123 protein-coding genes and 7 tRNA genes (2 of these 130 cut by a window edge) are annotated in these 115,343 nt (G+C 33.2%); 79 read left to right on the top strand and 51 right to left on the bottom strand.

Annotation, left to right across the window (positions count from 1 at the left end; all coding sequences use genetic code 11):
* From dnaJ to grpE, 3 genes are all read right to left on the bottom strand, one after another.
* Window positions 1–818: the 5' portion of a molecular chaperone DnaJ gene (gene dnaJ, locus Q7I96_10525; protein MDO9628039.1), read on the bottom strand. It extends 325 nt beyond the left edge of the window; 818 of the gene's 1,143 nt are visible here — the first part of the coding sequence; it begins with the start codon at window positions 816–818; the stop codon falls past the left edge of the window.
* A 405-nt stretch (window positions 819–1,223) separates the two neighbouring features.
* On the bottom strand, window positions 1,224–3,098 hold the full coding sequence (dnaK, locus tag Q7I96_10520; GenBank protein MDO9628038.1) for a molecular chaperone DnaK: 1,875 nt from the start codon (window positions 3,096–3,098) through the stop codon (window positions 1,224–1,226).
* A gap of 141 nt (window positions 3,099–3,239) precedes the next feature.
* Complete coding sequence (gene grpE / locus Q7I96_10515) at window positions 3,240–3,818, bottom strand: nucleotide exchange factor GrpE (protein MDO9628037.1); 579 nt, start codon at window positions 3,816–3,818, stop codon at window positions 3,240–3,242.
* A gap of 281 nt (window positions 3,819–4,099) precedes the next feature.
* On the opposite strand from grpE, the gene Q7I96_10510 reads away from it, so the two are divergent.
* Window positions 4,100–4,597 carry an ArsR family transcriptional regulator gene (locus tag Q7I96_10510; GenBank protein ID MDO9628036.1) on the top strand — a complete coding sequence of 166 codons (498 nt, stop codon included), beginning with the start codon at window positions 4,100–4,102 and terminating at the stop codon, window positions 4,595–4,597.
* Window positions 4,598–4,790: 193 nt separating this feature from the next.
* Here Q7I96_10510 and hypF read toward each other — a convergent pair whose 3' ends face one another.
* Entirely contained in the window at window positions 4,791–7,088 is a 2,298-nt protein-coding gene (hypF, locus tag Q7I96_10505) for a carbamoyltransferase HypF (GenBank protein ID MDO9628035.1), read from the bottom strand.
* A gap of 438 nt (window positions 7,089–7,526) precedes the next feature.
* Here hypF and larB point away from each other — a divergent pair, with 438 nt between their 5' ends.
* The gene (gene larB, locus Q7I96_10500) at window positions 7,527–8,315 is read left to right on the top strand and encodes a nickel pincer cofactor biosynthesis protein LarB (protein ID MDO9628034.1); all 789 of its coding nucleotides are present in this window, start codon (window positions 7,527–7,529) and stop codon (window positions 8,313–8,315) included.
* 55 nt (window positions 8,316–8,370) lie between these two features.
* Here larB and Q7I96_10495 read toward each other — a convergent pair whose 3' ends face one another.
* The gene (locus Q7I96_10495) at window positions 8,371–8,742 is read right to left on the bottom strand and encodes a winged helix-turn-helix transcriptional regulator (GenBank protein MDO9628033.1); all 372 of its coding nucleotides are present in this window, start codon (window positions 8,740–8,742) and stop codon (window positions 8,371–8,373) included.
* A gap of 500 nt (window positions 8,743–9,242) precedes the next feature.
* On the opposite strand from Q7I96_10495, the gene Q7I96_10490 reads away from it, so the two are divergent.
* Window positions 9,243–9,755, top strand: coding sequence for a nitroreductase family protein (locus tag Q7I96_10490; GenBank protein MDO9628032.1), 513 nt, complete (start codon window positions 9,243–9,245; stop codon window positions 9,753–9,755).
* Between the two features lie 124 nt (window positions 9,756–9,879).
* Here Q7I96_10490 and Q7I96_10485 read toward each other — a convergent pair whose 3' ends face one another.
* The 5 genes from Q7I96_10485 to Q7I96_10465 all read right to left on the bottom strand — a co-directional run bounded on the left by Q7I96_10485 (window position 9,880) and on the right by Q7I96_10465 (window position 12,918).
* Window positions 9,880–10,581, bottom strand: coding sequence for a 4Fe-4S double cluster binding domain-containing protein (locus tag Q7I96_10485; protein MDO9628031.1), 702 nt, complete (start codon window positions 10,579–10,581; stop codon window positions 9,880–9,882).
* Between the two features lie 151 nt (window positions 10,582–10,732).
* The gene (locus Q7I96_10480; protein MDO9628030.1) at window positions 10,733–11,473 is read right to left on the bottom strand and encodes a hypothetical protein; all 741 of its coding nucleotides are present in this window, start codon (window positions 11,471–11,473) and stop codon (window positions 10,733–10,735) included.
* Between the two features lie 36 nt (window positions 11,474–11,509).
* Window positions 11,510–11,704, bottom strand: a complete 195-nt coding sequence (locus Q7I96_10475) for a hypothetical protein (protein MDO9628029.1) — start codon at window positions 11,702–11,704, stop codon at window positions 11,510–11,512.
* Between the two features lie 15 nt (window positions 11,705–11,719).
* On the bottom strand, window positions 11,720–12,193 hold the full coding sequence (locus Q7I96_10470) for a GNAT family N-acetyltransferase (protein MDO9628028.1): 474 nt from the start codon (window positions 12,191–12,193) through the stop codon (window positions 11,720–11,722).
* Between the two features lie 38 nt (window positions 12,194–12,231).
* A complete protein-coding gene (locus Q7I96_10465) occupies window positions 12,232–12,918 on the bottom strand; it encodes a class I SAM-dependent methyltransferase (GenBank protein MDO9628027.1) in 687 nt (228 codons plus the stop codon).
* 187 nt (window positions 12,919–13,105) lie between these two features.
* Here Q7I96_10465 and Q7I96_10460 point away from each other — a divergent pair, with 187 nt between their 5' ends.
* From Q7I96_10460 to Q7I96_10450, 3 genes are all read left to right on the top strand, one after another.
* On the top strand, window positions 13,106–13,714 hold the full coding sequence (locus Q7I96_10460; GenBank protein MDO9628026.1) for a GNAT family N-acetyltransferase: 609 nt from the start codon (window positions 13,106–13,108) through the stop codon (window positions 13,712–13,714).
* 375 nt (window positions 13,715–14,089) lie between these two features.
* Window positions 14,090–15,346 carry a hypothetical protein gene (locus tag Q7I96_10455; protein MDO9628025.1) on the top strand — a complete coding sequence of 419 codons (1,257 nt, stop codon included), beginning with the start codon at window positions 14,090–14,092 and terminating at the stop codon, window positions 15,344–15,346.
* Window positions 15,347–15,351: 5 nt separating this feature from the next.
* A complete protein-coding gene (locus Q7I96_10450) occupies window positions 15,352–15,816 on the top strand; it encodes a flavodoxin domain-containing protein (GenBank protein ID MDO9628024.1) in 465 nt (154 codons plus the stop codon).
* On the opposite strand, the gene Q7I96_10445 is transcribed toward Q7I96_10450, so the two are convergent.
* Window positions 15,813–16,697, bottom strand: coding sequence for an alpha/beta hydrolase (locus tag Q7I96_10445; protein ID MDO9628023.1), 885 nt, complete (start codon window positions 16,695–16,697; stop codon window positions 15,813–15,815). The two genes, Q7I96_10450 and Q7I96_10445, sit on opposite strands and share 4 nt — an antisense overlap.
* A 97-nt stretch (window positions 16,698–16,794) precedes the next feature.
* Between Q7I96_10445 and Q7I96_10440 the strand changes: the two genes are divergently transcribed.
* The 6 genes from Q7I96_10440 to Q7I96_10415 all read left to right on the top strand — a co-directional run bounded on the left by Q7I96_10440 (window position 16,795) and on the right by Q7I96_10415 (window position 20,546).
* Window positions 16,795–17,199, top strand: a complete 405-nt coding sequence (locus tag Q7I96_10440; protein MDO9628022.1) for a GNAT family N-acetyltransferase — start codon at window positions 16,795–16,797, stop codon at window positions 17,197–17,199.
* 76 nt (window positions 17,200–17,275) lie between these two features.
* On the top strand, window positions 17,276–17,650 hold the full coding sequence (locus Q7I96_10435) for a GNAT family N-acetyltransferase (GenBank protein ID MDO9628021.1): 375 nt from the start codon (window positions 17,276–17,278) through the stop codon (window positions 17,648–17,650).
* A gap of 334 nt (window positions 17,651–17,984) precedes the next feature.
* Window positions 17,985–18,560: a helix-turn-helix transcriptional regulator gene (locus Q7I96_10430; protein ID MDO9628020.1), complete on the top strand. Its 576-nt coding sequence runs from the start codon at window positions 17,985–17,987 to the stop codon at window positions 18,558–18,560.
* Between the two features lie 271 nt (window positions 18,561–18,831).
* Window positions 18,832–19,296, top strand: coding sequence for a 4Fe-4S ferredoxin (locus tag Q7I96_10425; protein ID MDO9628019.1), 465 nt, complete (start codon window positions 18,832–18,834; stop codon window positions 19,294–19,296).
* Window positions 19,297–19,327: 31 nt separating this feature from the next.
* Window positions 19,328–19,897 (top strand): class I SAM-dependent methyltransferase, encoded by a 570-nt coding sequence (locus Q7I96_10420; GenBank protein ID MDO9628018.1) that lies wholly within the window; start codon window positions 19,328–19,330, stop codon window positions 19,895–19,897.
* 85 nt (window positions 19,898–19,982) lie between these two features.
* Complete coding sequence (locus Q7I96_10415) at window positions 19,983–20,546, top strand: GNAT family N-acetyltransferase (GenBank protein MDO9628017.1); 564 nt, start codon at window positions 19,983–19,985, stop codon at window positions 20,544–20,546.
* Between the two features lie 30 nt (window positions 20,547–20,576).
* Here Q7I96_10415 and Q7I96_10410 read toward each other — a convergent pair whose 3' ends face one another.
* A complete protein-coding gene (locus Q7I96_10410) occupies window positions 20,577–21,599 on the bottom strand; it encodes a hypothetical protein (GenBank protein MDO9628016.1) in 1,023 nt (340 codons plus the stop codon).
* Between the two features lie 333 nt (window positions 21,600–21,932).
* Between Q7I96_10410 and Q7I96_10405 the strand changes: the two genes are divergently transcribed.
* A complete protein-coding gene (locus Q7I96_10405; protein ID MDO9628015.1) occupies window positions 21,933–22,082 on the top strand; it encodes a hypothetical protein in 150 nt (49 codons plus the stop codon).
* A gap of 39 nt (window positions 22,083–22,121) precedes the next feature.
* Here the strand turns inward: Q7I96_10405 and Q7I96_10400 are convergent, their stop codons facing one another.
* From Q7I96_10400 to Q7I96_10385, 4 genes are all read right to left on the bottom strand, one after another.
* Window positions 22,122–22,907: an ABC transporter permease gene (locus Q7I96_10400; GenBank protein ID MDO9628014.1), complete on the bottom strand. Its 786-nt coding sequence runs from the start codon at window positions 22,905–22,907 to the stop codon at window positions 22,122–22,124.
* On the bottom strand, window positions 22,908–23,843 hold the full coding sequence (locus Q7I96_10395; GenBank protein MDO9628013.1) for an ABC transporter ATP-binding protein: 936 nt from the start codon (window positions 23,841–23,843) through the stop codon (window positions 22,908–22,910). It abuts the gene before it with no gap.
* A 35-nt stretch (window positions 23,844–23,878) separates the two neighbouring features.
* Window positions 23,879–24,490 carry a TetR/AcrR family transcriptional regulator gene (locus Q7I96_10390; GenBank protein MDO9628012.1) on the bottom strand — a complete coding sequence of 204 codons (612 nt, stop codon included), beginning with the start codon at window positions 24,488–24,490 and terminating at the stop codon, window positions 23,879–23,881.
* A gap of 297 nt (window positions 24,491–24,787) precedes the next feature.
* Entirely contained in the window at window positions 24,788–26,155 is a 1,368-nt protein-coding gene (locus Q7I96_10385) for a cation transporter (GenBank protein MDO9628011.1), read from the bottom strand.
* 208 nt (window positions 26,156–26,363) lie between these two features.
* Between Q7I96_10385 and Q7I96_10380 the strand changes: the two genes are divergently transcribed.
* Window positions 26,364–26,948, top strand: coding sequence for a TMEM175 family protein (locus Q7I96_10380; protein ID MDO9628010.1), 585 nt, complete (start codon window positions 26,364–26,366; stop codon window positions 26,946–26,948).
* A 172-nt stretch (window positions 26,949–27,120) separates the two neighbouring features.
* On the opposite strand, the gene Q7I96_10375 is transcribed toward Q7I96_10380, so the two are convergent.
* The 3 genes from Q7I96_10375 to Q7I96_10365 all read right to left on the bottom strand — a co-directional run bounded on the left by Q7I96_10375 (window position 27,121) and on the right by Q7I96_10365 (window position 28,742).
* Window positions 27,121–27,879, bottom strand: coding sequence for a nitroreductase family protein (locus Q7I96_10375; protein ID MDO9628009.1), 759 nt, complete (start codon window positions 27,877–27,879; stop codon window positions 27,121–27,123).
* A gap of 59 nt (window positions 27,880–27,938) precedes the next feature.
* On the bottom strand, window positions 27,939–28,376 hold the full coding sequence (locus Q7I96_10370; protein ID MDO9628008.1) for a flavodoxin family protein: 438 nt from the start codon (window positions 28,374–28,376) through the stop codon (window positions 27,939–27,941).
* A 63-nt stretch (window positions 28,377–28,439) separates the two neighbouring features.
* Window positions 28,440–28,742: a metalloregulator ArsR/SmtB family transcription factor gene (locus Q7I96_10365; GenBank protein MDO9628007.1), complete on the bottom strand. Its 303-nt coding sequence runs from the start codon at window positions 28,740–28,742 to the stop codon at window positions 28,440–28,442.
* Window positions 28,743–28,928: 186 nt separating this feature from the next.
* Between Q7I96_10365 and Q7I96_10360 the strand changes: the two genes are divergently transcribed.
* From Q7I96_10360 to Q7I96_10350, 3 genes are all read left to right on the top strand, one after another.
* Window positions 28,929–29,087: a hypothetical protein gene (locus Q7I96_10360; GenBank protein ID MDO9628006.1), complete on the top strand. Its 159-nt coding sequence runs from the start codon at window positions 28,929–28,931 to the stop codon at window positions 29,085–29,087.
* Window positions 29,088–29,204: 117 nt separating this feature from the next.
* Window positions 29,205–30,287, top strand: coding sequence for a zinc-ribbon domain-containing protein (locus Q7I96_10355; protein MDO9628005.1), 1,083 nt, complete (start codon window positions 29,205–29,207; stop codon window positions 30,285–30,287).
* Between the two features lie 339 nt (window positions 30,288–30,626).
* Entirely contained in the window at window positions 30,627–31,772 is a 1,146-nt protein-coding gene (locus Q7I96_10350) for a hypothetical protein (GenBank protein MDO9628004.1), read from the top strand.
* Between the two features lie 140 nt (window positions 31,773–31,912).
* Here the strand turns inward: Q7I96_10350 and Q7I96_10345 are convergent, their stop codons facing one another.
* The gene (locus Q7I96_10345; protein ID MDO9628003.1) at window positions 31,913–33,136 is read right to left on the bottom strand and encodes an aspartate aminotransferase family protein; all 1,224 of its coding nucleotides are present in this window, start codon (window positions 33,134–33,136) and stop codon (window positions 31,913–31,915) included.
* A gap of 154 nt (window positions 33,137–33,290) precedes the next feature.
* On the opposite strand from Q7I96_10345, the gene Q7I96_10340 reads away from it, so the two are divergent.
* Window positions 33,291–34,241: an ABC transporter substrate-binding protein gene (locus Q7I96_10340; protein ID MDO9628002.1), complete on the top strand. Its 951-nt coding sequence runs from the start codon at window positions 33,291–33,293 to the stop codon at window positions 34,239–34,241.
* A gap of 142 nt (window positions 34,242–34,383) precedes the next feature.
* On the opposite strand, the gene Q7I96_10335 is transcribed toward Q7I96_10340, so the two are convergent.
* The 3 genes from Q7I96_10335 to Q7I96_10325 form a co-directional block, all read right to left on the bottom strand.
* Window positions 34,384–35,817, bottom strand: coding sequence for an MFS transporter (locus tag Q7I96_10335; GenBank protein ID MDO9628001.1), 1,434 nt, complete (start codon window positions 35,815–35,817; stop codon window positions 34,384–34,386).
* A 650-nt stretch (window positions 35,818–36,467) separates the two neighbouring features.
* The gene (gene ppk1, locus Q7I96_10330) at window positions 36,468–38,594 is read right to left on the bottom strand and encodes a polyphosphate kinase 1 (protein ID MDO9628000.1); all 2,127 of its coding nucleotides are present in this window, start codon (window positions 38,592–38,594) and stop codon (window positions 36,468–36,470) included.
* A complete protein-coding gene (locus Q7I96_10325; protein MDO9627999.1) occupies window positions 38,581–39,513 on the bottom strand; it encodes a phosphatase in 933 nt (310 codons plus the stop codon). The genes ppk1 and Q7I96_10325 overlap by 14 nt, the downstream gene beginning before the upstream one ends.
* A 507-nt stretch (window positions 39,514–40,020) precedes the next feature.
* On the opposite strand from Q7I96_10325, the gene Q7I96_10320 reads away from it, so the two are divergent.
* From Q7I96_10320 to Q7I96_10300, 5 genes are all read left to right on the top strand, one after another.
* On the top strand, window positions 40,021–41,388 hold the full coding sequence (locus Q7I96_10320; GenBank protein ID MDO9627998.1) for an NAD(P)/FAD-dependent oxidoreductase: 1,368 nt from the start codon (window positions 40,021–40,023) through the stop codon (window positions 41,386–41,388).
* Window positions 41,389–41,640: 252 nt separating this feature from the next.
* Entirely contained in the window at window positions 41,641–42,303 is a 663-nt protein-coding gene (locus tag Q7I96_10315; protein ID MDO9627997.1) for a class I SAM-dependent methyltransferase, read from the top strand.
* A gap of 33 nt (window positions 42,304–42,336) precedes the next feature.
* The gene (locus Q7I96_10310; GenBank protein MDO9627996.1) at window positions 42,337–42,924 is read left to right on the top strand and encodes a transglutaminase-like domain-containing protein; all 588 of its coding nucleotides are present in this window, start codon (window positions 42,337–42,339) and stop codon (window positions 42,922–42,924) included.
* A gap of 69 nt (window positions 42,925–42,993) precedes the next feature.
* On the top strand, window positions 42,994–43,794 hold the full coding sequence (locus Q7I96_10305) for a methyltransferase domain-containing protein (GenBank protein MDO9627995.1): 801 nt from the start codon (window positions 42,994–42,996) through the stop codon (window positions 43,792–43,794).
* Window positions 43,795–43,933: 139 nt separating this feature from the next.
* Window positions 43,934–44,557, top strand: coding sequence for an NAD(P)H-dependent oxidoreductase (locus Q7I96_10300; protein ID MDO9627994.1), 624 nt, complete (start codon window positions 43,934–43,936; stop codon window positions 44,555–44,557).
* 86 nt (window positions 44,558–44,643) lie between these two features.
* Here Q7I96_10300 and hisE read toward each other — a convergent pair whose 3' ends face one another.
* From hisE to Q7I96_10280, 4 genes are all read right to left on the bottom strand, one after another.
* A complete protein-coding gene (gene hisE / locus Q7I96_10295) occupies window positions 44,644–44,934 on the bottom strand; it encodes a phosphoribosyl-ATP diphosphatase (GenBank protein MDO9627993.1) in 291 nt (96 codons plus the stop codon).
* Window positions 44,927–45,730, bottom strand: a complete 804-nt coding sequence (locus Q7I96_10290; protein ID MDO9627992.1) for a CBS domain-containing protein — start codon at window positions 45,728–45,730, stop codon at window positions 44,927–44,929. The genes hisE and Q7I96_10290 overlap by 8 nt, the downstream gene beginning before the upstream one ends.
* 75 nt (window positions 45,731–45,805) lie before the next feature.
* A complete protein-coding gene (gene gatB, locus Q7I96_10285) occupies window positions 45,806–47,155 on the bottom strand; it encodes an Asp-tRNA(Asn)/Glu-tRNA(Gln) amidotransferase subunit GatB (GenBank protein ID MDO9627991.1) in 1,350 nt (449 codons plus the stop codon).
* Between the two features lie 276 nt (window positions 47,156–47,431).
* Window positions 47,432–48,436: a radical SAM protein gene (locus tag Q7I96_10280; GenBank protein MDO9627990.1), complete on the bottom strand. Its 1,005-nt coding sequence runs from the start codon at window positions 48,434–48,436 to the stop codon at window positions 47,432–47,434.
* A gap of 310 nt (window positions 48,437–48,746) precedes the next feature.
* Between Q7I96_10280 and Q7I96_10275 the strand changes: the two genes are divergently transcribed.
* From Q7I96_10275 to Q7I96_10225, 11 genes are all read left to right on the top strand, one after another.
* On the top strand, window positions 48,747–49,166 hold the full coding sequence (locus tag Q7I96_10275; GenBank protein ID MDO9627989.1) for a zinc-ribbon domain-containing protein: 420 nt from the start codon (window positions 48,747–48,749) through the stop codon (window positions 49,164–49,166).
* Between the two features lie 261 nt (window positions 49,167–49,427).
* Window positions 49,428–49,500 (top strand) — tRNA-Asn (locus Q7I96_10270).
* Between the two features lie 5 nt (window positions 49,501–49,505).
* Window positions 49,506–49,579, top strand: a tRNA-Ile gene (locus Q7I96_10265).
* A 66-nt stretch (window positions 49,580–49,645) separates the two neighbouring features.
* Window positions 49,646–49,720: transfer RNA gene (locus Q7I96_10260), tRNA-Glu, on the top strand.
* Between the two features lie 145 nt (window positions 49,721–49,865).
* Window positions 49,866–49,949 (top strand) — tRNA-Leu (locus tag Q7I96_10255).
* Between the two features lie 45 nt (window positions 49,950–49,994).
* A tRNA-His gene (locus tag Q7I96_10250) sits at window positions 49,995–50,070 on the top strand.
* Window positions 50,071–50,347: 277 nt separating this feature from the next.
* Window positions 50,348–50,647 (top strand): hypothetical protein, encoded by a 300-nt coding sequence (locus Q7I96_10245; protein MDO9627988.1) that lies wholly within the window; start codon window positions 50,348–50,350, stop codon window positions 50,645–50,647.
* A 57-nt stretch (window positions 50,648–50,704) separates the two neighbouring features.
* Complete coding sequence (gene hjc / locus Q7I96_10240; GenBank protein MDO9627987.1) at window positions 50,705–51,112, top strand: Holliday junction resolvase Hjc; 408 nt, start codon at window positions 50,705–50,707, stop codon at window positions 51,110–51,112.
* A gap of 520 nt (window positions 51,113–51,632) precedes the next feature.
* Window positions 51,633–51,704: transfer RNA gene (locus Q7I96_10235), tRNA-Cys, on the top strand.
* A 48-nt stretch (window positions 51,705–51,752) separates the two neighbouring features.
* A tRNA-Trp gene (locus Q7I96_10230) sits at window positions 51,753–51,903 on the top strand.
* A gap of 122 nt (window positions 51,904–52,025) precedes the next feature.
* Window positions 52,026–52,643, top strand: coding sequence for an MBL fold metallo-hydrolase (locus Q7I96_10225; GenBank protein ID MDO9627986.1), 618 nt, complete (start codon window positions 52,026–52,028; stop codon window positions 52,641–52,643).
* 168 nt (window positions 52,644–52,811) lie between these two features.
* Here the strand turns inward: Q7I96_10225 and Q7I96_10220 are convergent, their stop codons facing one another.
* The 6 genes from Q7I96_10220 to Q7I96_10195 form a co-directional block, all read right to left on the bottom strand.
* Entirely contained in the window at window positions 52,812–53,759 is a 948-nt protein-coding gene (locus Q7I96_10220; protein ID MDO9627985.1) for a metal-dependent hydrolase, read from the bottom strand.
* Window positions 53,760–53,946: 187 nt separating this feature from the next.
* Entirely contained in the window at window positions 53,947–55,761 is a 1,815-nt protein-coding gene (locus tag Q7I96_10215) for a DUF2207 domain-containing protein (protein MDO9627984.1), read from the bottom strand.
* 23 nt (window positions 55,762–55,784) lie between these two features.
* Complete coding sequence (locus Q7I96_10210) at window positions 55,785–56,342, bottom strand: LemA family protein (protein MDO9627983.1); 558 nt, start codon at window positions 56,340–56,342, stop codon at window positions 55,785–55,787.
* Between the two features lie 320 nt (window positions 56,343–56,662).
* The gene (locus Q7I96_10205; GenBank protein ID MDO9627982.1) at window positions 56,663–57,313 is read right to left on the bottom strand and encodes a TrkA family potassium uptake protein; all 651 of its coding nucleotides are present in this window, start codon (window positions 57,311–57,313) and stop codon (window positions 56,663–56,665) included.
* 193 nt (window positions 57,314–57,506) lie between these two features.
* On the bottom strand, window positions 57,507–58,937 hold the full coding sequence (locus Q7I96_10200; GenBank protein MDO9627981.1) for a TrkH family potassium uptake protein: 1,431 nt from the start codon (window positions 58,935–58,937) through the stop codon (window positions 57,507–57,509).
* A gap of 222 nt (window positions 58,938–59,159) precedes the next feature.
* Window positions 59,160–59,951, bottom strand: a complete 792-nt coding sequence (locus tag Q7I96_10195) for a slipin family protein (GenBank protein MDO9627980.1) — start codon at window positions 59,949–59,951, stop codon at window positions 59,160–59,162.
* A gap of 382 nt (window positions 59,952–60,333) precedes the next feature.
* Between Q7I96_10195 and Q7I96_10190 the strand changes: the two genes are divergently transcribed.
* The 3 genes from Q7I96_10190 to fhcD all read left to right on the top strand — a co-directional run bounded on the left by Q7I96_10190 (window position 60,334) and on the right by fhcD (window position 63,807).
* Complete coding sequence (locus Q7I96_10190) at window positions 60,334–61,350, top strand: UPF0104 family protein (protein MDO9627979.1); 1,017 nt, start codon at window positions 60,334–60,336, stop codon at window positions 61,348–61,350.
* Between the two features lie 203 nt (window positions 61,351–61,553).
* Window positions 61,554–62,687, top strand: a complete 1,134-nt coding sequence (locus tag Q7I96_10185) for a PAS domain S-box protein (protein ID MDO9627978.1) — start codon at window positions 61,554–61,556, stop codon at window positions 62,685–62,687.
* Window positions 62,688–62,913: 226 nt separating this feature from the next.
* On the top strand, window positions 62,914–63,807 hold the full coding sequence (fhcD, locus tag Q7I96_10180) for a formylmethanofuran--tetrahydromethanopterin N-formyltransferase (GenBank protein ID MDO9627977.1): 894 nt from the start codon (window positions 62,914–62,916) through the stop codon (window positions 63,805–63,807).
* Between the two features lie 182 nt (window positions 63,808–63,989).
* Here the strand turns inward: fhcD and Q7I96_10175 are convergent, their stop codons facing one another.
* Window positions 63,990–65,930: a 3H domain-containing protein gene (locus Q7I96_10175; protein MDO9627976.1), complete on the bottom strand. Its 1,941-nt coding sequence runs from the start codon at window positions 65,928–65,930 to the stop codon at window positions 63,990–63,992.
* Window positions 65,931–66,116: 186 nt separating this feature from the next.
* On the opposite strand from Q7I96_10175, the gene Q7I96_10170 reads away from it, so the two are divergent.
* Complete coding sequence (locus Q7I96_10170; GenBank protein MDO9627975.1) at window positions 66,117–67,640, top strand: NAD(P)H-hydrate dehydratase; 1,524 nt, start codon at window positions 66,117–66,119, stop codon at window positions 67,638–67,640.
* A gap of 57 nt (window positions 67,641–67,697) precedes the next feature.
* On the opposite strand, the gene Q7I96_10165 is transcribed toward Q7I96_10170, so the two are convergent.
* The gene (locus Q7I96_10165) at window positions 67,698–67,967 is read right to left on the bottom strand and encodes a pro-sigmaK processing inhibitor BofA family protein (GenBank protein ID MDO9627974.1); all 270 of its coding nucleotides are present in this window, start codon (window positions 67,965–67,967) and stop codon (window positions 67,698–67,700) included.
* A gap of 387 nt (window positions 67,968–68,354) precedes the next feature.
* Window positions 68,355–69,536 (bottom strand): argininosuccinate synthase, encoded by a 1,182-nt coding sequence (locus tag Q7I96_10160; protein MDO9627973.1) that lies wholly within the window; start codon window positions 69,534–69,536, stop codon window positions 68,355–68,357.
* Window positions 69,537–69,901: 365 nt separating this feature from the next.
* Here Q7I96_10160 and Q7I96_10155 point away from each other — a divergent pair, with 365 nt between their 5' ends.
* From Q7I96_10155 to Q7I96_10110, 10 genes are all read left to right on the top strand, one after another.
* On the top strand, window positions 69,902–70,648 hold the full coding sequence (locus Q7I96_10155) for a succinylglutamate desuccinylase/aspartoacylase family protein (protein ID MDO9627972.1): 747 nt from the start codon (window positions 69,902–69,904) through the stop codon (window positions 70,646–70,648).
* A gap of 213 nt (window positions 70,649–70,861) precedes the next feature.
* Window positions 70,862–71,533, top strand: coding sequence for a metal-dependent hydrolase (locus Q7I96_10150; GenBank protein MDO9627971.1), 672 nt, complete (start codon window positions 70,862–70,864; stop codon window positions 71,531–71,533).
* A 263-nt stretch (window positions 71,534–71,796) separates the two neighbouring features.
* Window positions 71,797–72,108, top strand: coding sequence for a monovalent cation/H+ antiporter subunit E (locus tag Q7I96_10145; GenBank protein ID MDO9627970.1), 312 nt, complete (start codon window positions 71,797–71,799; stop codon window positions 72,106–72,108).
* 239 nt (window positions 72,109–72,347) lie between these two features.
* Window positions 72,348–72,608, top strand: coding sequence for a monovalent cation/H+ antiporter complex subunit F (locus Q7I96_10140; protein ID MDO9627969.1), 261 nt, complete (start codon window positions 72,348–72,350; stop codon window positions 72,606–72,608).
* Window positions 72,609–72,884, top strand: a complete 276-nt coding sequence (locus Q7I96_10135; GenBank protein MDO9627968.1) for a monovalent cation/H(+) antiporter subunit G — start codon at window positions 72,609–72,611, stop codon at window positions 72,882–72,884.
* Complete coding sequence (locus tag Q7I96_10130; protein ID MDO9627967.1) at window positions 72,877–73,110, top strand: DUF4040 domain-containing protein; 234 nt, start codon at window positions 72,877–72,879, stop codon at window positions 73,108–73,110. Before Q7I96_10135 ends, Q7I96_10130 begins: the two co-directional genes overlap by 8 nt.
* A 1-nt stretch (window position 73,111) precedes the next feature.
* Complete coding sequence (locus Q7I96_10125; GenBank protein MDO9627966.1) at window positions 73,112–73,474, top strand: cation:proton antiporter subunit C; 363 nt, start codon at window positions 73,112–73,114, stop codon at window positions 73,472–73,474.
* Window positions 73,471–73,641 carry a hypothetical protein gene (locus Q7I96_10120; GenBank protein ID MDO9627965.1) on the top strand — a complete coding sequence of 57 codons (171 nt, stop codon included), beginning with the start codon at window positions 73,471–73,473 and terminating at the stop codon, window positions 73,639–73,641. The genes Q7I96_10125 and Q7I96_10120 overlap by 4 nt, the downstream gene beginning before the upstream one ends.
* The gene (gene ehbF, locus Q7I96_10115; protein MDO9627964.1) at window positions 73,641–75,134 is read left to right on the top strand and encodes an energy conserving hydrogenase EhbF; all 1,494 of its coding nucleotides are present in this window, start codon (window positions 73,641–73,643) and stop codon (window positions 75,132–75,134) included. The genes Q7I96_10120 and ehbF overlap by 1 nt, the downstream gene beginning before the upstream one ends.
* Window positions 75,134–75,298, top strand: coding sequence for a hypothetical protein (locus Q7I96_10110; protein ID MDO9627963.1), 165 nt, complete (start codon window positions 75,134–75,136; stop codon window positions 75,296–75,298). The genes ehbF and Q7I96_10110 overlap by 1 nt, the downstream gene beginning before the upstream one ends.
* Window positions 75,299–75,335: 37 nt before the next feature.
* Here Q7I96_10110 and Q7I96_10105 read toward each other — a convergent pair whose 3' ends face one another.
* Entirely contained in the window at window positions 75,336–75,521 is a 186-nt protein-coding gene (locus Q7I96_10105) for a hypothetical protein (GenBank protein MDO9627962.1), read from the bottom strand.
* On the opposite strand from Q7I96_10105, the gene Q7I96_10100 reads away from it, so the two are divergent.
* The 12 genes from Q7I96_10100 (at window position 75,511) to Q7I96_10045 (ending at window position 83,475) form a co-directional block, all read left to right on the top strand.
* Window positions 75,511–75,633: a hypothetical protein gene (locus Q7I96_10100; protein MDO9627961.1), complete on the top strand. Its 123-nt coding sequence runs from the start codon at window positions 75,511–75,513 to the stop codon at window positions 75,631–75,633. The two genes, Q7I96_10105 and Q7I96_10100, sit on opposite strands and share 11 nt — an antisense overlap.
* Complete coding sequence (locus Q7I96_10095) at window positions 75,626–75,904, top strand: EhbH (protein MDO9627960.1); 279 nt, start codon at window positions 75,626–75,628, stop codon at window positions 75,902–75,904. The genes Q7I96_10100 and Q7I96_10095 overlap by 8 nt, the downstream gene beginning before the upstream one ends.
* On the top strand, window positions 75,905–76,396 hold the full coding sequence (locus Q7I96_10090; GenBank protein ID MDO9627959.1) for an MnhB domain-containing protein: 492 nt from the start codon (window positions 75,905–75,907) through the stop codon (window positions 76,394–76,396).
* A 45-nt stretch (window positions 76,397–76,441) separates the two neighbouring features.
* Entirely contained in the window at window positions 76,442–76,702 is a 261-nt protein-coding gene (locus tag Q7I96_10085; GenBank protein MDO9627958.1) for an energy-converting hydrogenase B subunit J, read from the top strand.
* Between the two features lie 176 nt (window positions 76,703–76,878).
* Complete coding sequence (locus Q7I96_10080; protein MDO9627957.1) at window positions 76,879–78,279, top strand: 4Fe-4S binding protein; 1,401 nt, start codon at window positions 76,879–76,881, stop codon at window positions 78,277–78,279.
* Window positions 78,276–78,761: a 4Fe-4S dicluster domain-containing protein gene (locus tag Q7I96_10075; protein MDO9627956.1), complete on the top strand. Its 486-nt coding sequence runs from the start codon at window positions 78,276–78,278 to the stop codon at window positions 78,759–78,761. The genes Q7I96_10080 and Q7I96_10075 overlap by 4 nt, the downstream gene beginning before the upstream one ends.
* A 68-nt stretch (window positions 78,762–78,829) precedes the next feature.
* Window positions 78,830–79,276, top strand: coding sequence for an NADH-quinone oxidoreductase subunit B family protein (locus Q7I96_10070; protein MDO9627955.1), 447 nt, complete (start codon window positions 78,830–78,832; stop codon window positions 79,274–79,276).
* A 161-nt stretch (window positions 79,277–79,437) separates the two neighbouring features.
* The gene (locus Q7I96_10065) at window positions 79,438–80,577 is read left to right on the top strand and encodes a nickel-dependent hydrogenase large subunit (protein MDO9627954.1); all 1,140 of its coding nucleotides are present in this window, start codon (window positions 79,438–79,440) and stop codon (window positions 80,575–80,577) included.
* A gap of 11 nt (window positions 80,578–80,588) precedes the next feature.
* Window positions 80,589–81,587 (top strand): NADH-quinone oxidoreductase subunit H, encoded by a 999-nt coding sequence (locus Q7I96_10060; GenBank protein MDO9627953.1) that lies wholly within the window; start codon window positions 80,589–80,591, stop codon window positions 81,585–81,587.
* A gap of 115 nt (window positions 81,588–81,702) precedes the next feature.
* Complete coding sequence (locus Q7I96_10055; GenBank protein ID MDO9627952.1) at window positions 81,703–81,966, top strand: energy-converting hydrogenase B subunit P; 264 nt, start codon at window positions 81,703–81,705, stop codon at window positions 81,964–81,966.
* A 196-nt stretch (window positions 81,967–82,162) separates the two neighbouring features.
* A complete protein-coding gene (locus Q7I96_10050; protein ID MDO9627951.1) occupies window positions 82,163–82,651 on the top strand; it encodes a pyridoxamine 5'-phosphate oxidase family protein in 489 nt (162 codons plus the stop codon).
* A gap of 167 nt (window positions 82,652–82,818) precedes the next feature.
* Complete coding sequence (locus Q7I96_10045) at window positions 82,819–83,475, top strand: DUF5612 domain-containing protein (protein ID MDO9627950.1); 657 nt, start codon at window positions 82,819–82,821, stop codon at window positions 83,473–83,475.
* A gap of 140 nt (window positions 83,476–83,615) precedes the next feature.
* Here the strand turns inward: Q7I96_10045 and Q7I96_10040 are convergent, their stop codons facing one another.
* The 4 genes from Q7I96_10040 to Q7I96_10025 all read right to left on the bottom strand — a co-directional run bounded on the left by Q7I96_10040 (window position 83,616) and on the right by Q7I96_10025 (window position 87,476).
* Complete coding sequence (locus Q7I96_10040) at window positions 83,616–83,891, bottom strand: hypothetical protein (protein MDO9627949.1); 276 nt, start codon at window positions 83,889–83,891, stop codon at window positions 83,616–83,618.
* A gap of 94 nt (window positions 83,892–83,985) precedes the next feature.
* A complete protein-coding gene (locus Q7I96_10035; protein ID MDO9627948.1) occupies window positions 83,986–84,813 on the bottom strand; it encodes a Dna2/Cas4 domain-containing protein in 828 nt (275 codons plus the stop codon).
* Window positions 84,814–84,975: 162 nt separating this feature from the next.
* Complete coding sequence (locus tag Q7I96_10030) at window positions 84,976–86,070, bottom strand: homoserine dehydrogenase (GenBank protein MDO9627947.1); 1,095 nt, start codon at window positions 86,068–86,070, stop codon at window positions 84,976–84,978.
* Between the two features lie 311 nt (window positions 86,071–86,381).
* Window positions 86,382–87,476, bottom strand: coding sequence for a DNA polymerase subunit beta (locus Q7I96_10025; GenBank protein ID MDO9627946.1), 1,095 nt, complete (start codon window positions 87,474–87,476; stop codon window positions 86,382–86,384).
* A gap of 232 nt (window positions 87,477–87,708) precedes the next feature.
* Between Q7I96_10025 and Q7I96_10020 the strand changes: the two genes are divergently transcribed.
* The 15 genes from Q7I96_10020 to coaBC all read left to right on the top strand — a co-directional run bounded on the left by Q7I96_10020 (window position 87,709) and on the right by coaBC (window position 101,505).
* Window positions 87,709–88,278 carry a DUF366 family protein gene (locus Q7I96_10020; GenBank protein MDO9627945.1) on the top strand — a complete coding sequence of 190 codons (570 nt, stop codon included), beginning with the start codon at window positions 87,709–87,711 and terminating at the stop codon, window positions 88,276–88,278.
* Between the two features lie 233 nt (window positions 88,279–88,511).
* On the top strand, window positions 88,512–88,991 hold the full coding sequence (locus Q7I96_10015; protein MDO9627944.1) for a 6-carboxytetrahydropterin synthase: 480 nt from the start codon (window positions 88,512–88,514) through the stop codon (window positions 88,989–88,991).
* Window positions 88,992–89,165: 174 nt separating this feature from the next.
* Window positions 89,166–89,876, top strand: coding sequence for a 7-carboxy-7-deazaguanine synthase QueE (locus Q7I96_10010; GenBank protein MDO9627943.1), 711 nt, complete (start codon window positions 89,166–89,168; stop codon window positions 89,874–89,876).
* An 11-nt stretch (window positions 89,877–89,887) separates the two neighbouring features.
* Window positions 89,888–90,451 (top strand): CBS domain-containing protein, encoded by a 564-nt coding sequence (locus Q7I96_10005; protein ID MDO9627942.1) that lies wholly within the window; start codon window positions 89,888–89,890, stop codon window positions 90,449–90,451.
* Window positions 90,452–90,458: 7 nt separating this feature from the next.
* Window positions 90,459–91,265, top strand: a complete 807-nt coding sequence (locus tag Q7I96_10000) for a CBS domain-containing protein (GenBank protein ID MDO9627941.1) — start codon at window positions 90,459–90,461, stop codon at window positions 91,263–91,265.
* A 335-nt stretch (window positions 91,266–91,600) separates the two neighbouring features.
* A complete protein-coding gene (locus tag Q7I96_09995; protein MDO9627940.1) occupies window positions 91,601–92,542 on the top strand; it encodes a CBS domain-containing protein in 942 nt (313 codons plus the stop codon).
* A 133-nt stretch (window positions 92,543–92,675) separates the two neighbouring features.
* Window positions 92,676–93,515 carry a CBS domain-containing protein gene (locus Q7I96_09990; protein MDO9627939.1) on the top strand — a complete coding sequence of 280 codons (840 nt, stop codon included), beginning with the start codon at window positions 92,676–92,678 and terminating at the stop codon, window positions 93,513–93,515.
* Window positions 93,516–93,572: 57 nt separating this feature from the next.
* Window positions 93,573–94,397, top strand: coding sequence for a CBS domain-containing protein (locus tag Q7I96_09985; protein ID MDO9627938.1), 825 nt, complete (start codon window positions 93,573–93,575; stop codon window positions 94,395–94,397).
* Window positions 94,398–94,474: 77 nt separating this feature from the next.
* Window positions 94,475–95,809, top strand: a complete 1,335-nt coding sequence (locus Q7I96_09980) for an RNA ligase (GenBank protein MDO9627937.1) — start codon at window positions 94,475–94,477, stop codon at window positions 95,807–95,809.
* 410 nt (window positions 95,810–96,219) lie between these two features.
* Entirely contained in the window at window positions 96,220–97,017 is a 798-nt protein-coding gene (gene pheA, locus Q7I96_09975; GenBank protein ID MDO9627936.1) for a prephenate dehydratase, read from the top strand.
* Window positions 97,018–97,250: 233 nt separating this feature from the next.
* Complete coding sequence (locus Q7I96_09970) at window positions 97,251–97,895, top strand: hypothetical protein (GenBank protein ID MDO9627935.1); 645 nt, start codon at window positions 97,251–97,253, stop codon at window positions 97,893–97,895.
* A gap of 68 nt (window positions 97,896–97,963) precedes the next feature.
* On the top strand, window positions 97,964–98,497 hold the full coding sequence (locus Q7I96_09965) for a PsbP-related protein (protein ID MDO9627934.1): 534 nt from the start codon (window positions 97,964–97,966) through the stop codon (window positions 98,495–98,497).
* A gap of 258 nt (window positions 98,498–98,755) precedes the next feature.
* Window positions 98,756–99,325 carry a PsbP-related protein gene (locus Q7I96_09960; protein ID MDO9627933.1) on the top strand — a complete coding sequence of 190 codons (570 nt, stop codon included), beginning with the start codon at window positions 98,756–98,758 and terminating at the stop codon, window positions 99,323–99,325.
* A gap of 389 nt (window positions 99,326–99,714) precedes the next feature.
* Entirely contained in the window at window positions 99,715–100,209 is a 495-nt protein-coding gene (locus Q7I96_09955) for a KH domain-containing protein (GenBank protein MDO9627932.1), read from the top strand.
* 141 nt (window positions 100,210–100,350) lie between these two features.
* Window positions 100,351–101,505 carry a bifunctional phosphopantothenoylcysteine decarboxylase/phosphopantothenate--cysteine ligase CoaBC gene (gene coaBC, locus Q7I96_09950; GenBank protein MDO9627931.1) on the top strand — a complete coding sequence of 385 codons (1,155 nt, stop codon included), beginning with the start codon at window positions 100,351–100,353 and terminating at the stop codon, window positions 101,503–101,505.
* A gap of 517 nt (window positions 101,506–102,022) precedes the next feature.
* On the opposite strand, the gene Q7I96_09945 is transcribed toward coaBC, so the two are convergent.
* From Q7I96_09945 to Q7I96_09935, 3 genes are read right to left on the bottom strand one after another with little or no spacing between them, the layout of a single operon-like run.
* Window positions 102,023–102,688, bottom strand: a complete 666-nt coding sequence (locus Q7I96_09945; protein MDO9627930.1) for a fibrillarin-like rRNA/tRNA 2'-O-methyltransferase — start codon at window positions 102,686–102,688, stop codon at window positions 102,023–102,025.
* Window positions 102,676–103,032, bottom strand: coding sequence for a hypothetical protein (locus Q7I96_09940; GenBank protein MDO9627929.1), 357 nt, complete (start codon window positions 103,030–103,032; stop codon window positions 102,676–102,678). Before Q7I96_09940 ends, Q7I96_09945 begins: the two co-directional genes overlap by 13 nt.
* Window positions 103,033–103,044: 12 nt before the next feature.
* Window positions 103,045–104,250, bottom strand: coding sequence for an ATP-binding protein (locus tag Q7I96_09935; GenBank protein MDO9627928.1), 1,206 nt, complete (start codon window positions 104,248–104,250; stop codon window positions 103,045–103,047).
* 212 nt (window positions 104,251–104,462) lie between these two features.
* Here Q7I96_09935 and Q7I96_09930 point away from each other — a divergent pair, with 212 nt between their 5' ends.
* The 3 genes from Q7I96_09930 (at window position 104,463) to Q7I96_09920 (ending at window position 107,468) form a co-directional block, all read left to right on the top strand.
* On the top strand, window positions 104,463–105,368 hold the full coding sequence (locus Q7I96_09930) for a dihydroorotate dehydrogenase (GenBank protein ID MDO9627927.1): 906 nt from the start codon (window positions 104,463–104,465) through the stop codon (window positions 105,366–105,368).
* 107 nt (window positions 105,369–105,475) lie between these two features.
* Window positions 105,476–106,285, top strand: a complete 810-nt coding sequence (locus Q7I96_09925) for a dihydroorotate dehydrogenase electron transfer subunit (protein ID MDO9627926.1) — start codon at window positions 105,476–105,478, stop codon at window positions 106,283–106,285.
* A gap of 136 nt (window positions 106,286–106,421) precedes the next feature.
* Window positions 106,422–107,468, top strand: coding sequence for an AI-2E family transporter (locus Q7I96_09920; GenBank protein ID MDO9627925.1), 1,047 nt, complete (start codon window positions 106,422–106,424; stop codon window positions 107,466–107,468).
* A gap of 164 nt (window positions 107,469–107,632) precedes the next feature.
* On the opposite strand, the gene Q7I96_09915 is transcribed toward Q7I96_09920, so the two are convergent.
* Window positions 107,633–108,202 (bottom strand): hypothetical protein, encoded by a 570-nt coding sequence (locus Q7I96_09915; protein ID MDO9627924.1) that lies wholly within the window; start codon window positions 108,200–108,202, stop codon window positions 107,633–107,635.
* 253 nt (window positions 108,203–108,455) lie between these two features.
* Here Q7I96_09915 and Q7I96_09910 point away from each other — a divergent pair, with 253 nt between their 5' ends.
* Window positions 108,456–110,426: a DNA-directed DNA polymerase gene (locus Q7I96_09910; GenBank protein ID MDO9627923.1), complete on the top strand. Its 1,971-nt coding sequence runs from the start codon at window positions 108,456–108,458 to the stop codon at window positions 110,424–110,426.
* A 7-nt stretch (window positions 110,427–110,433) separates the two neighbouring features.
* Here Q7I96_09910 and Q7I96_09905 read toward each other — a convergent pair whose 3' ends face one another.
* The 6 genes from Q7I96_09905 to Q7I96_09880 all read right to left on the bottom strand — a co-directional run.
* Window positions 110,434–110,877 (bottom strand): hypothetical protein, encoded by a 444-nt coding sequence (locus Q7I96_09905; GenBank protein ID MDO9627922.1) that lies wholly within the window; start codon window positions 110,875–110,877, stop codon window positions 110,434–110,436.
* Between the two features lie 13 nt (window positions 110,878–110,890).
* A complete protein-coding gene (comE, locus tag Q7I96_09900) occupies window positions 110,891–111,448 on the bottom strand; it encodes a sulfopyruvate decarboxylase subunit beta (protein ID MDO9627921.1) in 558 nt (185 codons plus the stop codon).
* A gap of 37 nt (window positions 111,449–111,485) precedes the next feature.
* The gene (comD, locus tag Q7I96_09895; protein MDO9627920.1) at window positions 111,486–111,977 is read right to left on the bottom strand and encodes a sulfopyruvate decarboxylase subunit alpha; all 492 of its coding nucleotides are present in this window, start codon (window positions 111,975–111,977) and stop codon (window positions 111,486–111,488) included.
* A gap of 286 nt (window positions 111,978–112,263) precedes the next feature.
* On the bottom strand, window positions 112,264–113,286 hold the full coding sequence (gene comC, locus Q7I96_09890) for an L-sulfolactate dehydrogenase (protein MDO9627919.1): 1,023 nt from the start codon (window positions 113,284–113,286) through the stop codon (window positions 112,264–112,266).
* Between the two features lie 215 nt (window positions 113,287–113,501).
* A complete protein-coding gene (gene purM, locus Q7I96_09885) occupies window positions 113,502–114,527 on the bottom strand; it encodes a phosphoribosylformylglycinamidine cyclo-ligase (protein ID MDO9627918.1) in 1,026 nt (341 codons plus the stop codon).
* Window positions 114,528–114,685: 158 nt separating this feature from the next.
* Window positions 114,686–115,343: the 3' end of a beta-CASP ribonuclease aCPSF1 gene (locus Q7I96_09880; GenBank protein MDO9627917.1), read on the bottom strand. It continues 1,250 nt past the right edge of the window; 658 of the gene's 1,908 nt are visible here — the last part of the coding sequence; its start codon lies beyond the right edge, outside the window; the stop codon is at window positions 114,686–114,688.

Raw genomic sequence — 115,343 nt, 5'->3', positions numbered from 1 at the left:
TTGGCTCCGTCTCTTTGGAATATTTTGTGATTTTTTACATGCATCATTACATATAAATCACCGGCAGGGCCGTTATGAGCACCTACTTCTCCTTCTCCACTAACTCTTAGACGAGAACCAGTTTCCACACCTGGAGGGACTTTAATGTGGATGCTGCTGCTTTGTTTAACAATTCCCCGTCCATGACAATTGCTACATGGGTGTTCTACAATAGTTCCTTCTCCATGACATTCATGACATGGTCGGATGTTGACCATCTGGCCCAGGAAAGTATTATTTACCTGTCGAATCTGCCCACTTCCTCCACAAGTCTGGCAAGTGGTAGTACTGGTGCCGGGCTCTGCCCGACTTCCTTCACATACGGGACAGGTTTTGGTATGAGGTACTTGAATATCAGTTTCTAATCCATTAAAAGCATCTTCTAATGTTATTTCCAGGTCGTAGTAAACATCGGCTCCTTTTTGAGGTCCATGTCTTCTATTTCCTCCTCCAAAACCAAACATATCAAATATGTTGTTCACATCGAAACCCCCAAATCCACGGAATATGTCTTCGAAGTTTATATTGTTGAATATGTCTTCTTGGGAGAATCCATTCATTCCAGCATGTCCGTACTGGTCATAAGTGCCTCTTTTTTCCTCATCAGAAAGTACACCGTATGCTTCACTGAGTTCTTTAAATTTATCTGATGCTTCTGGATCTTCACTTACATCGGGGTGGTACTTCATGGCCAGTTTTCGGTAGGCCTTTTTAATATCTTTTTTATCGGCTCCTTTCTCTACGCCTAGAACCTCATAATAGTCACGCTTTTCTGCCATTGTATTTTTCACCTTAGATTAGATTGATGTTGGAATATTGATAATAAAATCAGTATAATAACTTCATAATGATTCAGTTAATGAATTTTAAATTATTTTAAATTCTTAATTTATAATGAATAAATTAGTGTGAATAGTAATTAAAGTTTATTAAGATTTATAGATTAAATTAAAATTATTTTAAAATACATGCTCTGAGATTATATAATGAAATGATTTAATGAATTTTAATAAGTGGATTCAAATAACTGTTGATTTTTTATAAGTAAAAAAAAATTGAATATGAGAATAATAGAATTAAGATAAAACCAAGTAAGATTTAATGAATATCACTAATTTTAACTTTTATTTATCAAAATTTCTATTTCTCTTGCTAATTTAATTCTTCAATTTTTGACCTATTGACTATTTTTTAACTTCGTAGTCAGCATCGATGGTGTCATCGTCAGCAGCATTACCTGAATTTCCTTGTTCTGATCCAGCTTGGTCTTGACCTTGTTGTTGCTGGGCCTGTTCTTGTTGGGCTTGCTGATAGATGGCCGCACCAATTTCCTGAACTATTTTGGTTAACTCTTCAGTTTTTTCTTTAATTGCAGAAACGTCGTCACCAGTAACCAGTTCTCGAAGTTCTCCCACTAATTTTTCCACATTTTCCTTTTTATCACCAGGAACTTTGTCTCCCAGTTCTTCTAAGGTTTTTTCAGAGGTGTAGATCATGGAGTCTGCATTGTTGCGAACTTCAATTTCTTCCTGTTTCTTTTTATCCTCTTCAGCGTGCGTTTCAGCGTCTCTAACTTTTTGATCGATTTCATCATCAGAAAGCTTGTTAGGAGCAGTAATGGTTATGGCTTGTTCTTTACCAGTTCCCATGTCCTTAGCAGAAACATTCATAATACCATTGGCATCTATATCAAATGAAACTTCGATTTGAGGCATCCCTCTTGGTGCTGGTGGGATTCCTACTAACTGGAATCTTCCGAGTGTTGCATTATCTGCAGCCATTGGCCTTTCTCCCTGCAGGACATGTATATCCACAGAAGTTTGAGAATCTGCTGCGGTAGAGAATACTTGACTCTTTTTAGCAGGAATAGTGGTGTTTCTTTCAATTAACTTGGTTGATACTCCACCTAAGGTTTCAATTCCTAATGATAATGGTGTTACATCCAGAAGAACCAGATCTTTGATTTCTCCAGCAAGTACTCCACCCTGGATAGCGGCTCCCATAGCCACACATTCCATAGGGTCGATTCCTCTTTCAATGGTTTTTCCAATGAAGTCTTCCACGAATTTTTGAACAACAGGCATCCTGGTTGGTCCTCCTACCAGAATAATCTTGTCCACATCGTTTTTACTCATTTTAGCATCAGAAATGGCTTGTTGCATTGGTCCTGAACACTTTTTGATAATTGGATCAACCAGTTCTTCTAATTTGGCTCTGGTTAAGGTGTGAATCAGGTTTTTAGGCCCATCTGAAGCCACAGTAATGAATGGTAAGTTAATTTCAGTGTTTAAAGTGGTTGAAAGTTCGATTTTGGCCTTTTCACCAGCTTCTCTTAATCTTTGCACTGCTTGATCATCAAGCATCAGGTCGATTCCAGTTTCTTTCTTGAATTCACTGGCCAGATAATTCATTATGGTGTTATCCATATCGGTTCCACCTAATTTGGTGTCCCCACTGGTGGATTTTACTTCAAATACTCCTCCACCAAATTCCATAATGGTCACATCTAAGGTTCCACCACCAAAATCAAAAACCATGATTTCTAATTCTTCTTCCTGTTCTTTGTCCACACCATAGGCTAAACTGGCTGAAGTAGGTTCATTTACCAGACGAACTACATCCAAACCAGCAATAGTTCCCGCATCCTTAGTAGCAGTCCTTTGGTTGTCGTCAAAGTAAGCAGGAACAGTAATTACTGCTTTTTTAACTTCTTCTCCCAGGAAGGATTCGGCGTCTTTTTTAATTTTTTGTAAGATGAAAGCAGATATTTCTTGAGGAGTATATTGTTTTCCGCGAACATTTACCTTGGTACTGGTTCCCATACTTCTTTTAATAGCACTGATAGTATTTTCAGGGTTGGTAACAGCCTGTCTCCTGGCAGGTTCCCCTACCAATCTTTGACCGTCTTCTGTGAAGGCCACATAACTTGGGAAAGCTTTACCATACTGGGAAGCACCTTCAGCACTTGGTATGACTGTTGGTTTTCCTCCAACCAGTACTGCTGCTGCAGAGTTACTTGTTCCTAAATCAATTCCTATAATTTTTTCTTTTTTTGCCATAAATTTCACCTCTAACTCTTAAAAATTTATATTAACTTTAATTTATCCTTATTTTTGGAAATTTTTATATAATAAATCTTAATTTTGTTAAATTTATTTAAATATCTTAAATTTATTCAAAAGCCATTATTTTTGCCTTTTTCATTTTTTACAGACTTTTACCATGGAATATTTAATTACCTTATCTTTTAAGGTGTATCCTTTGGCTAGCTCTTCAATAACCATTCCACTTTCATAATCTTCATTATTTTCAGCCATAAGGGCTTCATGCTGGAATGGATCGAATTTTTCTCCCTGGGCTGAAATTTCCACCAGGCCTTCCTTTTCCAGGGTGTTTTTAAGTTTACTGTAAATTATTTCCAGGCCTTCTCTCAGTTCTTCTGCGGTTTCACACGTATTTAAGGCGCGCTCAAAATCCTGGTAAACGTCCAGTATCTTCAAGATCAGCCCTTCATTGGCATAATCAATGGTCTGGGATTGCTGCTTTTCAGTGTGTTTTTTGTAATTTTCAAAATCAGCCTGCAGGCGCTGCATGTGAGATACATATTCTGCTATCTTTTCGTCTTTTTCTTCCAAGCCTTTTTCTTTTTCTGAGAGTGTTTCTTCCATTTCTTCCAGTTTATCAAGAGCTTCCTGAAGTGACGTTTCTTTCTCATCAAGCAGGGACTTTTTTTTCTTTAGCTCTTCTTCGAGCTTTTTAAATTCATCGTCTCCACACATTAGTTCACCTTTCACTTTATTAAATAGGATTAAAGAAAATATATTAATTCAATATTAATTTCAATCTTTAATCATTCTTTAATTCAAATTATATTTGTTAATAAACATTATTTGTTGAAAATTCATTCAATTAATTCTTGTATAACAACTAATCTTCAATTATATTTTCATATTAATTATATGCTGGTTACTTATTAAAGTTACCAAAGGTTATACAATTGCAACCCTAATTGATTATAGTTACAAAAGGTTATATAAACCTTTCTACAATAGTTATAGTGATGACTCAAAATTCATTTGATAATACGGACATAGAGGCCATACTGGATGTTATGGGATGCCGTACCCGACGTGAAATCATTAATCTTCTTAGAGAAGAACCTAGATTCGTGAGTCAAATTTCTAAAGAACTTGAAATTGGTCAAAAAGCTATAATTGAGCATTTAAGGGCAATGGAAGAGTTAGGATTACTGAGATCTTCATTTAAAAAAATTGAGCGGGGACGGCCCAGAAAATACTATGACATGCCCCAGGACATCACAGTAAATATCATTATTAATCAAAATACATTCCAAGTAGATATCACAGAAGAAGCATTAGGTAGAAAGCAACTTCCCTCAGGGGATGAATGGTCCAAACTGCTTAATATAGAACAGAGAATAATAAGTGGTCAATGGGAGGCCATAGACGAATTAAAATCACTCATAAGATTGTATGGTACTCTTAAAGAGAGAGCAGAACAATTTCTGGAAGATATTGAAATATCAACCAAGGAATAGTTGCTCCAATCATTTTTTTCTTTCTTTTTATTATTTTTTAATTTATTTAATTCAATATTTATTGAAAAAATAAATTTATCATATTTCATTAAAAAAGACCAAAACAAAAAGAGCTTAATTAGATATTAATATATTCTGCTAAGAAAATTCTGCTTAGGAAGATTAATTAAATAAAAAAATATTTAAAATATGTTTATTTATATTTAATGGCAGCAATGGCCGCCTGGCCCAGTGATACAGAACCATCACCGGCACAGGAGTTTTTGTGTTGTACAAAACGATATTCCTGATTTTCTACGTAATCTTTAATGGCCAAACTTATGGCTTCATTGTAGAAAACTCCTCCTGTTCCACCAATAATGTCCAAATCTTTTTTATCTGCAGATTTAATGGCCAAAGCAGCCATACCTTCAGCTAGAGTTCTTTGAGCGGCCTGTGCAACATCTGGAACAGATTCCCCCCTTTGAATATTTTCCATAACTTCTTTTAAAATCAAGGATGTATCTAAAACATCTCTATCCTCATGTTTTTTAATTTCAAGGGACATATCCAGATTTTTAGTACTTTTATATGCTACAGATTCCAATTTCATAGCACATTCGCCTTCATAGGTGCGTTCACCGCAGATATTTAATGCTGCAGCCACAGCATCCAATACACGCCCGGTACTGGTACTAAAGCCTACATTGACATCACGTTCTAACTGCTGTAGTACCAGATCTATTTCGGTCTGGGCATGAGGGAAATAGGCCAGATAATTATTAATTAATAATTCTCGAAGTGAGGATGCTTCATAATATTCCTGCAACATGGAAACCAGCATTCTTGCAGGATATTTGGTGCATAAATCTCCACCCGCCATTTTTTGTGGCATTAAACTTGACATTCTTTCATATTCTGCACCATTTATGTGTAATATTTCTCCTCCCCAAGCGGTTCCATCTTTTCCATAACCTACACCATCGGCAGCAATACAGATCATTTCTTCCACTTTATTATCCACAGCAAGGGCTGCACCATGGGCATGATGATGTTGAACGGGTAAAACTGGGCAAGAATACTTTTCAGCCAGCTCATGGGCCAATTTAGTAGTGAAAAATTGTGGATGGAGGTCACAGGCCACTACATCAATAGAATCAGTACTGGTAATGCTCATCATGTGGTTTATGGCTTCTTGCAAGTATTCATAGGTAGCAAATTTACTGGTATCTCCTATATGTTGAGATAGGTAGCATTTGCCTTCTTTGAGAAGAGAAAATGTTACATCAATCTCTGGGCCCAAGGCCAGTACATTAATATCCTTTGAAATGTGCGATAAATCATAAGGCTCGGGAACATATCCTCGAGAGCGGCGAATAAAGGCCATATCTTCTCCTCTAAAGCGAACTACTGAATCATCGCAACGATTAATAATTTTTCGGTCGTGAAGTAAGAAATAATCAGCAATTCCATTCAACTTCTTCACAATATCTGTGTTTCTGGTTAGCATAGGTTCTCCAGGCATATTAGCTGAAGTCATGATATATGCTGCTTCGTCAGTGTGCTGGAATAAAATATGCTGCAATCCCGAATAGGGCAACATAATTCCTATATTGTGTAATTCAGGGGCCACAGATGGGGCAAAAAAATAATTTTCACTCTTTTTTAAAACTACTATGGGTCTGCGACGTGATGTAATGACATTTTCTTCTTGAGGGGAAATGGTAGCAAATTTTTTAATGGTGTCCAGATCAGGAGACATACAAGCAAATGGTTGATTAAATCTTCCCAGTCTTTCACGCAACTTCAAAACAGGATCTTCTTCAGTAACCTTACATACCAGGTGGGTTCCACCAAGTCCCTTCATGGCCAGGATATTTCCTTCATCTAGAAGCTTGGCAGCCTCTTTAAGGGGAGTATCGACATCAAAACGGCAACAACTATATAAAAAGACTTCTGGCCCACATTCTGGACAACAGGTGGCCTCGGCATGATATCGGCGGTCTTCAGGATTTTTATATTCTTTTTCGCATGAAGGACAGAGTGGAAATTCGTCCATACTAGTTCTTTCTCTATCATAGGGGATGGAATCAATTACCGTAAAACGAGGCCCACAATCGGTGCAGGCGGTAAATGGATAGGTATATCTTCGCTCGCTATGGGTGTTTATTTCTTTTAAACAGGCGTCACAAGTGGCCACATCTGGTGGAATTACGGCAGAGCCTGAAAAATCTGATGAACTTTCTAGAATGGTAAAATCAGAATATTCTTCTTTATTTTCAATCCATTCCAGTTTTAATGAGGATATTTTAGAAATTGGGGGTTTTTTGCTTTGAATATCCTTTGAAAATTGTTTTATTTTATTTTTATCTCCTTCTAAGACAATTTCCACTATATTTCCCAGATTTCTCACATAACCAGTAAGGTGAAGTCTTCGGGCTAATCGATAAACAGTGGGCCTGAAACCCACGCCTTGTACAATCCCCTGAACCAGTATTCGGGCTTTATCCAATTTCACACCTCAGTTTAATTAATTATATTCAATATATTCCATTAGCTCTCTAAATAAAATATCTAAATAGATCATATTCAATTAATATTTAATTAGTAAATAATTTATAAAAATTTATTAGATTATTCAATAATTTTGCTGATTTGTTGAATTATATCAGAATATTAATTGTATTTTAATGAGTTTTATAGTGTATAATATTATATTTAATGAACATTTTGCAACTTGTCCTGGCATGCATTTCCAGTGTATCATCACTCTTTTTAAATATTTATCTTTATATATTTATTATGGATAATTTTATTATGGATAATGCATTAAGATGGAATTAATTTAAGTGTAAATGTTAAATAAATTCCACATAAATTTCAAATAATATTAATTGTAAATAGAATTTAAAGGGAATTCAACTGAATTAAGAATTATACTGGTGATAAAATGATGCAAATTCTTGAAAGACTTTCCAAGGGAGAAATATCCCCTGAAGATGCTGAAAAACTTATTAAAGATAATCAGATAATGGAAGTGGGAGATTTTGCCAAGCTGGATATGTGTAGGGAGTCACGCACGGGCTTTCCAGAGGCCATTTTTGCATCAGGAAAGAAAGACCACGAAATCGTAAAAATTATTTTAAGCTGCGCAAATCTGGCCCATATGATGGTCACCCGTCTTGAAAAAGATAGATATGATAATATATGTTTTGAATTGGAACCTTTGATTAAAAAAGGTCTTAAATTGGACTATAATGAACGTGCACGTATTTTAGTTATTAAAGATGAAAAAAAGACCATTAAGCAAATCGGAAAAGTTGGAATAATCACAGCAGGAACTTCAGATATTCCTGTAGCAGAAGAAGCTCGGGTAGTGGCCCAGGAAGCTGGTTGTGAAACAATTGCTTCCTATGATGTGGGTGTGGCTGGAATTCACCGTTTATTTTCTCATCTGGATCATATGGTGCATGAAGAGGTTCAGGTGATTATTGTGGCTGCTGGAATGGAAGGGGCCCTTCCTTCAGTAGTGGCCGGCATGGTTGATGTTCCCGTTATTGGCCTGCCTACTTCAGTGGGTTATGGTGTGGGAGAAGGTGGATTCACGGCCCTTTACTCGATGCTACAGTCCTGCGCACCGGGAATTGCGGTAGTGAATATTGATAATGGATTTGGGGCAGGAGTATTTGCAGTTACTCTAATAAAGCAAATAAATAAGTCAAAACAATGGGATGATTAGTAAATATAATTTTGGTAAAAATTAACTTTTTTTTTATTTTTTTCTCACTTATATTTTAATCCTCTATATCATCCTCATATTCACAGTAATCCTTTCCCCATTGACACAAAGAATCTAATATAGGCATCACGGAATCTCCCTTAGCAGTTAAACGATATTCTACGCGTGGAGGAACTTCTGCATAAACTTTCCGATGTATTATTTCATCACTTTCCAGCTCTCGCAGGGTTTTAGTGAGCATTCTTTGAGTTATGGCTGGCAATTTATTGTTGATTTCACTGAATCTTTGTTTTCCATCTTTTAGAGAATATAAAACTAATGGTTTCCATTTTCCGCCTATTTCATTAATAGCAGCTTCTACTGAGCACATGTGTTCTTTTTCAGCACTATTTCCATTTTTAACTTTATTTTTTTCTCCATTTGTCATTATATCGCCTGATTTGATATTAAAACTTGTTTTTGTTTAAAATTGAATCAATAAAATTTTTGCATTATTGTGGTATAACTTATGTTAGTTAGTATACTTTTTGTAAGTATATATGGTTGTTGTTAGTACCCTTTTAAATACAAAAAGTAACTATAGTATTGTGTTGACTACTAACTTGAGGTGAAAACATGATGGTAAAATTCGATTTACAACATTTCTGCTGTGGTCCTAAAGGCTGTGAGATTGAAGTTGCTTACGGCGAAATGATGGACGCAGAAGATTAAGAAAAGTTTTTAAAGCATTTTAAACATTTTAAAATTATTTTTTAATTTTTTATTTTATTTATTTTTATTTTTTATCAGTTTTGTAAAAATTTAATTTTCATATTAAAGAACGATTATTTATCATTTTAAATATTCATTTACTAACAATAATTTGAAATATCATTTAGAATAATATTTTATTAAATGAAATAACTAATTATTTTGCTTGGTGAGCTCATGGAAGTTTTTGAAGCTATATCTAAAAGAAAAAGTATTAGAAAATACCAGAACAAGGAAATAGAAGATGAAAAACTCGATAAAATTTTAGAATCTGCCAGAATCGCACCTTCTGCAGCAAATAGGCAGGAATGGAAATTTATCGTGGTTAAAAATCAGGAGACTCGTGATAAACTGGTGGAAGCTGCTAATGGCCAAAAATTTGTAGGTCAAGCTCCAGTAACAATTGTGGCATTTTCCACGGAATCAGAAAGAGTTATGCCTTGTGGCCAATACGCTTATACTGTGGACTTGTCAATTGCAGTATCTTTCATGATTTTAGAGGCCACTGAACTAGGTCTGGGTACTTGCTGGCTAGGGGCCTATAGTGAAGATGCAGTTAAGGAAATTTTAGATATTCCCGAAGAAATAAGGACTGTGGCTATGTTTACTTTAGGATATGCAGATAATGGATCAGTAAATACTCCAAGAAAGTCCATCGATGAGATTGTTTGCTATGAAAAGTATGAATAATTCTTATTCACTTTTCAGTTTTATATTTCCATAAAAAAATTAAAATTATTCCAAAAATAATTAAATTTATTTAATTCTTATTTTTCATAAATCAAATAATAATAATTAATAAATAAAATTTTTACTATTTTTGCCCGTGGGGACATACATGGATGCATAATCCACAGACAGGCATGTCACCAGCTTTTTCTAAGTCTTTAAAGTATTCCTCACACTTTCGAGCATCGTATCGTACTTCGCGTGGTTCATCAGCATGAAAAGTTCTTCCAGTAAATGCTTTGGCCGGACATACTTCTACACATTTGTTACACTCTCCGCAGGAATCTTCCATAGGGCTACCCGTAACTTCTAGTGGGGCATTGGTCAGTACAGTAATCCAACGTACCCTGGGCCCGGCCTCAGGATTAATAAGTAAACAACTTTTTCCAATCCAACCGATACCAGCCAGATGGGCGGCTAATTTATGAGAAAAAACGGCGGCTATACGCTCGTCATCGCAGCGCTTGGAAGCAGGTATAGGCAGAACTCTAAAACCCTCTTTTTGTAAGAAATTACTTATTTTATAGGAAACAATATCCAAGCGCTGGTTGGTTACTTCATATGCGTGTAGGTAATTCACTGCTTCAGGCCTATCCATTTCAGTGGATAATTGATCTACTACATCATCTAATAGTCTTATTCCTAAAGTAATGGATTTGGGATATTCATCCAGTAAATCCCGAGCATATTCCTTAATAAAATGTCTGGCTGGAGATAAATCGGCCACTCCTACAAATTCCACACCATCATTTTCTGCAATTTCTTTTATTTTGCCGTAGAGGTTCATTATATCACACAGTTACCATAAAAGCTCATGAAATCTAAATTAAATCTAATATTCGCCCTATTTAAAAATAGTTATTTTTTTATTAACTTTGTGGTGGTCTAATTTCACATGAAAATTCTTATTATTCCATTTTTGAGTCATTTTATGTGCATTACTCATTATTATAATACCTTTTGAAAATTCGACAGATTGACAGGGTTACCCAGTATATTAAATCTTTATCTCTAATCATTAGAAGTTTTAAATTGAAGGTGCCATCTGTGGTTTGTTGTTGCACCAGCCAATCCAGAGCCAATTTTATCTGAGGTTCTTCTTTTTTAAATCCTAAAAAATACAAAGAATCAAGAGAAGTAACAATATTAGTAAACCAGAACGGGAAAGAAACACTTTCCCAGTATTTTTTATCTTGCCGGTCGTTATATTTATCTCTCTGGAAAAATCGACTCATTAGTAGCTTCCCAGCGTAATGGGCATCAGGGGATTGACGATATTCTGGATGAGCCGCAAAAGCTCTAAGAACCATCCCGGTAATTAAGTGGGAAAAGGGTTTACTAGGGTCTGATGGCAGAGGTCGCGGAAGTTTTAATGAATCAGTATAATTTATTTTCAAGGTTCTAAATGGAATGGCCCATCCTCCATCATTTTGTCTGTGAAAAAGCAGCCAATGAAATCCTTTTTCGATTCTAGGATCGTCAGAGTATCTTGATTTTATTAGAAGTTCCATAATTGCAGAGGAATAGGTGGGAGCATACTGTTTTCCATAAATTCCTCTAAAGTCTCCTTCATTGGTCTGATACTTAAAAAGAAATTCTGCGGCCTTTTTTATGGATGGATGATTTTTATTGTATCCGTATTTTTCCACTAATTCTCTTAACTGTCTAAAAGTCTCCAACTGGTTATAATCCTCTGCAGATCGCAGTTTAAGATTTCATCCAGGGTATTTCCAGAAACCATCATCGTTCTGTTTATTAATTATTTTTCGGGGGGCTGGCAACTCCCAGAGAGAACTGACTTCTGCCACTTTTTCCTCTAAAAGATCCCTTCTGGTGAAATAATCAATGGCAGGATTAGAACAATTTAATAAAGTATTTAGGGGATTGAATTGTAATTCGTCGAGCCACATGGTTCTTTACCTAATCTATTTCTTTTCCTTCTTTTCCAGGATAAGATGTCTGGGAAAGAAATTGAAACTGCTATAAAATGGCAGTAAATCTTCATTGCCCACGGCCACCACGATTTTTAATTCGTCAGTATCCTGACTTTCCATCCATTCCATGGCCCTTTTGACCATTTCTTTACCTAAACCTAACTTTCGATGCTCTTTTTTTACATAAATAGAATCTATTTCTCCTTTACCTTTATCACTAATGGAACTAATGCAATAACCCACAAAACAGTCTTTATCACAATTAGATATCACCTCTACCCGCATATTGCATTGGGATGATTTTTTTAAAAGTTCCTCTTTTCTATCCTCAAAATTGATGGTCTGATATTTTTCCTGAAAATGAGGAGATATGTTGGTATGATGATCTTTAAGATTCTTCCAGAGCGGCTTAATAAGATCTAAATCCTCACAACTAATAATTTTAAATTCAAATTTTTTGCTCATTTTCCACAACCTCATTTACAAATACTGTTTTTCTGGGTTCATTTTCGTCCGTATAAAACCACAAAATTATAATATTTGTAAAAAACATCCACATCTTTAAATCCGGCTTCCTCTAGCCAGTTTACGTTGTCTTCCAGTGTGGCGGGATTGTCAAACTTCATGCGCTCTAAAATAACAGTTTTATCATCTTCTTCAAGATTGGCCTGATGAATTACTTCCAGCCAGTTCTTCTGGTAAGTTTCTTCACAGTAAGAATTTGGTGCGATTACTTCATCAGCATTTAAGAATAAACCACCCGGATTTAAATGATCATACGCTTTTTGATAAAGTAATTTAATGTCGCTATGGTTTAGGTGATGAATGGAGAGTGAAGAGACTATAATATCAAATAAACCGTCAAAATCATACTTTAAATAATCTTCATCAATGTATTCGAAGTTTTCTTGCCCTGAAAATCGGTTTTTAGCAATATTTAACATTTCAGGGGCCATATCCACTAATTTAAACTGGGCCTGCGGATGTTTTTCCCAGAGAAGCTGAGTTAAAAGTCCAGTACCGGCGCCTAAATCTAAAATTCGAGGATCATCATTGTCAGTGTCTGCCAGTTGAACCAGAGTTCCATAATAAACGTCAAAATTGGGTATAATTGCTTTCCGATCTTTATCATATGCTTGGGCAGCATTATCGAACTTTTTTCTTAGTAGATTTCTGTCTTGTTGGTTCATACAATCCCTGCTGATTTTTTACTTGATACACTTTTGATACAAATATATTTTAAGTTTTATTCACATTAATTTAATTATATTAACCAAATTTATAAAATCTATCAACATTACACTAATAATTTGATTTTTAATATTTTAAAAGCAATATTTTTACAAAATTTTTACAATTTTCAATAGGAGTGCAATAATGATAATTAAAAAATTTGATTTGGATGTTCATGACTCTAAAAAGGTTTCAGAACTCATTTATTTCACAGATGCTAACACTTATGATCAGATTTTAAAAAATAAATCTCAGGCAGTAAATAAAATTGAAAAACTGGTAAAAGCTGGGAATAATAGTATTGGATATGAAAATATTTTCGTGGTCACGGGGCATGATGACGAAGATGTTTTAGGAATGCTAATAACTTCTAGTAGTGAAGAAAGCAGTTCTAAACAGGAAATTAAAGCATTTTTAAAAGTTTTTTCACCTTTAGATGTAATAAGATTCACTATTTTAGGTTTAATTGATGCCCGGCTTTTAACTGATGTCGGACCTCAAGATTTTTATCTGGCCTGTGTAGCTGTAGATGAAAAGGCCCGAGGCCAAGGAATCGGAACATTTATTTTAGAAAGTGCAGTGGAAATGTCAAGGGATGAAGGAAAAGAAAAGGCAGTATTAGATGTTGATTTTAATAATGAAGGGGCCCGGCGATTATATGAGCGATTTGGATTTAAAATCTCTGGCCAAAAAACCATGAGATGGTTTGGTGGGGAGAAGGGAATGTATAATATGGAGTTTTTAATTAAATAAAATAATAATAAATTATTTTTCATAATCAATTCTGAGATAGTGCTTGTTATTAATATTAATTAAATTTTTATACAATAAACTAAATAGTTGGTTTAATCAATTTCCGTGGTGGATATAATGCTTGACGACAGGAAGCAAAAAGAAATAATCAAGAAACGAAGAGAAGATTTTGAACAAGATAGTGGACATGACAGCGATAGAGTTAAAGGTGATGCACTAGATGATGAATGAGTGTGGGTTATAATATGGCTAAAAAAATATCAAATTCAGTAAAAGACAAAGAAACGGTTTTAATAAACAGTAAAAAGCCAGTAAAGAAACCGGACCCACAATTAATAAAACAGAGAAAGAAAGGCGACTGAAATCTGATTTTATATGTCTACTTCTTTTAATAACGCAAAAATAACACACATAGTTACTTTTGATCTTACTTTACCTAGTCATGATTTGACAGAGAGAAGTATAAATAACGCAATATTTTTTGGTGATGTTGCATCTATTAGCATGGAGTCTCTCAATTCTGAAGTATATGATCGTGAATACCTTGAAAAAACTCCGAAAATATTAACTTTCAGATTAGATTTTGACTTATTTTCTTTTATTAACCCTGCTTTAGAAAATGAAATGAATATTACAGTTTGTTTTGGCCAAAATGGAATAAATTCAGCCAGATTCGATTTTAATTTAACTTATCCTGTAATGACGCCGGAATTAATTAAAATTTCAGATGAAACTGGAGAATGGGTGGATTCATTTATTTTCCACTTGCTAAAGTCAAAAATAATAAGTTTATTAATCATCCCTGCTCAAAAACCATTACTTAATGTGCACTCTACTTATTCTGTTGTTACTAGTACAGATACTGAAATTAGTTCAATTATTATTGAAAAAGAAATTTTTGGAATTATATGGAATAACAAACATTATAGAATGGTTCATGATGACTTGGTATCAAAAGTCATGGAAAACAGTATACCCATATATCGGAATGATATAATTACCATCGCTGAACCCGCTGCTTTAATGATATTCCAGGGAAAGAATCTTAATTATGTTAATGAGCGGATTAATGCCGTTGAAATGCACCAAAGACAAAAATATCTTCTAAAAAAAATTGATTTTCAATTGGATTCTATTATCAGCCGTGTTAAAGAGAAAGAAAAAATTAACTTGAAATCTGCCATTGGTGAGATTGAAAACACACAAATCGAAATTCAATCAGCTTTAGAAATTTATAGAAATACAAGAATATCTGCTACAACATCTTTCATACTACTTTTCGATTTATTAAATGATGTTTTTAGATTAAATAATCAGTATAAATTCATTCAAGAAAAATTAAATGCATGTGAAAAAATATATGAGGGATTGCATTCTGAACAAAGAAACAACTTAATGGAAAGAATTGAATGGATTGTTCTTATTTTGGGTGTGGAATCATTGATTTTATTGTTTTTAACTGATGTAATATATGGCGGAAAGGTTTCTAGTCAATATCAAATCGAGATTATTATTTTATCTATTATTATCTCAACTTTAATTCTAATCCTTATCATTTTTTTATTTAAAAATTATAAATATATTTATTTCTGGTTAATCACTAAACTGAAGGATAGAAATGATGACGGGTGAAAAAGATGAAAATAGGAATTATAGTGTATTCTAAAACTGAAAATACGTATTCTGTAGCTGAAAAACTTCAAGAAAAGTTCCAGAAAAATGGTCATGAAGTAGAAATTGAACGGGTAGTTCCGGTAGGTGAAGTTCCTATGAAAGCAAAAAATGTGGAGTTTCAAAGCAAACCTGAGCTTGAATCATATGATGCTCTGATTTTTGGTGCCCCCGTGCATGCATTTTCTCTGGCACCACCCATGAAATCCTATTTGGAGCAAATTGACTCATTGCAATATAAGAAAATTGCTTGTTTTGTTACTAAGGGCTTAAGATTTAATTGGACCGGTGGAAATCAGGCCATTGGGAAAATGAAGAAACTTTGCGAGTCCAAAGGTGGAAAAGTAGTTGGAACCGATATTGTGGTCTGGAATAAGAGTAAGGATCAAAAAATTGACGAGATGATTCGGAAATTTGCTGTTTTATTTTAAAATACACATAAATATTCTTTTTTTAATATATTGGATTTAAGAAAATCCTCAACATCTTTGATAAATTCAGGGCTCCGGTCTCGAGGAAGCCAGTGTCCACACTCTTCAATCTCTACCCGCCGTGAATTAGGAATCAATTCGCTGGCCATTTCCACATCTGTACTGGGCACTAGAGAATCCTTTTTTCCAGTTAAAAGTAGCACGGGCATTTTAAGATTATGTACTTGATTTAGATAACATGTTCTCAGATTTTTATTTTCAATTTCACTTAGCTGAAAAGCTCTCCAGGCCCGACCACTATCTGGTATATTTCCTATTTTTATTAGTTGATCTATAACCTCATCATTCAGGGCCTGAGGATTTACTAGGATTCTTTTCAGGCTGATTTTTACCAGCAGTTTACTGGAGAGAATCAAATTATTCCTCCAATCATAGGTTCCAGAATGTCTCATGAGCCAAGTAGTTATTTGAGGATAAGGGATTTTATCAGTTAAACCATAGGGGGCAATTAAAACCAGATTTTTTACTTTTTCAGGATATTTTAGGGAATAACCCAATGCAATTCCTCCTCCCAGAGATAGGCCTCCTAAATTAATCTTATTAAAACCTAAAACTTTTATTAAATCATCCAAAAACTCTTGATACCACTCGATGGTATATGGGGCCTCTGGTTTTTCACTTTCACCATATCCTGGTAGGTCTGGAGCAATAACATGGTATTTTTCACCTAAAATACTCATAATGGTCCCATAGGAAAGTAGGGCCGAATCAAGGCCTCCGCCATGCAGAAGTAAAAGAGGGATTTTTGATTTTCCTGGCCCAGACTCATGAATCACAATATTAACCCCATTTACTTCAATTGAATGCTTTTTGATTTCCATAATATCTTCATCAGATTAATAGCGGCACATATTCTTATAATTGATATTAACACAATAATTAAACAGTTATATTTTATTTGTTCAAGGATTTGTTATTATGGAAATTATTTACAAAAAGATCAAGGATTTTTCGCAAAAAGAACTACAGGATTTGTTCCTTTCCGTGGAATGGGATTCGGGAAATTATCCTGAAAAACTAAAAAGGGCCATAAATAATTCGCACAGGGTTTACTCGGCCTATGATGGGGATAAATTAGTGGGTCTAATTAATTCTTTATCTGATGGAGTAATGACTGTCTATTTCCACTATTTGCTGGTCAGGCCAGAATATCAGAGTATGGGAATTGGGAAAAGGCTGGTGGAATTAATGCTGGAAGAATACGAGGGCCTGGCACGAAAAGCAATTATTGCCTATGATGATGAGGTTGAATTTTATAAAAAATGTGGTTTTGAAGTGGGAGAAGATAAAAGCGCCATGTTTGTTACTTATTTGAAAACATAACTTGGATAATAAATTTAATTGTAGAAGATAGAAGTCAATAAAAATATCCGGGATGCAGATTCATGGAGTGATTTACATGGATAAATATTTTAAAGAATACAAAATAAGCACAGACAAATCACTATTATCCATAGATATTATCTATAACTTCTTATCAAGCACTTATTGGGCGGGTGAAAGGTCAAAAGAGGTTATTAAGAAATCTATTGAAAACTCAATTTGTTTCGGGGTTTATTTTGGGGTTGAACAGATAGGCTTTGCACGTGTAGTATCTGATTACGCTACTTTCTGCTGGATGGGGGATGTTTTCGTCCATGAAAATCATCGGGGTTATGGATTAGGCAGAAAACTCATCCAAACAATTTTAGAATCAGAAGAATTTATAGACTTAAAGTGGATACTGGCTACTGATGATAAACATGAATTATATGCTCTATTGGATTTGAATTAGTGGAAGGCAAATATATGTGCCGTGAGCCCTAATTTTTCAATATCTTGTTTTCTAAATATTTTATTCATATCAAAATTTCATTAAATTAATTATTTTGTTTTTAGATCTAAATTCTCATAAAACCAAACCTTTATAAGCAACTTCATCAGAATATCAACTACTCGATATCAACTACTCGATATCAAGTGGTCGATATCGACTGATTGATATGAGAATGTGGATAAGTAAATTCCAATATTTATTCAATAAGGCCAATTTGCTAAATCCGCTATTAATAAATAATCAATTAATGAAATAAAATATTCTATAATCAAATAGGAGAAATTGATTTAGAATGTGGGATAACTGGAAGAATACATTACACAACTGGAAAAGTCTGCATGAGAAAGTAGATCAACTACATAAATTAGGCGGTTTGCGAATATGGATACTCCATGTACTTAGCCACGGCCCAAAAAACGGGGTAGAAATAATGGATTCTATACAGGAACACTATGAAGGAATGTATAAGATGAAAGATCATTTTTCAGACTTTTCTCATTCAGGAAGACACTACAACATGCATCTTAACAAAACCATGAAACGTGCGGCTTCACGCCCTTCGCCAGGTTCGGTTTATCCAATGTTAAAAAAAATGGTAGCTGAAGATTTAATAACTAAAATGGATGATGGAAAATACGATTTAACAGATACTGGCCGGGAAACCATCTATGAAATATTTGGAAATACCCATAACCGCCAGGGCACTTATCATCAGCCACAAGCCATTGAAAGTGCATTAATAGAAATTGACAACTACATTTCATATCTGGAAGATATAAACAAAGAGAATCTAGCTCATCATAAAGAGATAATAGGGTCTTTACAGGAGAGAATTACTAAAATTAAAGATTCACTTCATGAAAATTAAAAATAAATAAGGCCCCCTCTGTATTATTATCTACCGCCTCCAACTGGTTTATAAAATACTTCTCAGGGGCCTTATATCTTCCTAATTTTTACATAGATAGCTCGCCTTAGCTGGGGCTATCTTCAAATTTCACCCTCAATCATAAGTCTATCACAAAATCAATATTAAAACTCAAAAATTCACAAGAATCATTTAAACCAATGCCATGGTGAAATGTTAAGAAATAAATAAATTTAGAATAGAAAAAAAGATTAGTTAAGGATGTAAAAATATGGAATTTGAAAATTTGGCAAGAAAAACCATTGAAACTGAATGTGAAGACTATTATTTTGGTATTGCTGATTTATCCAATGTAGAAAAGTCTGAAACTAGAAAATATGGCTCTCTATTGGATGAATATCCTAATGCGATTTCTATAGGCCTAACCATGTTTCCTAAGATTTCCCACCATACACATCAAAGTGAATTTGAAAAAATTTATAATAACACAAAGAACGCCACGGATAGTAAACTGGATCTTATAACGACACAATTGAGTGAAATTCTGCAGAAAAATGGCTATGCAGCTTTTTCAGTTCCAAAGATCGAAACTAATGAAAAATTATTCCTGTATTTACATAAAATGGCTGTTACTATGGCGGGGCTAGGGCGAATTGAAAAAGATTGTACTTCCCTAACTCTGGATAAGAATAAATATGTTAATTGGGGCACCGTACTAACTAATGCCCCACTATAACCTATTTTTTTGAATTATATCTGGTGATAAAATGTTAACTAAATTTAGCTTAAAAATGTTAAATAGGGAAGCAGCTTCTCCAAAAAATAAGTCTCTAGAAATTATTAAAAATCTTAATATCGGATCTAGAATGGTTGTAGTAGATATAGGGTCTGGTGGAGGATATTTTGCCCAGGAATTTTCCAAAAAAGTCGGTGAAAAGGGGATGGTTTATGCCATTGATGTCAATCAGAAGGCCCTGGATTTTATATCTGATAATTTTGAAAAAGAAAATATTAAAAACGCTAAAACATTATTAGGTAATTTTAATGGTGTAAATCTGCCTGAAAAGAGTGTTGATTTGATTTTTTTAAGAAATGTTTTTCATCACCTATCTAATCAAGAGGAATATTTTAAAAACATAAAGAAAATTCTTAAAAGTAATGGTAAAATTGCCATAATTGATTATAACCATAAAGGATTTAGTTTGTCAGGATTTTTAGGCCATTATACTCCTGAAAATAAATTATTGGATATTATGGGCCGTGCTGGGTTTTTTAGTTCGCAGAAATTTGATTTTCTTCATAATCAATTATTCATGATCTTTGAAAAGAAAAAGTGATTTTTTCTTATTTTATGGGATTTTTATTAATCTTTTATTAGAAATAAATTAATAAATAGTTTAAATCGAAAAAGGAATGATTTGAGTGTCTATTAAAGCAGCAGTTAAGGAACATTTTCAGCAAAGCCCTATTGCTGAGCACTGGGCCTATTTTTTCCCAGATGAGATTGTAACTGAGGTGAATGAACTAATTTCCGAGAATAATGGCCTGGAAATTAGAAAATTTAATCCTCGTGATTTAGATAACTGCACAGAACTATTCAAAAAGGTATTTTCCTCTGCTCCCTGGTATGATGACTGGAACTCTTTGGAACAGGCCCAGAATTATCTGAGTGAATTAATTAGAAATCCTGCATTTGAAGGATTTGTGGCCTGTGAAGGTTCTAATGTGGTGGCTGTTTGTTTAGGCCATAATAGGTCCTGGTGGAATGGCCAGGAATTCTTTGTAGATGAGTTTTTTGTAGAAAATGAAATGCAGGGAAATGGAATAGGAACAAAATTATTGGATGAGGTTTCTAATTATCTCATCTGTCAGAATTATATTCGTTTGACACTATTAACTAATAAAGAAATACCGGCCGAAGCATTCTATCTGAAAAATGGCTTTTATAATAATATTGAACGGACGGTAATGGTTAAAGAGCTTTAATATTATTTTTTTTAGTTTAATTTAAAGAAATTATAAGAATTTTTCAAATTTTTTTTCTAGTTTTGAGCGATTAGTTAAATCTTTTGGATATATAGCGATTAAATCAATATTATATTTTTTACATATTCGTTTTTTAAGTTTTGCTTTTTCTTTATATTTAGAATCATTCATTAGACCAAAATATTCAATAAAAGTTTTATTAATAATGAAATCCCCCCTATAATTCCCTTCGGGATATTTTGGTTCTTTTTCATGGCAAATAGTGTTGCTATGCAGAAAATCGTCAATTGTTTTTTCTGCTAAGGAATAACATAAATGACCATCTTTTGCTAAACAACGAGTACCTCTAGCCATCCTTTGAGAATCTTGATCTAAAACATCTGCTTCAATCAAGGCATTAAACCAGGATCCAAAAATCTTTTTAACTCTAATTAAGTTCGGTTTTCTTTTTAGAATTTTTAAAAGAGATAATCTTTCTTCAGTTGTTAATCCATGAAGATCATTCATTCCACTCCCATAATTTTGTGGAGGTATCATTTCTGTTGTTTCAACTAAATCGTGTATATATTGAATTATTTCTTCTTTAGATGCACTTAAAAGCCCTGAAGCTAATATGGTGTCTCTAAGACACGGAGAACAAAAATCAATCTGGTTCATTCCTAATCTTCTAATTAATGGCTGTGGTAAAGAATTTTCAATAAATTTATTATAACATAATGGACATTTTTTCCATTCTGGGTCTCTAATTTTTTCTGTTAATCCAAGTTCTTCTGCACGTGAAATGGCAAAATACATTAAAATATTATACCAAGCATATCTGGAACATATGGGATCATCTGAAATCCATTTCTCTATAATTTCAGAAGGAGTTATATTAATTAATTCATCTTTAATTTCCCAATACCATCCCCATTGGCTTTTATTTATCTCCTCTTCTAAAGTTCTATCATGATCAATTGTCCACCATTTTAAAATAAATTCATTTTTGCAATAATCTGGATTTCCATTAACCTTCCTATAGGCGGCTCTATCTCGATAATCATAAACGCTCATTGTATCAGGTTCAACCATAGATTAATACATTTATATTCAAAAAATAGGGTTATAATGAATTTCTAGTTCGCCTACACCTGCGGCCTTTGATAAAAGACCATATATTTAGTATGGATATAATCCTTAAAATAACTCACTCTTTCTTATCCTGGGTCATGGCCAGCAATATAGCATCTGATTCATGGACATCATAGTATTTGAAGTGGCCGATGAACTTTTTAAGATGTTCTTCTCCGTCTTTAGTTAGGTAGTACTCTTCCTCAATTTCTTCAACTAAAAGTTCATTTTCCTTTAATGGATGAATAAGATGATCAAATTGGCCTTCAAATCGTAATGCCCGTTAACGGTGGCTTTAAGTTCACTGAGTACAGGGATGTAGTTATCTGGATGAAAACTCGCTTCAGGGATATAATAATATCTGGCCTAGTTTTTGATTCTTTGGCCCATAAAGTGGATAAAACCCCGTTTCTACTGGCCAGCTGATTTTCTTCCCAGCATTTTTTTAGGATTATTAGGCTGGTTTTAATTTTGATCTGCGAATTGCCACCATGCTACTGTTCCTAAAAGACCTAATAAAGTAGTTAAGATTAAGATCATATAACTGATTAAATCAGGATTTGGAGCACCAGCACCCGAAATTCCACTATAAATGGCGGGAATGGCCCATGGGAAGTAGGGGGTGATATTGGGGATCCCCACAAACATTATTTGGGTCACAATCAAGGTACCAATTACAAAACCTAATGGTGCCAAGTATCCTCGAGAAAAGCTCGCCACAAGGGCTACTGGGGTACAGAGCAACATGGTAAAAAATGAAGTTATTAGGAAAATAATAAAGTAATGGTACGCTATTATAATAGACCAATGGGTAATATTCACTAAAAATCCGGTTAAAATTCCAGAAAAAAAGAGAATTAAGGATAGTAAAAAACTCCATGCAATAATGGTAATAAATTTTGATAAAACTATGCTGTACCGGGGTACGGGTAATGCTAAGAGGTCTTGTACCACCCTATCAGAATATTCTCGACCAAAAACCCAGGCCGTAATGGTTCCAAAACCAATGGTCCCCAGAGTTAATATAATCATAATTAGCAAACCAAAAAAGGAAGACCAGTCATCTTTAAACATGGAAGCTTTGGCACTGACCATGGCAGAATTACCCACAAGCTCAGGATTTTTGGAAACAAAAACCATCAACCCCATGGTGATACCAATGCCGGAAAAAGCCAATAATGTTATTATAAATATTTTAGACTTTCTTACTTTAAGAATTTCTGCCCAAACAGTAGGATATAAACCTTTCATCTAAACAATTCCTATTTGACCAATAATTCTTAAGAAATATGATTCAAGTTCTTCTTCTTCAACTTTTAACATGGATGGTGGAAAACCTGCATCTACCAGATTTGAATTCACATCTTGTGGATGAATTATGGCATTTTCATTAGTAATTTCAATCAAACCTTCTTCATTAACTGTTGGATTATAACCTTTTCTGGTTAAAATTGACATTGCCCCATCTTTGTTCTCTAAATCAATTAACAGACTTCTCTTACGGAAACAATGCAATTCTTTAGCATCCATCTCTTGAACAAGTCTTCCTTCATGGATGATACCAATGCGAGTGGCAATCTTGGAGATTTCACCAAGGATATGGCTGGAAATAAATACGGTAACTCCTTTATCGAAGGCAAGGTCACGTAAAAGTTCTCTTATTTCAACAATACCTGCTGGATCTAGCCCATTGGTAGGTTCATCCAGGATAAGAATTTCAGGATTGTGTATCAGGGCTTTTGCAAGTCCTAATCGCTGAGCATTCCCTAAAGAAAGATGTTTTGCCTTTCTATCTTGATAAGGACCAAGTTTAAGCTTTTCAATAATAGAATCTACTGCATTGGGGCTGGGAAGAAAACGTAATCTGCGGGTGATTTCCAGATTTTCTCTTACAGTAAGTTCGGGGTAGGAGTAAGGTATTTCCACAAGATAACCTACATTATTCCAGAGATTATGGCTTCGAGAATGGACTTTTTCATTATTTAAGTATGATGAACCAGTTGTGGGACGTACCATACCCAGTATCATCCTGATGGTTGTGGTTTTACCAGCACCATTCAAACCTAAAAACCCATATATTTCTCCTTTATTGACATTTAGGGATATTCCTTCTACGGCTTTTACAGAGCCATAGTTTTTTGATAGATTTTCGGTTTGAATAATCTCGTCCTTGATTATTTTTTTCAATTAAAACGCCCCTTTTGTTATAATTCTCTATTTAATTATTTTTCGTTTTCTTCTATTATTAGGTAAGATGATAATGCTTCAATCCATAATTCCATTGATGCTTCAAAATTTCCCCCTTGAAAATCATCCCGGTGTATTATAAAATGAATCATTGATAGCAATAGGCCATTGAGAGACTCCATGTCCACTCTTTTCATCCAACCTTGTTCCATCCAGTAATTAAAATATTTAGAAATGTCTTTCTGATCGCGTTGTAAGTGTTCGTTCAAGGTTTTTTCAGGGAGTTTTAGGAGGAGTAATTCATAATTTGATGAAGTTATCTCTTTGTACAGAGGCATGGTAGTTAACAATTCAACCATTTTATTAAGAAAAGTTTTGAAACATTCGCGTCTATTTTTTCCTGGCTGAAATACGTTTTCGAACATTTTCTCTTTAAATTTATTTTCTACCTCTTCTAAAACATCAAAGTATAATTCTTCCTTGGATTTATAAAATAAATAGAATGAACCTTTAGATATATTTGTAGCACTTACAATCTCATCTATTGTTGTTTTTTGAAGCCCATATTTCTCGAAAAGATTTCGCCCTTCTTTTAACAGGGATTTCTTAATTACTTCTTTTTCTTTTTCACTCCAAGGCCTAGGCATATTAATCTCCTTTATACTCTGTGACTAATTATATAAATATGGTCATACAATATATAAGTTTCTATTTATGGATTTTAAAAACCTATTTAAAAATTGACCATTTATGACTTTTAAATATCAATCTGATGAATTAAAAATTCACAAACTTTTTAATTTTTTTTTTGATTGGTTTAGATATGTATTTTATACCTTGTATGAAGAAATAAAGAGGACATTTAAAAAAACAACTAATTATCATTTCCACTTTTCACGCCATGTAAAAAATTAAAATTATTAGATTAATTTACTCAAATAAACTCACTCTTTCTTATCCTGGGCCATGGCCAGTAATATAGCATCTGATTCATGGACATCATAGTATTTGAAGTGGGAAATGAACTTTTTCATATGTTTCTCCCCGTCTTCAGTTAAATAGTATTCTTCCTCAATTTCTTCAATTAAAAGTTCAGGTTCTTTTAAAGGGCGAATAAGATCGTCAAACTGGCCTTCAAAATCGTAATGTCCATTGCAGGTGGCTTTAAGCTCGCTGAGTACTGGGATGTAGTTATCTGGGTGGAAAACCCTTTCTAAGGATTTAACAATATCTGGTCTGGTTTTGGATTCTTTGGCCCATAAGGTGTATAAAATCCAGTTTCTAAAGGCCACCAGTTGATTTTCTTCCCAACATTCTTGTAATGGTAGTTTATATTCCTGTGAATAATCTGCTTCATCACCTTTTTGGGCGGAAATAGCTTCTCTAAGTAAACCTACAGCATCTTTAAAGATATTAGCCCCTACAATTAATCCAATCACTGCATCCACGAAATAAACACCGTATATTGCGAAAATAGCACCTATAATAACTGATGTACCGATAAATATATGGTTTTTAGAATCTACCGACTGGGATATTAAGGTTAAACTGTTGGTGACCTTTCCCACATATCGTTGATAATAAAAAAGAAATACTGCGGCCAATATGGCTATTCCTTCAACGCCTATAACTAGATAAGGTAGGGTCATAGGTGCAGCATGCCCCGCTAAGGTGGCTAATAGGTGAGTGACTGAATCGAATAAAACACTCACTGCAGCAATGAATAATCCAAAGATAACCAGAAATGTACTTAGATTTTCTCGGTGATATTTAATTCCCAGCCAAACTAAAATGGCCTCCACAGTGTCCATGGTAGCATCAGTACCATCTGCAATTAAACCCATACTGCCGCTTATTAAACCACTACCTAGTTTAAGCACTGCCAGGAAGGCATCTAAAAATGTGGTGTTTTTGGCCGTGGTGGAAGGTTTTAATTCTTTATCTGCCAGGATTGCCTCTTTTTTAGTACTTTTTACATATTTTTCAGCTTTAATCAGGCCTTCTGCTGTTAATTCATATTTTTTATCATCATTCAGCTTAACCCAGCCATCATCAATCAACTTAGCCATTTCTTCTTCAGTTCCTTGGCTGGCTTCATGGGTTATTCCATCTTCCAGATGAGAGCGCATGTGGGAAAGTGTGAAAAGTAATCTTTCAGCCAAGGGCTGACCTTTCTCAGGTAACTGCTGATACCAAATCAGAGATAAAAATAATATGGATTTTTCCCATAATTCATCTAAACTAAGTGGGCCTTGGTGAAGGGCCATCATCAGAAATTTATCGTAACCTAAAACTGTTTTATTATCAGCCATTTATTCATCTCCTTTAGATCCATCTTTATAAACATTATAATTAATTAATATCAACAGATAGGTGTTTTATTCTTATAAATTATAAAATTTAAATTTATATATCTTTGCTGAGTATTTACGTTAATTATTTAAGTTTAAATTTAATAAGTTATCATATAGCTTTTATGAGTTTTGGGAGATTAAAAATGTTTTGTTGGAGGATTCAATTATGCATATGAGTAAAAATCGTATCGAAACCTTGGTGGACGGAATATTCGCCATTGCCATGACGTTACTGGTTTTGGATTTAGCGGTACCCCATTTAAATGCCCCATTAAGCAACATGGTAATACAACATGCTCTTTATGGTTTATTACCTTCTTTTATCTCATTGGCTGTAAGTTTCGTTCTGCTGGCCATGTTCTGGAATATACATCATCGTATTTATAGCCAGATAAAGTCCGTGAATACTACCTTACTTTGGGTAAACATGATATGGCTATTATTTATAGTTTTAGTTCCTTTTTCAGCCTCTTTAAATGGAGATTACGGGGATTTCACTATTTCGGATATTATTTTTAATATAAACATGCTGGGAATAGCATTAGTTCTTTTCTTGAATGTTTACATAATAAATCGTAGTGATTTTTTACATGAAAATGCGGATATGGGACAACTAAAGTCCAGTGAAAAATCTACATTGCTATTTATAGCAATTGCCCTGGTTGCTTTGGCTTTGGCGTTTATGACTCCGCGTTGGGGTAATTTAGTGTATCTTCTTATTTTCCCTCTGGAGATGCTAATTGATAGATAATTTAGAAAAAAGTAAATGAAATATAATCTACTATTCCTAGATTTCATTTTTTTATTCAGTTATCTAAATTCATCAAAATAAGTATGCAAAACAACTGTTTTAATTTAAATAAGAGTTTATAGGTTTATAATAAATTTAAACAAAAATAAAAAAAGTTATTCAAAAAAAGTAATTAATCATTTAATTTCAAGCTGGCAACATAGTTATATTCTTTTTTAAGATTCTTAGCCAGGTTTTTATCAAATATAATTTCTGGTTTTCGGCCAAAATGTTCGCCGGCCAGTTTCAGATGATAAAGGCCAATCCCCACATCCATAGGAGGATATTTTTTAGTCAAAAGTCCTTTAACACGCCCGGGTTCAATATAATATGCATGGATTAAGTTTTTATCTCCAGTAAAAAACCAGGACTGAGCATTAGTTGCAGTAGGAGCTATACGAGCTGCTTCCAGTATATTATCAGCACCTTCGATGTCAGTTATTTCTTTTAGCGGTTTTCTTTTAAATTCAGAGATATTAGTTCTGTGCAATGTTTCCTGGGGGTTCCCAAAGGGCATTAAAATTATAAATTTTAGATTAGAAATTTCTAAAGCCTCTTTTTTTAGAGTGGGAATGCCCTGCCAGCATGCTCCTAATCCATTGGCCGAAAGGAATAGGTCCATCTGCTGTAGCATGAATCCTACGTTGCTCAAGTAACTTTCTTTAACCTCTGAAAATACGGCTATGTAATGAGGGGCTTTTTTCATCATCCTTCTTTTCACTAAATCAGGTGATATTATTTTAAATTCAATTTTAATGTTTTCATGCAAGGGTTCCAATGTTTGAAGACAATCTGAAATCTCCTTTAAAGTGTTTTCATCCAGTGGAGTTAAATCAAACTTTCTAATGGACTTTCTTTTGAATATTGTTTCATAAAGGTCTGCTTTATCCATTCTATCACCAATAATGCTCTTAAATTCTTTATTTTAAATGTAATGTCATTATTTTATAATTATTTTAAACTTTTAGCAAAGTTTTCAGCATCTTTAAAATCATCTTCATTGGGCTGGCCTTTATTATGTCCACCTACTAATTTTAAAGGCCCATAGGTGTCAAATCCTTTGCACTCAAAGTCACCCAGAACTTCAAAGCCTTTATGGGATAATTTTTCACTTAACCATTTATTTGGTTTTCCATTGCCGCTGGTAATGAATGTAAATGCTTTTTTGTTTTCAACTTTATCCAAGCCTTCCACAAACTTTCTAAGTTTTTTGTGGGGGCGGTAGTAGTATATTCCAGAACCAAAGCCAATTAGATCATATTCTTTTATGATATCTGGATGGGCATCTTTTAAATCTATTAAATCTGCTTCCAGAGCCTCGGAAATTACTTCAGCGATTTTTTTAGTATTTCCATGATGTATTGACTTGTAAATTATTGCAGTTTTCATTTTTCATTCCTCTTTTTTTTGGTTTGGATAATTTGACAACTTTCGAATTATATCTTAAAAATTTTAAGATTCATTATTATGTAGCTTTAAAAGTTCATTAACTTCATTAACCATTTCTTCATTCACTCTAGCCACTAAAAATTTGCCTTTTCTCTCAGTAAATATTAATTCCGCGTTGGATAATTCTTTAAGGTGATGGGAAATAGTAGGGGCGCCAATATTCAATGACTTGGTAATATCACTGATTAAGCATCCACATTCTGCTTCGTAACAATTTTCCTGTTTTTCAACGATTTGTAAGTATAATTCTAAGCGATTAGGATTGGATAGAGCTTTGAAGACCTTGGCCATTTTTTTGGTATCCATGGGGTACACCGTAAATATTTTTATAATTTGATAAGTATCGAAATGAACTATTGCTGAAATTATATATAAAGATTTGCTTTGAAAATTAAGGTGATATTCTAATCAATCTGATTAATAAAATAAATAATAGTTTAAAGAAAACCAGATATAATTACATTTAAAAATTAATTACTTGTGTGGGAATAAATGGGCAAAGCAAAGTTTAATCTGGAACACAAGGAAATATTAGGCCCTTTTGTGCTGGAAATAACAGACGTAGTGTTTGGTAAGATTTTTGGTATCTTAATTACAAGTTATCTTGCTTACTATATTAATAAGAAATTATTTGCATTTTTCTATGACTAAATCAGTATAATTTCTATAAATCCTGAAAAATCTGCAGAAAAACGAAATTTATATATTAATAACTTATAACTGAAATCTAATTAATATAAACCTTTATTTGAGAAAAGGGTGAGGAAATTGATTAAATGTCCCCAATGTGGATTAATTAATGAAGAAAACTCAAATTTTTGCAAGTCTTGTGGAGAAAATATACATTCTACCTGTGATTTTTGTCCAAAATGTGGTAAAGAAAATTCGGGGAATGCTAAATTTTGCGCAAATTGTGGTAAGAGTTTAGAAAAACAAAATAGTGGTTTAAAAACTCAGAACAATCTAAAAACTAAATTAAAACCAGATGGATCTGATAATTCTGGCAAAATAGTTGCCCTAGATTTAACTCCGGCTGAATCACTTGTACTTTTGAACCAGGGAACTTTAACCAAAGAACTGCTGAAAGTTACATTCATAGATCTTATTTTCAAAAATGTCTTTAAAATAGATGTTCAGGAAGTTGAAAAGAAAGGAATATTTGGAAGGAAAATGGTTAAGGAAACCTACCTTCATGAAGGAAAAAATTTCAACATGCCTCTTAAACCTCATGAAGAAGTTTTCAGGAAACATCTACCTAGTAAAGTTGACAGCAAACGATTTAGAAAGCTTCAACAGAGTGTAGCCAGGTCATCAAGTGACTATAACCGGAAGAAACTACTGGAACCCTTGACTTCTCAGGGATATTTACACGTGGAAAAAAAGTTTTTAGGAAAGAAATATTCTTTAAGTGATAAAGGCGAAGAAACAAGGGTATTAATCTTGAAATTAAAAGAAGAAGGCCAAAATTTGGAAAATTGGATAGAATCAGATCCTGAAAGAGCCCGAGCATATCTTTTAATGGGTGGATCAAATATTTTCCTGACTGATGACTATTATTTTGAGTGGTTTAAGAATAACTCTAAAAAAATAGCCATATTATTTGCTGGTGCAGCTGTTATTGGAACGGCCTATGCATTCAGCAGAATTCGATGGTATCGAGGATTTAGTTTTTCGCCAGATATGGACTTTGATGACTTTGGTAGTTTTGATGACAGCTTTGTTGATATATTCTCCGATGTTAGCACCTTTGATGCCTTTGATTCGGTAGAATTTGATGATTTTGATGCGGGATTTGATGGCGGGGGATTCGACGTTGGTGATGGTGGTGATGGTGGAGGGGGTGGAGAATAGAATTTAACTCCCAAATAAACTTTTTATTTTTATTTTATTAGCAAAATGAATGCCATGATTCAGGAAATAGATGGCAAATATTACAATCACCATCCCTAAAACTTTCACTAAATAAATATAAGTTCTTTCAGCTATAAAATCGCGAGATTTCCCGGTAGCATAACCTATGGCTATTTTTGAACTTACTAAAAGTCCATAAAACCAGATTATAAATATAATAAGAAATGGAATTATATCGTAATCTATGATCGAGAGATGAAATTAAATATAAGAAGGCCAATTATTTTTATATAAAATACTCATAGTTTGACTCTAATTATATGATATAGGTGGTATTTTTTGTCTGATAAATCTGATAAGCCCGATAAATTTCCTAAAGATGATATACGTTCCAAGTCTGAAAAAATCTCTTCTAAAGGCCGCAAATTCATCCTATTATGGGTAATAGGAATTATATTAATTTTTTTTGTGGTAGGCAGTTTCATGGTAGGGGCTGTTTATGAGGATAAACAATCAGACATTGCTAAACATATAGCGCGTATGAGCCCTAATCTTACCGAGTCTGGACTAACCCCCGGAGAACAGAATCTTTATATTAACAACACTACTAAGGTACTTACCGGAATCTACGTGGATCAAATTAGAGATTTATCTTTATCAGACAGTAAATGGACCGTTGATTTCTATATCTGGTTTAAATGGAACGGTAGTAAGGTTAATCCCGGCGAAAACTTACAGATTGTTGACGGGAATATTATCGATAAAAAAATAAAGGATAATTATACTAATGGAACGCAACATTACCAGATTTACTATGTTACAGCTGAAATAAGTAAATTTTTTGATGTTTTAAGATTCCCCATGGATAATCACGTGCTCACCTTAGAAATAGAGGATGAACAAAACGAACGATCAGATTTAGTCTTTGTTGCAGAAAATAATACCTCTGATTTCAGTTCTCGGATACAGATTCCAGGTTATAATATTGATAAAGTCGCTGTTATTGAAAAACCCCATACCTATAAGTCCAATTTTGGTGATCCTCGAATAGGTAGCAATAACACCACTTTTTCGCAATTAAGAATGGGTATTGATATATCCCGGCCAGATTCAGGATTTTATTTCAGAATATTCATAGGCCTATTTGTTGCTGTAATAGCTGCGTTACTAGCTCTGTTTATTAAGCCTACCAAAGTTGATCCACGGTTTGTACTGGGGTCCGGAGCTTTATTTGTGGCAATTGCCAACTTTATCATTACCTCTGAATTAATACCAAAAACTGGTGCCATGACTCTGGCTGATATGGTGAATAATTTAGGTTTGATTCTGATTCTGGTAACTCTTATTGAATCCACAATTTCTTTATATCTTTATGATAAGAAAGGTGAAAAGAAGTTATCGTGGGTACTGGATAGAGTTTCTATAGTACTTCTTGTAGTGATTTACATTATCATAAATGTTGCTATGGTAATCAGTGCATGGTAATTAGAAATTTTCTAATCTAGACCATTTCTAGATAATATGGGAAAATCAGAACATTATCTGAAAGATAAAAGCTATTTGATATTTCAATCAATTTGTATCCATGTTGGGAAGTAAATGGACTGAATATATTGAATCGCTGATTAATCATTCACTAGTATATTTTCATTCAGACTAATTTCAATTAGACTATTTTTAAATATATCTAAACCTTCTTCCATTTCTTCTTTTGAGATATTTAAAGCTGGAAACATTCTAATTACATTTCCCTGAGTTACATTTAAAAGAAGACCATTATCAAAACATTTGGAATTTAAAGAAGCAGTAATATCCTCATCAGCCATTTTCATGGCAATCAAAAGTCCTTTACCCCTTACATCTTTTATTAAATCAGGATACTCTTTTTTTAATTTCATGAGTTCAGCAAGGGCAAATTGACCTACAGATTTCACATTTTCACAGATTTTATTATCTAACATGTATTTGATAACGGCATAGGCCACCGCACAACCCAGAGGATTTCCACAATAGGTTCCTCCATGATCTCCTACTTCCAGTTTGTCATGAACCTCTTCGCTCATTGCAAAGGCTGCAAAAGGGAATCCGCCAGCAATGCCTTTGGCCATGGTTAAAATGTCAATTTTAACTTTATCTGATGTGAACATGGAACCAGTTCGACAAAATCCGGTCTGAATTTCATCTAATATCAAAAGAACATCATTTTCATGACATAAATTGGATAATTTTTTTAGATAATCCTCATCAGGGATATTTATCCCACCTTCGCCCTGTATAGGCTCCACTATTACAGCTGCCACGTCTTGAGTGATAATCTGAGCCATTGCAGTAATATCATTATATGGAACAAATATGTGGTGGGGAATTAGGGGATTAAATTTGTTCCGATGTTTATTTTGGCCAGTGGCAGATACAGTGCTGATAGTTCGGCCATGAAAACTCTTTTCAGTAGATATGATGTTTAATTTTCCAGTTGCTTTTCTGGCTAGTTTGATAGCAGCATCATTTGCTTCTGCTCCACTATTTGCGAAAAACACACGGGTTAAATTTTCGGCCAGTACCTCTTTTTGCATTAATGATATAAGTTTGGAACGTGTAGGAGAATAGGTAGCCCCCGAATTAGGGTTTTGAATAATTTTTTTACTCTGTTCCACCAGAGCCTCGGTAATTACTGGATTAGCATGCCCGATGCTGGTTACACCCCAACCCGAAGTGAAATCTACATATTTTTGGCCTTTTTCGTCGTAGACATATATTCCTTGGCCTTTTTCTATTGATATCTTTGTTTTATTTGCAAAAGAAGCATAGTGATTATCTTCAATTTGAAATGTGTCTGTAATTTGGTCCATATTATCGCCAGAATTATTATAATTATCTTTTCACTTAATTTAATTTTTTAATACTAATATATTTTTATAATCTTAAGAGAAAAACACTACTGTGAATGAATAAGAGACTATTTTAATGGTTTAATATAGGTTAGTAAATAATAAGGTTATTAAAATGAAAAAAATCACTTGGATAACATATATAGGAGCTCTTCTATTAGTGTGCTTAATGGTTTATGAAAGTTCTGCTTACTATTTAATGTCTCAGGAAACTATTGTAGTGGGTTACCTTCCAAGTGACCATGATTCTGCTCTTTTTATTGCAGATGCAAAGGGCATGTTTGAAAAAGAGGGATTTAATGTGGAAATGGTCCCATTTCGTTCAGGAACAGAAATGGTTCAGGCTGCTGACCGGGGTCTTATTGATGTAGGTTATTGCGGAATGGCTCCTGTTTTGAGGGGAATCGACAAAGGGTTTGCTGTGAAGGTGGTAGCACCGGTTAATCTGGAAGGTAGTGGTATCATGGTTAAAAATGATACTATAAAAAGTGTTACTGATTTAGAGGATAAAACAGTGGCTACTCCGCCAAGTATTTCTATACAGGATATTCTATTAATCTATTTAATGCATGAAAACAATTATTCCACCAATTCCTTCTTCAACACCGATGTGGAAGTACCTTTAATGGATGAGAGCCTGAAATCAGGTTCAGTTGATGCGTTTATTGCATGGGAGCCATATGTATCACAATCTTATATGAGTGGTGATGGTAGTTTGTTAATGTACTCTAGTGATATATGGCCAAATCATCCCTGCTGTGTGGTCATTGCCAATCAGAAATTTATTGATAAAAATCCTCAAATGTTAAGAAAATTTTTGAAAGTCCACTCACAAGCAACCAGTTATGTTCAGTCCCATAAAAATGAAACTATAATTATAGTGTCACAGAAGCTTGGTGTGAATAAATCCATAGCATCATCCTCACTAACCCAGGTTAAATTTACAAGTATACCTGATTCGGAATTTAAGGAAAATGTTAACAAATTGGCGGAATTCATGCATTCCTTAGGTTATTTACAAAATAATCTAACTGATGATGAAATATTTGATTTTAACTATCTTTAAAAAAGATTATTATAATGTCAATAACAAAAATATTTTTTTATATTCCCATATTAACTTTTTTAATATAAATGTTATATTTTTCTGCATTTATTAAACAAATCATGATAAATTAGTTTAATGATCATAGAACATTGTTCGGGTGTTAGTTTTTTTCATTCGACAGGAAAGATAGTATAATGATAACCACACTTATAGACATCCCAATGAAGAATGCGCTCTGAAAACCAGTTAAAAGAGCACTTTTTGGAATTATGAGTTGATAAGCACCTATGGGTTGCATGATGTCCATCTGTTTTGACTGGGCACTGATTACGCTGTCGAATATTCCCTGAAAAACAACCATACCCATTACCAGGCCCAGATATCGTGCAGTATTCATTAAGCTGGAAATGGCCCCTGTTTTTTCAGAAGAACTGTGGCTCATGACCATTTTGTTGTTGGCGGGTCCGAACATGCCTTCACATAAGGATCGTATGGCCAGGGCGATGAAAATGAATAAAATTCCAACCGTCAGATCCATTATGGTGAAGATTAGTGTAGAAATGATGAGTGCAAGCGCGGAAAAAATTGCCACAGGTTTTGATCCAATGCGGTCTGATAGATAGCCGGATAGTGGTCCTGTAACCAGAATCAGCAAAGAAGGTATGAGTATTATCATCCCTGCAAAGTCAGCACTGTAACCATGGATTAATTCCAGATAAAATGGAACTAAAAAGATGGTTCCAGTTAAAACTAGATTGGCCAGGAAAGTGGCTAACAATGCGGTGGTTAGATAAACGTTCCTAAGAACCTGTAAATCAAATAGAGGAGATTCGTGTTTCCATTCCCAGATAACAAAGCAAACTCCCAGCATAGTCACCAGGATCAATCCCAGAGGGAACCATTGGGGTAGGTTATTTATGTCCCGTGTTACTTGAATCAAAAGTAGGAATGAAATGATAGTTAATAAGGCTAGAATGGAACCGATAAAATCGAAACTGGATGGTTTTTTAAGTTTTTGCCTTACAGGTATATATTTATTGGCTAAATAAATGGTTAAAATGGCTAATGGAATGTTCACAATGAATATCCATCTCCAATTTGCGTATGTATCTATAAATCCTCCTAAACCATATCCCAAGGATAATCCAATGGTGGTGGCCAATGAAATATACCCAAATGCTTTCCCTCGATTTTCAGGACTGAAACTAAGAGTTACCATCGCTGGAATCACTGAAAGCAACATTGAGGATCCAATGCCTTGTATGATGCGGAATAATAGTAAATGATAAAAGTTCAGTGAAACTGCACATAGGTACGCACCGGCGGCAAAAATAAACAGTCCCATTATGAATATCTTTTTGTAACCAATAAAATCCCCCACTCTTCCAAAAATAAGTAGAAAGCTGGTGAGGATAACCAAATGAATGATAACAACCCATGCGACCATGTTGGTACTTATATCTAGATACTGGGAAATGGTAGGCAATGAAATGTTAATAATGCCTGCACTCAATGACCATAAAAAAACACCCATAACCAGGGGCAGTAATATGAATAATCTTCGATGTTTTTCAACGGTTTTTTTATTTCTCATTTAATTTGCCTGCGATTAATAAATATGGTTTACATATTAATCCATATTAAATATGGTATCTTGGATTAATTTATCTTTAGAGTTGATTCATTAGATTGAATTTTAATGAAAAATGCTTAATAGCGAAATTAAAATTCTTTTTTCGTATTTTGCTTATTGAAATAAATCGTAAACTGTGTTCCAAGTTATAGTTAAAGTTCTATTCTCCTGTTAATTCGCTTTCTTATTCAAATAACTAACTCAAGTGCGGAAATGGTGTCTTTTTAAGATTGATATCTTTTGGAATAACAATTCAATTATCAATAACTATCTAATTTAAATATATTCTTTTCCAATCCTTTGATTTTGATCTTTATTTTAGTAATTGGGTTATTTACTGTTTTTAATGAAATAATGCTTAACCAATTAAGTTTTTTTCTATATTGACTAGCAAAAAGAACTAATATTATATGGATAAAAAAATTAACAGTTTATTTTTATTTAATCGGTCATTGCCAAGTAAATCGTAAATATAACTTAAAATTCCATAAAAACTATATTTTGTTAATATATGGTTCTAGTAATAAAATATCGGAATTTTAAGCTAAATTAAACTTAGAAATAATTGAATCTGTTAAAAAAATAAATCATTAAAATAAAAAAGTGAATTATCAATCTATTTTTTTAAATAAATGTTTTAGTTTAGAGAAAAATGATTCTTTTTCAATTTCTTCTTCTTCATTTACTGAGAAATCGTCATCCATAAAATAATTTTGAGAATCAATTAAATCAATACTTCGAATTGCTTTCTCATATTCTCCCATATCATTTATTTTCCTAGCTTTAACATTGTCATTGAGCATAATATTTAATATATGGATAATTTTTTTCTGTAAGATTGGATTTTCAATAGGAAAAGCAATTTCAACTCTTTTTTCAGTATTTCTCGTCATTAAATCGCCACTGGATAAATATATGGAAACATCTTCTCCAGTACCAAAACAATAAATCCGGGCATGTTCTAAGAACCTACCTACAATACTAATGACTTCAATATTTTCAGTCTTACCGGGTAAGCCGGGAACTAAACAACAAATACCTCTAACTATTAATTTAATTTTTACACCAGCACGGGAAGCTTTACTTAACATTTCAATCAATTCTATATCCGTTAAAGAATTCATTTTCATGATAATATTAGCTGGGCGATTATTATTGGCCCGTTCAATTTCCATATCGATTTTTTCGATTAATTTAGGTTTTAATCCAAAAGGCGCAACTAATAACTTTTTATACTTGCCATTTAAATTAGAAATTGCCATGTTTTTAAAGAATAACATTGCATCTTCACCAATGGCCTGGTTGCTAGTAATAAAACTTAAATCAGTGTATAATTTACAAGTTTTTTCATTATAATTACCAGTTCCTAATTGAGTAATATATTGAATTTTATTTCTCTCTTTTCGAGTAATTAAACAAACTTTGGAATGCACCTTATACTCTTCAAAACCATATAAAACCCTACAACCTGCTTCTTCTAATAAACCTGCATAGTGAATATTTCTTTCTTCATCAAATCTGGCTCTAAGTTCAATTAAAACAGTTACATCTTTTCCATTTTCACAGGCTTCTAATAAATATTTTATTACTGAGGAAGATCTGGCTAATCTATAAATAGTAATTTGAATGGATATTACATTTTCATCATTAGCTGCCTCTTTTAATAAACTTAAAAAAGGTTCTATAGACTCATAGGGATAGAAAAGTAAAATATCCTTCCTTTTTAACTTAGAAATAATTTTTCCTTCTTTAACAGTTTTTGGTATTTTAGGATAATATGGATTAAAGGATAATTTATGGAAAATTAATTCATTTATTTTTTCAATATGCTCATATAAATTAAACACATAACTCATATCTAACGGAGTATTAGAGATTTGTACTTGATTTTTTTCAATATTTAACTGATCACATAGAAATTTTGTCAGTGCCGGGTCAGAATATTTATAGAATTCTAATCTGATTGGTGCTAAACGAGTTCTTTTCTTTAAAATTTTTTTCATATAGCCTCTATAATCTTCATCTTCATCAATTTGAGAATTAGATAAAGTAATATCAGCATTTCTAGTAACTGAAACTACAGTTTTAAATTCTACGTTATAATTTGAAAAGATTTCATTAACATACTCGTATATTACTTTTTCTAATAGAATGAACCTCATTTCATCATTTGGAAAATAAATTACCCTGGTTAAAGAGGAAGGGATTGGAATAAGTCCATATAATATTTTGCCCTTATCCTTTATTGTTAACATAACATTCAGGGATTTGTTTAATAAATGGGGAAAAGGATGGTGGATATCAATAATTTGGGGAGATAAAACTGGAAAAATGTAATTAAAGAAATATTTATTAATAAATTTAGTTTCATTTTTAGTCAAATCATTAAAATCTAAATCCTGAATACCTTGCTCTTTTAAAAGAGAATGGACAGATTTAAATACATTATCTCTACGTTTATTTAGGAATTTAGTCCTATCAAAGATGGCATTTAATTGATCTTGCGCACTTAAACCAGTTTTATTATCTACATAATCCTCATTAATAAGTGATAAATCATATAAACTTCCGCATCTTACCATATAAAATTCATCTAAATTACTGGTAAAAATTGACACGTATTTTAAACGTTCTAATAAAGGGACAGAACCATCCTCTGCTTCTTCTAAAACCCGATCATTAAATCTTAACCAAGATAATTCACGGTTTTGGGTAAAACTATAATCATTCTTGGACATTTTGGCACCTATTTAACACTTTTTTTAATAAATAGCCTTCTCTAACACTAAATTCACTAATTTGTATTTTTTCACATCCAAAATAAGACGTAATTGATTCAACTATTAATAAAGCAGGGACTAAAGTGTGAATTTTAGATGGTTTAACCTGTAATATTTTGTAATAAATATCTTTATTATTTAAATTCAATTCATTAAGATTCAATTCGTTTTCTAGTGTTTTTAATAATTTAACATCTACTAAATCCGCTTTTTTATTCTGCAAATTTAAATCCACTAATATTTTTGCAATGGCACGAATACTTCCCCCTATACCACACATAAAAGGAACTTTTTCTTCATTATTAAGACCACTTTTTTCTAATTCAGAGTATATTCTTTCTTTAATCAAATTACACTCGTTTTTATTAGGTATCATATCTGAAACATAAGCATTATACATTTTTAAAGAACCAACAGGAATACTGTATTTTTCCCTTATTTTTTTATTCTTAAAAAGTACAATTTCAACACTACCCCCACCTAAATCAATTAGAATCCCATTGTCCTTTTGAATAGTAGAAATAGATCCACAAAAGCTTAATTCTCCCTCTTCCTCACCAGATAATATGTCAATTTCTATATTTACTTCATCTTTAATAATTTGAATAACATCAGCATGGTTTTCAATATTTCGCAATGAAGCAGTAGAAAAGAAGCTGTAACCTTTTATTTTTAAATAGTCCAAATCATCTTTCATTTCATTAAGAAGAGTTAATAGTTTTTTAATACCTTTATTAGTTAATTTTCCTTTCTTTATATAAAAGACTAAACCTAAATTTTCTTTTTTTGAAAACATAACCCGTATATCATTATTTTTGCAACGGTAAACATTCAATCTAACTGTGTTTGAACCAATATCCACAATTCCATATAACATTAAATAACCTCTTTGAAAAACAGAGCATGTTTTTTCATCAAAAATTAATTATGTTACAGAAGATATAAAGATGTTTTTACACGGAATTAAACAAAATAAATATGAAAAAAATGAAACGAAAGGAAATGAGTTAAAGCCCAGGATAGTAAAAGCCAAATACTGGTGTCTTGACAAGTCTTTCCCACAGTTTTAGCAGAAAATTATGATTGATAAAAATCCGGTTAAATCCCAAAAAGTCATGATGACCAGGAGTAGTATTTATAAACTGGATATTGAAAAATTGAGACAGATCCATGATAAATAACCTTTATTCTCCTTTTTAAAGGGATATAAGAGAAAAATAATAATTTTAACGCATTAAATTTGCTTTAAGATAATTTTATATTTATAATATTTTTGCTTAAAACAACCATAACTTTTTATATTTTGTTCTACATCTAAGGCATATTGTACTTGTTTTTAAAATTTTAACAACTTTTATTAGCATTTTTATTAATGGTGATTTTTATGGATAATGATAATTATGATGTAGTGGTGATTGGGGCAGGGATAAGTGGGCTATTAGCAGCTCTAGCTCTATCAAAGGAAGGTAAATCTGTATTAATTCTGGAAAAAGAGGAAAATATCGGGGGAGTATGTCGCTCTTATGATGTGGATGGGTATAAAATAGATACTGGGCCTCATGCCATCACCCGCCTGGAGCGTGGGCCTTTAAAAGAGCTTATGGACAGATATTTTGATGTTATCCCCCAATTTGTTCCTTTTGGGAAGTATAATGTTAGAATAGGAAATGAAGTAAAACCATTCCCTTGGAATATTAATTCTTGGCTCACATTTGGTTTGATTCCTAAAACCGATCGTTTATTGATAATGAAAGCATTGTTCAATACTCTTTATCTGCTAAATGCTGGTAAAAATTTGTCTGATATTTCTATACAGGAACTGATTCCAGAAAATATTTCTTCTACCACTAGAAGGTTTTTAGATTGGATATGTTATTTTTTAGTAGGAACCTCTATTGAAAACACGGCTATTTCTCGTTTTATAGATAATAAAACTAATAAAGGAAGTCCAATTAAATATATAGGTAGTTTATATGATCTTTTCGTTACAGAAGGTGCTCAAGATCAGGGCTATCCTAAGGGTGGTCTTCAGTCCATTATTAATTCTATTTTAATATCTTTTCCAAAAAATGTGAAAATTAACACCAGTGAAGAAGTGGTAAAGATTCAGTGTAGTGAGAAAGTCGAAAAGGTCATTACCAATAAAAATTCTTATAACTGCGATACTGTTGTTTATTCTGGATTTGCTTCTGATTTACCGTATTTAATTGATGATTTACCTTATGCATATGCTCAGAATTTAAATAAAATTAAAAAAGTTAATTCATTGACTATTTGGTTAGGTTTAAATAAAAAAATCTTTGAGAATTATGGCTCGGAAATGTGGATTGATTCAGATCCTTATGCCTGGATGGTTCCTGTGTCGAATTTTGACTCTTCTATGGCCCCTAAAGGAAATCAACTTGTTGGATTTGCTTTTACTATCCCTGAGGACTATGATACCATGGAAATTCGAAAAAAAGCATTAGATTCCATAATAAAAATCCAACCAGATATTGAAAATCATATTGAAATGATTCATTATCAGGATTTAATTCCTGAAAAGGCTGCATGGGACATTAATTCTGGTTTTGGTGATGTAGAAACTCCTATTAATAATTTGTATTGCGTAGGTACAGATACTGAAAAAAGAAGTGCAGGAGTCAGTAGAGCGGCTTATTCTGTCTTGAGATGTTTGGAAATCATGGAATCTGAGGGAAATATCAAGCAATTCCAAATATTCAATGAAAAATTGGAGTTAGCTGCTAAATAATTTTCCTAACCATTTTTTCTTTTATTTTTTAATTAATTTTTTAAAATTTGCTGATTAATTTGATTTAGATCAAATATTTTTAAATCTATTTCTAAAATTTGTGATTTGCTAAAAGCAAAACTATTTTTATCGCTATTTTTAAAATCAATCTAGTGAGAAGATGAAACTTGGTACCAGGAATTATTCTCCAATTATGCAGAAAAATATGAATATGAATCTTTTGTTCACGGAACACAAGGTGAAGTCGATTTCATTGAAAAAGAGATAGATTACAATAAAAAAACCAAAATTCTTGATATTGGGTGTGGCACTGGTCGACATGCTATTGAACTGTGCAAAAGGGGCTATTCTGTAACTGGAGTGGATTTATCAGAATCTATGCTTAAAAAAGCTGCTGAAAACGCGTATAATGAAGGATTAGACATTGATTTTATAAAAGCTGATGCTTGTAATTTAACTTTTGAAAAAGAGTTCGACCTGACCATCATGATCTGTGAAGGGGCCTTCCCGCTCATGGAAACTGATGAAATGAACTTCGAAATACTTAAAAATGCAGCGAAAGCCTTAAAATCAGATGGAAAATTGATATTTACCACATTAAATGGTCTTTATCCTCTTTTCAATTCTGTAAAGGACTTTATAAATTCCAGTTCCACCACCCAAACCAATAATAACAATACCTTTGATCTCATGACTTTCAGGGACAGGTACCAGCTGGAAGTAGAAGATGATAATGGCCAAAAACTTGCTTTAGAATGTGATGAGAGATATTATGTCCCTTCAGAAATAATTTGGCTTTTAAAATCACTGAATTTTACTAAAATTGATATAATGGCCTGCAAATTAGGCGAATTTAGTCGAGATGAGTATTTAACTACGGAAGACTATGAAATGCTGGTAATTGCGGAATTATAAATTTTAAAGAATAATGTATTGCATTGTGATTAAATGAAGTTAATACCACTAAAAGAGAATATTGAGGATTATCTTTGCTCCTCAGAAATAATTGATTTTGATAATCAATTGGTGGCAAAAAAGGCAATAGAATTATCAAAAGGAATGAAAACAGATATTCAAAAAGCAAAATCAATCTACGAATTTGTAAGGGACGAAATTAACCATTCATTAGATATTAATAGTAATGAAATTACTTACAGAGCTTCAGATGTTTTAAAGAAGGGTCATGGGTTATGCTTTACCAAATCTCACTTATTGGCGGCACTGTTGCGATGTGAAAATATTCCTACGGGTTTCTGTTATCAAAAATTATCTACCAACTTTGGAAAGATATTCCATGGTTTAAATGGAGTTTTTCTTGATGAAAAATGGTTCAGATTGGATGCACGAGGCAATACTGGTGAAATAAATGCTCAATTTTCATTAAATGGAGAAAAATTAGCGTATATTCCTCAAAAAGAAATATGGGATGTTGATTATCCTTATATTTATTCAAATCCTTGTCCTGAAATAATTGAAATACTCCAAAGCAATTCCAAGTTGGATGAGGCTATAAATCAGATAATTGATTTAATATAATTTATATTTAGGACTTATTTTTATCTATACTGATAAATAATAATTATTTTGAAATTTAAGGTGATATTAATGAAAAATTATGTGCATGGTTATTCTAAGCGAGAATCAGAACGTCTGGAAGATCAGGCCGATACACTCTCGGAAATACTTCATCATGATACTTTTTTCCCTACAGGAAGCAAAGTTTTAGAGGCAGGATGTGGTGTAGGTGCCCAAACAGTTATAATAGCTAAAAACAGTCCAGATGTGAGTATAACCTCTATTGACATTTCAAAAGAATCATTAAATGCTGCAAAAAATTTAATTGAAAAAGAAGGAATTAAAAATGTCCAGTTTAAACAGGCAGATATAATGGAACTACCCTTTGAAAAAGAAAGTTTTGACCATATCTTTATTTGTTTTGTTTTAGAACACCTTTTAGATCCAGTAATAGCCCTCAAAGAGCTTAAAAAATATTTAAAAAAAGGAGGCTCTATTACGGTTATTGAAGGTGATCATGGGTCCTGCTATTTCCATCCAGAAACTGAGGAATCCGTAATGGCCTGGAATTCTTTAATCAAGGCTCAAGAGGATTTGGGTGGTGATCCTATGATTGGAAGACGAATTTATCCACTCTTAGAAGATGCAGGATTTAAAGATGTTCATGTAACTCCCCGAGTGGTTTATGTAGATGGGAGCAAGCCGGAAATGGTGGATGGTTTCATAAAAAAGACTATAATTGCTATGGTGGAAGGTGTGAAAAACCAGGCTATTGATTCTGGTCTGATAAATCATGGCCAATGGGAAAAAGGAATAGATGATTTATATAAATCTGCCCAAAAAGATGGAACATTCTTTTACAACTTCTTTAAAGGGTCGGGAATAAAATAATTTTAAGAAAGTTAATTTTAAAAAGTTTTCTTTTTTGATAATCTTTTTCAGGTTATATACAAATTATTATCTATTTTTATGCATAATAATAATTACCTAATGGAGAATATGTCTAAATAAGGAAAAACTGTGTGATAATATGAAAATATCTGTTATTTTGGCCCACCCACATAATAAAAGTTTCAACTATGCTATTTATGAAACTGTTTTAAAAACTCTCAAAAAGAATGGGCATGATTTAAGGGCCCATGACTTATATTATGAAAAATTTAATCCCTTGCTAGAAGGTTTTGAAATGGCTACTGGTGAAACATCTGATTGGATGATAATTCAACATAGAAAAGAGATTAAAGAAGCTGACGGAATAATAATTATCCACCCCAATTGGTGGGGCCAGCCACCTGCTATTTTAAAAGGATGGCTTGATCGTGTACTTCGCTCTGGAGTGGCCTATGAGTTTGATGAGGACGATGATGGTTCTGGAGTTCCTAATGGTCTTTTAAAAGCAAAAGTGGCCATGGTATTTAATACTTCTAATACTCCTGAAGAAAGGGAAAATGAAGTGTTTGGTGATCCACTAGAGCGGATATGGAAGGACTGTGTTTTTGATTTCTGTGGTATAAAAAACTTTTATCGAAAAATGTTCCGGTTAATGGCCAGCAGTCCACTTCAAGAACGAGAAAAATGGTTGAATGAAGTAGAAAAACTGATTAATACTTATTTTCCTGATGAAAACCAGAAAATCGAAAAGAAATTTAATTAAAGAAGTTTATGAAATAAGAATTTAATAATATTGAACCCTGGAAATGATTTCAATTAATAAAGAAAATAATCAAATAAAATAATTATTTATTTCCTTCTTCTTTTAAATTCATCTAAAAGTTCATCTAGTTCTATTCCTTTATAAACCAGCAATAATAATGTGTGAAAAATCAAATCGGCCGATTCATATACTAAATTATCATTATTTTTAGATGCTATGATGACTTCTGTTGCTTCTTCCCCTATTTTTTCCAGTATTTTATCTTCTGCAGCTTTTTTATCATCTTGCATTATTTTTGAGGTGTAGGAATCAATGGGATTATCTCTACGATTTTCTAAAATCTGGTATATTTCTCGTATTATATCTTCATTAGCCATTTTTCTTCCTCTTTTTATCTCTCATACTGCGAGTAATGGCTATCAGGGGATGCTGAGCATCATCTATGATTTCTATATCATCAAAAGAAAATATTCCATTTAAATCGGCTGTTTTTTCCATGCCCAGTTTTAATTCCTGTTGTAAATCAATAACATAGGAATCTATTTCCTGACATCCTAAAGTGCGAGCTGCCACGGTCCGGTGGTGCCCATCAACAAGTACAAAACGTTCACCGGTCTTTACTACAATTGTAGGTTCTGCTAAGCCTCTTTTTAGTTCATATGTTCTTCCTTGGAGCTCGTCTGCGTATACTTTATCTTGAGTTGGCCTAAGACGCTGTGTAGGGACTTTCATCCGCTTTACTTCAGTTTTAATCCCATAAAGTTGTTCAAGGGTCTTTTTGAAGTAATTAACTTTCATGGGTGTTGATCTTTCAATGTGAGATCTTACTATGTCAGTATTAGTTATAATTCCTACTAAGGTACCTTTTTTATCAATAACTGGTAATCTGGATATTCCCATTCTAAACATAACTCTGGCAGCGTCATTAATGGACATATCTCGATCAGCTACCACTATATTGGTAGACATTATATCGTGCACTAATTTTTGCCTGTCTTTTAGTAAAAGGTCAAAAGCAGTGACCATTCCAATAACCGCCCCATTTTTTTTCACGGGGAATCCATCGTGACCACTATCTTTCATAAGTTGAATTATATCTTCATTTGGAGTTTCTGGAGGGACTGTAATAACTTCTTTTGTCATATAATCTTTAACCAAAGGTTTATTGCTCATATTACTCCTCCATTATAAATATTCTGCCTTTTTCCACATCAAATTTTCAGTATTTGGAATGACTAAAGCGAAAAATTATAACATTTCTTTTAAAAGCTCTACAGTACGGCCAGGTTCTGCTTTTCCTCGAGTAAAACGCATTACTTGTCCTACTAAGAAGTTTAAAGCGGCAGATTTTCCTTCATGATAATCAGCAACTGCTTCTGGATTTTCATCAATGGCTTTTTGAGCGGCTTGAATTACTTCGTCTTCATTTACAATACCTATTAAGCCCATTTTCTCAGCAATTTCTTTTGGAGATTTGGAACTGTTTGGCATATTCTCTATAATTCGCTGCCCTGCCTTAGTAGTCACTTCTTTCTTTTGAACCATTTTTAGCAGTTCAATTACTTGTTGCGGAGTTATTCCACTTTCAGCAAAGCTTATTTTGTTGTAATAAAGAACTCTTTTTAATTCGTCCCTCATCCAAAGAGCGGCGAACTGTGGATCCACATTTTTAACTACTTCTTCAAAAGCATCGGCCAGTTCTAGTTCTGAAGTAAGAACTTTGGCAGGTTCTTCAGTAATATTATACTGTGCCATGAACCTTTTAACTTTAATATGTGGTGGTTCTGGCATTTTTTCCCTAATAACTTCCACTTGTTCTTCTTTAGCCTGCATTGGTGGTAAATCTGGGTCAGGAATGAATCTGTAATCTTCAGCTCCTTCTTTAAGTCTCATAGAAACAGTTATCATTTGAGCTTCCAGAAATGCTCTTGTTTCCTGGGTAATTTCTACTCCTCTCGTTATAAGATTTTTCTGACGAACCATTTCAAATTTAAGTGCTTTGTAGGCTCCCTTAATAGAGTTTATATTCTTTATTTCTACTCTTTTACCACCTTCTAGGGAAATATTTACATCGGCTCGCATGGTACCTTCTCCACGAGCATTACCACTGTATTCCAGCACCCTTATAAGTTCCCTTAAGAAAGCTCGAGCTTCTTCCGGTGATTTCATGTCCGGTTCAGTCACAATTTCAATTAATGGTATTCCAGAACGATTAAAATCAACAATTCCTAAATCTGGTTTGTACTGACCTGGATCTTCTTCCATATGCACTTCTCTTATTCTAACACCATTTAAATCTCCTTCATATCCAATAGGAACTGAAGTACGTTGATATCCCGACGGAAGATCTGGATAATTATAATGTTTTCTCATGAAGTAAGTAACATCATCTGCAATCTTACAATCCAGCATAAGGGCGATTTTAAGAGCACCCTCTAGGGCATTTTCATTGGTAGGGAATGGTTTAGCACCGGGTTGGTTTAAACAAACGTGACAAATATTGGTATTTGCTGGTGCATCCTGATAGTTGGTGTGACAATCACAGAAGAGTTTAGAATCAGTTTCCAGTTGAACGTGAATTTCAAGTCCGCATTTCATTTTAATAGTAATCCCTCCTCTAAATCTGCTTGTTGCAGATTATAACGTTTAAATTCAACGTTGAAAGGTATTTGAGTATTATTTTAAATTAGATTTTAAGTTAGATATTTTAATTAAGAAATTGATTTATAGATGACTATTTTAGATAATTTATTAAATTAATTTTAAAGTGATATCTATGAATTATTAGAAATTTAATTCATTTTAAATTTTATTTTGATATAATGTATCTGGACATTCAAGTATTCGAAATATAACTAATTTCATTTTAATATATTATTCATTTAAAGATTTGTTTTTTAAACACATATCAATGTATCTTTTTATATAGGGTTCCAATTCACCAGCGGGAGGTCCATTTAAAAGCTGATCAAAGTCAGTAAATGTTCCTTTAAGATTTTTACCGGCCCAATGAACTTCTTCTTCTACTCTTTTCCCGTAGCGGGTTCCAAACATTTTAAAAAGAGGAAATTTTGTTAATCCATTAGCCCCTGCAAGAATCAAAGGCCCCATATTGGCCAGGTTATCCACCCAGGTTCCACAGATTATTTCAAGTTTAGGGAATGTTATTCTGGTGGCAGCTACTACTCCTGCGTAATATAGTGATGCCGGTTGGGATTTATTTTCAAAAGGGGTTCCTTCATGGGGGTTTAATGAGTAAAATATGACTCGATCAATTTTAAGATCATTAATAAGATCAAAAAGATATTTTAAATCGGAAGGTGTCTCGCCCAGGCCTAAAATAATGGTTATGGCTTTTTTAAATCCTAAATCTCCGGCTAGATTCAGCATCTCACTAATATTTTCTATACTTTTGCTGGGACAGACTTCTTTTTGCTTTTGGGGATTGGCCATTTCCACAGCACCAGTAATTCCTTCGATTTCTTCCCCATAATCTTCTAAATCTGGTGTAATTCCTATATTCAACCAAACTGGTTTTTTGGTTATGCCATAAATCTGCTGGGCAATAGATTTAATTTCTGAAGTACTAAATGAACCGTATCCTCCTGATAGAAATTCTATATTCCATCCCATGCGCAGGCAAAGTTCTGCTTCAGCTAATATGGCATTAACTTTTCGCCTGGCAGTTTTAGGATCTTTAATATTTTGTTTTTGAGTGCTCATATAGCAGAAGGCACAATCTCCTTTATCACACCACCAGGAAAGGAAAATAGCTCTTTCTAAGGTTATATCTAAACCATGTTCTTGAACTGTTATTTTATTGGCATTTTCCATTAGTTCGAGAGTTTTGAACTCTTCTAATTTCTTTATAACTTGCATGCTGCACCTTAAATTCAAAATATTTCATTAATAAACATTGAATTATGACTTTAATTAATTTAATTAATTTTTAGTAATTCTCTAATTTTTTAATAGATTATTAAAATAATAGATTATTAAAATTATTTAATAGCATATTTTGATAATATATGTATTTTTTTGAATTCATATAGAATAAAATAATAGAATATAAATTAAATAGATGGAATAAGTATTTACATTATACTCATCATTTAAAACATATTAAATTAGCATACCTTAAATTAATTATCAATTAATGAAAAATAATATTGATAATAAGGATGGAATTATGGCATATTGCTCTAATTGTGGCGAAAAAAATAAAAATGGCAACAAATTTTGTTCAAACTGTGGCGAACCTTTAAATTCGGCCCGTTCAGAACCATCTAAACCCATTAAATCTCGCTTGAAATCTCAAGAGTCTTACTCAAAAAGTCAACCATATACTGAACGACCTTCTAAAATGGAAAATCGTTATGAGACTCCAAAAGTTACATTTGAATGGAATATTGTCATTGTGGGTGCCTTAATTTTGGTAATTGTGGCCGGGATTTTAGGCAGGATTTTACCTATTTTAGCCATTGTTATTGCGGCAGCTATTGCAATTATTTATGCATTATCTGCTACTCGTAAAATGGCTACTATTGTTGTGATAATACCTTTAATAATGGTCCTGGCTGCTTCAATTTTTGCACTTTTTAGCTTGTAATGAATTTAAAAAAATAATTTAGTTTCAGCTAAAAACCATTTATCTGTATCATTTTTAGCCATATTATTATGAATTAAGCAAAATTTAGTGAAATTTAGCTGATGAAAAGAGGATTTATTTGTAAAAATGATCCTGCACCCAAAACGTTTATATACAATGACTATCAACCTAATTATACTCCCATAAAGGGCTATGTTTTAGAAGGCTGTAAACATAGGGCTTTGGTTTGTAAGCTTGATTTACAGGCTTTACTTGGCAAGTGCCGCCGTAGCTCAGTAGGTAGAGCGTTCGGCTGTTAACCGATTGGTCACAGGTTCGAGCCCTGTCGGCGGCGTCCTTGGGCCCATAGCTTAGCCAGGTAGAGCGCCCGGCTCATAACCGGGCGGCCATGGGTTCGAATCCCATTGGGCCCACTTTAAGTATGCCTTTATATATAAAAACAAACCTAATATAAAATAAATTTAATATTATATTCACATGCTCCGGTGGTGTAGTCCGGCCAATCATTTCGGCCTTTCGAGCCGAAGACTCGGGTTCGAATCCCGGCCGGAGCATTTTTCATAATTTTGAAGTTTTTCGTTTCAGATGAGTTTTATCTTAATAATTTTCACAATTATATAGATAAATTTCTGAAAGATTGCACTTTTTGGGTGATATTTAATGGATTAATAGCATCTTATAGATGTTTGCCTTTCCTTAGCGGGGGTGCCCGAGCTGGCCAAAGGGGACAGGCTTAGGACCTGTTGGCGTAGGCCTACCAGGGTTCGAATCCCTGCCCCCGCATTGAATCCTAATCATGATTTAAATTAATTCAATTTTATAAAATGTGCCGGGGTGGGGTAGGTGGTTATCCTACGGGACTGTGGATCCCGCGACTCGGGTTCGAATCTCGGCCCCGGCCCCATGATTACTTCTTTTTAGATATAATTTGAATTATTTTGATTTTTTATATCTTTTTAACATATTTACAGTTGCCTTTTTGAATCAAAACTGCAATTATTAAATTTTCAACGAACTAATTTCCATAATGTACGTTTTTAATTACTTTTGCTTGGTTTTCTAAAATAAAATTTTGATTTAATTAACTAATAATCTTTTTAATAAGTAAATACACAATAACTATATCAATTTACAAAATAAATAATTAAATCGACTAAGCTTAATTTTAAGGATAGATCCCTATGATAAAAATGGAACGAACTTATGGATGCTTTCGTGCTAATGTTTTAGCCGATGGCAAGCAAATAGGGACCATGGAAGGGATTTATCTCACTCAATGGTTCGTAAAAAATAAATACCGCTTTACAGGTTCATTTAATCGTTATTTAGCCGATGAACCTAAATATTATCATCCGGGGGTAACTGTGGATGTTGTTCTCCCAGAAAAACAAATAATTGTAAAAAATGTGTTTATTGAATGGATTAGAGAACCATCTGGAAGTGGAACATTCAATGCAGAAAGAATTGAAAGTTACATTTAATATTTTATAATTACGAGAATTAATTTCTAATTTATTTTTTAATGCTGGCTGAGTTTTATGGTAAAAAAAGGATCGAGAGAAGAAAGAGATTTAGTTAGAATTCTTTGGGAAGAGAAATTTGCAGCTATGCGAGCACCGGCCTCTGGTGGAGCAACAAAAAAACCATTACCTGATGTTTTAGCAGGGAATGGTGAAAAATACCTGGCCATTGAGGTGAAAACAACCACTAAAGACAGAATTTATATTGATTCTCCTAAAATAGAAGGCCTTTGCGAGTTTTCTAACATTTTTGGGGCCATACCTTATGTGGGAATTAAATTCAAGTATAAAAAATGGCGTTTTTTGTCTCCTGATGATTTATTCCAAACTAAAAATGGGAACTACCGTTTAGATTTGGACCTGGCATTAGAAAAAGGTTTGGAGATTAATGAACTTTTAGGCCAAGATAAACAAGTTAAATTTTAATAAATGGGAATAAATTAATTAAATTGAATATAATCTACTTTTTTTCTCATTGTCATTTATTAAGAATAAACTAATTTAATATAATTAATCAACTGAGGTGGAAAAATTGGTAAACTGGATAGTATTGTCGTGTTTTTTGATAAAATAAATAAATTTTAGAACTTATTAGAAAATAGCTTAACCTTCTTTTTGTATTTGAAATTTTATAATCTAAAATCACTTCCAAATACCATCAAGCAAATAGCATAATCGTTGCACCAATATGTATGGTGTCAGCATATCTTATCATTTTAAAGCCCCAAACTGAAAGAATTACACAGCATATACAAAAAATCATCTTAATAAATTAGATTAGTGCATCTCCTACAATCATTATATGCTATTTTTTCAAATTTTGCTAATAAACTGGGGTTTGGAATTATATATTAATTTTTTATTAAATTAGACATAAAATTTAGAAATATTCTTGTTCATCACCATAAGGTTTAAATATTAAATTCATCTACTAATTAGTTACTATGCCAAGGTAGCTTAGAGGCGAAGCGGTGGACTGCAGATCCATTACACGGGAGTTCAAATCTCTCCCTTGGCTTGTATTATTATCTTGAGAATCATCTGATTTTTAGGAAACCTATTATTAGGGGTCATAGTGTAATCAGGCTATCATCTGGGACTCCAGTTGTCTTTGAAGAAAAGCGCGCTCTGAAGGTATTCAAGTACCCAATGATGATCAATTGGAGTACTGAGACATGAGAAATCCTAGGATCTGGGTTCAAATCCCGGTGACCCCATTTTATGCTCTTTTTAAATAGATTTATATCATTTTAATTATAATATCAGTATTCAAAGGATATTGATTTGTCAACTCAATTTTGATTTTCTAGAAATTTTAAGTTTAGTTACTGGTGGAAATATGGAAAAAATAAATGATGTGGCTTTTATTGAAGGTAAAGGATATGATTCAAATATTTATGTCGCTGGAGACATTATTTTTGACACGGGAACTGGTGAAAACAAGAAATACGTTTTTTCTGAGATTTTAAAGGCAGGAATTAACCCCGCAGATATTTCAACCATTGTAAATACACACTGTCACTTTGACCATGTAGGTGGAAATTCTCTCTTCTCAGGGGATATTATGATCCATGAAGAAGATGCAGAAGCACTGGAATCTGGAGATAGTATGGCTACAGCAGCTTATATGTTTGGAAAATCAACCGAACCTACAAAAATAGCCAAAAAACTCCAAGAAGGAGATAAAGTAGCTGATTTTGAAGTAATTCATACTCCGGGCCATACTCGAGGAGGAATATGCCTATTCGATGGTGAGATTTTAATATCTGGAGACACAGTTTTTGCCAATGGCGGAATTGGGAGAATGGATATTGGTGGAAGCTATGAGGATATGATAAATTCTCTGGAAAAGCTTCAAAAGATAAGTGTGGAATATTTACTTCCGGGCCATGGTCCCTGGACTAATAATGCCCAACAACACATAGATATGTCATATAAAATGGCTAAACGCTTTTAATAAACGATTATAATTTCTTTAAAATTAATATAATAAAAAAATTGTTCTTTAATTTTTATTAATTTAAATTTTAAATCTTATTTTTTAATTTTTTTAAATAAAATAAATTTTAATAACTAATTCTAATAATTATATAATTTTAACCTCAAAATTTCATCAAATAATCAATTAGCCATCAACATAAATGGTTAAGTTGCTTGGAGTATAATGACCACCCAAAAAGTCGGAATAAGTTATTTTCCACTGATTATTCTCAAATTTAGCATCTATAGGAGTATAATATGAATACCAGATGAATCGTTGTGCTGCAACCGTAGAATTGGTCTTTTTAATGGCGTTAATTCCTGAGGAATACGTTCCATTTTCAATCACAAGGCCACTATAATTTCTCTGGAATGTTTTTTTCCCTGTAAGTCCATTATATGTGTAAAGCTGATATTCTTGGTTTTCAGGATTGATAAGAACCCCTTGCCATACAAACATGTTTGAAGTAGGATAAGTGGCTGTTTGAGTGAAATTTCCTTCTAAATTTTCTTCCAGAGCATGAGTAGCATTTATCTTTTCATAGCATCTTAGGCCTCCAAACGAAACCAGCATAATTACAAATAGGACCATGGCTATTTTTTTGTACTTCCAGCTTATTTTAAGGTATAACACAATCAAAACTGCTAGAGCAGCTATGGTGGTCAGGGCATCGGTGTAATAATAGAGATGGGCACTGAAACGTTCCATGGAGAATGGATAAAAGAGGGGAATACCTCCAGTAGTCAAGAAATCCAAAAATAGATGGGTTAATACTCCAAAATAAGCTAATAAAACGGTTTTCCAATTGAATATTAGATTAATGTCTCTTTTAATTAGTTTTCTGACAAATTCCTGGATTGGTTGCCTGGTTACTAGGTATAGGAATATTGCTGCTGTCATAAATCCAAAAATAAATGAATGGGTAATTCCTCTATGGGTCAAAATGAAGAATTCGGGGAGCAAAAATCCTATAAAAATTAAAATAAAATCAAAATCTGCTGATGTACCACCCAAACTTCCTTCTATAGGCCATTTAGATCCTATAAAGAATAAAATAATGAAAGGAATTAGAAAATGTGTGAAAAGATCCATGGGTTGACTCCAGAATTATAATTAATAATTTATTAATATTGATTTAAGTTTAAGTATTTGTTTAAATTTTGTTGAAGTCTTATTTTTTAATTTTATAAATTTATTTTATTTATTAGATACTCGAAAAAAGTTAGAAATTAAAAAGTTGGAGATATTGATTTCCAAGGAATAAATGGATGGTGGTAATTTAAAAGGCTCCCCCACCTCCACCACCAAATCCTCCACCTATGTCCCCAATAGTTCCCACAATATCGCCAACGTCACCGTTGGCTGAGCTAGGACTCATTCCCATGTCCAATGAAGAAGCTAATAGATAATAACCACCATAATAATGGAACATGAACATGTCACTACTTTCTAATTGGTCTGTAGGTAGTGATAATTCCATGGCTTTACGAACTGCTTCGGCAGAGCCTAATGCAGTGGCATATACTAAGTATTTGTTCCATATTTTAACTGATTCTGGAGGATATTCATTAATTAAACTGAAATCATTTATATATTTCTTAAAGTTCTGCCATTTGGCATCATATTCTTTTCCATAGGTTGTCCATTGCCCTCCAATCTTTTGAGGTAGAATTAAAGAAACTGCTGACACAACTCCTAATGCTATGGCACATAACATGGCACTTCCAGCAACTGGTAAATCAAAAAGACTTACAAAAAAGACTATTATGGCCACAATTATCCCACCAGTTCCAAAAATCTTTATTAAAGAATCTCCTTTCTTTAAAAAAACTTCTTGAAGCTTTTCATCATTTAAAAACTCGGCCTTAATAGCTCCTTTCCAATTTAAATAAGTTCCACTAAAAATTCTGGCTTCTTCTGGATTTGATAAGCTACTGGAAATTTTATCCAGTGATATGGTTCCATCTTCTTCAAAACTCTTTAAAAAGTTGTAAACATATGATTCGAATTCATTGAGTTTCTCAGGATCTTTAGATAGATTTAAATTAAAGAATATAGATTTGGATACTTCTAATCCATAGCCTTCTTTTTCAGAATCTTTGCTGCTTATAGTAAAATACTTCCTATCAATTAAATCCATTATGGTGGCTTTAAATCCATCCATATCTGGTTCTCCAATCTTTTTTGAAAATCCAGGTCCACATATGGCATTCACAATTGCTGGAGGGTCATTGGATGGTATGTCTCTTTCGTATTCGGCTTGATAATTAATTTTAGGTTCTCTTCCATATTTCCAGTATATAATACATGGAATAAAACATGCTAAAATCAATATAACTGATAAAAATGAGTAAAGCAAGTGTTTAAAGTGCAATTGATTCTGGTAATTGGCCTGCATTTGCCCTATGGTTGCTGCTGCATTTTTATTTATTATAATCCCATTAGTGGGATTGGCCAGGAATTGACTTTTAGGAATAAGCATTCTTAATTCAAAATAATTTCCAGTGGGGATGTTGGTACTGGTTACTTGTAGATCATTGCCTTGCCAAACTGAATTTTCAGCATAATATGGAGGATTTAACCAAATTTTAACTCCACTACTTGAGTTAAGGTGTATATTGGCCACCATTTTTTCAATATCAACGCTCCACCCAGAACCAACTAATTTGTACTGCAATTCGGCAATATCATTGTAGAATTTTATAACATGTGTAAAATCGTACTCATAAGTCACATAAACGCTTTTGTCAGTAATGGGAATTTTTTTCGCAGCATCAGAATAAAGGTTAACTTTTATATGCGCATTATTGCTTTGATTAGTTACAGTATACGTGGAATATGCTCCACTACTGGTAACTTTCAGATTTTCGACCTGCTGGCCATTTAAAGGAATGTCTCGGTATACTCCGTGAAAAGTTCCTTGAAAAGAGTAATGAACCGTCTCTTTAACATGAATGCTTCCATCATCCAGCACAAAAAGGTCTATATTCATTAGAGGTATGGAATAACTGTTATCTGCATAACTAGCTGAACAGCATAATGAAATTGTAATCAGAAAAATAAAAATAAATGAAATAAAATGTTTTTTATCCATTAAATCACCTAAAATTAAACCATCTAAAATTCAACTTTAGGTACTGATCTAGCGGATTCTTCGGTTTCAAAGAATTCAGCTTCACTAAAATTGAATTGGTTGGCAATAATGCTACTCGGGAACATCTGAATTTTGTTATTGTACATCATTACCGTATCATTGTAGAATTGTCTGGAATAAGCAATCTTATCTTCGGTTTCAGATAACTGGGCCTGTAATTCCTGGAAATTTTTACTGGCTTTTAAATCAGGATAATTTTCAGCTACGGCAAAGAGAGTTTTTAAAGCTCCAGTTAACTGATTATTGGCCTCTTGATTTTCCTGCACGCTTTGAGCATTTATAACATTTGAACGGGCCTTAGTTACCTCTTCAAATACTCCTTTCTCGTGTTTAGCATATCCTTTGACGGTTTCCACCAAATTTGGTATTAAATCAGTTCTTCTTTTAAGTTGAACGTCTATTTGGGACCATGCATTTTTTACCCGGTTACGTAGATTAATCAGGCTGTTGTACATGGATACAATCCAAACTATTAGAATTATTATGACTATTAGAACAATGACTGTTATTAACCAACTCATTTTTTACACCCAATACCAATAATGCATTTTTTATTATTTAAATTTTATTAAATAATTAATTCAAATGAATATTGTTCAAAAATAAGCTTTTAGAATGATTTTCCAAAGGTTATAATGGTCAATATGAATAATTTAATTTTAATTGATATTTTAGGAATATAATACCTATAGGAATAAATATCTAAAAAAAGCATAATTATTATATTCAAAATATGAAAAATTGAAAATAAGACTTATTATGCAAAACTTTAAATTGCTGTTAATGTAATTAAGAATTTAAAAAAGTATTAAAAAATATTTTTATTATTAATTAATGAATTTTATTTAGTAAAAATCTTAGTAACTTCTTTTACGGCATCTATTTTTACTAGAACAGAAACTTTACTGCCTTCATTTAAAATCATATCTGCACGGGGAATTTCAATATGGCCGTTATTGTAGATAGAAACAATAATGTAATCGTCTGTGGGAGAAATGTCCCCTACTCGTTTTCCGATTATTTTCTTATTTTTAATGGTCATATCCAGTATTTCGGCATCACCACTACCTAAAACAATCAAATCTGCTACTTTAGGCCGGGTTATGAGTTTTTCAAGATAACCTGCTGCAGTTCGCTCCGGACTTATAACATGATCAATACCTACTTTACGGAAGGCTTCCTCGTGATCAGGGTTACTTACTCGTGCAATAATCTTGGGGATATTATATTCTCTTACCAAAATGCATGAAAGCAAATTAGCTTCGTCATTACCGGTTGCAGCCACAAAAACATTAGCATTGTTAATATTCGACTCTTCCAGTGTTTTGATGTCGGTTCCATTACCACAAATCACCAGAGCATCTAATTCTACCGCAGCATTACCACACAATGATTCATCATTTTCAATGAGGGTGACATCGTGACCATCAGAAATTAAAAGGCTTGCTAGAGTTAATCCCACTCTACCTCCCCCCATTATAACTACATACATATATTGTACACCTTACTTTAATCAACTAAGCATTTAACAGGATAAATTTGAAATATTGATTTTTATTAATGTTTTTTAAAATATAAAAATTCTAAATATCACTAATTCAGTGAGTGATTTTCTTTGCATATTCTTATTAATAAGCTTTTTCTAAATTAATATTCTAAAATTTTATTCATTAATTCTAATGCAACTAGCTGCGTTTTAATAATTCTAATCCGCCTCTTACTAATATCAGAACAGGTATAATTTCCAGTCTCCCAACCCACATATTAAAAATCATTACTATCTTTGCGATTTCAGGCATATTAGGGGATGTAATCCCCATACTCAACCCAACGTTTCCCTGGGCCGATGCTACTTCAAAAAGGGAGTTCAAAGGATCGTAGCCATATGCTGCCAAGACTAACCAACCGAATAAAAGAAAAACAATATATATTGAGGTGTAAGAACTGGCCTCTCTAATTTCTACGTCACTTACAGTTTTTCCTGAAATTTTACGAGGTATTACTGAACCTTCTGGAGTTAAAATCTTCATTAATTCCCAGTAAACTCCTTTAAGGATGGTAACTATTCTTATTAGCTTAATAGCACCAGTAGTTGAACCGGCAGCCATTCCAATTACCATACATGTTAAAATTAATATTTTAACATAAGATGACCAGGCTATCATTTGTGGAAGAGTTTGAGTATTTGACCCGGTACAACTAAGAGCAGAAACGACGTTAAAAATAGAATCGAGCGGTAAAATTTTACCACTCATAAAAATAAGCATGGAAAATAATGCTACAATAATGACCATGGCTTGAAACTGTATATCTTTTATAGCGAATTTTACATTTCCCTTCAAAACCCGATAGTGCACCAGGAAACTGGTACCACCCACGATCATTAAAAATATGGTGATCATGGTGATTAAATCGCTTCCATAGGCACCAATATTTCCATTTTTAATGGACATTCCTCCAGTGGAGAGATTAGTCATGGTATTGTTAATAGCATCAAAAAGGGACATTCCAGCAAGTCCATAGAGGACAATTCCTAAAATAGTATAAAATAAATAGATCCACCAGATGGTCTTCACGGTATTGGGTATGCTGGGTTTTATACGTTCTTCCCTAGCTTCAGACTTGTATAATCGAGATGCAGCGGTTCCAGGACGAATAAGAATTCCTATAACCACAATAACTACTCCAACTCCTCCAATCCACTGCTCAAGACTTCTTAAAAATAAAATGGATTTGGGAAGTATTTCAACATCGAGAAATATGCTGAGGCCACTACCTGTCCAGGCAGACATATTTTCAAAATAAGCATCAATAAATCCCATTTTAAGGCCTATAATCATCACCAAACTACCAATGAGAGCTGCCCATAGCCAAGCCAAGGCCGCGATTATCATTCCGTGCTTTAGCCTTATGGATCCTCCAGAAGGAACAATTTGTTTTATTAGAGTTCCTATGGTTATGGAAATGGCCGAAGGTATAATAAAACTAATATAATTATTTTCTCCATAAATCAGAGAAACTATAATTGGCAGGATAACTACTACACCAATTCCCTGCATTATGCCTCCCAGATACTCTGAGACTACAAAAAAATCCCGCTTTCCGAAATACTTCATATTATCTTATTAGAGATTTCCTTGATAACATATAAATCTTGTCTTAACAGTAAAAAATCATGTTATTAAAACAGGGATAATTGATGTCAGGGCATTTAATAATCTATTAATCTTGAATATTCAGTTAAAAATAAAAATAGAAAATGTATGTAGTTCTTATTTATTAAATTAGACTTTTTAATCACTTTAAAAAATAAATAAATAAAAATTTAAATATTGTTTTTATTTAGATTTTTTTTCTTCTTCCATAACACTCAATTCAGACCCTAGGAAGTCTTTAATGTCCCGTATACTGTTGAGTAATTGTGCAGGGAACACAATGGTTGAGTTTTTCTCGGCAGCGATGTTACTGAGTACTTGCATAATCCGCAGCTGCAGAGCTACTGGATGTTCAGTAATGATATCTGCAGCATCCCCTAATTTACCTGCTGCCAGATATTCTCCTTCTGCAGAGATAATTTTGGCTCTTTTCTCTCTTTCAGCTTCAGCTTGTAGAGCAATAGCCCTTTGCATGCTTTCTGGCAATTTAATATCTTTTATTTCCACGGTGGTAACTTTAATTCCCCATGGTTCGCTGTGTCCATCTATAATTTCCTGAATTTTTTGGTTGACATGAGGGGTATCTGATAAAACTTGGTCTAATGTAAATTGTCCTACCACACTTCTAACAGTGGTCTGAGAAATCTGATTTACTGCTCGGTTGTAGTTTTCAATCTCTACTACTGCTTTATATGCATCCACCACTTTAAAATAGGCCACTGCGGCCACATCAATGGTTACATTATCTTGTGTAATGATTTTCTGAGCAGGGATAGGCATAGTAACTATTCTAAGTGAAGGCTTTACCATACGATCAACCAGAGGAATAATTATTCTAAGTCCTGGTTCTCTAACACCTATTACTTTACCCAGTCTAAAAACGACTCCTCGTTCGTACTGGTTCACAACCTTGACAGAAAGTCCGATAATAATCAGTATGGCTGCCAATATAATAATTATAGTAAGCAAATCCATTTTATACCCTCCAATGTTCTCTAAATTTTAGATTTTAAACTAATATTATTTCTACTTTTAATAATATGCCTCTTAAAACTAATAAAATTTAGTAAAAATAGGTGAATAATAAACTCAAAAAAGCAAAAAATTTAAAAGGTAATTAATTTAGTATTTAGTTCTATAATTTTATATAGTAGTTTAGTTTAACTAGTCTATTTAACTAGATACTAATCCAATTTGTATATTTTTCATTATCTAAAAATTTTTAATGGTCTGATTTCTATAAAACAAAAATTTTGCTATACTTACTAATTATTTAGATCTATTAAATTTAAAATATATATTAATTAATAATAAAATTCAACTTATTAACCTATTAACTCATTAATGACTGGTTATAATGAAACACAAAGGACTAATTTTAATACTGGTTGGCATAGGGATTATAGCAGCCATGATAATATTCATAGGCCCAGAGAAAATCTTAAATGCATTGGAAAAGGCAAATCCAATTTTTATAATCTTAGCAATACTTGTTCAATTCCTTGTTTATGGCTTGTGGGCATTGAGATGGTCAATAACCACTAACTCCGTCAAAATAAATGTTAAGAAAAGACATCTTTTACCTATGCTCATGGTGGGACTTGCAGTAAACAATATCACTCCTAGTGGCAGAGGAGGAGGAGAACCGGTCAGGGCTTATATTTTAAGCAAATATTCTAAATGTTCCATGGAATCTTCATTTGCAACAGTGATTGCAGATAGGGGCCTGGATATGTTCCCATTTATCGTTTTAGCAGTCATAACTATTTTTGCGGTTATGATGACTTTTAGTCTGCCGTTTTGGGTTCTTTTAAGTTTAATTATCGCTGTAATACTACTTATTGTAATTTTTGTACTGATTTTTTATACATCTTTAAACAAAAAAGCAGGAGAAAAATTCACGCGATGGGTTTTAAAACTTATAAGAAGGTTTTACCGGAAAAATCCGGAAAAACTTGAAAAAAAAGCTTTAAGTGCCATAAATGAATTTCAGTTCACCATGAAAATAATGCTGAAAGATAGGAAAGTAATGTTATATGGTATTCCACTTTCATTTTTGATCTGGTTTTTTGAAATAATGAGGGTTTATCTGGTATTTTCCGCCTTTGGAATGGATATATCATTAATTTTAATAGCAGAAGTTTTTATAATTGCCAGTTTAATTGGAATGATTCCATTACTTCCGGGAGGCCTAGGGGCGGTTGACGGGATTATGATAATACTTTATTCTGCTGCGGGTGTCCCTCCTTCGATTAGTGCCGCGGCCACTGTTCTGGAACGATTAATATCATTTTGGATGACTTCTATTATAGGGATCGCATGTTTGCCTTATTTCGGGTCTGGTGTTATTGAAAAAATATCAAAGAAAATATAATATGCTAAACTGGTATAGTAAAAATATTAACTAAAAAATTATATTATACCTAAATTAGTTAAATAATAAAATCCATAATTTATAATGTAAACTGAATTGTTCATAATATTTAATTCATAAACAATCATAGATTAATATTTAATTATTATTTAAAAATTATAAGAATTAATAATTAGTAATTTAATTTAAAGTGGAGATTTTAAATGCAGGAAGAGTATTCTCATATGGGGGGAGGAGTTACTGAAGATAGTGATCACTTTGAATTAAAAAAATCATTCTTAAATGAATATGAGATGTTAAGTGAGGATATTAGGAATTCCAATCAATTTTTAAATTTATTACTAGACCAAAATCCAGATCCTTGGTATTTATATGACTTGAAGGGATTTTTAATTGACTGTAACAAATCTTTTGAAGACTTGGTAGGTTACACTCGAGTTGATTTAGTTGGTAAATGTTTTTTGCAACTAAAATTACTACCGCTTATCCAAAGAGCCAGAGCTAAGATTATTCTGGATAAAAATGCGGCAGGTATGATCAGTGGCCCAGATGAATTTGAATTCATAACTAAAAATGGGGAACTGATTAATGTTGAACTTAAAAATTCTTTAGTTGACATAAAAAATCGAAAATTAGTTCTGGTAACTATAAGGGATGTTGAAAAGCATTTAAAGAAAGAGAAAGAGCTGGAAAGTCGCACTGAAGCTCGAGAAAAAATGATTGAGGAACTTTATCGGCAAATTGAAAAAAATTTGCAGATTGTAACCAGCCTTATGAATCTCCAAAAAGCTCACATGAGGGACGATAAGGATGCTGAACTTCTTCAAGATACTCATAATCGTGTTAAATCTATTAGAAAAGCTTATGAAAAGCTTATTCAATCTCCAGAGCTTACTCGTATTAATTTTGCAGAATATTCTAAAAGTATTCTCTCCGGCCTTTTAAGTACCTATGCTCCAGAGCCAGGTAATATAGGGTTAAATGTTGAATTAGAAGATACTTTCATGGATATGAGTACTTCTATTCCTTTGGGTATGATTTTAACGGAATTAGTTTCTAATAGTTTTAGACACGCTTTTAAACCGAATATAATGGGTGAAATAAGAATTATTTTTAAAAATTATCCAGATTACTATGTTTTAAGGGTTCAGGATAATGGTGATGGATTCCCTGATGATGTTAATTTTGATAGAACACATTCGCTGGGCCTGCAACTGGTTAAAAGTTTAGTAAATCAGATAGATGGTAATATGAAAAGAAAACTGTCCGGCGGGACTTGTTTTTCAATAGAAGTCCCTAAATTGGGAAGTCTAGAGCTGGATCGGATTTATGAGTGATTTTTTTATTTTAACTTATTTTAATTATTTTAAAATATAATTATGATTATTTCTAATATATTTATTATAGCAAGCACTTATTTGTAATTTCTTTAAGTGTTTAATTAATTAATTAATTCAAATCTCTCAAATTTTATATAAAATCCGATTATTTCAGATTATTTCTATAAAATCAAATAGAAAAATATATAATAATTCTTTTACTACATCAAACTCGGTGATAATCATGGAAATAAATGGTGTGGAAATAGAAGATACTTTTGCAGAAGCATTTGGAATACAAGTTTCACGATTGTTGGTAACAGCAGCAACAAAAAAACTGGCTAAAATAGCCGCTACTGAAGCTACTGGATACGGAACATCTGTTATTGGATGCCCTGCCGAAGCGGGTATTGATTGTTATGTGCCTCCATCAGAAACCCCTGATGGCCGGCCAGGATACATAATCATGATCTGTAACATGAACAAGGGAAAACTTGATCATGAATTATTAGAGCGTGTAGGAATGTGTATTCTCACTGCAGCTACAACTGCCGTCTTTGATGTTCTTGATGATGAAGATGAAAAACTAAAAACCGGTCAAAAACTGAAATTCTTCGGTGACGGTTATGAGAAAAAATTGGAACTTGATGGAAGAACCATATTCTCTATCCCCCTCATGTCTGGTGACTTCTTAATTGAAGGAGAATTAGGAATTAAATCTGGTGTAGCCGGAGGAAACCTCATAATACTTGCCGATAGTCAAGCAGCAGGTTTACTCGCTGCAGAAGTTGCAGTAGATGCTATTGAAAATGTCCCGGGTACCATTACTCCATTCCCTGGAGGAATTGTAGCTTCTGGTTCTAAAGTTGGATCTAACAAATACAAATTCTTAGGTGCTTCTACCAACGAAAAAATGTGTGTAACCCTAAAAGACGAAGTAGAAGATACTCAAATCCCTGCTGATGTCAATGGTGTTTACGAAATTGTTATTGATGGTGTAGATGAAGAATCTGTTAAAGCAGCAACTAAAGCAGCTGTTGAAGCCGCAGTTAAAGTTCCAGGTGTTTTAAAAATCAGTGCTGTAAACTTTGGTGGAGATCTGGGTGCTTACAAAATAGTTTTGCATGATTTATTCTAAAAAGGGAGTTAATAACTCCATTTTTTTGAATTATTTTTTTTAAATTAAATTCAAGGATTTTATTTTTCAATTTTTTTATTAATTATTTTTTATTATTATATTAAAAAATAAATTATAATAAGAAATAAATTAAAAATAGGTTATTTAAAAGTTTATTTAGAAAAAAATTTAAATATTATTTATTACTCAATACAGAACTGCCTTACATTTTCTTTTTCCACAATTTCCCAGATTTCTTCTTCAGGAAGATTAATTCCCAGTAAAACACCTTTTTTATCCAGCTTTTTTTCTATTTTGCGAATAATCTTTTCTTCAGCCGCCGCCATGGTATGGGTGTGTATCTGACGGGAAATTTCATATAATGCCGTTAGAGAACGTCGAGCATCGGGTTTTTTGAGTTCTTCTTCGCAATTATCAAGATCCGCGCGGTTTTTAATATTCAAGTTACGTGTTACAACTTGTCTTACCCCTGGCAAGTAGTGCTTTGCATCTAATATGCGCCCACCTTCTCCAATAATTATTTCTTTATCATCCAGAGTTCCCACTTCGTGTTTAACCAGAATTTGAACTACGCGTCCTGTTTTTTCTATAAGTTCTTTAATTTCTTTAGGAGTCATATTAACTCCTAATAAGAACCCTTTTTTACTTAATTCTTTTTCTACACGATTTAAACTTTTAGTATCCGGACCAGAAATTCTATGGGTATGTATTCCTCCTCCAGAGAGAGTATAAATTCTATCCAATGATTCTAATCTTCCAGAATTTTTTTCTAAGTTATCTAAAAATTTTTTAACTTCTTTAACATTTGAGAGACCTATTTTACGACGTAAAGGCTCTCCAAAACCACTGAAATAGTATTCTATATCTTCCAGGATGCAGCCATGTTTTAAAATTATTTCGGCCTCTTCCATTATATCCGAAACACCATGATTTTCTACAATAACCATTTCTGGTTTTATAACAACTTCTACCAACCTACCATACTTACGAGCGACTTCTTTGATCTCATCAGGTTCTAAATTAACACCTAAGAGGAGCCCTTCTTTTTTTAATTCCCCTGCTAGCTTTTTAAGGGTTTCTTTATCTGGTCCTGAAATCCAGTGGGAATGTATTCCACTTACTGATTCGTATATTCTTTCTAAGGAATTTTTTCGGTTGATATCATCATCCAGACTATTCAAAAATTTATTTAATTGTTCTATCTTAGAAATTCCAATTTTGCGGGCTAATGGTTCTTTAAATTCAGGTAAATGGTATTCTATATCTTCCAGGGTGCAGCCATATTTGATTATTATTTCTGATTCTTTTCTGATGTCATCCACTTCATGCATCATAGTAATCTTCATCATGGTAGGTTCAATAGCTGCAAAGTAAATATCTTCTCCACCACTGGTCTCTGGGGATATTACTCGGTCCGCTCCTGAGCGATAAAGGCGTTTAATATTTTCTTTTTTACTGGCACGAGCCACGATCCATATTTCTGGATGTATTTCTCGGGAGGTTAAGGTTATGAAAAGATTATCAACATCTTCTCCAGTGGTAATTATGACTCCTCGAGCCCTACTAATTCCGGCTTCTTTCATCACACTTTCGTCAGTAGCATCTCCAGGTATGGCCAAAATACTAGAGTCTTCCCAAAGCTCTTTTTCCACTAAATCTCGATTTTTTTCGATAATTATGGTTTTTTGATTTCTTTCTTCTAATTCTTTAAAAACTGCGGCCCCTACTCTTCCATATCCACATAAGACGAAATGATTTTCCATGGAAGCCATTTTTTTCCGTATTTTGGAGCCAGATCTAATATCTTCTACCGTCATGGTTACCACCGATATACTAAGGCTGAAAACATAAGCAATAAGTCCCACGCCGGATAAAGCTAAGCTAACTGCAAAAAGTTTCTGTTCTACTGTATGGGGGAGAATATCACCGTATCCTACTGTGGCAATGGTTATAATTGTAAAATAAATAGCATTTATAGGATCAAGTCCCATTATATAAAGAGAACCAATAAATCCGTAAATAATTAAAATTCCCAGAGCAATTATGGCAAAATAAAATATGGAAATGGGTATTGCCTGGATATCCTCAGTTTTGGGTATTGTTGGTATGCGTGAAGAGGCCAATTATAACACCTCATTAAATATGTCTTTCCATGCCTTTTTTATTAATTCTATAAAATGGGACTTCAGAGTATAATAAATAATTTAAAACGACTAATTTTATCTATTTTTTATCTATTTACTAAATTTATTATTTATTTACAGTTATTATTAAATATTCTCTATTATAATTATATAAATAGTGATACTATGAATCCTTTGGACATGATGGTTGTTGATTTTAATGCAGAATATTTAGGAATTCCTAGACTTAGTTTGATGGAAAATGCAGGCAGGGCCCTGGCCTATGAAATATCTAAGATAAATTCTAATATAAATAGTGCCAAAGTTATTATTTTTACCGGACCTGGTGGAAATGGTGGGGATGGTTTTGTAGCGGCTAGGCATCTTCTAAATATGGGATTTAAAGTTAAAATCGTCTTATTGACTCATCCTTCAAAAATAAATTCTAAAGACTCTATTCAAAATTGGAATGTTCTGGAAAATATGAGGCCCTATTTATCTGATTTGGAGATTGAAATTTGTTATGATTCCTCTCAGATTGATTATCAATTGCTAAGCAGTGATGAACATATTTTGATAGATGCTATTTTAGGAACTGGGATTAAAGGAGTTATTAGGGAACCTTTTAGATCTGCTATAAATCTTATAAATAAATCTAACTCACCAGTAGTTTCTGTAGATGTTCCTAGTGGTATGGATCCTTTGAATGGTGAAATAAATGATATTTCAGTGGAGGCAGAATATACTGTAAGTTTTCACCGGGCAAAAACCGGTCTCAAAGGACCAGAATCAGCATCTTCGAAAATAGGAAAATTAATTGTTTGTGATATTGGGATTCCAAAAGAAGCAGAAATATTTTTAGGTGCTGGTGATCTTTTAAGGCTCAAATCAAGAGATTACAATGCACATAAAGGAGCTAATGGACGGTTACTGATTGTGGGTGGTAGTAAAGAATACGCTGGGGCTCCTGCCCTAGCAGGCCTATCAGCACTTGCTGCGGGTGCAGATTTAGTTACTATAATATGTCCTGATAGTGCAGCTATACCTATTAAATCTTATTCGCCAGATTTAATAGTAAAAAACCTTCCTGGAGAATATATTAATCCAGAAATGCTGGAACCAATTTTGGAATTATCTAAAAAAGCTGATTGTGTTTTGCTGGGTTGCGGTGCCGGTGATAAAGAAGAGACTAAAATAGCTTTAAATTTACTCGCCAAAAAATTAGGGGAACTTAAAAAACCCATGGTAATGGATGCTGATGCCTTAAAACTGGTCGATAAAGAATTAGTGAAAAATCAAGAGAATTTAATCATAACTCCACATATGGGTGAATTTAAAGCTTTTTTCCAAGAAGAAGCACCTATTATTCTTTTTGATATTAAAGAAAAAATATCTGCTTTTCAATCTATTTCTCAAAAAATTAAAGGAACTATTTTGCTCAAAGGAAAACTGGACATGATATTTAATGGGAAGAAATTTAGATTGAATAAAACTGGAAGTCCAGGAATGACGGTGGGCGGAACTGGAGATTGCTTGGCAGGGTTAGTTGCAGCACTATATTCTCAAAGCCATTCTGCATGGGATTCAGCTTGCTTAGGGGCTTTTATTAATGGCCGGGCCGGTGAATTGGCTCAAAATAAATGGGGATATAATTTCAGTGCTTCTAAAATGATTGAATTTTTAAGTGAAGCTATGAAATATGATTTTTAATTAATGGTTTCATTTTTTGGTGCAATAACTCTGATAAAGGTATAATGATAAATTCAATCAATAAAGGCCCATGGATTTGGCTATAACTAAAACACCAACTCCAATTATTCCTCCAAAGCCAGCTACCAGGACAGTCAATAGATTTATTGGTATTTTAACAATGGGTAATAGATTTACTACAAAAAGAAATATAATTCCTAGAATCATATTGAAAATTATTGTTATTCCGGCTCTTCCTAATTTAAGGAGCATTTTAATTCCAAATAATCCTAAAACGATTATAAATGTTCCTATAACAATTAATGTCATTATATCGAGGATTTCCATCATAAATACTCCATTAGTGTTTTAAATTATGAGTTTAATAAATTCTAATTAGTTAATTAAATTATATAAAGATTATCTAAACTTAATTTAAAATCAAAGTTAATTAAAGATTTATTTTATAAAAATATTAATTACTTTCTATTTTCTAAATAAATTAAATCTATCAATATAAAATCAACTAATTAATTAATTAATAAACTATGGGGTAGAGCGCGTGATTAGTATTAATTAATATCAATATAAGTTAAATTAATCTATTATCAATTAAAACCAGCTAAAACTTAATATCTATGAGTTTTAGTAAAAATCCATTAGAATATAAAAATTTATTAAAAATAAAAAATTTGAAAAATTAAATTAAATAATAATTAAATTAATTATTTAAATTTACTCTTCTTTACATATCTTGTTATAAAGAGCAGCTTGCATTGCATAGTTTTTTACCATACCCACCATTTCGCGCTGATCCATACTTTTATCCTCAAAAGACACTATATCTTGCTGATAAAGGCTGAAAGGTGAATATCTTCCTACAATACGCATACCACCTTTGTGTAATCTAATTTTAACAATTCCAGTAACTCTGCGCTGCATATGGTCAATCATTTGATCTAGATCTTCCCTTAGTGGGTCATGCCAGGTTCCATTATAAACTAACTCGGAGTAGGTGCTGCTAATTGTTTCTGCAAATTTTAATTCACTTCGAGTTAATGTAATCTGTTCTAATGCCTTGTGAGCAGTTAATATCAAGAAAGCTCCAGGTGTTTCATAGATTTCTCTGCTTTTGAGCCCTATGATACGATCTTCAATGATATCGACTCGGCCGATTCCATGGATTCCTGCTATCTGATTAAATTTGTTAATTATTTCCAGTGCATCCAGTTTTTCCTGGTCAATGGCCACGGGAACTCCCTTTTCAAATTCTATTTCTATTATCTGAGCATCTTCTGGTGCATCTGCACTGGATCTGGTCCAGCTAAAAGCATCTTCCGGAGGCTCTACCATAGGGTCTTCTAGAACGTCTCCTTCAATAGCCCGACCCCACAGATTTTCATCAATACTGTAGAGCTTGTCTGAAGGCAGCGGAATTCCACAAGATTTTGCATATTCTACTTCTTCAGTTCTGGTGAGATTTAGTTCCCGAATGGGAGCAATAACTTTACAATCGGATAATGAACGGATTATGGCCTCAAAACGGAATTGATCATTTCCTTTACCAGTACATCCATGGGCTATGGCAGTTGCACCTTCTTTTTTAGCCAATTCCACGATTTTCATAGCGATTAAGGGTCTGGCCAGAGCAGTACTCAAGGGGTAACCTTCATAAATAGCATTGGCTTTTATAGCCTTAAAAATGAAATAATTAGCAAATTCGTCCTGTGCGTCGATAGTATAATGTTTACTACTTCCCATACCATTAGCTACTGATGCGGGACGTTCAATTTCTTCTCGGGGTTGCCCTACATCTACACATGCCGTAATAACTTCCATATCGTATTTTTCTTCCAGTAATTTGATGCAAACGGACGTGTCTAGGCCGCCACTGAATGCGAGAACAACTTTTTCCATTTTATCACCTAATAAGTTTTTATTGATTATTCTGATTTGAAATAAAAATTTAGATTTATTGAAATTTATTTAGTTACTTATTTCTTTAAAATTTTTAAAGTTCTTTAGTTTCAATTATCTATAATAGAATTTGTATAATAAATAATTAATATATAATTCATTTAATTAACTAATTAGTTTTAAGCTCAAATTTATTTATAAGGATATCTAAAAATACTATGAACTTATTTATATCTATTAATTTTGGTCTAATTTGGTAGATAAATAACATTCGGATATTATATTTGGACAAATTTGGAGTACAATTATAGTTTTTATCAAAAATAATAAGTAATAATCAGTTAAACTTATCGTGAAGTGATGGAATGGTTTTTGCACAGACTAAAAGAGATATAAGTGGAGAAATAAGCTTAATATCCACTCAAACCAGGGGCAATATTGAGGATAATGATATTCTCAAAAAGAACATTTCTTCCAGCATCAGTAGCAAAATTTTGATTAAAATTGCAAAAAAAGGTACTCCTTTAGTTGAATTAGGTAATGGCAATCCTAAAGTAATGATGATTGCAGGTGTGCATGGTAATGAACTTCCTCCTCAAATTGGATTGCTAAAACTTATTGAAATGTTAAGAAATTCTAAATTAAATGGTAAGGTTTATATAATTCCCTTTGCTGCTCCGGCAGCTACTATGAATAATAGTCGCTGGTTTGATGGACTTGATTTAAATAGGGCAGGTTCAAATGAAGGATCTGTAACATATGATCTATTAAAATCAATTCAAGAGCTTGAAGTGGATGCTGTAGCGGATTTTCATTCCACAAAGATTGGCAGCAACCCTGGAAGGGAAAGTGTTTTTTGCACTAAAAACCCTTGCTATGAGAGTTTTGAAATTGGTCAATTTATTACTAAAAGAACTTCTTCTGAATTAATATTTTATAATGCTGCAGGTACGATGTACAAGGGAGCATTGGAGGATGAATGCAATATTCGAGGCATACCTGCAGTAACCTGTGAAGTTGTATCTGAAAATGGACATGTAACTCCTGGAAGTACGCAAAAATCTTTAATGCAAATGGAATCTTACTTAAAATACTTTAAGATTATTAAATAATTAATTAAACGTCAAATACTATGTATTTATTTAAAGAATACTTTATAATATTTTAGTTGAGCATCAATAACAAAACCATAACTAAAAATAATAGGGACTTCACATATCATTCATTCGAATTATTTAAGAATTAAACGGGAATCATCCTATTACTTCATATTTTAATCAGATAATAAATAAATTAATTCAAAATTATAATTTGGAAGTATCTAAATGTCATCTTATAAAAAACACGCCATTTTTGCCCTTATATTGACTTTACCTTTTTTTCCAAATGTCTTTTCTCTGGCACTGGCTTTAATTGCAGCATCATTTCCGGACTTTGATCACAAAGTTAAAAAGAAAAATATTACTCTGCTGTTCGTTATAGGGATTATACTCACTTTAATTTTGTATATTTTTAAATTACCTTACTTGTTAGGCATAATTTTGATTACACTCGCCCTAATATTTTATTTATCAGAACACCGCGGATTTACTCATTCTTTATTGGGTATAGGTTTACTTTCCATTATTTTAACGGTATTAGTTATTTCATCTTACTTTTTCTTCTTTGGTCTGGGAATCAATGAACAAGGTACTCTAGCCGTAATTTTAATATTATTAGGATCTTTATCGATTAATAGAAATATTATGCTCCCGTTTATATTTATAGGGGTTTTAGGAGTTTTATTAACTCCATTTCCTCACCCAAATCTGTATAATGTCATGGGTGCCTTTTTCCTAGGATTTATTAGTCATGTTATTCTAGATTCTTATACTCCCCAGGGAGTGGAATTTTTCCGACCTTTCTATTCAAAAAGACTTAAAAAAGGCTTTGGAACTTCTTTAATTATTTTATGGATTTTAGGAGCTTCTTATTATGTTTTTAACTTTATTTTATGAATCTCTTTTTATTAATTACTAAACTAATGGTTTTATTTTCAATATGTGCTTATAATTTTAGAGTATACTATTTATATGATTCAAATAGGGCATTTATTAATTGGTGAAATTGACTTTATAGTCCTATAAAAATTAATATAGAAACATTTATATTATCATAAATAATCATGTTAATTATCTATATATGTCGTTCATATTATCATCGTGATGGATGAATCATCAATTTATTGATTGGTAATTAGAAACTTAGGAGTTAAATCAAGATGTTTATCACTAGAATTTTCTATGGAATAGCTTATTTCGTTGTTTTAATCTATGAAATAATTAAAGCAGAGTTTGATGTTGCTTTAAGAACTATAAACGGAGATGTGAAACCAGAAATCATGGAGATAGAAACTGTTCTGGAGAGACCAATTTCTCAAACTATTCTGGCTAACAGCATTACTCTTACTCCCGGAACACTATCTATTGATCTTGATTCTGAAAAAAGAATATTAAAGGTTGCTACTATTGTAAAAAGAGATAAAGATGCTGTAATTCCTTTTGAACCTTATATAAAAGGAATGTTAGAGTAATTTATGCAAATGAATAATTTTCATTGAGTTTAAGTTTAGATTAATTAAAAATAACTTAAAATTCAATTTTGGCTTATAATATTAGTAATTATGATATAAAAATAAAATTAAAGCAAAATTAAATTAATAAAAATTAATCAAGGCTTAAATATCATTAATAATGTTAAATGGTTTGAAAAATTAACCAAAAAATATCAAAAAATTATAGCGATAATCAAGCTGCAGGAAAGGGATGTTTAATGGACATATTATTAATTTCTGAGTATATTCTTATGGCTTCTCTGGCCATTTTTGCTATTGCATCAATAAGGATTTCTACCAGAAAAACCACAGGAATGGGTCTGGTAGGAGTGTCTGGTTTGAGCATAGCTGTGGCTACACTTTTAGTATTAATTCAAGAAGTTTATGGCATTGCATTTTGTAGAGATATTGCATTAGCTCTGGTTATATTGGGTCCGGTTGGAACCATTGCCTTTGCCAAGGTTTTGAGGGGTGATTGAATGTTGGACGCACTTACAATTATCAGATCAATATTTTTAATCTTAGCATCAGTATTAATCCTCTTATCGGCAATTGGTATCTTAAGATTCAAGGATGATATGGATAAGGTCGTTTACGCCAGAATACATATATTGGGTGTGGCAGATATGGGTTGTATTCTAGCCCTTTTCGCTCTTTATAATCCTCTTTTAGGAGCAGCTTACTTAATATTGTCACCTTTTGCAGCACATGCTATTGCTAATGCCTTCTATTATGGGGAGGAAAACCATGATTGAATATATTTTGATGATAGTGGCTATTTTAGGATCTTTGCTGGCTTTAATACAGAGAGACCTCCTAAAAGCAGCCATATTGACTGGAATACCCGGTGCTGCCATAGCTTTCCTTTACCAGTATTTACTTGCACCTGATGTGGCTCTTACCCAAGCTATTGTCGGTTCTGCAATAATTCCCGTATTTTTTGCTTTAGCAGCTTACAAAACCAGGAGAATGGAGGAATAAAATGATCATTGATGTTCAACTTGCATCGTTTTTAACTGCAGGGACGCTTATAATTATTGGATTATATGCTGCTCTGTTTCTGGATAATTTGATCAAAAAAATAATTGGATTATCTTTCATTGGTGAAGGAGCAAACCTGTTCTTAATTACTATGGGTTATAAACCGGGCGGCATAGTTTATATTTTCTTACCTGGAATGGCTAGAGATTGGTTTGCCCAGAATGCAGCTTATCCACTACCTTTTGCCCTGGTACTTACTAGTATTGTTATTGGGGCCAGTACCCTAGCGGTTATGTTAGGTATTATCATAATTCTTTATAAAAAACACGGCACCCTTAGTGCCTCAAAGGTATTGAAAGATTGAATGAAAGGCAGGAGAGTAAAATTATGGCTTTAAAATTTTCAAATTCACTTTCAAATTCACGATTAAATTCAAATGATGCCTCACATTCATATGAATCTTCAAAAATCATGAAAATAAAATTATCACAATATGGAACACAGTTTGAAATATTGGGGGATGATATTTAATGAACCCTCTTATTCCGATAATGGTTATATTGCCAATTGCATGTGCTTTGTTACTGAATTTATTCCATGGTAAGGATAAAACTATTAAAACAATGGCTATTATGGTAGGAGTAGTTCTACCCATAATTCCTTTAATGACAAGTTTTGGGCTTCATTATTTTGGAGGTTATGCTCCTTTAATTGATGATCCGACCATAGCTCAGGGACTTCCCACTTCCATTACAGATAGTGCTCTGAATTTATTCCACCCGGCAATTACTTATGCCTTTGCCAGCGCACAGCAATTATTTATATTTATATTAGGGATTGTAGCATTTTTAGCTATTTTCACTTCTCTAAGTGAAACAAAAAGAGTTTCTGGAGTTTATACATTTCTCATGTTTATGGGAACTGCTTCTATAACGGCTATTCTCCTGTCTGACGATATATTCAATCTTTATGTATTCTTTGAAATAGCGGCTCTGGCCCAGGTTGGTATAATTCTTTGTTCAGGAATAGAAAGAAATTATGAAACCGCCCTAAAATACATGATTTTAGGAAGTATTGCTGCACCAATGCTTTTACTGGGTATTGCATTACTTTTAGGATTAACTGGTAATGTAAACATAACGGATATTATTTACAGTCTTAAACATGGTTTAATAGACCCATATAATCCGTTATTATTGATGTCTTGCGGGTTAATATTATTTGGATGGCTATATGGATCTGGTCTGCCACCATTCCATACCATAAAATCGGCGGTTTACAGTAAAGCACTTCCACACGGTGCAGCATTGCTTCAAGCATTTTCAGTATTTACTTTCGTAGCATTAGGAATTATCATTATTAGAATCTTCTCTTACTTGCCCCTAACCCAATGGGCCATAATATTCTTCTCATTGCTGGCCATGGTGTTGGGAATTACTATGGCACTCATGCAGACTGATTTCAAACGTATCATCGGATTTTTGGCTGTGGGGGAGCTCGGATATATTGGTTTAGGTCTGGGTATGGGAACTGCATTTGGTATAACTGCTGGTCTTTTCCAGGCAGTAAATGAGGCCATTATTACCGCCTTCCTTTTCATTGGATTTGGAACAATTCTTTATAAAACAGGAATCAGTGACACCAATAAATTAGGTGGTCTCTTGGTTGAAAATCCATGGGTGGCTGGACTGGTTTTAATCGCTGGTTTTGCAATGGCTGGAGTTCCACCATTCAATGCTTTCCAAAGTAAACTTCAGCTTGTTCAAGCATCTATAAGTGCGGGATTGCCTGAACTGGGTATACTGATGGTTTTATTGAGTATAATAACTTTCATGACATTTGTTAAAGTATTTTATACTATTTATTTGAGACCACGCCCTAAAGATCTGGAAATCTTAAATGAAAAAATCCCAAAGGCTACCATCATTTCTATGGTGGCATTTTTGGTTATTTGTCTGGTATTAGGACTTTTCCCACACTTAGCAACAGATAATCTAGCACAACTTGCCCAGGGGCTGGTATAATGAAGGAATATGTTGGAAGAAAAGAATTTAATAATCTTAAATTAGAATTAGAGCTTTTAGAGTCGGAACTTTTAAAAAGCTTGAAACAGCCAACCCCTTCTATTGATGGTTTAACAAAAACCTACAATTTAATTGATAATAGGTCGTTTAGGGGGATTTTATGAATCTTTATGATCTAATAATTGGTAAGATACAACAAATTCAAGATAAAGCTAAAGAACAGGAACCAGTTACAAATATGTCTGCTTCAGCTGTTCTAGCTGCTGAAATAACATTGATATCATCTGTTCTTATTGCAGCGATTATGCTTCGAAAAATAAGTGATATTTTAATGGTGGTAGTTGTACTAGCTCTTTTCTTCATTATGGTGACAGCCATGCCAATCATTCCACGCCTCAAAAGAGAACAGAATGATTCTCTTAAAAATATGGAATTTTATGTCATTCTGACACTTGGGGTGCTCATAACATTATTCTACTGGGGGACAACTCATGTCTGAAGGTATACGAAACTTAATAGCATCTATTGCATTGGCATTATTTGGTATAACCTTATTAGAATCCATGGTTGGATTTAAAGAAGCTCTAAATCCGGGAATAAATCAAGTATATCTATGGGTTGGTACCAAAATTGCTCCTAACATGGTAACCAATGTGGTTTTTGATTGGAGAGCTTTCGATACTCTGGGAGAAGCTCTTATCCTTGTTACAGCAGTAATTATAACTCTTTTAATATTTGGAAGAGGAAAAGTAGAAATGGGGGGCAAATAAATGAGTACCATACTTAAAATATTCGTATTCCCCGCTGCAATGCTCATAATGTGTTTGGGAGTTTTAACAATTCTAGGAGGACACATCACACCTGGAGGAGGATTTCAGGGAGGAGCTATGATTGCAGGAGCATTTATCTTCTGTGCTGTAGTTTACGGGTTAAAAGAAAACCCTTTCCACTTTTCACATAATTTCATGGCGGCTATGGAGAGTGCTGGTGCATTAATTTATGTAGGTCTGGGATTAGCAGGATTGATATTTTCTGGATTTTATTTATACAACCTGGGAGTAGATTTATACGGTATTGTTCCTACCTTCATCAAGAACATATTTGACTATCCAGATCCAATACACGCAGGAATTATCCCTTATTTGAATATAGTGATTGGTTTAAAGGTTATGGTTGGTTTAAGTGCAGTTGTGATAGCATTTATGCAATTTAACCATGAAGATGAAAACAACGATGCTGATGGTGAATCTGATGGTAAATGATCATCATAATTATCTAATGAAATTTAACATAAAAGGAGAATGGAAATGTTATATTTAGGCCCAACATTATTCGGATTTCTGCTAGGATTTATACTGGGATCACGAATTAAAAATAATCCTGAAAGTGAAATGCACTTTCCTTATTCGTCATATATTGTAGTCATAATTGCTGCATTATACATGGCTTGGCAATTGGGACCTTTCCCTTATTATGTTGATTCACCTTTAGCCAGTGGATTTGTAGCGTGTATTATTGGAATATTTGCCGGAAAAATCGTTTTCGGCCGTCAACCTACAAAAACATAGTTAAAAAAACCATAAGTAAAACCATTATTATTAAAATCATTAAAAAATCATTAATCAAACCAATTATTACCAGAATCATTAATTTAAATCATATTGTGAATAACTAATATGAAATTAATTAATAAATTGCATAATATTGTGTAATAATGAGGTAAATAAATCTAGAAGGAATTATCATGTTTTTATCAACTAACAAGTGCGAGGGTTCAGGGGAATGCATAAAAGAATGTCCCACAGAAGCTATACGTCTGATTGATGGGAAGGCTTTTAGCTGCATAACTTGTGGTGCATGCGCCGATGCTTGTCCTAATAGAGCAATATTCAAAAATAAATATGGTGGTTATATTGTAGACCGGGCACGATGTAATGCATGTGGTGTATGTGAATTCACCTGTCCTGTTAACAGCATAAAAATAGAAAATGGTGTTACTAAAGGTATATGTGCTCGTTGTGGAATTTGTGTTGATGCTTGTCCACATGATGTCAGAGTCGATGCCTTTGATATTATTGAGGATCGCCAGCTACAATTTTTAGAATCTTTAAATCTGGCCATACAGGCTCCTAAAAGAGTATCTGCAGAACATGATGGGGTTGAACGGGTAAATGTAGTCACTGAACGGGATAAATGTACTTTATGTCGCAGATGTGAGTATTACTGTCCTACTGAAGCCATAATAGTAAATGTTGATCAAAGTGGAGTTTGTACTGATTGCCGGGTCTGTGAAGATCTCTGTCCTGCAGATGCTATTAAAGACACCACAATTGATAATGAAAAATGTACTTTATGTCTGAAATGTGTAAAAGAGTGCCCTAACAGTGCTATTTATATAAAAGACTTCCAGGTTTCCATTAAAAAGCCAGAGGATATAAATGGAGAAAATCTTGAAAATTTTGAATTTCCTGGAACTTCAAAAATCACGGGAAGTATTATATCTTGCTTAAACTGTGGTTTATGTGCTGATGCTTGTGAAAATGATGCTTTGAGAATGATTGATGGAAAACTAAGATTTGATCCTTCTATTTGCTCTGAATGTGAAAGCATGGCCTGTCTGTCTGTCTGTCCAGTGGGAACACTAAGACCATCAGAAATCTCAGGGATGGGACTAAAAGGATACTGTGTATCTTGTGGCCGATGTGTAAATGTCTGTGATATTAATGAGGCCCGGAGTTTTAAAAAGGTTAACTGGGATGGAAGCATTTCTGATGACTGCATATCTTGTGGTATCTGTGCTGAAATATGTCCTAAAGAGGCCATTACTCTTAAAAGAGGAACCATTGATGTGGATAAGGCCAAATGTATTTTATGTGAAAAATGTGGTATTCACTGTCCGGTCGATGCTATACCTAAAACTACCATGCGTAAAAAATCAATCAAAGACGGATTTACACTTATAAATGATAAATTGTGTATGCAATGCCATCTATGCGAAAAAATATGTCCTGAAGAGGCCATATCTGAAACAGAAGATGGAAAATTAGTAGTGGATGAAGATAAATGTATATATTGTGGGGCCTGTTTTAATGCCTGTCCTGCCAGAGCAGTAATGTTTGAAAGAGAGTTTGAGGAATCAGTATGAAAAATTTAATTAGGATAATCCTGGAAGGGGCTTATACCAATTTTAAAAGGATAGCTTTTGCCTCAGACCGGGTTACTGACATGGAAATGAGAAGCCGAATCCTGGAAGGCCGTGTTCAACCCACAGATAAAGTGGCTGAAGTGGCTTGTATTGGATGTGGTGGATGTTGTAATGCTTGTCCAACAGAAGCGGTGGAGATGAAGAATCTGGAAGAGCCAGTAGAACTAATGGAAGGGCTTGTTAAAACTCAAATTCCAGTTCTAAACAGTGAGAGATGTGTTCACTGCTATTACTGTCACGATTTTTGTCCATTATATGCGTTATTTGGTGAAAAAGCTACTATCCATCCAAATGATGTTGGAATTGTAGAATCAGATATTACTCAGTTAATGGATAAACCTTTCAAGATTTCAGATGATAAAATTGCTTTTATATCTCAGTTTTTAGCAGATAAAAGTATTTTAAAGAAAAAAAAGATTTAATCTGAAATTTTAACCTAATTATATTATAAAAAAACAATAATTAATTATAAATTTATGAGAGTGATCAAATGAGCCTCAAATCGTATTCAAGGGCCAGAGCTGTTCATGCCATGCTAGTATATACTGGAGGATGTAATGGTTGCGATATAGAAATCGTCAACGCTGTTTTTTCTCCTAAATTCGATGCAGAGCAATATAAAATCTTCTTAACCTGGAACCCCCGGGAGGCAGATGTTCTCATTGTCACCGGTCCAGTTACCAAACACAATGAAAAACCTTTAAAAGAGATATATGATGCAATACCTGAACCTAAAGCAGTTATAGCTGCGGGGGCCTGTGCTTTAATGGGTGGAGTTTATAAAAACATCCATGGAGATTTGCCATCTGAAGAAATCTCGGGACCTGTGGATAATATTATACCTGTGGATGCAAAAGTTCCAGGATGTGCAGTAAGGCCGGAAGATGTGCTGGCTGGCGCAGTGGCCGCTTTACCTAAACTTTTAGATGCGGATTAAAAATCTGTTATGCTTGCTAAAATATATATTTCAATGTAGCAAAAAAATTTAAAATAAATATAAAATTAAAAATTAAAATTTAAATTCAATCAAATTAATCATTAAAGTGATATTATAAGTAAAAATTATCTAAATCACCAAAAAACTTTACAGGTGTTATAATGGATGAAAATAATAAACCAAAAAGGCAAGAAGTAATAGAGACGGAAGTTACTATGGGAACCGTCCACTCTGCTGCCATTGAGCCTTATCGGGTTAGACTCTTTGTGGAGGACGAAATTGTCCGAGACGCAGAGATAACCGTAGGTCTGAATCACAGAGGTATTGAACGTATAATGGAAGGGCTACCTGTGGAAAAGGCCAATAGCTTAACCGAAAAAATATGTGGAATTTGTTCCAACAGTCACATCTGGAATTCAGTAATGGTTGCTGAAAAGGGCCTGGGTATTGAAATTCCGGAAAGGGCCACCTATATTCGAATAATTATGGGGGAACTGGAAAGATTACACAGCCATTTGCTTTATTTGGCTCATGGAAACGAAGTTTTAGGTCATGAAACATTTGCCATGCGGATTTTTTACATAAGAGAGACAGTAATGGAACTTTTAAGGATGATTGGAGGCAACCGAGTACAATATGGTGTTTCCATCATTGGGGGGGTCAGACCACGCTGTGAACTTGATTTAATGAGAATCCAGAAAATCAGTGAAGGTATGGATCTTATTGAGGAAAAAATAACAGAATTTGCAGATAGATTTGTATCAGATCCTATGGTAATGTCCAGGATTACTGGTGTCGGTGTTTTAACTAAAAAAGATGCTTTAAGACTAGCTGCTACCGGCCCGACTCTTAGATCAACTGGTGTGGATTTGGATCTTCGCCGGGATATGGAAATTTACGATCCCTTTGAATTTGATGTCATTACACAAGATGATGGAGATGTTAAGTCCAATCTGCTTATGAGAGTTCTTGAGATACCCGAATCAATTAAAATCATTAGACAAGCCATTAAAAACATTCCAGCAGGCCCCATTACTGACCGCAGTTGGGAAATGCAGGATACGGGTATTATCAAAAGTTACATAGAAGTACCGCGAGGAAAGCTTTTACACTCTTATGCATTAGAAGAAGGAAGAGTAAGAGGATCTATAGTAAGAACACCATCTATAACTAACATAGGGGCCATGCAGCAAGCATGCATTGGTAACCATATTAGTGATGCTCAACTGGCCATTGTGCAATGTGATCCCTGCTTTACCTGCACAGATCGTGCTATAAAGATAACTCAAATTCAAATTTAGGAGATTAAGTCATGGAAGCTTCTATTATCATATATTCAACAGCAGCAGTGATTGGGACTTTAATCGTGGCCTTGTTTGTGGGCCTATGGCTGCCAGGAATTGAGAGAAAATTTATACATGCAAGAATTCAGCAGAGAATCGGACCTCCAATTTCCAGTCCGGGTATTATGGCCCCTTTGAAGTTTTTTTTCAAAGAGACCATAATTCCTAATTCTCCATTACCTCGCCTTTACAATGCACTGCCTTTAGTAGGTTTAGTATCTATATTTTTCATATTGCTGTTCTTAATACCTCAAATGTACTTTGTAGGTGCATTAGCAAGTGTCATAGCAATTGTGGGACTTTTAAAAATTGAAGAGGTCATATATGTATTCATGGGATCTTTATCTCGTTCCATAATGTCTTTGTCTATGCCTTTTCCAGACATTGTTAAGGGTGCTAAACATCCTGATGTACCCCGGTCATTTTTAGAAGATTTAAGTGCAATGAGGGCCTTTAGACTCATTGCTTTTGGATCATTCCCCATATACATTGCATTATTTATACCGGTGGCTATGGCCGGCAGTGTATTCTTGAGTGATATAATCTCTTATCAGCATATGCATGGTCCGGTTTTATTCACTTTAGCTGGAGCTTTAGGAGCTTTGGTATTTTTCATTGGATACATGATTTTACTAAATGAATATCCATTTGCTATCCTTAAAACTAAAGCTGATGTTATAGAAGGTCCATATATGGAATACGCCTCAAAATACAGATCTTATATCTATATTACTAGAGGTTTCCTCATGTTCACGTTAGGAGCTATATTTTCAGTACTTTTCTTGGGAATGCCTCCTAACATTTTAAGCTGGTCTATCCTGGTCAATATTGCTGTGGCATTAATATTCCCTATATTCATGGCCATATTCAGTGCTTTTGCTCCAATATTCACTTTCAAGCAATTTTATCCAGTTGTAGTTGGATTTTCACTTTTAGGGGTCCTAGCTGTGGTTATTGCGCTTTTCTAGGCAATAATATGGAATAAATGTGAGTTAAAGGAATTCAGATGTTAAATGAATTTCATATAAAATCTATTATATTATCAAAAATCTTAAAATATTAAATTATAATTTAGGTGATCAAATGAAATTTGTGGTTAGGCCTCATCATATAATCAGTACGGGCGGTTACATTGTAGAGGTGGACTTCCCTTACAGAAACCTTATTGTTGTTAATCCCACGTCTGAACCTATTAAAATAGATGTACCTATCTTTTCAGAGGATTGGATAGATGAACACAGGGCTTTGGGTTTGAATATCACTCCGGTTAAGGAGGAAGATAATTTTCTCAGTTTATTTAGAAAAGAGCAGATAAAATTGGATAAAATTAAATCTGAGTTAGAATAATATTGATTTTTTAATATTTATCCCTATTATTCTTGATTGTATTACTTGGTTTTTAATAACTTTCAATCTATTTCTAAATTCATATAAAATTTTTAAAGGACTTAAGGAACAATTAAAGATATAATACTTATTTTATATTACTTGACTAATTAAAAATAATTATTTGACTAATTTAACTATTAACAGATGAATTCAAATGAAAAAAAAGATGAGACGGGCTGAAAAGACTATAACTGATTCTTTCACTATTGATGCAATATTAAATAGTTCCGAAATTTGCAGAATTGCTTTTTGCGATAATCAATGGCCATATATAGTTCCTATGAACTTTGCCCATGAAAACGGATTTATTTACCTTCACTCTGCTCGTGAAGGACGTAAAATTGACATAATCAATGAAAACAATCGTGTTTGTTTTGAAATTGAAAATGAATGTGAAATTTTACCTTCTGAAAATGACTGTAGTTGGGGAATGAAATACCAATCGCTTATTGGATTTGGATTTGCAACTTTAGAAGATGATTATATTGAAAAAAAGAAGGCTTTAGATATCATTATGCGAAAATATTCTTCAAAATATTCTTCTACTAAAGATTCTTTTATATATACTAAAAAATCTATTGATTCAATCATAATAGTTAAAATTGAAATTATGGATATTTCTGGTAAAATATCTGGATATTAGGTATTTATTAATTTTTAAATCCAGAAAAAATTCATTTTTAAGCTAATGTTACAAATAAATTAAAATTCAAAAAAATTTATCTAAAAAATAATCAATCTATAAATTTATTATCTAAAAATACCATAATTAATTTTAATTACAGTTTTTCATGTTTTTGGAGATATTTAATGAGTAAAGTTGCTATTACCATAAAAACTATTGAACGGCCAGGAGTTTTAAGTCAAATCACTGACATGTTTGCTTCAGATGGAATCAATATCACTTACACTCATTTATTTGTAGAAAAAGATGGTTCTGGTTCTATTTACATGGAACTGGAGGATGTTAGGGATGTTGATAAATTAGTTAGTGCTATTAATGATTCAGAACCCGTTTTAGAAGTTAAAGTTCATAGATCTCTGGATGATATATATGGAAAAAGGATAATTATCATTGGGGGTGGTGCGCAAGTGGCTCATGTGGCCATGGGCGCTATTAGTGAGGCTGATCGTCATAATATCAGAGGCGAGCGGATTAGTGTGGATACCATACCTTTGGTTGGTGAAATGGAACTTGCAGAAGCAGTTTTTGCTGTTGGTAGGCTCCCCCGAGTTGGTGCTCTTGTTTTGGCCGGATCTTTAATGGGTGGAAAAATCACGGATGCCGTGGAAAAGGTTAAAAATGAGCATGATCTAGTGGTAATTAGCCTTAGCATGCCGGGTAGTGTTACTGAAAAAGCAGATTTGGTGGTAACAGATCCTATACAGGCAGGAGTGATGGCGGTAATGGCAGTGGCCGATACTGCAATTTTTGATATTAAAAAAATCTCTAAAAAAAGGTTTTAGAAATTTTTAGAAAAGTGAGCTATTTACTAAATAATATTTATTAATTTCAAAATCCTTATAAAATAAAATTAATACTTATTTAATTGATACTTATTATAAATGGAAAATAAATTAAAATATTATTTTTATTTTATTATAGGTTAACTCATTTCTATGGCTCTAATAATCCTGCTAGCAGCGTTTTTCAGCTCAGGATCTTTTATATCGCCACTTTCTCGTACTTTTAATGCTAATTGCAGCACTTTTGATACGTCGGCGGGTTTTAAATTTTCAGCCATTCCTAAATAAGTCTGATCTTTATCGTCTTCTATTTTGACTTTTTCTTTGTCCATCAGCTCCAGCATTACCCTGCAAGCACCCATAACACTGGAATCTTCCATTCCTTTGCATTTTTTAATGAGTTCATCTTGTTTCATTTTATCACCTATTATCTACCTTAGATATTATATATAACTTTAAATAGTTTTATATTTTGGGATAAACACTTTTTCAGGTTTTAATGGTCTCTTTTCATGAAAAATCAAGATTTTGATTGCATATTTCCATATAACTACATTTTTCACATTTTTTTGGATTTATATTTACTTCAGGAAGATCTCCTAGATTTATTATTTCTCGAATAGCATCTATTACTATAAAAAGTCCTTCTCTAAGCTCTGAATCAATAACTACGGGTCTTCTATCTCCTAAACGCTCATAATCTACAAAACCAACCATTACCTCGGTATCGAATTCTCTTTCTATTAATAATCCATAAGCAGCTATTTCTAGAGCATCTGAGTCCCATACGCCTCTGATGGGAGGATTTTTTAATTTTCTGCTTATGGGATAATATTTTCCATTTACTATCTCAATTTTATCTATGTTTCCCGATATTTCCAGGCTTTTATCTCTCATTAAATAGCTTTGTAATGATGGAGGAAAAATCATTTCTACTATTTGTCCTGCGTCTTTTTTTGTTTTTATTAATATTCTGTGTATTTTCAATGCTAAAATGGTATTTTCAACTTTTAAATCTTTTTCTAACTCATTAAAAAGTAAATTTTTATCATTATTATCAGCAAATTCATAATTTTCCAGAGATTTTTTTAATAGATAAGGAACATCATTATAAAGTGTTTCACTAATTTGGGCAGCACTCATATCTTTGTTTACATTCATCAAATTTCTACGCAAAATATCTCTAAAATCATTATTTAGCTGGCTCAAAATCTTATTGTAGTTTTTATTTTCGGGTGTTTTTTCATTTTCAATTTCTTCAAGCTCTAAATGATTTCTTAGATATAATTTCAGGGGACAATACAAATATTCATTTATTGAAGAGACTTTAATTGTCATTTTATCACTTATTATCCATTTATTCTATTTTACTGCATTTTAATCTGGGATATAAACCTTAATTTAATAAATTACTATTATCTATATTTTAATATATTAAGTTTATATTTTTTTTTATTTTAGTATTACTATAATTTAAAAAAAATATAATTTTAAAAGAATTTAATCCTCTAAAATTCGGATAAACATACATGGGGCTTTTATTTCTGGTAATTGATCTATTTGGGAGATAGCATCCATAATATTCTTTTCTGATGCTTTATGAGTTACCATAAATATGGGAATGGATTGATTTTCATCATTTTTCTCTTGATTAACAGATTCCAGACTAATGTTGTACTTACTTAAAATCCCAGAGATTTTATGAAGTACTCCTGGTTGATCAAGAGCTTTTAAACGTATATAATATTTAGAAACCACTTCAGCCATATTTTTAATAACTTTTTCTTGACTTTGAGGAGGACCATAAGTGATTTCTTTTTCCGTATTACTGATTATGTCAATACAATCGCCTACAATGGCACTGGCAGTGGGCATCATTCCCGCACCTTGTCCATACATCATAACTGGACCTACTGCGTCTCCAATCATGTAAACTCCATTGAAAACGTCATTTACTGAAGCCAATAGATGATCTTGGGGAATTAATGTGGGGTGCACTCTTACTTCTAATTCATCTCCCACTTTTCTAGTGATTCCCAGGAGTTTAGTAACATATTTCAGTTTTTTGGAAGTAAATTCAATATCTTGAGGAGTAATTTTTGTTATTCCTTCTACATGGAACTTCTCCTGAGCAACATAAGTTCCAAAACCCAGTATGGTTAAAATTATCAGCTTTTGAGCAGTATCATGACCCTCAATATCGAAAGTAGGGTCTTGTTCTGCATAACCTTTTTCTTGAGCTTCTTTAAGAACATCATCGAATTTTAATCCTTCTTCACTCATTTTGGTGAGTATATAATTGGCAGTTCCATTTATTATTCCATAAATACCTTCAAAGTTATTAGCTGCCAGAGATTCATTTAATGGTTGTAAAAGAGGTATTCCCCCACCTACACTGGCCTCGAATGAAATTCTCACATTATTTTTTTCAGAAGTCGAGGTTATTTCTTCCCAGTGTTTTGCTAAAAGTGCTTTATTGGCAGTAACTACGTGTTTTCCATTTTCCAGGGCCTTAAGAATAAAACTGCGGGCAGGTTCATATCCTCCAATTAGTTCGATAACAATAGATATTTCTGGATCTTCTAAATTATTAATTTAATTATCTATTATATCTATTACAATTAAATTGATTATTTAAATTAAATTATTTTTCAAAGCGAAATTGTTAATACAATATTATTTCATTGGATTTGTAATACTTATATAGTTTTTTATTATTACTATTTTATTACTATTTTTAATTAATTAGATTGGATTAAATACTCTATTACAATAGTGTATTTTTAAATTTTAAGAAATAGCTAAAATAATTTTTAAATTGATTTGAAAATTTGAAATTATTTGAAAAAATATAAAAAAAATAATATTAATTAGAATCAATTGATGACCTTGAAGATATGACTTCTTCAGGGATTAGATGTTAATGGATTGTCTTTAAGTTTTATAAATTCGTTTAAAGATTCTCTGGTAGTTCCTACAACAATCCTATAACTTTCTTTTTCACCTATAACTTTTTCCAGCTTACCTCTTGCTGTAATCTGTTCTCCTTCAAGGGCCTGGCCAGAGTATGTATGGGTGAAGGAAGCTATTTCACTAATATTTATGTCAATTTGGTTATTATCTAATGAATCAAATCTAATTTCAATTATTTTTACATCATGGACGTCATAAACTGCTGGATTGTCAAATGATGCTAGAGCATTGGATACAGTACATTCCACAGTCATTTGGCCCAGTGGTTCATATCTAGTGTCGCCCCAGGTTCCAGAAATCTCGTCCCATTCACGGGTGGCCAGTATGTCAAATAAAGTTCCATCCACGACTCCTCTGTTGTTTTTTCTTTTTTCATACCAGCAGAATTCTTCAAAACTTAATGTGAAGTCGCTGATTCGTTTATCATAAACTTTTCTCCAGTAATTATCATCAATACTTTTAAATGATTTGTTTTCTGCAGTATCTTTAATTTTCCCGAATAAATTCTTGGCTCGACGGTGATTAGCCATACCATAAATTACAAAATCTATATCTGAACTTTGAGAGTCGTATAATTCGGGTAATATTGATCCGGATATTCCCATGCTTTCATAGGGTATATCTGCACCTTCATGGAATGTGTCTGCAACTTTAATAACTTTTTTCAGAAGATGATTTTCATTAAATTTATCATCTGTCATTCCAATATTAATATAATGGTCCCTGATTTCTTTTAATCTTTCATTAGGCCTTAAAATTTCTTTAATCTTATTTAAAGGTACACCCATCATCTGCACATTTGTATTATTGCAATCATATAAATAATAAGGATAATTTTCTTTTAAAAAGCTGTAAGCTTCTTTGGAACCAACTTTAGTGTATGTTTTACCATTTTTAATTCGTTCACCTTCCGGATCCGGAATGTAACGTAAAAATGCCAGAATCCGGTCTTCAGGATGTATATAAGATGTAGTTGCAAAAAACAAATCATCTGTGGTATATATGAAATCTCGGGTTCTGGCTCTCATATTTAATTAAGTGGTTAAATAAACTATTAATATGTTAGCTCATATTTTAAAGCTTGATTCATAAACCTATATTTAAAGAACAAAAATTAATTTATCTAAGTCAAAAGATAATTATTAGTATAATAAGATTTTGAATAAAATAATTTTTATCTCTTAACTGGCCTCTGAATTTGCAATTATATAATCAATTTAACATTCAATAATTATTATGCAATGGAAGATTTCTATGAAAATGATTAATCACTTTGTTGAAGAAAACACATGTTATGATGGGAGCCAGATACAACCTTTATGGGCCCTAGACCAAATAGGGATAAAAGGTTCCAGTATAGTTTCCTGGATAGGATCCATGGAAATTGAACCATCAAAAATTATTGATGTGGAAGATGTTGGTTTAGAAATTAAATCAAAGGAAATGATCCATTTCATTGTAGAACATTTTGATTGTCAGCCTACTAATATCAAACTTTGTTATCATCGCCAGAGGATTTTGGTCATGATATTAAAAGATGAGCTGGCCCAGTGGGGAGTTCAATGTACTCGTAGTGGTGATGACCTGTTTGTGGGAAATGGAAAACTAACGGTTTCAATAGCTACTATATCTGCAACCAGCATGAAAATTCACTTGGGAATCAATATAATTAGTGAAGGAACTCCTGAAGACGTTGAAACCATAGGTATTTTAGAAACAGGAAATATTGGCCGAAAGGATTTATTTAAGTTTATTAATAATATTTCTGAAGCCTATATTGAAGAAATAGCGTCAATTGAAAGAGATATATCCAAAACACGTGCTTTTTAACTTATTTTTATAGCCATCCACTAGTTATTTATAATTATGGATGTTTTTATTTTATTTGAAATAATCAATAACCCATACTTAATTAAATTAAGATATTTAAAATAAATACAATTCTCTATTTAATTTAATTTAATTTTTATAGAAAATTCATCAATGAAATTCAATGCATTAAAAATATTTTTATCTTATTAATTTATTTAAATTAAGACTAAAGGTTAATTAAAGGTTAAATCATGAAAATTGTTATTAATGGTATTCACGCTAATTTAAGATTCTCTGCAGCACACATGATTCCCGAGCATGAATCCTGTGGATGTATACATGGCCACTCATATATCGTAGATGTGCAAGTAGAAGGAGAACGTAGTGGAAAATTTGGCTTTGTAGCTGATTTTAAGGAAGTTAAAGGAGTAGTAAGAGATATATCTTCTACATTAGATCATAAAGTACTGATTCCTCTACAAAACAATCTAATTAACTTTAAATCTACTGAAGGTTCAGTAGAATTTGTTATTCAGGGAAAAGAGTATAAATTGCCAGCAGAGGATTGTTTATTACTTGATTTGAAATCTACTTCGGCCGAAGATCTGGCAGAATACTTTACTGAACGTGTGTTTGATAAATTAAAGGAAAAAGGGGCCAAAATTTCCAGTGTGGAAATATGTGTCAATGAAGGTATCGGACAGGGTGCTTTTTTCACTAAGAGTGACTAATGTTCTTATTTTTTAAAATTTTTGATAATATGGCGATTATAATTCAAAAATAAGCACATAATATCTGTTAAAAGATAAAAAACACAACAATCCTAATACAATCACAATCACAATTATAATTATAATTATAATTAATAAAACTAAAATTTATAAGACTAAAGCTCAAGGATTTTTATGAAAGCACCTATAATAGAAGTTTTTTCCAGTATTCAAGGAGAAGGCCTTTTAATTGGCAGAAGACAAATTTTTGTTCGTTTCGCAGGATGTAATTTGAATTGCATTTACTGTGATACACCAGAAAGCAGAAAAAGTACGGCTGGTACGAGTAAAACCGTGGAAGAACTTTTTCAAACCATTGAAAGTATTTTAACTCCTGATTTCCACTCAATTTCATTTACTGGCGGCGAACCACTACTTCAAGCAGATTTTATAAAAACTTTTTTGCAAAAATATCAAAAAAATAAATTCAAATCTCTCTTAGAAACCAATGGTTCTCTCCCTAAAGAAGTTGAAAAGATTGCAAATCTAATTACTCATGCATCGGTGGATATAAAACTCCCAGAACATTTTTCTAGTAACACTAAGGACGATCTTATAGAGCGGGAGATAGAATCCCTAAACATATTAATATCAAGAAGGGTAAAGGTATATTGTAAAGTGGTAATGTTGCCCTCAACAAAAGTGGAAACTTTAGGACATGTTGCAAAAACCATAAAAGAAAATATTTCTGATCCTTCCCGGATTGTTATGGTGCTTCAACCGGCCAGCCCACTAAAGTATTGGGTTCAACACACTCCTAAACTATTCAGTATGTCTGAAAAGGTAGGAGAACACATAAATGTACTGACAATACCTCAAGTACATAAACTTCTAGAAGTCAGATAGGAGGTTTTTAGATGGAAATGGAAACTAAAGTCACCGTACACGATGCCATGACATCAAACGTGGTAACAGTAGACCCTAAAATCAGCGTTGCCGAAGCAGCAATACTTATGAATCAAATTAAAGTGGGTAGTCTAGTAGTTAAAAGTAACTCTGAACCTGAAGGACTAATCACTGAAAGCGATATCATTAGAAAAGTAGTTTCCAAAGATTTGAAAGCTAGTGATATAACTATTGGCCAAATAATGACTAAGAATCTCATTAGCATTGAACCTGGGAGAGAATTAAATGAGGCAGCTCGTTTAATGGCTAAAAATAGTATTAGGCGCCTTCCAGTGGTTAATGGTGGAGCTCTAGTTGGTATATTAACATCTACTGATGTAATGGCTGTTTCTCCAGAACTTACTGAAATTCTGGTAGAAAATGCCCGCATTACAGAAAATCAAGTGGGTTATCCGTCTGGTGATAGGCCCGTTCCTGGTGCATGTGAAGCATGTGGAAACTTTGAAGATTATCTGGATGAAGTAGATGGCAAGTATTTATGCGAGGAATGTAAAGAGGATTTAGAAGGTGAATAACTTGATTGTGGAAGAGGCAATGACCTCTAACCCGGTCACAGTTTCTGTAAGCACATCTGCTACGAGAGTGCGATCTATATTCCGGGAAGAGGACTTCCGCTGTATCCCTGTGGTTGAGGAAGGCCACTTAAAAGGTTTAATTACCCGAGGGGATATGCAAAATATTTCTGCTACTAAATCTAATATTGAAGCAAGGGGCATAATGGAGCGGCCCAAACTTATTTTTACTCCAGAAATGGAATTAATCCATGCTGCTCAAAATTTAATAAATTCTGAAGAAATTCAGGCCCCGGTGGTAGAATCCAGTGATAGTAATAAATTACTGGGAATTTTAAGTGTGTTTGATATTTTATTAGTTTTTTTAAAGGATGGAATTAATGCTCCCCAAAAAACTTTGGGAGATATTAAAACCGAAAACGTCGTTACCTGTGACTACCAGGATTCTATTTCCACTTTGTGGAATAAAATGGGTGAATCTGGCTTTTCTGGCTTGCCTGTTTTAAAGAACGGTAAGTTAATTGGAATAGTCACTCGCAAAGATCTTATCAAGTCGGGACATACTCGAATTGGCGCGGGATCTGGTGATGCGAAGCGAAACATTCCTGTAGAGAAAATTATGCAGACTCCACCCATAGTAGGGACATCAAAGATGTCTTTGGAGAAAGCTGCAGATTTAATGGTTCAAAATGACATTGGGCGTTTGCCTGTTGTGGAAAATGCAATGTTTATTAAAAAAGAACCCGAAAGGGCCAAAGAATCTGAACTAGTAGGTATTGTTTCGAGAGAAGACGTTTTAAGGTCGTATATAATTTGATTCTCAATTCAAATTGCAAAAATGGCCTTTTTGTTCAAATATGTTCTATAATTGGCCGGGCAAGAATATTATGTTCTAAAACTAAAAATATATCTAATTCACGATGATATGAAAAAAATCAAAATTAGTATTATACTATCTGCAAATTCAATAGAACTGTCGAAAAATTGAAAATGGATGATTATTAAAGAAAAACTCTTTAGAAAATTCTTAGAAAGTTCTTTAGTTTTCTCCTATATCAAAAATAAATGATTAAATACGTGTTAAATAGGCTAAAATTGTATAAATTTCATTCAAATTACATAAGTAATCATATCTCTGAGAGAGGTGTATGGATGAGAAGAAAAGACACCATAAACATCGTAAAGTCTATGGACCGTGGGCCCATAGAATTTGGAAGCAGAAATTTTGAACACGAAGGCGATATTATGGCCGTCGCCAAAAAAGAAGTGGTCACTATACCACAAACCGCAAGTATTAAAGAAGCTGCGGTTATAATGGTTAAAAACAAATTCAGGAGATTACCCATTACAAATCCTGGAACTGGGAAACTTATGGGTATCGTAACTTCTATGGATATACTGGACTTCCTGGGAGGGGGAGACAAATTTAAAATCCTGGAAGAAAAATATCACGACAATTTTTTAGCAGCCATCAATGAGTCTGTTAAAAAAATAATGACACGCGATGTCCATTATTTAAGCTACAAAGACTCCCTAAATACTGCAGTTGAAAAAATGTTAGAATATGGGGTGGGGGCTTTACCAGTTATTGACTCTGATGATAATATAGTGGGTATTGTTTCTGAAAGAGATTTAGCTCTTTTATTATCTGGAGTTCTAACTGATGAGTTAGTAGAGGATTATATGACTAAAAAAGTTATAACTACTACTCCGGGAACACCCATTGAGAGTGCATCTAAAATAATGGTGAGAAACAAACTTAGAAGGATACCTGTGGTGGGAGAAGAGAGAAGAACTTCTCACCCAGAAAAAGAGAAACTGGTAGGCATAATCACTTCCACAGATATTCTGGAAATTTTAGGCCAAAGTAAAGTCTTTAACAATATGACTTCCAATAGTGCTGAGGAAATTCTTAACTCAAAAATTACGGAGATAATGGAAAAAGAAGTCATAAGCACCACACCAATGACTCGTTTAGGTGTTTTATGTGAATTGATGCAAAATGAAGGAATTGGTGGATTACCAGTAATTAAAAATGGGGAGTTAGTGGGCATTATTACTGAAAGAGACTTACTAAAAGTCATAAAACAGTAATGTCCATATATTTTTCAATATTTCTAAATTAATCTGGTATTCATAAAAATAGGGATATCGATGATTTTGAATCAAAAACACGGTAAATACATAGAATTATTAAACCTCTATTTAGTATACCGCAGGTGATTTGATGAAAATAAAAGATATAATGAGTGATGAAGTAGTGGTAATTCAAGATACAGAACAAGTAGCTTATGCCCGTAACCTCATGCTCAAAAATGGAATTGGTCGCATTGTAGTAGTTGACCACGATGGAGATCCGGTAGGGATAGTAACCGATAGGGACATTACCCACAAACTAAGCGGAAAAGGACCGGCCTGGAGAAGAAGGCCTATTGACAAAATTGCTGTAAGGAGAGTAATGAATAATAATTTAATTACTGTAGCTCCAGGATTAAATTCAAAAGAAGCGGTCGAGTTAATGTTAAAAAATGATATTGGTTCACTGCCGGTTATTGATCAAAGTGAATTAGTTGGTATTATAACCAAAACAGATCTCATGAAAGTTTATGAAAACAAATTCAAAGGTAAATGGAGAATTTCAGAGTTAATGAGTTCTAAAGTAGTCACGGTAAACGAAAATCACGCCATTTCTCATGTTATCAACATAATGGAAGAAAATAAAATTGGTCGTGTTGTGGTAATAAGAGATAATGAACCTGTGGGCATTATAACCTCTGAAAACATTTCTTTTGCCCAAATTGAAGATCCTGGAAAAGGGATTAATGTAGAGAGAATATACTTTGTCCGCCCTGTTGAAGGAGAAGGAAAAAGAAATGTGCGTATGATTTCCATGATGACTGCTGGGGATATTATGACTGATCGCATTGTCAAATTAAGCTCATCAGATGATGCTTCAGAAGCGGCTAAAGTCATGATGGAAAGTGAGATTAGTGGAATTCCAGTGGTTGACGATGATGAACTAGTTGGTATCATCACTAAAACAGATATAATTAAAGCCATACAGTAGAAAATAAGTGAAAATCGCAGAATTTATAAATGAAACCTAAAAAGAAAGGGGATTTTAATGCGAGTAAAAAATATAATGTCCGAGGATATTGTTTCCATAGATAAAGACCAGAACATTTGTGACGCTCTCAGAGTCATGAAAAAACACAAAATGTCTCGGCTAGCAGTTATCAATACCAACCAGGATAATGTTAAAGAGATGGTAGGTATGATAACCGAAAAAGACATTGCCAATAAACTGGGATCATCTAAATATGGAAACCTACCTCCTTCCCATTTTCATGTTTCTACGGTAATGACTAATGAGTTATTTGCAGTGGAAACTGAAACGGATATCGCATATGCAGCCAATATAATGCTGGAAAATAATATTGGTGGAATTCCAGTAATGGATGATGGCGATGTGATTGGTCTGGTTACTAAATCCGATCTCATAGACACTTGCCGAGGCAAAGCATATGAAAACAAGTCTGTTCAGAATTTAATGAGTGAGGATCTAATCACGGTGTCTCCTTCTGACAGGCTAGTTCATGCCCGGAGAGTCATGATGGATGCCAAAGTGGGCCGGCTCCTGGTAATGGAAGATGGAGATTTAGTGGGATTAATAACATCTAAAGATATTTCCCGAGCCATGATATCCTTTAGGAAAGTTGTTCCAGACAAACACAAATCTGCCAGAATCAGAAATCTTCTGGTGGATGATGTAATGTCTCAAGGAATTCACATGGTTTCTATGACGAGCTCCATTCCTGAAGTGGCACAAATGATGCTGGATCAAGGTATAAGTGGATTTCCAGTAGCAGATGAGAATAAAAATACGGTAGGCATAATAACAAAAACAGATTTGCTGGATTTAATTGTTGAAATGGAGGGGGTTAACTAATTTCTAGGGAATATAAGTCTAATGGACAAAAATCTGAGGATTCTAAATCCAAAATACTTAAATCACCTGGAATTGAATTGCCCGAGGTAAATTGTCCTAAATGCAGTTCTAAAATGAGGGTTGATTGGAGGAGAAACAATACCCTCACCCATTTTTTTTACTCTTGCCCATCTTGTGAGCTGGAATCTCAAATTGAAGTAGAAGATTTTCTGGAGAAAAAAATTCAAGAAATATTGGGAATTAAATCAGAAAAGCTGGAAGAATCTATTAAAAAAGGAAACACAAAATTTTTCATTTCCATGGGCATTCCTACACTTCTTTTTAAAAAAGAAACCGGTGAACTAGAATCTGGGACAGTTATTTATCTCTCAGATGAAATTGAAGTAATTAGAGGATTTCCTAAAATTAGAAGAACTCTTCTTTTGGGGCCTTCCCTTAAAAATCATTTTCAGGATTTAATTGCTGTGGAAGAGAAGATGAATGGCTATAATGTCCGTATTGCCAGTATAAATTGCAGCGATATATGTCAAGATATCTCTAAAAATCCAGAAAGTAACTCAAAAGTATTTGATGAAGTTAATGATGACTTTAAACATAATAAAATTGTGGCCCTCACTCGTGGAGGATATATATGTCCTTTTACCACTAAAAAGGCCCGGGAACTTATGGAATTGGATGATTTTTTTGCAGATAATCCAGAACTAGTAATATGTGGTGAAATGGTGGGTACGGACAATCCTTATGTTTCACAGTATTATCCTGAAATTGGTAAACTGGCCTTTAGAGTTTTTGATATTCGTCATAAATTATCCAATGAACCATTATCTATTGATGCCAAAAGAAAACTCTTAAAACAATATAATTTACCTGCTGTTAGACTATTTGGTGTATTCTCAGCAGATGATGCTCATGAGAAGATATTAAAAATAATTAAAGAAATAGGGCTGGAACATAGGGAGGGAGTAGTAATGAAACATCCTTCTATGGAAATACCACCTTTAAAATACACATCCTCTCAGGCCCATGATAGAGAAATTAAATATGCATTTAACTTCCCATTTGATTTTGGAAGGGCCTTTTTTTTCAGTAGAGTTGTAAGAGAAGGCTTTCAAGCCTATGAAATGGAAGATTCTCCAGAAGAACTTCAAAAAAGAGCTCAAAGATTGGGTGAATCTATTATTTATCCCATGATTGATATAATCAAACAAATAAATGATGGAGAACCTGCTGTGGAAGATACTACTATCAATGTGGATAGTAAAAAAGAGGCCGAGGAATTTGTAAGGCATCTGCATGATCTGGGAGTTTCGGCCATGTTAATAGAATATAAGGGTGGAAATGCGGTTATTCGAAGAATGTATAATGCAACCAATGATAAAATAAAAAATTATCTTAATGGGGGCCTTTACTAAAATAATATTTTTAATTAAGGAATATTTTTCTTATATTTTATTAGAACTATTTTTTGATTCTTATCTTTTCAGATTATTAATTAAATCCTATTTAAATCCTTTTTAAATTATTATTTAATTCTTATTTAATTCTTATTTATTTTTATTTTATTTTTATTTACCTTAATTCTTAAATTAAAGAAAAAAGAAGAACATTCAATTAAAAATTATATCTATAAATATCAATATAATAAACGAATATATTCATATTATACTAAATAAAATAACATATTCTAAATTTCATTGAAATTATAAATCAAATTGATGGATATAATATGCCACCTGAAAACACTTTAAAAAACTCTAATAATAATAATAACAATAACAATTCCCTAAACAAGAGTAGTGCTGAAAATAAACCAGACACGTTCATCGCCTTTTTTGGACCGGCAGGAACATTCACTGAAGAAGCAGCTTCCAGATTAAAAGGGGAATTAGTAGCATTTGATTCTATTATAGAAGTTTTAGAAGCGGTAAAAACAGACAGGGCAAAAAAAGGTGTGGTGCCAATTGAAAACTCAATTGAAGGCCCAGTAGGGGTAACTTTGGATCTTCTGGCTCAAGATTACGATTTAACCATTGAAAAAGAAATAATTCTACCTATAAGTCACAATTTAATGGTTAATAAAGGAGTTAAACTGGATGAAATTGATTCGGTCTATTCTCACGCCCAACCACTGGCCCAATGCAGGATATTTTTAGAAAAACTTGGTATAATTACTCATTCCACTTCCAGCACAGCTGCAGCGGCCAAATTTATAAATGGTAAGAAAAATGCAGCGGCCATTGGAAACTATAGGGCTGCGGAATTATATGATCTGGATATCATAAAATCAGATATTCAGGACTTTGAAAACAACCGGACGCGATTCATAGTTTTGGGGAAAAATAAATCAAAGCCTATGGGTAATGACAAAACTTCTATTGTGTTTTCCCTGTATGAAGATAGGCCTGGGGGCCTATATGAGATTTTAGGCTATTTTGCCGGGAAGAAAATTAACTTAACTAAAATTGAGTCCCGTCCATCTAAAAAAGGCCTGGGAAAGTACTTTTTTTTCATAGACTTTGAAGGCCACCGTGATGATTTGATAGTTAAAGATATTCTAGATACTATTAAAAATAATGCTCCTTTTTTAAAGCTACTAGGCTCATATCCTCCTGAAAATTAACTAGGAATTAATTAAAATCTTTAATTTCTTTTTATTTTATTTTCTAAACCATTATAGGCGGTATTAATTTTCACACAGATAATGGGTTAAAAAGAAAAGGATTTATAATATTTAAATAAATAGATATAGTTAATCATAAGTTATGGATAACTATGATATTATTCAAACATCACTTGATGTGTAAAAATTACAAAATTAATATAAAATTTAGGTTAATGGCCTGAAATTAGGAGATGATCAAGATTAGTAAAATAGAACAGCTCTTGAAGAATCTCGAGGACTTAGAAAAGGATTTAGAAGCAGGAAAAATTCCTAAAAAGCAGTATGTATCCTTAAAAAAACAATACACTAATAGGTTAGATACCCTTGAGGCCGCAGAAAGAGTTAAGCGGATGCAAGGCCGTGGTACTTCTGAAAAGACTTTAGATCATTGGGCCTCCAAGAGTAAACTCGAAAAAGATGAAAAAGAGCAAGAAGAGCTCATTAAAAAATATGTAACTACTCCCAAACCAACTAGAAGTCAAGCTAAAGCAGCATCAGCCGCAGCATCCTCAAAGGGAGGTATTTCCAGAATTGGAATAATTGCGGGAGTTTTATTAGCTTTAGCTTTCTTTGTAGGAACTGCATTTGGTGTAATGATGCTAAACACACCAGTAACTGTGGATAATGGCACAGTAACGGTTAATCAAAGTGCTTTTCCACTAATAGAGAATTTAACAACTAATACAACTATTTCCAACTATACTTCCACCAATACCACGAAATCCAATACGACACATGGCGGTTCTAATAATACTCCGACACCTGTTACTCCAACGCCAACCCCAGACCCGGTTATTCCAAAACCTGATACAACTCCAGACGGTAATGGCGGTTAGTTATTAGACCATGAAAAACATAATTTTTTACCACTTCCCTTTTTAAATTTTTAAATAGAGGTAATGTCATGAAAAAATACTTTTTAGCATTATTAGTTCTCTCTTTAGTGGTTTTTACCTCTGGTTGTACTTCTAATACTGATAATCAAGACAATCAGACTAAAACTCTATCTCAAAATAATGTTTCATTCACTTATCCCGGCATTTGGGTCATAGCTGATTCTCAGGCCAATGATACCATAGCTGCGGTGGCCGATCCCAGTTCAGTGAATGCTCAAACTGGACTTGCACAAACCGTAGTCACAGTTCAACTTAAAAACCTAACTGGAACATTCGATTCCATGTATGCAGATAATTATGAATCATTATTTAGTAATTCTAGCTACCAAAGGGTTTCTGAAGGTAATCTGACTTTGAATGGAAGAAATGTTCTTGAATATGTTTATACCGTTGATGCTGATGGTACTAATATCAAACAAAGGGCCATATGGATACAAGATAATAAAAATGTCTATGTAATTCTTTGTAGTGCACTTACCAGCCAGTTTGATAAGGAAAAACAGAATTTTGATATGATTATAAATAGTTTTAATATTTCATAGTCCATCATGGATAAAATCATTTGATGGGAACTAGTTTTAAAACCATTTTTAATTACTTTTAAATAAACAAATAACTTTTTTTTTATTTTAATTATTTAAAATCTTTATTTTTTATAATTAGTACTTAATTTTTGCTAAAATTTATTTTAATTGAATATTTTTGTCTTTTTTTAAAATTTAATGATAAATAAAAAAATATAGAAAAATATATAATTTTTAAAGGCCATACTATATTCTATATATTATGGAGTGAGCGAAATGAAAAAATATCTTCCAATACTGGCTATAATAGCTGTGGTGGTCGCTGTGGCGGGTTGTGTTGATTCAGGAACTAATGATACGGCAATCAACACTACTGTACCCGATATGCCATCTAAAACTTATGCTAAAAATGGTATTTCTTTTGAATATCCTGTAGGGTGGACTAAGGCCGCCAGTTCAAATATACCTGGAACAATTGTGGGCTATGGAGACCCTGAATCAGTTTCTAAAGATCTTACTTATAATACGATAGCTATTGTAAGCAAACAGGCTTTACCTTCTGGTTCAACAGTTAAAGAATCATTTGATGCAACTTATGAACAGTATGCTAACAATGGCACGGGTTATAATCTGATTTCCGAGAGAACTTTAAACATAAATGGTGTCACGGCTTATGAAAAAGTTTATAATATAACGGTAAGTGGGGTCAAAAAAGAGGAACGAGCTACATGGTTTGACTCAAATGGAACTATTTACATGGTATTATGCAATGCGCTTCCAAAAGACTTTGATAGTCAACAAACTAACTTTGATTTAATTACTTATTCATTCAAAGTTACTGGTTGATTAATCAATCCTCTTTTTTTATTTTATTTCTATTTTTTAATAAATTTTAAACGCTTATTTTAATTGTTTAAAGATTTAAAACGAATTAATTCCAATAAATGATTCTAAAATTAATCCTAAAATTAATAAAATTATTAGATCCTAAGTGTGAAATAATGTGGGTATAAGTTTATATTCTCAAAATATCAATAGAATTACATTAATGATCATATAATTAAACTAATCTTAACTGGCCATACTGTTCATTTTTTCTAGCTCTAAGGGCTTTTGATAGGTAATAGTGGGCCAATAAGTATTTTTATTATATTGATTTTTAAGAAAAAATTTATCACTCAAATCAAATTTCTTTAAAATTATTAATTATCACAAAAAAGAAAGGAGGAATGAGAATGGATTTACCAATATGTGATGTCTGTCTACAAAGTGGGATACTATGTAAAGGATGTGAAAATAAGCTTAAAACTGGTGAAATAAGTCAAATGGAGCTGGACATTGCAAAAATACTTTACAATCTGGGTGATTGCCAAATAAGCTTTAAAAAGGCTATAGATATGGGAAATGTGGCCATAATTATCACAGAAAAGGACCAGGTAGGTAAAGTAATTGGTAAAGGTGGAAATGTAGTTCGAGCCATATCTAAAGAAATTGGGAAGAATGTAAGGGTTATTGGTGATGAATCTGATCTTAAATCCGTTGCTAAGGATATTCTAGCTCCTGCAAGAATTTCAGGGATAAATGTGGTATATGGAATTGATGGTGAGCAAAAATTTAAGATACTGGTGCTGAGGGAAGACGCTTTCACAATACCCTCGAATTTAGACAAATTAAACGAGATTATTGAGTCTTTAACTGGGGAAAAAACCAAAATTGTATTGGATGACTAGTAACTCTTCTAAATGAGTCTTCTTTAAATGAATTAAAATAGTTATTTTAGATTATATCCAGATAATTAACTCTTAAATGAGTTAAAACAATTATATCCAAAATATAATCAATTAAATAAATAAACCAAATGAGTCGTTATCATGGAAATTGTACTTTGTGTAACAGGTAGTGTGGCTGCAGTAGAAACGGTTAAGCTTGCCCGAGAACTTCGGCGACAAGGAGCCGATGTAAAATGTTTTATGAGTGATGATGCTTGTCATATAATTCATCCCTATGCTTTAGAATTTGCCACCGGCCAGGAAGTAGTTCTGGAGCTTACTGGAAAAATTGAACATGTGAAATATGCTCAAACAGATCTTGTTTTGGTAGCACCGGCCACAGCCAATGTTATCAGTAAATTTACCTATAAAATGGCAGATAATCCTATAAATACTCTTCTTATAACGGTTTTAGGCCATGGTACACCTATTGTAATGGTTCCATCCATGCACGATTCTATGTATCGTTCTATAGAAGAGAATATCCACAAACTGGAAGAAGAAGGAATAAACTTTGTTTTACCTAGAATGGACGAAGGAAAGGCCAAATTCCCTTATCTGGAGGATATTATTCTTCAGGCATTGAGACAAGTTAATAACTCTGAAAATGATTTAAAAGGTAAAAAAGTTCTTATCAGTGCGGGAGGGACTTATGAGGCCATAGATCCTATTCGTGGCATTTCCAATCGCAGTTCAGGTAAAATGGGTATTGAAATTGCTAAAGAGGCATTTATTCGAGGAGCAGAGATTACTATGTTACTGGGTGAGGTTAGCGTTCCTGTTCCCCAATCATTTGAGTCTATTAAAACAGTATCCAGTAAAGAAATGAATGATAAAATTCTGGAAATCATCCCGGAGTTTGATATTTTTGTTTCTACTGCAGCGGTGTCTGATTTTTCACCATCAATCACTGAAAACAGTAAAATATCCTCGGATAATAAATTGGAACTGGTACTAAAGCCAAATCCTAAGATCATTAATCAAATAAAACAGAAAAATCCAGATATTTTGCTGGTGGGATTTAAAGCAGAATATAATATTGCTGAAAGTGAATTAATTGAATTGGCAAAAAAACAGATGTTAAATTCAGGCGCGGACCTGGTAGTGGCCAATGATGTTTCTATTGAGGGGTCTGGCTTTGGTTCGGATGAGAATAAGGTAATATTGGTGGATAATGAAGTCCAAAAGCTTCCTTTAATTTCTAAAAAAGAAATTGCTCAAATGATCTGGGATAGAATATTACTTAAAATTGATTAAGGAATGTTTTAAGGCCTTAAGATAATTTAATGAATCATTAGGCCATTATAAAACATTTAATTGCTTTATTTTTATTTTTATAATTCAAAAAATAACTTTTTCACAAATTTATCAAATTGTTCTAATTTATTTAAAAATTATATTCTTTAAATTCATTAAAATGAGATAATAATATTCTAATTCCTTTTAAAATCAATAAAATGAGGTAGTGTTCACCTTCCAGAGTTTTGCCGCTTGTGGGAGTAGCAATTAATATAAAGACAAATACTCTGGAGGTGATATTATGGCCACATGTTAGATAATGTGTGGGTAATTCCTACCTTATGTATTTTATAAAATATAAAGTTTACACTTAAAATTGAAAAAGATTTTAAAATAATTTTATTAAAAAATCAGGCCAAAAATAGGGCTTATTTTAGAAAAATTGGCTTTAAAATCCCATTAAAATATTCATGAAAATCTATTGAAATCAGCTAAAATTCAATTAGAAATCAATGAAAATCACCAAATTTCAACTCTAAAAACTTCTCTCCACTACTAGGCCCAGATGGTCTTTTTCATAGGGTTCTAATTTGATTTTTTCTACAATGTTGAATCCATGAGTTTTTAATTTAGATTCCTCTTCTCTGAAAATCTTTTGTGGCTTTTTAGTCACGTCAATACTTCGGGCCTTAATCATGAGCATTCCTTGGCCTTCTTCTTTTAAAAAAAGTCTCATATTATCCATGAATAATTCGCTTTGCTGTGGTTGGGCCACATCACAGTAAATGAAATCCACTTTTTCAACTAAATTCAAATAACGACTTGGCCGAGTAGCATCGTCCAGTAAAGGCACCATATTTTCCCTATTTTCACATACTCTAACCAGTTCTCTCATCATCCTGGGAGAAAATTCCAAACAATAAACTAAACCTTCGGGAACCATATCGGATATGTGGGATGGGGTGGTACCAGAAGAGGCCCCTAAATAAAGAACTTTAGAGTCAGGTGATATTTTTAAATTCTCCAAACCATTTAAAATTGCTGCCCCTAATTTAGAACGGCGCGGGTCCCAAACACGATATTCTTTACCTTCCCAATCAAGAAGCTTTTCTCCATATACCTTGTATTCTGGAGTAAGGTTAGGGGTTACCAGAGAATGATCCATAAGATATACGCTATTTATTCCCTCTATTTTTTCCATATTAACACCGTGATTAGATTAATTATATTATACTTAAATTTAAATTCTTTACTTTCCTTTTTTTGAGTTAGACATTTTACAATTCTCTCACATATCCTGTAGTGTTTCGTGAATCTCGGTCTGGGTCTGATAGACCACTGACTGGATATTTCCTGATTAATATTATCCATCAATTCTTCGTTCATTTGATGTTGGAGTTCTATCAAGCTCTTAAGATTCATAAAATTCTGTTTCAATCTTTTCTCAACACTTAAAGAGAACCATATGGCAGTAATGGCCAGAATAATGGATAAAACACTGGAAATAGTATAGATTATGGGTAAAATGTCTAACACAATTATCACTAATTATATCCCCTATTTTTTCCTTTTTTTCTTCTTTTTCTTTTTAGAATATTTTTTATATTGTTTAGGACTTGATTTAGTAACCTTTTTAGATTTGGTAACTCTTTTAGGGAATGGGTTATCTTTATTAATAGTTTCTAATCTTTCCAGATAACCTTCTTTAATGCTGGGGTCAAATTCACCTGAGAAAACATCTTTACGCACAGCCAAAGATAATTTAGCAGCTAATGTTCTGGCAATTTTTCCCCTTAGCCACCATTTGGCCCCTCTAATGTCCGGATGCTGATATATGAGTCCGTGCTTGGGAGGTCGCTCACCGGTCTTTAAATGTCGGAATAATGCCTTCTCAGCCCCCATAATTTGGACAGTACTGGAGGGGAACAGTGCTAATTGTTTTATACTTCCTGAATGAGCAATCAATTTAGCACCAAGAGAAGCACCCGCCAAATCTCTTAAATTAGGGGCTATTTTCTCCATTTTAAAATCTACATAAGTTTCTATGGATTGGCGAGATTCTTGTAGTGATTTGAGGGACTTAGCAAAGCCTTGAATTATTAAAATATCCTCTTCTTCAATATCGGCCCCCATACTACTATCTAGTTCCAAATTATGCCCACTTAAATCCTGCTGGAGTATTTGATCGCGGTGGCCGTGCTGGGCCACTAAACCCACATAAGCCTCGTGATTTCGCACAAAATCCAATTCTGGAAAATGCACACCGTACCATTCTCTTATTCTTTCAGATAGTTTTCCTATGGATTCATCCAATTCATCTAAAGAACTTATGGCCTGTATTAAAAGCTTATCTTCTGCTTCAGATGATTCCCTTATTTGATGGAGAGTAACATCCATGTAAATATCATGTATTCTTGGCTTAAATTCTTCTTCAGTGCTTATAAATCCAATTTCTAGCAATATTTGCGTTAAATTGGAGCGAAGGTGTTCTCCACCAGGATTTGGATTTTTAAATTCGAATTTTTCACTATTTTTTAGATGTTGGTAGTTGGAACTACCTTTGTTGGTCTCTATGATGATGGATTCGTATTTTTTCCCGATTCTATTTAATAATGCTTCTTCTTCTACCAGTAAAACTCCTTCTCGAATTTTTAAAAGTCGGGAAGAAATTTTACTCGGTGGGAAAAGTTCATAATCCAAAAGAGTCAAATCTTCATTAAAGACCATGAAACCGGCCAGACAATTAGTAAGATAACAATTCATAAAAACTAATTTGTTTGATGTGATTTAAATTATTTGACTTTTTAGAGATGATATTTATTAAATATCTTAGAAAAAATTATTTACAAAAATTAAAATTTAAAATAAATCAAGATTTAATAGAATGACTAATTACCAATACTAATTACCATATGATAACAAAACAGTAATTTAATCTGCTAATTTGAGCAATATAACTTTTTAGAGGTTTAAAAATGATGGAAATCGAATTATTTGGGGTTAAAATGAAAAATCCTACTATGTTGGCTGCGGGGGTAATGGGTAGTACTGCAGCATCCCTAAATTGGGTATCTCGATGTGGGGCCGGGGCAGTGGTAAGCAAATCATTCTCTAAAATGCCTAATAAAGGATACAAAAATCCCACCACGGTGGAAGTGAATGGGGGAATTATAAATGCCATAGGCCTTTCCAGCCCTGGTGTGGAAACGTTTAAAAAAGAGCTGAAATCTCTCAATGGTGAGGTACCCAAGATCGCATCAATTTATGGGGCTACTCCCGAAGAATTTTCTCAAATCGCTGGTGAAATAGAAGATCTGGTTGATTTAATTGAGTTAAATATATCATGTCCCCATGCCATGGGTGGCTGCGGGGCGGCCATAGGTCAAGATAAGGAATTAACATTCAATGTAGTTAAATCGGTTAAAGATACAGTATCAGTTCCAGTGATGGTTAAATTAACTCCCAATGTGACAGATTTAACAGAGATAGCACTTAGTGCTGAAAAAGCCGGCTGTGATGGACTAACTTTAATCAATTCTCTAGGGCCTGGAATGAAAATTGATTTAGAAACTGGCCGCCCGATATTATCTAATAAATTTGGAGGAATGTCTGGACCGGCTATAAAACCTATTGCTCTTAGATGTGTATTTGAAACATATGCCGTGACTAATGTGCCTTTGGTGGGTGTAGGGGGAATATCCAATGCTCAGGATGTTGTAGAATTTTTATATGCTGGGGCCAGCGCGGTACAAGTGGGAACCGCCATAATGGAAAACGGCCCGGAAATTTTTGCAGAAATTTGCATAGGCCTTGAAAAATTCATGAAAGAACATGAATTCAATTCCATATCTGAAATGGTGGGTCTGGCTCATAAATTTTAGATACAAATCTGAAAATTAATTAGAAAAATATTAAAAAAGCTAGAAAATTAAATTATTATCAATAAATTTTGTCATTAGTCTTATAATTACTTGTATTTGGTGGAAAAATGCACGTTCCAAAGGTTTTAGAAATAAAAGAAGTTTTTGAAGAATCAGAAACTGTAAAAACATTTATATTTGACTGGGATATGAATTCAGAGGATATAATTCCTCAACCTGGTCAGTTCATGATGTTATGGAATTTTGAAGATGAAAAACCCATGTCCATTTCATCTATAGATTCAGTTAAGGGAGAATTAGGGATATCTATTAAGAAAGTGGGAGAATTCACTTCTAACGTCCATGAACTTGAAAAAGGGGATAAATTAGGCCTCCGAGGGCCTTATGGCGGAGGATTTGATTTAAAAGGCTCTAAAATACTGGCAGTTGGGGGTGGAATAGGAATGGCACCTATTGCTTCTTTGGTAGATCATGCCCTAATTAGGGGTGTGGAAGTTGATGTGGTTAGTGCATCACTTACTTTAGACGAATTATTGTTCGTAAATAGAATGAAAAAAGCAGGGGCCAGTGTTTTCACCTGTACTGATGATGGAACCTGTGGATTCCAGGGATTTGCCACCGATCGAGTGGAATCAATTTTAATGGACCATGATTACGATATGATTGTAACCTGTGGCCCGGAACTCATGATGAGTGGAATTCTGGAAATGGCCAAAAAACATGAGATTCCCGCCCAGTTTTCCATGGAGCGTTGGATGAAATGTGCCATGGGAATTTGTGGCCAGTGTTGTGTAGATGATACTGGATGGAGAGTTTGCGTGGAGGGGCCTGTTTTCTGGAGCCATGAGGTGAATCTGATTAAAGAGTTTGGTGAATATCGAAGAGACTCATCAGGGACTCGAAATTACTATAAATAGAATATAACTCCAACTTATTTCTCAAATTTTATCTCTTAAATTTATTTAATTAAATTTTTGATAATGCGCCTATCCATCATATCCATTTCAACTGGAAACTAATTAAAAATGATAATCTAACTGATGAAGGAATATTATGATCTACAAACTAAAAGGAACACTGACATCCGCCATATTTGTGGTTTTAATTTTGATAATAGCTTCTTTTTTTGTTTTATCTCCACTTATAAGCATGATAATATTGGGGGCCATTTTTGCCTATGCCATACGACCCATATCTGGCAGAATGAATCCTTATCTCAAATTCGAGTCGGTTTCCATTTTTCTGGCTATGATGCTGGTTATTACTCCATTAATTTTAATAATAGCCTTCAGTATAAGTACTATAATTGATTCTGCACCAGTTATTATGGGTGCGGCAAGTAATGTAGATGCTGGGAGTTTAAATCAGACTATTAATCAAACATCAACCCAAATTGCAAGTTATATACCTGGTGCTTTCCAACCATCAGCTAATTCTATCATTAATGGTTTTAAAAGTTTAATTAATGCTGGGTTAAATGTAGTTTTAGGTTATGCTGGAGATATAGTTCAATCGATACCTATGGTTGCTTTACAGCTATTTATATTCATTGCTTCTACATTTTACTTGGCTAAAGATGGTGATAAGATATTAGAATACTTAAGATATGCTTTACCTCAGGAGAGAAGGAATTTTTTCCGTAAACTGTCTGAAGAAGTAGAAAGAGTTCTAAAGAGCATATTTTATGGTCATTTTTTGACGGCTTTAATCATTGGAATAATGGCGGCACTGGGTTTCTATATTTTAGGATATCCTTATGCTCTATTTTTAGGAATATTGACTGGATTTCTGCAGCTCATACCAATTATTGGTCCCTGGCCAACCTATACTGCTCTTGCCATCTATGATTTTGCCACCGGCAATATTCCCAGAGGCATAATAGTGTTATTGTTTGGATTTTTCCTTAGTGGTAGTGATATTTACATCCGTCCTAAATTATCAGGAAAATATGCTGATATTCATCCCCTAATTTTTCTTTTAGGATTTTTAGGAGGCCCCCTAGTATTTGGTATTGTTGGATTCATTTTAGGACCTTTAATTTTGGGAGTAACTTATGCTGCGCTACTGGCCTATAAAAATAATGACTCAAATGAGTCTTAAGATGAAAAATTGATTAGTTAATTGAAAAGGAATTTTTTAAATTTTTTAAAAAATAAAAAAAGATTAGGTTCAATTAAGATCTGAAATTATTCAAAATTAACAGAATTTAAGATTTACAGTTCTTAATTATTTTATGAACCTATTTAAGCTGTTTTTTTCATTTATTATCCACTTTGAGGTATAATCAAGTTCTGAATATACTGCATAATGGAGTAAAATAAATTCATTATTTGTTGTAGTATTCCATCTTGGCTGGCATCTGTAGTTGCATTACCAGAAGCAACTTGAGTTATGTTTGCAGGTGTAGTTGTATTAGTAGATTTACTTGAAACTAGAGGTATGCTAATGGAGTTGGAATTAATTCCGAATGTTTTTCCTGAAGCGTCCTGATAAGTTACTCCCACACCACCAATAAAGAATGGATTTGAAACAGTGGCATCACCACCAAAGTCTGCTTTTACTTCCTTGTCTGTTGGAATATAAACTTTTTCCGTGAAAATTTTCTTGGAACCTGCTTTCATGGTTCCTATGAATTTGTAGAAGTTTTGATCGGCCACACTAACATTGTATATGTCCTTATTCCCATTATTTTGAATGGTATATACTATGGTGATATTTTGGCCTTTTTGAGCTTGGGATGGTCCTTTTTGAGTGGCTATTACGCTCTGTGCATATGTAGCACCCATGGATATAAGGAACATCACTAGAAGCATTATTATAATACTTTTTTTCATATCATCCCTCGTTCTTTTTTAAATATTACGAAGTTACTATGTATCTGATTATATAAACATTTTCCTTTAAGAATATGTATAAATGCCTTATTAATTCTATAAATCACTTTTAGGGAATTTTAATAAATAATTAAAAAAACAGATAATAAAAAATCAAGAAGAATTTTTTGAAATTCCAATGATATTATTAAACTTATTTTTGATTATAAAAATTACTTAATTATATTATCCGGTTAGAATAAACTAAAATTGTATGGAAACCAAAAATATGGTACTTCTGGACATTGACTATGTCACAGAAAAAGATAAGCCAGTTATACGTTTATTTGGCAAAGAAAAAGGATCTGATGAAGTTAATCATATCATAGCTCTTGACAGGACTTTTGAACCTTACATATATGTCATTCCACAGGATATGGATAGTGCACTGGAACAATTGGAAGAGATGGGCCTGGAAAATACTCAAAAAGTTCTTAAAAAAGACCTGGCAAAGGAACTAGAATTTATTAAGGTCACTTTAAAACATCCTCAAGAGGTTCCCAAGCTTAGAGATAAAATACTGGGCTTAAGTATGGTTAAGGATATTAGGGAACATGATATTCCTTTCTATAGGAGATATTTAATAGATAAAGGCCTTTTTCCAATGTCTGAAATAGAAATTACGGGAGAAGCAGTGAAAGAATCGAACTGTGTTTCTTCAAAAGCTAAAAATGTGAATATAATAAATCTGGAAGAATCTCCTCTGCCTTTAGAGTCAAAATTCCCAGAATTGAAAATATTGAGTTTTGATATTGAGGTAAGAAATCCGGATGGTATGCCTAACTCGGATAAGGATGAAATTATCATGATTGGCCTAGCCGGAAATTTTGGTGTAGAAAAAGTCATATCTACCAAAGGAGAGCATCTGGATTATGTTGAAAAAGTGGAAACAGAAAAGGAAATTATCCAACGATTTGTAGAAACTGTAAAAACTCACCAACCAGATGTTATTGTGGGATATAATTCTGATAATTTTGATTTTACCTATATTCGCGAGAGGGCCAAGTTGCTGGGCGTTCGCATGAATATGGGGATTGATGAATCTGAATTAAAGTTTATGAGAAGGGGTTATACTAACGCCGCGACTATTAAAGGCATTATACATGTTGATTTATATTTGGTCATGCGCCGGTATATGAATCTGGACAGATATACCTTAGAGAGGGTTTATCTGGAATTATTTGGGGAAGAAAAATTTGACTTGCCTGGTGACCGACTATGGGAATATTGGGACAGTGATGGTGATAAACTTGATGAACTATTCCGTTATTCTTTAGATGATGTAGTGGCTACTTTTAAAATTGCAGAAAAGATTTTACCTCTAAACATGGAACTTACTCGTATAGTAGGCCAGCCTTTATTTGATATGGCTCGGATGGCCACTGGCCAACAAGTGGAATGGTTTTTAATGCGTAAAGCTTATGAATATGGTGAAGTTGCCCCTAATAAACCTTCTAGCTCTCAATATTCTGAAAGAAGGGGAAAAAGAGCAGTTGGTGGCTATGTTAAAGAGCCAGATATTGGGCTTCATGAGAATATAGTTCAATTCGATTTTAGAAGCTTGTATCCTAGTATCATTATCTCCAAAAATGTTTCTGTTGACACCTTTGTAAAAGAAAGTGTACAAGGGGTCATTGAATGTATTGATGAGGAGATTGACATTCAAGAGAAAAATGACATTAGTAATGACTCTAATGGGGATATAACTAATAATAATAATAATAATAATAATAATAATAATAATAATAAGTATCATGTAGCTCCAGAATATGGTTATAAATTCTTAAAAGAACCGCAAGGTTTCATCCCTTCAGTCATTGGTCAGGTTTTGACTGAAAGATCACGATTAAAAAAGAAAATGAACGATTCTGAAGAACCAATGGAGAAGAAAATTCTTAATGTACAACAAGAAGCCTTAAAAAGGCTGGCCAATACTATGTATGGAGTTTATGCCTATTCTCGTTTCAGATGGTATTCTATTGAATGTGCCGAGTCAATTACTGCCTGGGGAAGAGATTATATAAAGAAAACAATGAAAAAAGCAGAACCATTTGGTTTCCACAGTATTTACGCAGATACTGATGGTTTTTATGCTACTTATAAACCAGAACTATTAAAAGAAAATGCAAATGAAGACATAAATGCCAATGGGGATATAAGTGATTTAGAACCTGAAAATGATTAATTGAATTCTAATTTTCTTTATTTTCTTCTTCAATTGATTGTGGACTACTTTTTTTACTAAATAATGTTCCAATGAATGTTAAAATTATAGATAGAAATATTACAAATATTGTATTTTCAATTGTAGGAAGAAAATGTATTTCTCCAGTTGAAATCATATTCAATACCATTGATCGGGTTTCACTATTTGAAAGTAAATTTTGATTATACTGATTAAGTAGTATCTGATCTATTGTTAAATTTGTTATTGCTAATATAAACCCGAAAATAATAGGGTTTCCCTTTGATTTGTATCCGATAAATATTGGTATAATCATGATTAAAAAGAATAATATAGATTCATAAATACTAGGGGATTCACTAGGACTATTAAAAATACTTAATCTCCATAATCCTGTGATTATGGCCATGGAGATTATACCGATTATTAAATATTTAATTTTAATATTCATTATTTCTCCCAAATTATTCTTTATTTTCTTTTATTTCTTTCATAAATCTATTTATAATCTCTTCAGGAGTCATATCAATAATAGGAACATCCGCATTACCTGCTTTCACTTTCAAGTGGACAAAAACAGGCCCTTCTGCTTCTAAAACAGGCTGAAAGTTAATTTTTCCTGGTCCTGAAAATTTAAAATTATTTTTAAATCCTATAGACTGTGCCACCTCTCCCAGGTCTACGGTACTGGCATAGGTACATTGGGATCCAGTAGAGCCATAACATTCGTTATCAATAACCACCAAAATCAGATTTTCCGGGGCCTGATTATAAATAGTGACCAGACTGCCTAAATTCATTAAAACAGACCCATCACCATCAAAGACGATTACTTTGCGCTCCTGGGCCATGGCCAGTCCCAGTCCGATAGATGAGGCCATGCCCATGGATCCAAGCATATAAAAATGATTTGGAGAATCCTTAACCTGGTATAATTCTCTGGAAGGAAATCCAATGTTGCAAACTACCAGTTCATCATCAATTTGATTGGCTATGGTTTTAATAGCATTAATACGTTCCATTGTCTCACTTCAATTTTTATTTGAAATCCTAAAATCATTACCAGAACGTAATCTCCAGCAATATTCCCACCGGAACTCCCTTAGACTCAGCTATTTCCCATGCTTTTTTAATATCTTTTAAAGCTTTTTCAGGGGCGCTGGGTTTGAAGTAAGGCAGTTCTAGAGATTCTAAAACCCGGGGAGTGGCCTTACCCATGGGTATTTGGGCACTCATAAACTCACCTTCTGTTCCGCGGTGGCTCATAACCATGAGAATTGGTATTTTATAAAGTTTATAAAGGGAGGTCAGTACATTGATTGAATTTCCAAGTCCGGAATTTTGCATGAGAATCGCTGGTTTCATACCACCCATATAAGCTCCTGCAGCAATTCCAAATCCTTCTTCTTCTCTGGTAACAGGTACATGTGTTATTTCACTATCAAATTCCACCATTTCCAGCAGCTTACTTAAATTAACACAGGGAATACTTACTATGAAATTTATACCTGCTTCTTTAAGTGCCTGATAAACTGCTTGTGTACTGTCCATTATTACCCTCATTGTATTGATTAAATTTAATAAAATCTAAATAAAATTATAGAATGCCTTAATGAAATATTACTTAAGTTTTTTTGGGGGGGGTCCTAAATAAATGTTTTAAATAATTATTTCTTAATTAATATTCATTTATAGATATTTATCAATTATTTATTTTGGTTTAAGATAATATCTATTCTATTTATTCCTTTCATTCATTATTTTTAAGGAATAGTAAATTTAATTGAACCATAAATAAAAAAATGTAAAAAAATTAATTAATTAATATAGAATTTATTTAAAAAATTCCATCTAAATCCAGATCTAATTCCTGTGAAATATCTTTAAACTGCTGAGCTAGAATATCATCAATTTCAATTCCGTCAGTCTGATGTTTTTTGATATTCCTTACTTCCATGTCTCCCGGGATAAAAACATTATCTGTGGATTTAACTTCACCAATAAATGCATCAACTTGATCTTTGAAGATTTCCAGATCTCCCATATGTGAGGGGTCTATGACCATCATTAAATCCCCTTTAGTACACATCTCGGATGGATTAGCTGTTCCCTTTACTCCAGTACCAAAAGCGGCTTTTACCAGAGGCCCGGCTAAAATTTCAATCATAAATGCTAAAGCATAACCTTTATGGGCTCCAAATGGCAAAATAGATCCTTTTAATGCTTCTTTTGGATCAATAGTTGGCCTTCCTTCACAATCCAGGGCTACATTTTCTGGTATGTCTTCTCCCCGGCGCACGGCTTCTAATAATTTCCCTCTCGCTGATGCAGAAGTGGCCATATCTACGGAAACATAATGATTATTAGATGGCACACCTATGGCTATGGGATTAGTTCCGAGAATAGGGACTTTACCACCAATAGGGGCCACGGCAGGTTCCGTGTTGGCAGTAACTATTCCAATCAAATCTTGTTCAATGGCCATATCGGAGTAATATCCTGCCACACCAAAGTGATTGGAGTCATGAATTCCCACCATACCTATCCCGTTTTCTTTGGCTTTTTCTATGGCTAATTCCATTCCTTTATATGCCACAAAATGTCCAAAAAGGTGATTCCCATTTATAAGGGCAGTTGAAATAGTTTCACTTTCTATTTCAATGTCTCCCTGAGTTTCAATCGTTCCAGATTCAAGTCCTTTTACATATTGAGGGAATCTACCTATTCCGTGGGAAGTAAAACCTTTAAGATCGGCATCTAGGGTCACCTCAGCAACTATTTCTGCATGTTCTTTAGAAACATCCAGCCTGGTGAGTATCTCTGTAATTATTGATTTTTCTTGTTCAGGGGTTATTTTCATGAAATCACCTTTTTGAGATTTGATTTGATTAATAGATTTACATAACTTTTTTTTTCATTTATAAATTTATTAAAAAATTATATTACACTTTAATTGAGTTTTAAATCAAATTATTCATTATATTAATTTATTATTTTATTTTAAAAAATTTAAAATAGAATAAATTATATTTATATTCTAATTATATTCCTATTCAAGTATTACATACCAACCTATTACATTTCCAGCTCTTTTCCATCAAAAGTTTTTATACTGACTTTTTCTGCATCAGCAGTTACTTTACCAATTAAATGAACTTTAACATGTTTACTGAGAATTTCCATGGCTTTTTCTGCATTTTCTTCTTTTAAAATTACTACAAAACCTATTCCCATGTTGAAAACACGATACATTTCTTCTAAGGGTACTCCCAGAGAGTATATTGATCTAAAAATTGGTTGAGGTTCTGGAAGATTTGATATATCATAACCAACACCTTTTTTCAGGCGTTTAAGGTTATTAAATCCGCCACCAGTGATATGGGCCAGTCCACGTATTTCTAAAGAACTTTTTAAAAGTTCAACTACTGGCTGAACATAAATGGCCGTTGGTGTTAAAAGTTCTTCTCCTACTTTTAAATCAGGAAAACCTGGCAGGGGATCATCAATTGCCAATTGGCCTTCTTCAAATAAAGCTTTCCGGGCCAGACTAAGACCGTTACTGTGAATACCACTGCTTTCTATTCCAATAAGGACATTACCTTCTTCGATCTTTTCACCAGTAATTATTTTGTCCACATCTACCAGGCCAATTCCGGTTCCAGCCAGGTCAAAATCTTTTATTATCCCGGGTAGTGAAGCCGTTTCTCCACCAATAATGGCTATTTTTGATAAATTAGCTCCTTTAACCAACCCTTCTCCGATTTGAGTAGCTACTTCGGGGTCAGGTTTTTCCACAGCTAAATAATCTACAAGCGCAAGAGGTTCGGCCCCTACACAGAGTATATCATTAACTACCATGGCTATGCAGTCAATTCCGACAGTGTCGTACTTTTCCATCATTTTAGCCACTAAAATTTTACTGCCCACGCCGTCAGTGCTCATAGCTATCGCTTTATCACCTAAACGTACAAGGGCCGCAAAATGACCACTTTCTGTGATAATATCTTGCCATTTGAGTGTTTCTTTTAGTTTTGCAGTTAAATGTGAAACGGTTATTTCTTCTAAATCTATATCCACACCTGAATCAGAATAGGTTACCATTTAATCACCAATTTTATTTAGTTTGAATTTGACTATTTTTATTTTTATTATTAGATTAATAGAATTATTAATAGAATTCATTAAACCCTAGTTCTCTTTATTTATTCCAATTCAATTAAATTCAAATTTATTCAACTTAATTTAATAAAAATTCAATTTCATTGAATTCGAACTGTTTCCAGATTCATAGGTGTTTTTGTTTCTATTTTATAGCTTCTGTAAATACTGGAAGCTAAATCCAGAGTTTTATAATTGTCACCATGACAAATTAGTATTTTTTCTGGTTTTGGGGTTAATCTACGCACGTAATCCATTAGTTGGCGTCTGTCAGAGTGTCCACTAAATCCTTCAATAGTTTTAATGTTCATTTTGACATGATGGACTGTGGTTTTGCCGTCTTCTTTTAGAGGTATTTCCTTCCAGCCTTTTTGTATTCTTCTACCTAATGAACCTTCAGATTGATATCCTACAAAGACCAGGCAGTTTTTCTCGTCTCCACATAACCATTTGAAGTATTCTACTGAATTTCCACCAGTAAGCATTCCTGATGTGGATAAAATAATGGCTGGTTCGCCTTCCACGATTTCTTTTCTTTCATTGGTACCATTTACTTTATGGAAAACCTCAGAAATAAAAGGATTGCGCCCCATATGGAAAATTTGATCCCTTAAATCTTTACTCAAGTATTCGGGCCTAGCAGTGTGAATGGCAGTTGCTTCCCAGATCATTCCATCAATGTAAATAGGAACTTCATCAATTAGGCCATTTCTAATGTACTCTTCTAGCACAATCATCAATTCTTGGGCCCTACCTACT

The organism is Methanobacteriaceae archaeon (assembly GCA_030656015.1).
GTDB lineage: Archaea > Methanobacteriota > Methanobacteria > Methanobacteriales > Methanobacteriaceae > UBA349.
The sequence above is the reverse complement of the archived record's forward strand: the minus strand, read 5'-3'. Positions and strand labels throughout refer to the sequence as shown.

Excerpts from the sequence above, each read along its gene's own strand:
- dnaK (MDO9628038.1), bottom strand. The coding sequence starts at position 3,098 with ATGGCAAAAAAAGAAAAAATTATAGGAATTGATTTAGGAACAAGTAAC.
- grpE (MDO9628037.1), bottom strand. The coding sequence starts at position 3,818 with ATGTGTGGAGACGATGAATTTAAAAAGCTCGAAGAAGAGCTAAAGAAA.
- Q7I96_10510 (MDO9628036.1), top strand. The coding sequence starts at position 4,100 with ATGACTCAAAATTCATTTGATAATACGGACATAGAGGCCATACTGGAT.
- larB (MDO9628034.1), top strand. The coding sequence starts at position 7,527 with ATGATGCAAATTCTTGAAAGACTTTCCAAGGGAGAAATATCCCCTGAA.
- Q7I96_10495 (MDO9628033.1), bottom strand. The coding sequence starts at position 8,742 with ATGACAAATGGAGAAAAAAATAAAGTTAAAAATGGAAATAGTGCTGAA.
- Q7I96_10490 (MDO9628032.1), top strand. The coding sequence starts at position 9,243 with ATGGAAGTTTTTGAAGCTATATCTAAAAGAAAAAGTATTAGAAAATAC.
- Q7I96_10485 (MDO9628031.1), bottom strand. The coding sequence starts at position 10,581 with ATGAACCTCTACGGCAAAATAAAAGAAATTGCAGAAAATGATGGTGTG.
- Q7I96_10475 (MDO9628029.1), bottom strand. The coding sequence starts at position 11,704 with ATGTGGCTCGACGAATTACAATTCAATCCCCTAAATACTTTATTAAAT.
- Q7I96_10470 (MDO9628028.1), bottom strand. The coding sequence starts at position 12,193 with ATGAGCAAAAAATTTGAATTTAAAATTATTAGTTGTGAGGATTTAGAT.
- Q7I96_10465 (MDO9628027.1), bottom strand. The coding sequence starts at position 12,918 with ATGAACCAACAAGACAGAAATCTACTAAGAAAAAAGTTCGATAATGCT.
- Q7I96_10460 (MDO9628026.1), top strand. The coding sequence starts at position 13,106 with ATGATAATTAAAAAATTTGATTTGGATGTTCATGACTCTAAAAAGGTT.
- Q7I96_10455 (MDO9628025.1), top strand. The coding sequence starts at position 14,090 with ATGTCTACTTCTTTTAATAACGCAAAAATAACACACATAGTTACTTTT.
- Q7I96_10450 (MDO9628024.1), top strand. The coding sequence starts at position 15,352 with ATGAAAATAGGAATTATAGTGTATTCTAAAACTGAAAATACGTATTCT.
- Q7I96_10445 (MDO9628023.1), bottom strand. The coding sequence starts at position 16,697 with ATGGAAATCAAAAAGCATTCAATTGAAGTAAATGGGGTTAATATTGTG.
- Q7I96_10440 (MDO9628022.1), top strand. The coding sequence starts at position 16,795 with ATGGAAATTATTTACAAAAAGATCAAGGATTTTTCGCAAAAAGAACTA.
- Q7I96_10435 (MDO9628021.1), top strand. The coding sequence starts at position 17,276 with ATGGATAAATATTTTAAAGAATACAAAATAAGCACAGACAAATCACTA.
- Q7I96_10430 (MDO9628020.1), top strand. The coding sequence starts at position 17,985 with ATGTGGGATAACTGGAAGAATACATTACACAACTGGAAAAGTCTGCAT.
- Q7I96_10425 (MDO9628019.1), top strand. The coding sequence starts at position 18,832 with ATGGAATTTGAAAATTTGGCAAGAAAAACCATTGAAACTGAATGTGAA.
- Q7I96_10420 (MDO9628018.1), top strand. The coding sequence starts at position 19,328 with ATGTTAACTAAATTTAGCTTAAAAATGTTAAATAGGGAAGCAGCTTCT.
- Q7I96_10410 (MDO9628016.1), bottom strand. The coding sequence starts at position 21,599 with ATGAGCGTTTATGATTATCGAGATAGAGCCGCCTATAGGAAGGTTAAT.
- Q7I96_10405 (MDO9628015.1), top strand. The coding sequence starts at position 21,933 with ATGCCCGTTAACGGTGGCTTTAAGTTCACTGAGTACAGGGATGTAGTT.
- Q7I96_10400 (MDO9628014.1), bottom strand. The coding sequence starts at position 22,907 with ATGAAAGGTTTATATCCTACTGTTTGGGCAGAAATTCTTAAAGTAAGA.
- Q7I96_10390 (MDO9628012.1), bottom strand. The coding sequence starts at position 24,490 with ATGCCTAGGCCTTGGAGTGAAAAAGAAAAAGAAGTAATTAAGAAATCC.
- Q7I96_10385 (MDO9628011.1), bottom strand. The coding sequence starts at position 26,155 with ATGGCTGATAATAAAACAGTTTTAGGTTACGATAAATTTCTGATGATG.
- Q7I96_10380 (MDO9628010.1), top strand. The coding sequence starts at position 26,364 with ATGCATATGAGTAAAAATCGTATCGAAACCTTGGTGGACGGAATATTC.
- Q7I96_10375 (MDO9628009.1), bottom strand. The coding sequence starts at position 27,879 with ATGGATAAAGCAGACCTTTATGAAACAATATTCAAAAGAAAGTCCATT.
- Q7I96_10370 (MDO9628008.1), bottom strand. The coding sequence starts at position 28,376 with ATGAAAACTGCAATAATTTACAAGTCAATACATCATGGAAATACTAAA.
- Q7I96_10365 (MDO9628007.1), bottom strand. The coding sequence starts at position 28,742 with ATGGATACCAAAAAAATGGCCAAGGTCTTCAAAGCTCTATCCAATCCT.
- Q7I96_10360 (MDO9628006.1), top strand. The coding sequence starts at position 28,929 with ATGGGCAAAGCAAAGTTTAATCTGGAACACAAGGAAATATTAGGCCCT.
- Q7I96_10345 (MDO9628003.1), bottom strand. The coding sequence starts at position 33,136 with ATGGACCAAATTACAGACACATTTCAAATTGAAGATAATCACTATGCT.
- Q7I96_10340 (MDO9628002.1), top strand. The coding sequence starts at position 33,291 with ATGAAAAAAATCACTTGGATAACATATATAGGAGCTCTTCTATTAGTG.
- Q7I96_10335 (MDO9628001.1), bottom strand. The coding sequence starts at position 35,817 with ATGAGAAATAAAAAAACCGTTGAAAAACATCGAAGATTATTCATATTA.
- ppk1 (MDO9628000.1), bottom strand. The coding sequence starts at position 38,594 with ATGTCCAAGAATGATTATAGTTTTACCCAAAACCGTGAATTATCTTGG.
- Q7I96_10325 (MDO9627999.1), bottom strand. The coding sequence starts at position 39,513 with ATGTTATATGGAATTGTGGATATTGGTTCAAACACAGTTAGATTGAAT.
- Q7I96_10320 (MDO9627998.1), top strand. The coding sequence starts at position 40,021 with ATGGATAATGATAATTATGATGTAGTGGTGATTGGGGCAGGGATAAGT.
- Q7I96_10310 (MDO9627996.1), top strand. The coding sequence starts at position 42,337 with ATGAAGTTAATACCACTAAAAGAGAATATTGAGGATTATCTTTGCTCC.
- Q7I96_10305 (MDO9627995.1), top strand. The coding sequence starts at position 42,994 with ATGAAAAATTATGTGCATGGTTATTCTAAGCGAGAATCAGAACGTCTG.
- Q7I96_10300 (MDO9627994.1), top strand. The coding sequence starts at position 43,934 with ATGAAAATATCTGTTATTTTGGCCCACCCACATAATAAAAGTTTCAAC.
- hisE (MDO9627993.1), bottom strand. The coding sequence starts at position 44,934 with ATGGCTAATGAAGATATAATACGAGAAATATACCAGATTTTAGAAAAT.
- Q7I96_10290 (MDO9627992.1), bottom strand. The coding sequence starts at position 45,730 with ATGAGCAATAAACCTTTGGTTAAAGATTATATGACAAAAGAAGTTATT.
- gatB (MDO9627991.1), bottom strand. The coding sequence starts at position 47,155 with ATGAAATGCGGACTTGAAATTCACGTTCAACTGGAAACTGATTCTAAA.
- Q7I96_10280 (MDO9627990.1), bottom strand. The coding sequence starts at position 48,436 with ATGCAAGTTATAAAGAAATTAGAAGAGTTCAAAACTCTCGAACTAATG.
- Q7I96_10275 (MDO9627989.1), top strand. The coding sequence starts at position 48,747 with ATGGCATATTGCTCTAATTGTGGCGAAAAAAATAAAAATGGCAACAAA.
- Q7I96_10245 (MDO9627988.1), top strand. The coding sequence starts at position 50,348 with ATGATAAAAATGGAACGAACTTATGGATGCTTTCGTGCTAATGTTTTA.
- hjc (MDO9627987.1), top strand. The coding sequence starts at position 50,705 with ATGGTAAAAAAAGGATCGAGAGAAGAAAGAGATTTAGTTAGAATTCTT.
- Q7I96_10225 (MDO9627986.1), top strand. The coding sequence starts at position 52,026 with ATGGAAAAAATAAATGATGTGGCTTTTATTGAAGGTAAAGGATATGAT.
- Q7I96_10220 (MDO9627985.1), bottom strand. The coding sequence starts at position 53,759 with ATGGATCTTTTCACACATTTTCTAATTCCTTTCATTATTTTATTCTTT.
- Q7I96_10215 (MDO9627984.1), bottom strand. The coding sequence starts at position 55,761 with ATGGATAAAAAACATTTTATTTCATTTATTTTTATTTTTCTGATTACA.
- Q7I96_10210 (MDO9627983.1), bottom strand. The coding sequence starts at position 56,342 with ATGAGTTGGTTAATAACAGTCATTGTTCTAATAGTCATAATAATTCTA.
- Q7I96_10205 (MDO9627982.1), bottom strand. The coding sequence starts at position 57,313 with ATGTATGTAGTTATAATGGGGGGAGGTAGAGTGGGATTAACTCTAGCA.
- Q7I96_10200 (MDO9627981.1), bottom strand. The coding sequence starts at position 58,937 with ATGAAGTATTTCGGAAAGCGGGATTTTTTTGTAGTCTCAGAGTATCTG.
- Q7I96_10195 (MDO9627980.1), bottom strand. The coding sequence starts at position 59,951 with ATGGATTTGCTTACTATAATTATTATATTGGCAGCCATACTGATTATT.
- Q7I96_10190 (MDO9627979.1), top strand. The coding sequence starts at position 60,334 with ATGAAACACAAAGGACTAATTTTAATACTGGTTGGCATAGGGATTATA.
- Q7I96_10185 (MDO9627978.1), top strand. The coding sequence starts at position 61,554 with ATGCAGGAAGAGTATTCTCATATGGGGGGAGGAGTTACTGAAGATAGT.
- fhcD (MDO9627977.1), top strand. The coding sequence starts at position 62,914 with ATGGAAATAAATGGTGTGGAAATAGAAGATACTTTTGCAGAAGCATTT.
- Q7I96_10170 (MDO9627975.1), top strand. The coding sequence starts at position 66,117 with ATGAATCCTTTGGACATGATGGTTGTTGATTTTAATGCAGAATATTTA.
- Q7I96_10165 (MDO9627974.1), bottom strand. The coding sequence starts at position 67,967 with ATGGAAATCCTCGATATAATGACATTAATTGTTATAGGAACATTTATA.
- Q7I96_10160 (MDO9627973.1), bottom strand. The coding sequence starts at position 69,536 with ATGGAAAAAGTTGTTCTCGCATTCAGTGGCGGCCTAGACACGTCCGTT.
- Q7I96_10155 (MDO9627972.1), top strand. The coding sequence starts at position 69,902 with ATGGTTTTTGCACAGACTAAAAGAGATATAAGTGGAGAAATAAGCTTA.
- Q7I96_10150 (MDO9627971.1), top strand. The coding sequence starts at position 70,862 with ATGTCATCTTATAAAAAACACGCCATTTTTGCCCTTATATTGACTTTA.
- Q7I96_10145 (MDO9627970.1), top strand. The coding sequence starts at position 71,797 with ATGTTTATCACTAGAATTTTCTATGGAATAGCTTATTTCGTTGTTTTA.
- Q7I96_10140 (MDO9627969.1), top strand. The coding sequence starts at position 72,348 with ATGGACATATTATTAATTTCTGAGTATATTCTTATGGCTTCTCTGGCC.
- Q7I96_10135 (MDO9627968.1), top strand. The coding sequence starts at position 72,609 with ATGTTGGACGCACTTACAATTATCAGATCAATATTTTTAATCTTAGCA.
- Q7I96_10130 (MDO9627967.1), top strand. The coding sequence starts at position 72,877 with ATGATTGAATATATTTTGATGATAGTGGCTATTTTAGGATCTTTGCTG.
- Q7I96_10125 (MDO9627966.1), top strand. The coding sequence starts at position 73,112 with ATGATCATTGATGTTCAACTTGCATCGTTTTTAACTGCAGGGACGCTT.
- ehbF (MDO9627964.1), top strand. The coding sequence starts at position 73,641 with ATGAACCCTCTTATTCCGATAATGGTTATATTGCCAATTGCATGTGCT.
- Q7I96_10110 (MDO9627963.1), top strand. The coding sequence starts at position 75,134 with ATGAAGGAATATGTTGGAAGAAAAGAATTTAATAATCTTAAATTAGAA.
- Q7I96_10100 (MDO9627961.1), top strand. The coding sequence starts at position 75,511 with ATGCCAATCATTCCACGCCTCAAAAGAGAACAGAATGATTCTCTTAAA.
- Q7I96_10105 (MDO9627962.1), bottom strand. The coding sequence starts at position 75,521 with ATGATTGGCATGGCTGTCACCATAATGAAGAAAAGAGCTAGTACAACT.
- Q7I96_10095 (MDO9627960.1), top strand. The coding sequence starts at position 75,626 with ATGTCTGAAGGTATACGAAACTTAATAGCATCTATTGCATTGGCATTA.
- Q7I96_10090 (MDO9627959.1), top strand. The coding sequence starts at position 75,905 with ATGAGTACCATACTTAAAATATTCGTATTCCCCGCTGCAATGCTCATA.
- Q7I96_10085 (MDO9627958.1), top strand. The coding sequence starts at position 76,442 with ATGTTATATTTAGGCCCAACATTATTCGGATTTCTGCTAGGATTTATA.
- Q7I96_10080 (MDO9627957.1), top strand. The coding sequence starts at position 76,879 with ATGTTTTTATCAACTAACAAGTGCGAGGGTTCAGGGGAATGCATAAAA.
- Q7I96_10075 (MDO9627956.1), top strand. The coding sequence starts at position 78,276 with ATGAAAAATTTAATTAGGATAATCCTGGAAGGGGCTTATACCAATTTT.
- Q7I96_10070 (MDO9627955.1), top strand. The coding sequence starts at position 78,830 with ATGAGCCTCAAATCGTATTCAAGGGCCAGAGCTGTTCATGCCATGCTA.
- Q7I96_10065 (MDO9627954.1), top strand. The coding sequence starts at position 79,438 with ATGGATGAAAATAATAAACCAAAAAGGCAAGAAGTAATAGAGACGGAA.
- Q7I96_10060 (MDO9627953.1), top strand. The coding sequence starts at position 80,589 with ATGGAAGCTTCTATTATCATATATTCAACAGCAGCAGTGATTGGGACT.
- Q7I96_10055 (MDO9627952.1), top strand. The coding sequence starts at position 81,703 with ATGAAATTTGTGGTTAGGCCTCATCATATAATCAGTACGGGCGGTTAC.
- Q7I96_10050 (MDO9627951.1), top strand. The coding sequence starts at position 82,163 with ATGAAAAAAAAGATGAGACGGGCTGAAAAGACTATAACTGATTCTTTC.
- Q7I96_10045 (MDO9627950.1), top strand. The coding sequence starts at position 82,819 with ATGAGTAAAGTTGCTATTACCATAAAAACTATTGAACGGCCAGGAGTT.
- Q7I96_10040 (MDO9627949.1), bottom strand. The coding sequence starts at position 83,891 with ATGAAACAAGATGAACTCATTAAAAAATGCAAAGGAATGGAAGATTCC.
- Q7I96_10035 (MDO9627948.1), bottom strand. The coding sequence starts at position 84,813 with ATGACAATTAAAGTCTCTTCAATAAATGAATATTTGTATTGTCCCCTG.
- Q7I96_10025 (MDO9627946.1), bottom strand. The coding sequence starts at position 87,476 with ATGAGAGCCAGAACCCGAGATTTCATATATACCACAGATGATTTGTTT.
- Q7I96_10020 (MDO9627945.1), top strand. The coding sequence starts at position 87,709 with ATGATTAATCACTTTGTTGAAGAAAACACATGTTATGATGGGAGCCAG.
- Q7I96_10015 (MDO9627944.1), top strand. The coding sequence starts at position 88,512 with ATGAAAATTGTTATTAATGGTATTCACGCTAATTTAAGATTCTCTGCA.
- Q7I96_10010 (MDO9627943.1), top strand. The coding sequence starts at position 89,166 with ATGAAAGCACCTATAATAGAAGTTTTTTCCAGTATTCAAGGAGAAGGC.
- Q7I96_10005 (MDO9627942.1), top strand. The coding sequence starts at position 89,888 with ATGGAAATGGAAACTAAAGTCACCGTACACGATGCCATGACATCAAAC.
- Q7I96_09995 (MDO9627940.1), top strand. The coding sequence starts at position 91,601 with ATGAGAAGAAAAGACACCATAAACATCGTAAAGTCTATGGACCGTGGG.
- Q7I96_09990 (MDO9627939.1), top strand. The coding sequence starts at position 92,676 with ATGAAAATAAAAGATATAATGAGTGATGAAGTAGTGGTAATTCAAGAT.
- Q7I96_09985 (MDO9627938.1), top strand. The coding sequence starts at position 93,573 with ATGCGAGTAAAAAATATAATGTCCGAGGATATTGTTTCCATAGATAAA.
- Q7I96_09970 (MDO9627935.1), top strand. The coding sequence starts at position 97,251 with ATGATCAAGATTAGTAAAATAGAACAGCTCTTGAAGAATCTCGAGGAC.
- Q7I96_09965 (MDO9627934.1), top strand. The coding sequence starts at position 97,964 with ATGAAAAAATACTTTTTAGCATTATTAGTTCTCTCTTTAGTGGTTTTT.
- Q7I96_09960 (MDO9627933.1), top strand. The coding sequence starts at position 98,756 with ATGAAAAAATATCTTCCAATACTGGCTATAATAGCTGTGGTGGTCGCT.
- Q7I96_09955 (MDO9627932.1), top strand. The coding sequence starts at position 99,715 with ATGGATTTACCAATATGTGATGTCTGTCTACAAAGTGGGATACTATGT.
- coaBC (MDO9627931.1), top strand. The coding sequence starts at position 100,351 with ATGGAAATTGTACTTTGTGTAACAGGTAGTGTGGCTGCAGTAGAAACG.
- Q7I96_09945 (MDO9627930.1), bottom strand. The coding sequence starts at position 102,688 with ATGGAAAAAATAGAGGGAATAAATAGCGTATATCTTATGGATCATTCT.
- Q7I96_09935 (MDO9627928.1), bottom strand. The coding sequence starts at position 104,250 with ATGAATTGTTATCTTACTAATTGTCTGGCCGGTTTCATGGTCTTTAAT.
- Q7I96_09930 (MDO9627927.1), top strand. The coding sequence starts at position 104,463 with ATGATGGAAATCGAATTATTTGGGGTTAAAATGAAAAATCCTACTATG.
- Q7I96_09925 (MDO9627926.1), top strand. The coding sequence starts at position 105,476 with ATGCACGTTCCAAAGGTTTTAGAAATAAAAGAAGTTTTTGAAGAATCA.
- Q7I96_09920 (MDO9627925.1), top strand. The coding sequence starts at position 106,422 with ATGATCTACAAACTAAAAGGAACACTGACATCCGCCATATTTGTGGTT.
- Q7I96_09915 (MDO9627924.1), bottom strand. The coding sequence starts at position 108,202 with ATGAAAAAAAGTATTATAATAATGCTTCTAGTGATGTTCCTTATATCC.
- Q7I96_09910 (MDO9627923.1), top strand. The coding sequence starts at position 108,456 with ATGGAAACCAAAAATATGGTACTTCTGGACATTGACTATGTCACAGAA.
- Q7I96_09905 (MDO9627922.1), bottom strand. The coding sequence starts at position 110,877 with ATGAATATTAAAATTAAATATTTAATAATCGGTATAATCTCCATGGCC.
- comE (MDO9627921.1), bottom strand. The coding sequence starts at position 111,448 with ATGGAACGTATTAATGCTATTAAAACCATAGCCAATCAAATTGATGAT.
- comD (MDO9627920.1), bottom strand. The coding sequence starts at position 111,977 with ATGGACAGTACACAAGCAGTTTATCAGGCACTTAAAGAAGCAGGTATA.
- comC (MDO9627919.1), bottom strand. The coding sequence starts at position 113,286 with ATGAAAATAACCCCTGAACAAGAAAAATCAATAATTACAGAGATACTC.
- purM (MDO9627918.1), bottom strand. The coding sequence starts at position 114,527 with ATGGTAACCTATTCTGATTCAGGTGTGGATATAGATTTAGAAGAAATA.